General features: G+C 72.5%; 108 protein-coding genes, 3 tRNA genes and 1 pseudogene (2 of these 112 cut by a window edge). 39 read left to right on the forward strand and 73 right to left on the reverse strand.

What is annotated here, in order from left to right; all coding sequences use genetic code 11:
• The 3 genes in view from cydD to I8D64_RS02245 are tightly spaced (each overlapping or abutting the next) and all read left to right on the forward strand, a layout consistent with a single transcriptional unit that may run on beyond the window.
• Window positions 1–1,489, forward strand: partial view of a thiol reductant ABC exporter subunit CydD gene (gene cydD / locus I8D64_RS02235; RefSeq protein ID WP_200500863.1) — the 3' portion only. The gene continues 245 nt to the left of window position 1, outside the view; the window shows 1,489 of its 1,734 coding nt (coding positions 246–1,734); the start codon falls outside the window, past its left edge; it ends in the stop codon at window positions 1,487–1,489.
• Window positions 1,486–3,357, forward strand: a complete 1,872-nt coding sequence (cydC, locus tag I8D64_RS02240) for a thiol reductant ABC exporter subunit CydC (protein WP_246482635.1) — start codon at window positions 1,486–1,488, stop codon at window positions 3,355–3,357. The genes cydD and cydC overlap by 4 nt, the downstream gene beginning before the upstream one ends.
• Window positions 3,354–4,481 carry a sensor histidine kinase gene (locus I8D64_RS02245; protein ID WP_200500864.1) on the forward strand — a complete coding sequence of 376 codons (1,128 nt, stop codon included), beginning with the start codon at window positions 3,354–3,356 and terminating at the stop codon, window positions 4,479–4,481. The genes cydC and I8D64_RS02245 overlap by 4 nt, the downstream gene beginning before the upstream one ends.
• 46 nt (window positions 4,482–4,527) lie before the next feature.
• On the opposite strand, the gene I8D64_RS02250 is transcribed toward I8D64_RS02245, so the two are convergent.
• Window positions 4,528–5,142: a response regulator transcription factor gene (locus tag I8D64_RS02250; protein ID WP_228358316.1), complete on the reverse strand. Its 615-nt coding sequence runs from the start codon at window positions 5,140–5,142 to the stop codon at window positions 4,528–4,530.
• 235 nt (window positions 5,143–5,377) lie between these two features.
• Here I8D64_RS02250 and I8D64_RS02255 point away from each other — a divergent pair, with 235 nt between their 5' ends.
• The gene (locus tag I8D64_RS02255) at window positions 5,378–5,992 is read left to right on the forward strand and encodes a DUF4396 domain-containing protein (RefSeq protein WP_246482636.1); all 615 of its coding nucleotides are present in this window, start codon (window positions 5,378–5,380) and stop codon (window positions 5,990–5,992) included.
• Between the two features lie 64 nt (window positions 5,993–6,056).
• Here I8D64_RS02255 and mutM read toward each other — a convergent pair whose 3' ends face one another.
• From mutM to I8D64_RS02285, 6 genes are all read right to left on the reverse strand, one after another.
• Window positions 6,057–7,058, reverse strand: a complete 1,002-nt coding sequence (gene mutM, locus I8D64_RS02260) for a bifunctional DNA-formamidopyrimidine glycosylase/DNA-(apurinic or apyrimidinic site) lyase (protein ID WP_200500865.1) — start codon at window positions 7,056–7,058, stop codon at window positions 6,057–6,059.
• Window positions 7,059–7,072: 14 nt separating this feature from the next.
• Window positions 7,073–7,825 carry a ribonuclease III gene (rnc, locus tag I8D64_RS02265; protein WP_200500866.1) on the reverse strand — a complete coding sequence of 251 codons (753 nt, stop codon included), beginning with the start codon at window positions 7,823–7,825 and terminating at the stop codon, window positions 7,073–7,075.
• Window positions 7,825–8,463, reverse strand: a complete 639-nt coding sequence (locus I8D64_RS02270) for a YceD family protein (protein ID WP_343068394.1) — start codon at window positions 8,461–8,463, stop codon at window positions 7,825–7,827. The genes rnc and I8D64_RS02270 overlap by 1 nt, the downstream gene beginning before the upstream one ends.
• 74 nt (window positions 8,464–8,537) lie before the next feature.
• Window positions 8,538–9,056, reverse strand: coding sequence for a pantetheine-phosphate adenylyltransferase (coaD, locus tag I8D64_RS02275; protein WP_200500868.1), 519 nt, complete (start codon window positions 9,054–9,056; stop codon window positions 8,538–8,540).
• Window positions 9,057–9,065: 9 nt separating this feature from the next.
• Window positions 9,066–9,674, reverse strand: a complete 609-nt coding sequence (locus tag I8D64_RS02280) for a GNAT family N-acetyltransferase (RefSeq protein WP_200500869.1) — start codon at window positions 9,672–9,674, stop codon at window positions 9,066–9,068.
• A 75-nt stretch (window positions 9,675–9,749) separates the two neighbouring features.
• Window positions 9,750–10,523 (reverse strand): SDR family oxidoreductase, encoded by a 774-nt coding sequence (locus I8D64_RS02285; RefSeq protein ID WP_200500870.1) that lies wholly within the window; start codon window positions 10,521–10,523, stop codon window positions 9,750–9,752.
• A 221-nt stretch (window positions 10,524–10,744) separates the two neighbouring features.
• Here I8D64_RS02285 and I8D64_RS02290 point away from each other — a divergent pair, with 221 nt between their 5' ends.
• Complete coding sequence (locus tag I8D64_RS02290) at window positions 10,745–11,581, forward strand: helix-turn-helix transcriptional regulator (protein ID WP_200501249.1); 837 nt, start codon at window positions 10,745–10,747, stop codon at window positions 11,579–11,581.
• Between the two features lie 21 nt (window positions 11,582–11,602).
• Here the strand turns inward: I8D64_RS02290 and I8D64_RS02295 are convergent, their stop codons facing one another.
• From I8D64_RS02295 to I8D64_RS02305, 3 genes are read right to left on the reverse strand one after another with little or no spacing between them, the layout of a single operon-like run.
• On the reverse strand, window positions 11,603–12,103 hold the full coding sequence (locus I8D64_RS02295) for a hypothetical protein (RefSeq protein ID WP_200500871.1): 501 nt from the start codon (window positions 12,101–12,103) through the stop codon (window positions 11,603–11,605).
• Between the two features lie 7 nt (window positions 12,104–12,110).
• Window positions 12,111–12,812 carry a methyltransferase domain-containing protein gene (locus tag I8D64_RS02300; RefSeq protein ID WP_200501287.1) on the reverse strand — a complete coding sequence of 234 codons (702 nt, stop codon included), beginning with the start codon at window positions 12,810–12,812 and terminating at the stop codon, window positions 12,111–12,113.
• Window positions 12,809–13,477 carry a GNAT family N-acetyltransferase gene (locus I8D64_RS02305; RefSeq protein WP_200500872.1) on the reverse strand — a complete coding sequence of 223 codons (669 nt, stop codon included), beginning with the start codon at window positions 13,475–13,477 and terminating at the stop codon, window positions 12,809–12,811. Before I8D64_RS02305 ends, I8D64_RS02300 begins: the two co-directional genes overlap by 4 nt.
• A gap of 174 nt (window positions 13,478–13,651) precedes the next feature.
• Here I8D64_RS02305 and I8D64_RS02310 point away from each other — a divergent pair, with 174 nt between their 5' ends.
• Complete coding sequence (locus I8D64_RS02310; RefSeq protein ID WP_200500873.1) at window positions 13,652–14,077, forward strand: helix-turn-helix domain-containing protein; 426 nt, start codon at window positions 13,652–13,654, stop codon at window positions 14,075–14,077.
• Window positions 14,078–14,521: 444 nt separating this feature from the next.
• Here the strand turns inward: I8D64_RS02310 and I8D64_RS02315 are convergent, their stop codons facing one another.
• Both I8D64_RS02315 and I8D64_RS02320 read right to left on the reverse strand, forming a co-directional pair.
• Window positions 14,522–15,112, reverse strand: a complete 591-nt coding sequence (locus I8D64_RS02315) for a ClpP family protease (RefSeq protein WP_200500874.1) — start codon at window positions 15,110–15,112, stop codon at window positions 14,522–14,524.
• Window positions 15,109–15,852 (reverse strand): annotated as a pseudogene (locus I8D64_RS02320) (ClpP family protease). Before I8D64_RS02320 ends, I8D64_RS02315 begins: the two are co-directional and overlap by 4 nt.
• Between I8D64_RS02320 and I8D64_RS02325 the strand changes: the two are divergent.
• From I8D64_RS02325 to moaA, 3 genes are read left to right on the forward strand one after another with little or no spacing between them, the layout of a single operon-like run.
• Window positions 15,851–16,558 (forward strand): MogA/MoaB family molybdenum cofactor biosynthesis protein, encoded by a 708-nt coding sequence (locus tag I8D64_RS02325; RefSeq protein WP_343068397.1) that lies wholly within the window; start codon window positions 15,851–15,853, stop codon window positions 16,556–16,558. The pseudogene I8D64_RS02320 and the gene I8D64_RS02325 overlap by 2 nt on opposite strands.
• A 5-nt stretch (window positions 16,559–16,563) precedes the next feature.
• On the forward strand, window positions 16,564–16,998 hold the full coding sequence (locus tag I8D64_RS02330) for a molybdenum cofactor biosynthesis protein MoaE (RefSeq protein WP_343068398.1): 435 nt from the start codon (window positions 16,564–16,566) through the stop codon (window positions 16,996–16,998).
• A complete protein-coding gene (moaA, locus tag I8D64_RS02335; protein ID WP_200500876.1) occupies window positions 16,995–18,194 on the forward strand; it encodes a GTP 3',8-cyclase MoaA in 1,200 nt (399 codons plus the stop codon). The genes I8D64_RS02330 and moaA overlap by 4 nt, the downstream gene beginning before the upstream one ends.
• Window positions 18,195–18,243: 49 nt before the next feature.
• Here moaA and I8D64_RS02340 read toward each other — a convergent pair whose 3' ends face one another.
• The 3 genes from I8D64_RS02340 to I8D64_RS02350 are packed head-to-tail and all read right to left on the reverse strand — an operon-like array spanning window position 18,244 to window position 20,240.
• Window positions 18,244–18,513 (reverse strand): DUF6457 domain-containing protein, encoded by a 270-nt coding sequence (locus tag I8D64_RS02340; protein ID WP_200500877.1) that lies wholly within the window; start codon window positions 18,511–18,513, stop codon window positions 18,244–18,246.
• Between the two features lie 9 nt (window positions 18,514–18,522).
• Window positions 18,523–19,014, reverse strand: coding sequence for a cyclic pyranopterin monophosphate synthase MoaC (moaC, locus tag I8D64_RS02345; protein ID WP_200500878.1), 492 nt, complete (start codon window positions 19,012–19,014; stop codon window positions 18,523–18,525).
• On the reverse strand, window positions 19,011–20,240 hold the full coding sequence (locus tag I8D64_RS02350) for a molybdopterin molybdotransferase MoeA (RefSeq protein WP_200500879.1): 1,230 nt from the start codon (window positions 20,238–20,240) through the stop codon (window positions 19,011–19,013). Before I8D64_RS02350 ends, moaC begins: the two co-directional genes overlap by 4 nt.
• 227 nt (window positions 20,241–20,467) lie before the next feature.
• Here I8D64_RS02350 and I8D64_RS02355 point away from each other — a divergent pair, with 227 nt between their 5' ends.
• From I8D64_RS02355 to fdhD, 5 genes are all read left to right on the forward strand, one after another.
• Window positions 20,468–20,860, forward strand: coding sequence for a TOBE domain-containing protein (locus tag I8D64_RS02355; RefSeq protein ID WP_200500880.1), 393 nt, complete (start codon window positions 20,468–20,470; stop codon window positions 20,858–20,860).
• Between the two features lie 88 nt (window positions 20,861–20,948).
• Window positions 20,949–21,752: a molybdate ABC transporter substrate-binding protein gene (modA, locus tag I8D64_RS02360; protein WP_200500881.1), complete on the forward strand. Its 804-nt coding sequence runs from the start codon at window positions 20,949–20,951 to the stop codon at window positions 21,750–21,752.
• Window positions 21,749–22,537, forward strand: coding sequence for an ABC transporter permease (locus I8D64_RS02365; protein ID WP_343068399.1), 789 nt, complete (start codon window positions 21,749–21,751; stop codon window positions 22,535–22,537). The genes modA and I8D64_RS02365 overlap by 4 nt, the downstream gene beginning before the upstream one ends.
• Window positions 22,534–23,691 (forward strand): ATP-binding cassette domain-containing protein, encoded by a 1,158-nt coding sequence (locus I8D64_RS02370; protein ID WP_200500882.1) that lies wholly within the window; start codon window positions 22,534–22,536, stop codon window positions 23,689–23,691. Before I8D64_RS02365 ends, I8D64_RS02370 begins: the two co-directional genes overlap by 4 nt.
• Window positions 23,692–23,738: 47 nt before the next feature.
• On the forward strand, window positions 23,739–24,662 hold the full coding sequence (gene fdhD, locus I8D64_RS02375) for a formate dehydrogenase accessory sulfurtransferase FdhD (RefSeq protein ID WP_200500883.1): 924 nt from the start codon (window positions 23,739–23,741) through the stop codon (window positions 24,660–24,662).
• Window positions 24,663–24,722: 60 nt separating this feature from the next.
• Here fdhD and I8D64_RS02380 read toward each other — a convergent pair whose 3' ends face one another.
• A complete protein-coding gene (locus I8D64_RS02380; RefSeq protein WP_246482637.1) occupies window positions 24,723–25,616 on the reverse strand; it encodes a helix-turn-helix domain-containing protein in 894 nt (297 codons plus the stop codon).
• Window positions 25,617–25,634: 18 nt separating this feature from the next.
• Between I8D64_RS02380 and I8D64_RS02385 the strand changes: the two genes are divergently transcribed.
• Entirely contained in the window at window positions 25,635–26,009 is a 375-nt protein-coding gene (locus I8D64_RS02385) for a VOC family protein (protein WP_200500884.1), read from the forward strand.
• Between the two features lie 34 nt (window positions 26,010–26,043).
• Complete coding sequence (locus I8D64_RS02390; RefSeq protein ID WP_200500885.1) at window positions 26,044–26,589, forward strand: GNAT family N-acetyltransferase; 546 nt, start codon at window positions 26,044–26,046, stop codon at window positions 26,587–26,589.
• 14 nt (window positions 26,590–26,603) lie between these two features.
• Here I8D64_RS02390 and rsmD read toward each other — a convergent pair whose 3' ends face one another.
• Both rsmD and I8D64_RS02400 read right to left on the reverse strand, forming a co-directional pair.
• The gene (gene rsmD / locus I8D64_RS02395) at window positions 26,604–27,182 is read right to left on the reverse strand and encodes a 16S rRNA (guanine(966)-N(2))-methyltransferase RsmD (RefSeq protein ID WP_200500886.1); all 579 of its coding nucleotides are present in this window, start codon (window positions 27,180–27,182) and stop codon (window positions 26,604–26,606) included.
• Window position 27,183: 1 nt separating this feature from the next.
• On the reverse strand, window positions 27,184–29,439 hold the full coding sequence (locus tag I8D64_RS02400) for an ATP-dependent DNA helicase RecG (protein ID WP_200500887.1): 2,256 nt from the start codon (window positions 29,437–29,439) through the stop codon (window positions 27,184–27,186).
• A gap of 308 nt (window positions 29,440–29,747) precedes the next feature.
• Here I8D64_RS02400 and rpmB point away from each other — a divergent pair, with 308 nt between their 5' ends.
• A complete protein-coding gene (rpmB, locus tag I8D64_RS17100; RefSeq protein ID WP_152352778.1) occupies window positions 29,748–29,942 on the forward strand; it encodes a 50S ribosomal protein L28 in 195 nt (64 codons plus the stop codon).
• A gap of 129 nt (window positions 29,943–30,071) precedes the next feature.
• Complete coding sequence (locus I8D64_RS02410) at window positions 30,072–30,755, forward strand: HAD family hydrolase (protein WP_200500888.1); 684 nt, start codon at window positions 30,072–30,074, stop codon at window positions 30,753–30,755.
• Between the two features lie 40 nt (window positions 30,756–30,795).
• Here the strand turns inward: I8D64_RS02410 and I8D64_RS02415 are convergent, their stop codons facing one another.
• The 5 genes from I8D64_RS02415 to I8D64_RS02435 form a co-directional block, all read right to left on the reverse strand.
• Window positions 30,796–32,157: an LLM class flavin-dependent oxidoreductase gene (locus tag I8D64_RS02415; protein WP_200500889.1), complete on the reverse strand. Its 1,362-nt coding sequence runs from the start codon at window positions 32,155–32,157 to the stop codon at window positions 30,796–30,798.
• The gene (locus tag I8D64_RS02420) at window positions 32,154–33,212 is read right to left on the reverse strand and encodes an LLM class flavin-dependent oxidoreductase (RefSeq protein ID WP_200500890.1); all 1,059 of its coding nucleotides are present in this window, start codon (window positions 33,210–33,212) and stop codon (window positions 32,154–32,156) included. Before I8D64_RS02420 ends, I8D64_RS02415 begins: the two co-directional genes overlap by 4 nt.
• Window positions 33,212–34,234, reverse strand: a complete 1,023-nt coding sequence (locus I8D64_RS02425) for a transporter substrate-binding domain-containing protein (RefSeq protein WP_200500891.1) — start codon at window positions 34,232–34,234, stop codon at window positions 33,212–33,214. Before I8D64_RS02425 ends, I8D64_RS02420 begins: the two co-directional genes overlap by 1 nt.
• Before the next feature lie 62 nt (window positions 34,235–34,296).
• Window positions 34,297–35,112: an amino acid ABC transporter ATP-binding protein gene (locus I8D64_RS02430; RefSeq protein ID WP_200500892.1), complete on the reverse strand. Its 816-nt coding sequence runs from the start codon at window positions 35,110–35,112 to the stop codon at window positions 34,297–34,299.
• A complete protein-coding gene (locus tag I8D64_RS02435; RefSeq protein WP_343068400.1) occupies window positions 35,109–36,173 on the reverse strand; it encodes an amino acid ABC transporter permease in 1,065 nt (354 codons plus the stop codon). The genes I8D64_RS02430 and I8D64_RS02435 overlap by 4 nt, the downstream gene beginning before the upstream one ends.
• A 193-nt stretch (window positions 36,174–36,366) precedes the next feature.
• On the opposite strand from I8D64_RS02435, the gene I8D64_RS02440 reads away from it, so the two are divergent.
• Both I8D64_RS02440 and I8D64_RS02445 read left to right on the forward strand, forming a co-directional pair.
• Complete coding sequence (locus I8D64_RS02440; protein ID WP_200500893.1) at window positions 36,367–38,877, forward strand: FAD/NAD(P)-binding protein; 2,511 nt, start codon at window positions 36,367–36,369, stop codon at window positions 38,875–38,877.
• Between the two features lie 41 nt (window positions 38,878–38,918).
• Window positions 38,919–39,692 carry a Type 1 glutamine amidotransferase-like domain-containing protein gene (locus I8D64_RS02445; protein ID WP_200500894.1) on the forward strand — a complete coding sequence of 258 codons (774 nt, stop codon included), beginning with the start codon at window positions 38,919–38,921 and terminating at the stop codon, window positions 39,690–39,692.
• A 119-nt stretch (window positions 39,693–39,811) separates the two neighbouring features.
• Here I8D64_RS02445 and I8D64_RS02450 read toward each other — a convergent pair whose 3' ends face one another.
• The 4 genes from I8D64_RS02450 to I8D64_RS02465 all read right to left on the reverse strand — a co-directional run bounded on the left by I8D64_RS02450 (window position 39,812) and on the right by I8D64_RS02465 (window position 42,798).
• Window positions 39,812–40,876: an alcohol dehydrogenase catalytic domain-containing protein gene (locus I8D64_RS02450; protein WP_200500895.1), complete on the reverse strand. Its 1,065-nt coding sequence runs from the start codon at window positions 40,874–40,876 to the stop codon at window positions 39,812–39,814.
• Between the two features lie 262 nt (window positions 40,877–41,138).
• Window positions 41,139–41,816, reverse strand: a complete 678-nt coding sequence (locus tag I8D64_RS02455; RefSeq protein WP_200500896.1) for a M23 family metallopeptidase — start codon at window positions 41,814–41,816, stop codon at window positions 41,139–41,141.
• Window positions 41,817–41,824: 8 nt separating this feature from the next.
• Window positions 41,825–42,235, reverse strand: a complete 411-nt coding sequence (locus I8D64_RS02460) for a VOC family protein (protein ID WP_200500897.1) — start codon at window positions 42,233–42,235, stop codon at window positions 41,825–41,827.
• The gene (locus tag I8D64_RS02465; protein WP_200500898.1) at window positions 42,232–42,798 is read right to left on the reverse strand and encodes a helix-turn-helix domain-containing protein; all 567 of its coding nucleotides are present in this window, start codon (window positions 42,796–42,798) and stop codon (window positions 42,232–42,234) included. Before I8D64_RS02465 ends, I8D64_RS02460 begins: the two co-directional genes overlap by 4 nt.
• Window positions 42,799–43,138: 340 nt before the next feature.
• Here I8D64_RS02465 and I8D64_RS02470 point away from each other — a divergent pair, with 340 nt between their 5' ends.
• Window positions 43,139–45,046, forward strand: coding sequence for a potassium transporter Kup (locus tag I8D64_RS02470; RefSeq protein WP_343068401.1), 1,908 nt, complete (start codon window positions 43,139–43,141; stop codon window positions 45,044–45,046).
• 39 nt (window positions 45,047–45,085) lie between these two features.
• On the opposite strand, the gene I8D64_RS02475 is transcribed toward I8D64_RS02470, so the two are convergent.
• Together I8D64_RS02475 and thiL are read right to left on the reverse strand one after the other, a co-directional pair.
• Window positions 45,086–45,889, reverse strand: a complete 804-nt coding sequence (locus I8D64_RS02475) for a siderophore-interacting protein (protein WP_200500899.1) — start codon at window positions 45,887–45,889, stop codon at window positions 45,086–45,088.
• Between the two features lie 56 nt (window positions 45,890–45,945).
• Window positions 45,946–47,016, reverse strand: a complete 1,071-nt coding sequence (gene thiL / locus I8D64_RS02480) for a thiamine-phosphate kinase (RefSeq protein ID WP_200500900.1) — start codon at window positions 47,014–47,016, stop codon at window positions 45,946–45,948.
• Window positions 47,017–47,057: 41 nt separating this feature from the next.
• Between thiL and I8D64_RS02485 the strand changes: the two genes are divergently transcribed.
• The gene (locus tag I8D64_RS02485; RefSeq protein ID WP_200500901.1) at window positions 47,058–47,552 is read left to right on the forward strand and encodes a DUF3515 family protein; all 495 of its coding nucleotides are present in this window, start codon (window positions 47,058–47,060) and stop codon (window positions 47,550–47,552) included.
• 34 nt (window positions 47,553–47,586) lie between these two features.
• Here I8D64_RS02485 and I8D64_RS02490 read toward each other — a convergent pair whose 3' ends face one another.
• The 6 genes from I8D64_RS02490 to leuC all read right to left on the reverse strand — a co-directional run bounded on the left by I8D64_RS02490 (window position 47,587) and on the right by leuC (window position 53,918).
• A complete protein-coding gene (locus I8D64_RS02490; protein ID WP_200500902.1) occupies window positions 47,587–48,705 on the reverse strand; it encodes a D-alanine--D-alanine ligase family protein in 1,119 nt (372 codons plus the stop codon).
• A gap of 14 nt (window positions 48,706–48,719) precedes the next feature.
• Window positions 48,720–49,721 carry an NAD(P)H-dependent glycerol-3-phosphate dehydrogenase gene (locus I8D64_RS02495; RefSeq protein WP_200500903.1) on the reverse strand — a complete coding sequence of 334 codons (1,002 nt, stop codon included), beginning with the start codon at window positions 49,719–49,721 and terminating at the stop codon, window positions 48,720–48,722.
• Window positions 49,718–50,365, reverse strand: a complete 648-nt coding sequence (locus tag I8D64_RS02500) for a DUF2867 domain-containing protein (RefSeq protein ID WP_200500904.1) — start codon at window positions 50,363–50,365, stop codon at window positions 49,718–49,720. Before I8D64_RS02500 ends, I8D64_RS02495 begins: the two co-directional genes overlap by 4 nt.
• Window positions 50,366–50,373: 8 nt before the next feature.
• Window positions 50,374–51,690 (reverse strand): UDP-N-acetylglucosamine 1-carboxyvinyltransferase, encoded by a 1,317-nt coding sequence (murA, locus tag I8D64_RS02505; RefSeq protein ID WP_200500905.1) that lies wholly within the window; start codon window positions 51,688–51,690, stop codon window positions 50,374–50,376.
• 101 nt (window positions 51,691–51,791) lie between these two features.
• On the reverse strand, window positions 51,792–52,397 hold the full coding sequence (gene leuD / locus I8D64_RS02510; RefSeq protein ID WP_200500906.1) for a 3-isopropylmalate dehydratase small subunit: 606 nt from the start codon (window positions 52,395–52,397) through the stop codon (window positions 51,792–51,794).
• Between the two features lie 48 nt (window positions 52,398–52,445).
• Window positions 52,446–53,918 (reverse strand): 3-isopropylmalate dehydratase large subunit, encoded by a 1,473-nt coding sequence (gene leuC / locus I8D64_RS02515; protein WP_246482638.1) that lies wholly within the window; start codon window positions 53,916–53,918, stop codon window positions 52,446–52,448.
• A gap of 226 nt (window positions 53,919–54,144) precedes the next feature.
• On the opposite strand from leuC, the gene I8D64_RS02520 reads away from it, so the two are divergent.
• Window positions 54,145–54,879 carry an IclR family transcriptional regulator gene (locus I8D64_RS02520; protein WP_152352762.1) on the forward strand — a complete coding sequence of 245 codons (735 nt, stop codon included), beginning with the start codon at window positions 54,145–54,147 and terminating at the stop codon, window positions 54,877–54,879.
• 289 nt (window positions 54,880–55,168) lie between these two features.
• On the opposite strand, the gene I8D64_RS02525 is transcribed toward I8D64_RS02520, so the two are convergent.
• The 6 genes from I8D64_RS02525 to I8D64_RS02550 form a co-directional block, all read right to left on the reverse strand.
• A tRNA-Glu gene (locus I8D64_RS02525) sits at window positions 55,169–55,241 on the reverse strand.
• Window positions 55,242–55,381: 140 nt separating this feature from the next.
• Window positions 55,382–55,457, reverse strand: a tRNA-Glu gene (locus I8D64_RS02530).
• Window positions 55,458–55,495: 38 nt separating this feature from the next.
• Window positions 55,496–55,567 (reverse strand) — tRNA-Gln (locus I8D64_RS02535).
• Window positions 55,568–55,629: 62 nt separating this feature from the next.
• Window positions 55,630–56,589 carry an HAD family hydrolase gene (locus tag I8D64_RS02540; protein WP_200500907.1) on the reverse strand — a complete coding sequence of 320 codons (960 nt, stop codon included), beginning with the start codon at window positions 56,587–56,589 and terminating at the stop codon, window positions 55,630–55,632.
• Window positions 56,590–56,707: 118 nt separating this feature from the next.
• Complete coding sequence (gene gltX, locus I8D64_RS02545; RefSeq protein ID WP_200500908.1) at window positions 56,708–58,237, reverse strand: glutamate--tRNA ligase; 1,530 nt, start codon at window positions 58,235–58,237, stop codon at window positions 56,708–56,710.
• 72 nt (window positions 58,238–58,309) lie between these two features.
• Window positions 58,310–59,086, reverse strand: a complete 777-nt coding sequence (locus I8D64_RS02550; protein WP_200500909.1) for a fumarylacetoacetate hydrolase family protein — start codon at window positions 59,084–59,086, stop codon at window positions 58,310–58,312.
• Between the two features lie 95 nt (window positions 59,087–59,181).
• Between I8D64_RS02550 and I8D64_RS02555 the strand changes: the two genes are divergently transcribed.
• Window positions 59,182–60,246: a 3-methyladenine DNA glycosylase gene (locus tag I8D64_RS02555; RefSeq protein ID WP_343068402.1), complete on the forward strand. Its 1,065-nt coding sequence runs from the start codon at window positions 59,182–59,184 to the stop codon at window positions 60,244–60,246.
• Window positions 60,247–60,394: 148 nt separating this feature from the next.
• Here the strand turns inward: I8D64_RS02555 and I8D64_RS02560 are convergent, their stop codons facing one another.
• The gene (locus I8D64_RS02560) at window positions 60,395–61,321 is read right to left on the reverse strand and encodes a trypsin-like serine peptidase (RefSeq protein WP_246482639.1); all 927 of its coding nucleotides are present in this window, start codon (window positions 61,319–61,321) and stop codon (window positions 60,395–60,397) included.
• Window positions 61,322–61,575: 254 nt separating this feature from the next.
• Window positions 61,576–61,812 carry a hypothetical protein gene (locus I8D64_RS02565; RefSeq protein WP_200500910.1) on the reverse strand — a complete coding sequence of 79 codons (237 nt, stop codon included), beginning with the start codon at window positions 61,810–61,812 and terminating at the stop codon, window positions 61,576–61,578.
• 216 nt (window positions 61,813–62,028) lie between these two features.
• Here I8D64_RS02565 and I8D64_RS02570 point away from each other — a divergent pair, with 216 nt between their 5' ends.
• Complete coding sequence (locus I8D64_RS02570; protein ID WP_200500911.1) at window positions 62,029–64,584, forward strand: DEAD/DEAH box helicase; 2,556 nt, start codon at window positions 62,029–62,031, stop codon at window positions 64,582–64,584.
• A 22-nt stretch (window positions 64,585–64,606) separates the two neighbouring features.
• Here the strand turns inward: I8D64_RS02570 and mobA are convergent, their stop codons facing one another.
• Both mobA and I8D64_RS02580 read right to left on the reverse strand, forming a co-directional pair.
• Window positions 64,607–65,341 carry a molybdenum cofactor guanylyltransferase gene (gene mobA, locus I8D64_RS02575; RefSeq protein WP_200500912.1) on the reverse strand — a complete coding sequence of 245 codons (735 nt, stop codon included), beginning with the start codon at window positions 65,339–65,341 and terminating at the stop codon, window positions 64,607–64,609.
• The gene (locus tag I8D64_RS02580) at window positions 65,338–66,627 is read right to left on the reverse strand and encodes a ThiF family adenylyltransferase (RefSeq protein ID WP_200500913.1); all 1,290 of its coding nucleotides are present in this window, start codon (window positions 66,625–66,627) and stop codon (window positions 65,338–65,340) included. The genes mobA and I8D64_RS02580 overlap by 4 nt, the downstream gene beginning before the upstream one ends.
• A 130-nt stretch (window positions 66,628–66,757) precedes the next feature.
• Between I8D64_RS02580 and I8D64_RS02585 the strand changes: the two genes are divergently transcribed.
• Window positions 66,758–67,006, forward strand: a complete 249-nt coding sequence (locus I8D64_RS02585) for a MoaD/ThiS family protein (protein WP_200500914.1) — start codon at window positions 66,758–66,760, stop codon at window positions 67,004–67,006.
• A gap of 47 nt (window positions 67,007–67,053) precedes the next feature.
• Here I8D64_RS02585 and I8D64_RS02590 read toward each other — a convergent pair whose 3' ends face one another.
• Genes I8D64_RS02590 through I8D64_RS02605 form a run of 4 tightly spaced genes read right to left on the reverse strand, consistent with a single transcriptional unit; the run spans window position 67,054 to window position 70,179 of the window.
• Window positions 67,054–67,635: a glycine cleavage system transcriptional repressor gene (locus tag I8D64_RS02590; protein ID WP_200500915.1), complete on the reverse strand. Its 582-nt coding sequence runs from the start codon at window positions 67,633–67,635 to the stop codon at window positions 67,054–67,056.
• A 10-nt stretch (window positions 67,636–67,645) separates the two neighbouring features.
• Window positions 67,646–68,878 carry a sigma-70 family RNA polymerase sigma factor gene (locus I8D64_RS02595; protein WP_200501257.1) on the reverse strand — a complete coding sequence of 411 codons (1,233 nt, stop codon included), beginning with the start codon at window positions 68,876–68,878 and terminating at the stop codon, window positions 67,646–67,648.
• A 40-nt stretch (window positions 68,879–68,918) separates the two neighbouring features.
• Complete coding sequence (locus I8D64_RS02600; RefSeq protein ID WP_200500916.1) at window positions 68,919–69,326, reverse strand: YciI family protein; 408 nt, start codon at window positions 69,324–69,326, stop codon at window positions 68,919–68,921.
• Window positions 69,327–69,366: 40 nt separating this feature from the next.
• Window positions 69,367–70,179, reverse strand: a complete 813-nt coding sequence (locus I8D64_RS02605; protein ID WP_200500917.1) for a class I SAM-dependent methyltransferase — start codon at window positions 70,177–70,179, stop codon at window positions 69,367–69,369.
• Window positions 70,180–70,291: 112 nt separating this feature from the next.
• On the opposite strand from I8D64_RS02605, the gene I8D64_RS02610 reads away from it, so the two are divergent.
• From I8D64_RS02610 to I8D64_RS02630, 5 genes are all read left to right on the forward strand, one after another.
• Window positions 70,292–71,239 (forward strand): GNAT family N-acetyltransferase, encoded by a 948-nt coding sequence (locus I8D64_RS02610; protein WP_200500918.1) that lies wholly within the window; start codon window positions 70,292–70,294, stop codon window positions 71,237–71,239.
• A 93-nt stretch (window positions 71,240–71,332) separates the two neighbouring features.
• The gene (locus tag I8D64_RS02615; RefSeq protein ID WP_200500919.1) at window positions 71,333–72,433 is read left to right on the forward strand and encodes a type II CAAX endopeptidase family protein; all 1,101 of its coding nucleotides are present in this window, start codon (window positions 71,333–71,335) and stop codon (window positions 72,431–72,433) included.
• Window positions 72,430–73,077: a hypothetical protein gene (locus tag I8D64_RS02620; RefSeq protein WP_200500920.1), complete on the forward strand. Its 648-nt coding sequence runs from the start codon at window positions 72,430–72,432 to the stop codon at window positions 73,075–73,077. Before I8D64_RS02615 ends, I8D64_RS02620 begins: the two co-directional genes overlap by 4 nt.
• A 95-nt stretch (window positions 73,078–73,172) precedes the next feature.
• The gene (locus I8D64_RS02625; protein ID WP_200500921.1) at window positions 73,173–74,090 is read left to right on the forward strand and encodes a patatin-like phospholipase family protein; all 918 of its coding nucleotides are present in this window, start codon (window positions 73,173–73,175) and stop codon (window positions 74,088–74,090) included.
• Window positions 74,091–74,194: 104 nt separating this feature from the next.
• Window positions 74,195–75,808 carry a cation:proton antiporter family protein gene (locus I8D64_RS02630; RefSeq protein WP_200500922.1) on the forward strand — a complete coding sequence of 538 codons (1,614 nt, stop codon included), beginning with the start codon at window positions 74,195–74,197 and terminating at the stop codon, window positions 75,806–75,808.
• Between the two features lie 27 nt (window positions 75,809–75,835).
• On the opposite strand, the gene I8D64_RS02635 is transcribed toward I8D64_RS02630, so the two are convergent.
• From I8D64_RS02635 to I8D64_RS02675, 9 genes are all read right to left on the reverse strand, one after another.
• On the reverse strand, window positions 75,836–76,732 hold the full coding sequence (locus I8D64_RS02635; protein WP_200500923.1) for an NAD-dependent epimerase/dehydratase family protein: 897 nt from the start codon (window positions 76,730–76,732) through the stop codon (window positions 75,836–75,838).
• 40 nt (window positions 76,733–76,772) lie between these two features.
• Window positions 76,773–77,864 carry a branched-chain amino acid aminotransferase gene (locus I8D64_RS02640; RefSeq protein ID WP_200500924.1) on the reverse strand — a complete coding sequence of 364 codons (1,092 nt, stop codon included), beginning with the start codon at window positions 77,862–77,864 and terminating at the stop codon, window positions 76,773–76,775.
• A gap of 202 nt (window positions 77,865–78,066) precedes the next feature.
• Window positions 78,067–79,137: a 3-isopropylmalate dehydrogenase gene (locus tag I8D64_RS02645; RefSeq protein ID WP_200500925.1), complete on the reverse strand. Its 1,071-nt coding sequence runs from the start codon at window positions 79,135–79,137 to the stop codon at window positions 78,067–78,069.
• Window positions 79,138–79,213: 76 nt separating this feature from the next.
• Window positions 79,214–80,821, reverse strand: coding sequence for a phosphoglycerate dehydrogenase (serA, locus tag I8D64_RS02650; RefSeq protein WP_200500926.1), 1,608 nt, complete (start codon window positions 80,819–80,821; stop codon window positions 79,214–79,216).
• Window positions 80,822–81,011: 190 nt separating this feature from the next.
• On the reverse strand, window positions 81,012–82,043 hold the full coding sequence (ilvC, locus tag I8D64_RS02655; RefSeq protein ID WP_200500927.1) for a ketol-acid reductoisomerase: 1,032 nt from the start codon (window positions 82,041–82,043) through the stop codon (window positions 81,012–81,014).
• 120 nt (window positions 82,044–82,163) lie between these two features.
• A complete protein-coding gene (ilvN, locus tag I8D64_RS02660; RefSeq protein WP_200500928.1) occupies window positions 82,164–82,745 on the reverse strand; it encodes an acetolactate synthase small subunit in 582 nt (193 codons plus the stop codon).
• A gap of 3 nt (window positions 82,746–82,748) precedes the next feature.
• Window positions 82,749–84,506, reverse strand: a complete 1,758-nt coding sequence (locus I8D64_RS02665; protein ID WP_200500929.1) for an acetolactate synthase large subunit — start codon at window positions 84,504–84,506, stop codon at window positions 82,749–82,751.
• A gap of 261 nt (window positions 84,507–84,767) precedes the next feature.
• A complete protein-coding gene (locus tag I8D64_RS02670; protein WP_200500930.1) occupies window positions 84,768–85,538 on the reverse strand; it encodes a LuxR C-terminal-related transcriptional regulator in 771 nt (256 codons plus the stop codon).
• Window positions 85,535–86,863 carry an ATP-binding protein gene (locus I8D64_RS02675; protein WP_200500931.1) on the reverse strand — a complete coding sequence of 443 codons (1,329 nt, stop codon included), beginning with the start codon at window positions 86,861–86,863 and terminating at the stop codon, window positions 85,535–85,537. Before I8D64_RS02675 ends, I8D64_RS02670 begins: the two co-directional genes overlap by 4 nt.
• A 150-nt stretch (window positions 86,864–87,013) precedes the next feature.
• Between I8D64_RS02675 and I8D64_RS02680 the strand changes: the two genes are divergently transcribed.
• A complete protein-coding gene (locus I8D64_RS02680; RefSeq protein WP_200500932.1) occupies window positions 87,014–88,501 on the forward strand; it encodes a PspC domain-containing protein in 1,488 nt (495 codons plus the stop codon).
• Window positions 88,502–88,761: 260 nt separating this feature from the next.
• Entirely contained in the window at window positions 88,762–88,941 is a 180-nt protein-coding gene (locus I8D64_RS02685; RefSeq protein WP_200500933.1) for a hypothetical protein, read from the forward strand.
• Window positions 88,942–89,108: 167 nt separating this feature from the next.
• Here I8D64_RS02685 and ilvD read toward each other — a convergent pair whose 3' ends face one another.
• Entirely contained in the window at window positions 89,109–90,944 is a 1,836-nt protein-coding gene (ilvD, locus tag I8D64_RS02690; RefSeq protein WP_200500934.1) for a dihydroxy-acid dehydratase, read from the reverse strand.
• 78 nt (window positions 90,945–91,022) lie between these two features.
• On the opposite strand from ilvD, the gene I8D64_RS02695 reads away from it, so the two are divergent.
• The gene (locus I8D64_RS02695; protein WP_343068403.1) at window positions 91,023–91,856 is read left to right on the forward strand and encodes a helix-turn-helix transcriptional regulator; all 834 of its coding nucleotides are present in this window, start codon (window positions 91,023–91,025) and stop codon (window positions 91,854–91,856) included.
• Window positions 91,857–91,889: 33 nt separating this feature from the next.
• Here the strand turns inward: I8D64_RS02695 and I8D64_RS02700 are convergent, their stop codons facing one another.
• The 10 genes from I8D64_RS02700 to gatC all read right to left on the reverse strand — a co-directional run bounded on the left by I8D64_RS02700 (window position 91,890) and on the right by gatC (window position 103,012).
• Window positions 91,890–92,627: a hypothetical protein gene (locus I8D64_RS02700; protein ID WP_200500936.1), complete on the reverse strand. Its 738-nt coding sequence runs from the start codon at window positions 92,625–92,627 to the stop codon at window positions 91,890–91,892.
• Between the two features lie 70 nt (window positions 92,628–92,697).
• The gene (locus I8D64_RS02705) at window positions 92,698–95,187 is read right to left on the reverse strand and encodes a GNAT family N-acetyltransferase (RefSeq protein ID WP_200500937.1); all 2,490 of its coding nucleotides are present in this window, start codon (window positions 95,185–95,187) and stop codon (window positions 92,698–92,700) included.
• A gap of 17 nt (window positions 95,188–95,204) precedes the next feature.
• A complete protein-coding gene (locus I8D64_RS02710) occupies window positions 95,205–96,578 on the reverse strand; it encodes a lysine N(6)-hydroxylase/L-ornithine N(5)-oxygenase family protein (protein ID WP_200500938.1) in 1,374 nt (457 codons plus the stop codon).
• Window positions 96,575–98,176, reverse strand: coding sequence for a pyridoxal phosphate-dependent decarboxylase family protein (locus tag I8D64_RS02715; RefSeq protein WP_200500939.1), 1,602 nt, complete (start codon window positions 98,174–98,176; stop codon window positions 96,575–96,577). Before I8D64_RS02715 ends, I8D64_RS02710 begins: the two co-directional genes overlap by 4 nt.
• Window positions 98,177–98,366: 190 nt before the next feature.
• Window positions 98,367–98,900 carry a mycothiol transferase gene (locus I8D64_RS02720; protein WP_200500940.1) on the reverse strand — a complete coding sequence of 178 codons (534 nt, stop codon included), beginning with the start codon at window positions 98,898–98,900 and terminating at the stop codon, window positions 98,367–98,369.
• An 82-nt stretch (window positions 98,901–98,982) separates the two neighbouring features.
• Complete coding sequence (locus I8D64_RS02725) at window positions 98,983–99,273, reverse strand: type II toxin-antitoxin system RelE/ParE family toxin (RefSeq protein ID WP_200500941.1); 291 nt, start codon at window positions 99,271–99,273, stop codon at window positions 98,983–98,985.
• A complete protein-coding gene (locus I8D64_RS02730) occupies window positions 99,270–99,503 on the reverse strand; it encodes a type II toxin-antitoxin system ParD family antitoxin (protein ID WP_200500942.1) in 234 nt (77 codons plus the stop codon). The genes I8D64_RS02725 and I8D64_RS02730 overlap by 4 nt, the downstream gene beginning before the upstream one ends.
• Before the next feature lie 145 nt (window positions 99,504–99,648).
• A complete protein-coding gene (gatB, locus tag I8D64_RS02735) occupies window positions 99,649–101,160 on the reverse strand; it encodes an Asp-tRNA(Asn)/Glu-tRNA(Gln) amidotransferase subunit GatB (RefSeq protein WP_200500943.1) in 1,512 nt (503 codons plus the stop codon).
• Window positions 101,160–102,713, reverse strand: a complete 1,554-nt coding sequence (gene gatA / locus I8D64_RS02740; RefSeq protein ID WP_200500944.1) for an Asp-tRNA(Asn)/Glu-tRNA(Gln) amidotransferase subunit GatA — start codon at window positions 102,711–102,713, stop codon at window positions 101,160–101,162. The genes gatB and gatA overlap by 1 nt, the downstream gene beginning before the upstream one ends.
• Before the next feature lie 2 nt (window positions 102,714–102,715).
• Window positions 102,716–103,012 (reverse strand): Asp-tRNA(Asn)/Glu-tRNA(Gln) amidotransferase subunit GatC, encoded by a 297-nt coding sequence (gene gatC / locus I8D64_RS02745; RefSeq protein ID WP_152352722.1) that lies wholly within the window; start codon window positions 103,010–103,012, stop codon window positions 102,716–102,718.
• A 59-nt stretch (window positions 103,013–103,071) separates the two neighbouring features.
• Between gatC and I8D64_RS02750 the strand changes: the two genes are divergently transcribed.
• On the forward strand, window positions 103,072–103,932 hold the full coding sequence (locus tag I8D64_RS02750; protein ID WP_200500945.1) for a class I SAM-dependent methyltransferase: 861 nt from the start codon (window positions 103,072–103,074) through the stop codon (window positions 103,930–103,932).
• Window positions 103,933–103,979: 47 nt separating this feature from the next.
• Here the strand turns inward: I8D64_RS02750 and I8D64_RS17705 are convergent, their stop codons facing one another.
• Window positions 103,980–104,870: a GNAT family N-acetyltransferase gene (locus I8D64_RS17705; RefSeq protein WP_200500946.1), complete on the reverse strand. Its 891-nt coding sequence runs from the start codon at window positions 104,868–104,870 to the stop codon at window positions 103,980–103,982.
• Between the two features lie 111 nt (window positions 104,871–104,981).
• On the opposite strand from I8D64_RS17705, the gene I8D64_RS02760 reads away from it, so the two are divergent.
• Both I8D64_RS02760 and I8D64_RS02765 read left to right on the forward strand, forming a co-directional pair.
• Entirely contained in the window at window positions 104,982–105,167 is a 186-nt protein-coding gene (locus I8D64_RS02760; protein WP_200500947.1) for a hypothetical protein, read from the forward strand.
• Window positions 105,168–105,303: 136 nt separating this feature from the next.
• Entirely contained in the window at window positions 105,304–107,565 is a 2,262-nt protein-coding gene (locus tag I8D64_RS02765) for a RecQ family ATP-dependent DNA helicase (protein ID WP_200500948.1), read from the forward strand.
• A gap of 45 nt (window positions 107,566–107,610) precedes the next feature.
• Here I8D64_RS02765 and I8D64_RS02770 read toward each other — a convergent pair whose 3' ends face one another.
• Entirely contained in the window at window positions 107,611–107,919 is a 309-nt protein-coding gene (locus I8D64_RS02770; protein WP_200500949.1) for an AzlD domain-containing protein, read from the reverse strand.
• Window positions 107,916–108,620: an AzlC family ABC transporter permease gene (locus tag I8D64_RS02775; protein ID WP_214650977.1), complete on the reverse strand. Its 705-nt coding sequence runs from the start codon at window positions 108,618–108,620 to the stop codon at window positions 107,916–107,918. The genes I8D64_RS02770 and I8D64_RS02775 overlap by 4 nt, the downstream gene beginning before the upstream one ends.
• Window positions 108,621–108,706: 86 nt before the next feature.
• Here I8D64_RS02775 and I8D64_RS02780 point away from each other — a divergent pair, with 86 nt between their 5' ends.
• On the forward strand, window positions 108,707–109,261 hold the full coding sequence (locus I8D64_RS02780; RefSeq protein WP_200500951.1) for a helix-turn-helix domain-containing protein: 555 nt from the start codon (window positions 108,707–108,709) through the stop codon (window positions 109,259–109,261).
• Window positions 109,262–109,299: 38 nt separating this feature from the next.
• The gene (locus I8D64_RS02785; RefSeq protein WP_200500952.1) at window positions 109,300–109,623 is read left to right on the forward strand and encodes a hypothetical protein; all 324 of its coding nucleotides are present in this window, start codon (window positions 109,300–109,302) and stop codon (window positions 109,621–109,623) included.
• Between the two features lie 22 nt (window positions 109,624–109,645).
• On the opposite strand, the gene I8D64_RS02790 is transcribed toward I8D64_RS02785, so the two are convergent.
• Window positions 109,646–109,885 carry the end of a dihydrodipicolinate synthase family protein gene (locus I8D64_RS02790; RefSeq protein ID WP_200501288.1) on the reverse strand. The gene runs 591 nt beyond the window's last position, so the window shows 240 of its 831 coding nt (coding positions 592–831); the start codon falls outside the window, past its right edge; its stop codon occupies window positions 109,646–109,648.

Here is a 109,885-nt window from a genome sequence, read left to right on the forward strand (position 1 = left end):
GCTCGGCGTCCGCGCCCTCGCCGTCCTCGTCGAGCAGCGCACAGCGCACCAGGCGGCCACGGCGGCCATCGCGGACCTCCGCTCCCGTCTCATCGGCCACGCGGCCAGACTGGGCCCCCGAGCAGGCGCCGGACGCGGCGCGGACCTGACCACCCTGGCGACGACCGGTCTGGAGAAGCTGCGCCCCTACCTCGTCGGCTACGTTCCACAGCTCCTGCTCTCCGCCACCGTCACCCCGCTCACGCTGCTCACCATCCTGCTGCTGGACCCCACGAGCGCCGGCATCGCCGTCATCACGCTGCCGCTCGTCCCGCTCTTCATGATCCTCATCGGCAGGCTCACCGTGGGACGCTCCGAGGCCCTCCTCGCCGACACCCGCACGCTCTGGTCGCAGATGCTCGACCTCGTCGACGGGCTGCCCACGCTGCGCGCGCTCGGCCGCGAGCGCGGGCCCGAGAAGATGGTGCGCGCGCTGGGGGATCGCCACCGCCGCTCGACCATGGGCTCGCTGCGCTACGCCTTCCTCTCCTCGATGGTGCTCGAGCTGCTGGGCACGCTGTGCGTCGCGCTTGTCGCGGTCGCGATCGGCCTGCGCCTGGTCTACGGGGACATGGAGCTCGCCCCCGCGCTCGCGGTGCTCGTGCTGATCCCCGAGGTGTACCTGCCGCTGCGCCAGGTGGGAGCCCAGTTCCATGCCTCGACCGACGGCGTCGCCGCCGTCTCCGCCGCCTTCGACGTGCTCGGCGAGAGCGCGCCGGCCGACGGCACCGCCGCGTGCCCCGACCTGCGCACCGCGACGCTGCGCCTGGACGGCGTCGGCGTGCACTCCCGCGACGGCCTCGCCCCGCACGACGCGGACCTGGTCGTCCGGCCCGGCACGGTGCACGCGATCGCCGGCGCGAGCGGCAGCGGCAAGACCACCGCCGTGCAGGTCATGCTCGGCTTGCTCGTGCCCGACGAGGGCTCGGCCCGGGTGGTCGCCGCCGACGGCACCGCCACCGCGATCCAGGACCTGCGACGGGAATCCCTCTGGTCCCAGACGATGCTGCTCCCCCAGCGGCCCGTGCTCCCCACCGGCAGCCTGCGGGAGGTGCTCGCGGAGGCCGCGCCGCACGGGAGCGCCGACCAGAACCGGCTGGACCGCGCGGCGCGCGCCGCGGGTCTGGACCGCGTGATCGCCGCGCGCGGCTGGGACGCCCCCGTCGGGCGGGGCGGGAGCGGTCTCTCGCTGGGCGAGCGCCAGCGTCTCGCGCTCGCCCGCGCACTGCTCGCCCCGGCCCCGCTCGTGGTCCTCGACGAGCCGACAGCGCACCTGGACGGCGCCACCGAGGATCTCGTCCTCGACCTCGTGCGCACGCTGCGGGCCGAGGGCCGCACCGTCGTGCTCGTCGCGCACCGCTCGCGCCTTCTCGACGTGGCCGACGAGGTCACGCAGCTGAGCCCGATGCACGTCGGCCCGGACGAAGCCGCGGAAGGAGCAGTCCGATGAGCGCGGTCCTCAGCAGCAACGAGAACAACAGCAGCAGCGGAAGCGGCAGCAGCGGCAGCGGTTCGAACGCCGGCACCAGCAGCGACGCCGTCTCGGGGCGGTCCAGCCTGCGTCGGATGGTGGAGCTCCTGGAGATCCCGCGCTCCCGGCTGCTCGCCGCCGTCCTCGCGGCGATCGCGACCCTCGCATCCTCCTTCGCCCTCGCGGCGCTCGCCGCCTGGCTGGTGACGACCGCCTGGACGATGCCGAACGTCCTGGATCTCACGGTCGCCGTGGTCGGGGTGCGCGCGCTCGGGATCTCCCGCGGCGTCTTCCGCTGGCTGGACCGCATGCTCACGCATGACGTCGCCCTGCGGGGCGTGGTCTCCCTGCGCACCAACCTGTACTCGGCCCTCGCCCGCCGCCGCGGGGACACCCTCAGCCGGGTCCGCCGGGGCGACCTGCTCGCCCGACTGGGCGATGACGCGCAGGAGCTCGGGGACCTCGTGATCCGTGCGATCGTGCCGGGACTGGTGGCCGTCGTGATGACGGTGGTGGTCGTGCTGACGATCGCTCCGCTCAGCCTGCCGGCGGCCGCGTGCATGCTGCTCGCACTCGTGCTCGCCGGGGTCCTCGCGCCCCTCGCGGCCCATCGGGCGGCGCGGCTCACCGAGACGGCCGTCGTCGAGACCCGCTCCGAGCTCACGGCGAGCGGACTGGGGGTCCTGGACGATGCGACCGCCCTGCGGGTGCAGGGCCGACTGGACGAGCGCATGGAGGAGCTCGCGCGGGCGCAGAGCGACCACGACGCCGCGATCGACCGTGCGGCCCTGCCCTCGGCCCTGGCCGCGGCGTCGATCCCGGCGGTGATGATCCTCGCCGTGCTCGGCTCCGTGCTCGCCGCGGGCGGCGCCTGGCTGCACGGCGGCGCGGGGGCAGGGGCGATCGGCATGCTCGTCCTGCTCCCCCTCAGCAGCTTCGAGGCCGTCACCGCGCTGCCCGCGGCGGCCTCCCAGCTGGCCCGCACCCGCGCCGCCGCCGCCCGCCTCGAGGACGCCGTCGGCCCGGATTCGCCGACGCCCGGGCCCGACACGACCGGCGGGACCGAGGCGGCCGACGGGACCGCCGTCGCTGCGCCGGGCGGCGCCGGGAGCGCCGGCCGCCCCACGACACCGCGTCTGTCCGCGCACGGACTGTCCGCGGGATACGGGCGGGACGCGGTGCGTGTGCACGATCTCGATCTCGACCTCGCCCCTGGGGAGAGGATCGCCGTGACCGGCGGCTCCGGCACCGGCAAGACCACGCTCGTGCAGACCCTGGCGGGTCTCCTGGAGCCCGTCGCCGGCAGCGTGCGCCTGGGCGGCGACGACCTGCGCGACCTCCCCGAGGACGCGGTCCGCGCCCAGGCGATCGCACTGCTCGAGGACGCGCACGTCTTCGCCACCACGGTGCACGAGAACCTGCGAGTGGCCCGCGGCGACGTGAGCGCGACGCAGTGCGCCGACGCGCTGCGCGCCGTCGGCCTCGAGGACTGGGTGGACTCGCTGCCCCGCGGTCTGGACACGATGCTCGGGCCCGACGGGACCACGATCTCCGGAGGCGAGCGGAGACGGCTGCTGCTGGCCCGCGCCGTGGTGCGCGCCGCCCCGATCACGCTGCTCGACGAGCCCACGGAGCATCTCGATGCGGCGCGCGGCGACGACCTGCTGCGCCGGCTCCTGGATCCTGCCGACGGCTCCCTGCTTCCCGTCGGCGCGAGCGCCCTCGTCGTGACCCACAGAGTGGAGGCGATCCCCGAGGGCACCACTGTCCTGCATATCCTGCCCGGTGGCGGGCACGAGCTGCAGCGCGCCGAGCCCCGCACCGCCGAGCACGGGAGCACACCATGACCAGCCGGACCCCCACCTCTCCCCGACCGGCGGAGGCGAGCCTGCACGAGCTCGCGGCCGCCGTCGGCGCGGGCGGGGACGTCGAGGACCTCCTGGACCTCCTGGTCCGCGCGGTGCCTCCCCGCACCGGTGCCGCCGGTGCGGCGCTCGTGCTCCCGCAGCGCCGGGGCGAGTGGAGCGTCGAGGTCGCCGAGGGACGCGAGGCCCCGCTCCTCCTGGGGGCCGCGCCCACCGCGGGGTCCGCGCTGCACACCGCGCTGGTCAGCGGGGATCCGGAGGCCGTGGGCGCCGTCGCCGAGCTCGTCCTCGAGGGCAGGACGTGGAGCGCGAGCGCGGAGATCGTCGAGGCGGGCGATCAGGGCCCGGGCGCTCTGCTCGCCCTCGGCGGGGAGACCTCACGACAGGCCGCGCAGCGTGCCCTCGAACCCCTCGCGCTGCTGGTGTCCCTCGCGCTCGACGACCGCCGCGGCACCGCCGAGCAGGACCTGGACGATGAGCGCCGCCGCATCGCCCGGGACCTCCACGACCTCGCGATCCAGGAGCTGTTCGCCGTGGGCATGGAGCTCGAGGGACTGACCTCCGCGCTCGACGAGGCGGCGGGCGCCGTCTCCAACGCGACGATCCGCCGCAGCGTCGAGACCTCCCTGCTGGGCGTCGAGAACGCGGTCGCCCAGATCCGTCAGATCGTCCAGTCGCTGCGCCGCGAGCGCAGCGAGGCGACGCTCAGCGAGCGCCTGCGCCACGAGACGGGTCTCGCGACCGCCGGGCTCGGCTTCGCACCCGCGCTGCGCCTGCCGCGGAACGCCGCGGCGATGGACGCCGAGGTGCCCGAGGAGATCGCCGAGGACGTCGTCGCGGTGGTCCGCGAGGCACTCGCCAACGCCGCGCGGCACGCCCATGCGAGCGCCGTGGCCGTCTCCGTCACGCTGTTCAGCGAGGGCGTGGACCGCGTCGTGCAGGTGGCGGTCTCCGACAACGGCCGCGGCATCGACCCGACGGTGAGCCGACGCAGCGGCCTGGCGAACATGTCGAGCCGGGCGCGCCGTCATCAGGGCTGGGTCGATGCGATCTCGCTCGAGCCGGGCACGATGATCAACTGGCGCGTGACGCTCCCGCCCGCATGACGCGGGCCCCGGCCCGGCCGGAGTCCCCGAGTCGGGGACTCTCCGCTCAGGGCTTCCAGCCGGCCCTGCGACGCGCCGCCACCATCGCCGCGACCTGGGTGCGCCGCTGCAGACCCAGGGCCTGCAGGATCACGGTGACGCGGTTCTTCACCGTCTTCTCCGCGATCCCCACCTCCTCGGCGATCTCGCGGTTCGAGTGTCCGTCGCCGATGAGCTCGACGATGCGCTGATCGGAGGCGGAGAGCTCGGGTCCGTCCGCGACGCGGTCCTCGGGCCAGATCGACTCGCCGCGGTGCACCGCGAGGATCGCGCCGACGATGTCCGCGGCCCGCGCCGACTTCAGCACCAGCCCCGCGGCGCCCGCGGCCCGAGACTCGTGGACGGCCGGGTCGTCGTCGAAGCTCGTGAGCACCAGCATCCGCATGTCGGGGTCGACGGCCCGTGCCGCGCGCATGACGTCGATGCCGGTGCCGTCGGGCAGCTGGAGGTCCACCACGAGCACGTCCGGCCGGATCGCGGGCAGACGGCGCGCGGTCTCGGCGACGCTCGCGGACTCCCCCACGACCCGCAGACGTGCATCGGCGGCGACCACCGTCGCGATTCCTCGTCGAACCACCTCGAAGTCGTCGACGAGCATCACGCCGATCGGGGCGTCGTCCATGGCAGAGTCCTCCGCGAGTGGTCGGTGCTGGTGGTGGGATCCGACGCTCGCCACGCTACCCCAGCAGGTCATCGGCTTCCTGGGGGCGCGAGGAGAACAACGGGCCGATGCACCACGGTGCCCGCGCGCACCCGGGCTCCCGGAACGCGGGTCCTCCCAGGTCGTACGATCGTCGGGTTCCGCCGGCCCGGCCCCGAGCCCCGGCCGGCGCGGAGCGAGAACGAGGAGGACCGCGATGGACCACGTGCCCGATGAGCACGCGCACCATGAGCACGCCACGGGCGCGACGGACCCGCACGACGGAGCCCATGCTCATCCTCACGACATGTCCGGGATGGCCGTCGGCGCGACCCTGCACTGTCTCACGGGGTGCTCCATCGGCGAGATCATCGGGCTGCTGGTCGGCACCGCCGCGGGGTGGACGAACCTTCCCACCACCGTCCTCTCGATCCTCCTCGCCTTCGTCTTCGGGTACTCGCTCTCGGCGCTGCCGCTGGTCCGCGGGGGGATCGCCCTGGGCGACGCGCTGCGCCTGGTGCTCGTGGCGGACACCCTGTCGATCGCGACCATGGAGGTCGTGGACAACCTGGTCATGCTGGTGATCCCCGGTGCCATGGGGGCGACGCTGCTCGACCCGCTCTTCTGGGTCTCGATGGCGATCTCGCTGACGATCGCGTTCTTCGCCGCCTGGCCCGTCAACCGTGCGCTGCTGCGCCGGGGCAAGGGGCACGCCTTCACGCACCATGCGCTCGGCGAGGACGGCGCGATGGACAACCGGCCGCTGCTGATCGGCATCACCGCCTTCCTGCTCGGCGGCTTCATCGCCTCGATCGGATCGCTGCTGGGCTGACGGGGGTCGGGATCGCCGGCCGCGCCGTGGGCCTCGTCAGGCGTCAGAAATCAGACGTCAGACGTCAGGCCCTGCGCTGGCAGTTCGGGCAGAAGAAGCACGAGCGCTGCTGGAGCACCGAGCGGCGGATGATCGTGGCGCAGCGCGGGCACGGCTCCCCCGCCCTGCCGTAGGCGGCGAGGGAGCGCGCGAAGTACCCGGACCGGCCGTCGACGTTCACGTAGAGGTCGTCGAAGCTGGTCCCGCCCACGTCGAGCGCCCGGCGCATGACGGCCTCGGCGCCGTCCAGGACGCGCCTGGCACGGCCCCGGGTGAGCGTCTCCCCGGGGGCGTCGAAGCGAGTGCGGGCGGCCCACAGCCCCTCGTCGGCGTAGATGTTCCCGATCCCGCTGACCAGGGACTGGTCCAGCAGCAGCGCCTTGATGGGGGCGCGCCGCGCGCGCATCACCGCGATCACGGCCTCGCGGTCCTGGGCAGGGTCGAGCAGGTCGCGGCCGATGCCGACCACGTCGGCCGGGAGCAGGTCGTCGATCGAGTCCGGGGTCGCGGGGAGCCCGTCGGCGTCCTGCTCGAGCGCACTCGTCCACAGCCCGCCGAAGATGCGCTGGTCCACGAAGTCGACCTGTGCGCCGTCGTCCAGATGCAGGACGATGCGGCGATGCCTGTGCGGATCGCTGGCCGGGCCCTCTCCGCGCGGGGCGGGTTCCGACGGTGCGTCGACCCCCTTGGCCGTCTCCGCGCCCGCCGTCGCGCCCGCTGTCGCACCCGCCTCGACGTCTGCCGCTCCGCCGCGCACGCGCATCTGGCCGCTCATGCCCAGGTGCGTCATGAGCGCCTCGCCGAGCTCGTCGCCGCGCTCGTCCTGCAGGCGCCACCACAGGAACTTCCCGCGCCGCTCGAGCCGGGCGACGCGGGCACCGGTGACGGCGTGCACGAACGCGTCCGGCCCGCCGATCTGGCGGCGCAGGGATCGCGGCTCGTGGACGTCGACGCGGGTGATCACACGGCCGTCGACATGCGGGGCGAGGCCGCGGCGGACCACCTCGACCTCGGGCAGCTCCGGCATGGGCGGGCTCCGGGTCAGCCGCGCGGGAGCACGGACTCGCCGCGGGCCTCGAGGAGGCTGCGCACGGCGTGCTGGGCGGCGGCGAGCTCGGCGTCCTTCTTCGAGGCGCCCTCGCCGCTCGCGGTGACGATGCCGGCGATGGTCGCGGTCGCGGTATAGGTCTTCGCGTGCTCGGGGCCGGTGCCCGTGATCTCGTAGACGGGGACGGTGCCGGTCTCGGCGGCGATCTCCTGCAGGCGGGTCTTGAAGTCGTACCCGGCCTCGAGGATCTCGTCGCTCTCGAGCAGCGGTCGCAGCAGCTCGAGCACGTACCTGCGGGAGACGTCCTGTCCGCAGGAGAGGTGCACGGCGCCGATCAGCGCCTCCATGGTGTCGGCGAGGATCGAGGCCTTGTCGCGGCCGCCCGAGAGGTCCTCGCCGCGGCCGAGCTTGACGTACTGGCCCAGCTCGATGCGTCGGCCGATGAGCGCGAGGGCGCGCGTGTTGACCGTGGCCGCTCGGCGCTTGGCGAGGTCACCCTCGGGCAGCGTCGGATGCACGGTGTAGAGCTCCTCCGTGGTCGCGAGCTGCAGCACGGCGTCGCCCAGGAACTCGAGGCGCTCGTTGTGCGGGATCTGCTCGTGCTCGTAGGAGTACGAGCGGTGCGTGAGCGCGAGATCGAGCAGCCCGGACTCCGTGAGCTGACGCGCCTGGTCGGGGAACAGGGGCAGCGTCGCGAGAAGCTCCTGGGGATCCCTCGCCTCGGTGGACCGCCGTGAGCGGGCCATCAGCGCTCCTCGTCGACGGGCGCGCCGTCGTCAGGATCGTCGTCGGCCCCGGCGCGCTCGGAGTCGCCCGCGTCGGCCGACTGCCCCTCCCCGCCGAGCAGGCCGCTCAGGGCAGCCCAGCGCGGGTCGATCACGTCGTGGTGGTGCTCGGGATCGTCCTCGAGGCGCGCGCCGCACTGGGCGCACAGACCCATGCACGAGGGCTTGCACAGAGGGCGCTCCTCGGCCTCGAGCGCGATGACGTCGTGCACGAGGGGGCCGAGGTCCACGTCGTCGCCGCTGAGGGCGGGGACGTCGTCCTCCTCATCGGCCTTGATCTTCTCGGGGTAGCTGAAGAGCTCGTCGATGCGGGCGTCGACCTCGCGCTCGAGCGGGTCCAGGCAGCGGGAGCACTCGCCGGTGACGCGGGCCTCGACGGTGCCGCTGACGAAGATGCCCTCGACCACGGACTCGAGCTCGGCGTCGAGGCTGATCGACTCGCCCGCGGGGACGGTGAGGGCGAGGTTGCCGACCTTCTGGTCGGCCACCTGGACGGTGCGGTCCACGTGCCGGTGTGATCCCGGGCGGCCGATGAGGTCGACGACGTCGAAGCGGAGGTCGAGATCGTCGGGCGCGGGGATGCTGGCTCGAATGTTCACGGCCCCAGGATACGAGCGCGAGCGCCGACGCGGCTCGGGGCGCGCGGGTCGGGTGACGGGTCCGACCCGGGGCATCAGGCCTCGGACGATCCCGTGGGCTCCTCGCGCTCGGCGAGCGCGGCCTCGAGGGCGCGGCGGGAGGCCTCGGGGAGCATGTCGTCGATCGGGCCGCCCAGCTGGGAGACCTCGCGCACGAGACTCGAGGAGATGTGGGAGTACCGGGCGTCGGTGAGCAGGAAGACGGTGTCGACGTGCGCGAGATGCTGGTTCATGCGCGCCATCGGCTCCTCGTAGGCGAGGTCGATCTGGCCGCGCATGCCGCGCACCACGGCCCGTGCGCCGTGCTCGCGGCAGAAGTCGACCAGCAGTCCGCGCGGCAGCACGGCGCTCGTGACCTTGGGGTCGAGCCCCTCGGCGCGGATGGTCTCGTCGATCGCCTGCTGGCGCGCCTCGAGGCTCAGCATCCCCTTCTTGTTGGGGTTGTGGGAGATCGCGATGATCAGCCGGCTGCACAGCATCGCGGCCCGGCGGGCGAGGTCCAGATGGCCGAGGGTGAACGGGTCGAAGGAGCCCGGCAGGACGATGGTGCTCATGGAGGAAGCCTAATCGGCCGACGGCGCCTGCCCGGCGGGCGCCTCGCCGGGGTGCTGCGCGTGCCACTCCTCCTCGAGGATCGCCCAGGTCATGCCGTCCATCCACCCGCGGGTCGCGTGCAGCGACTCCCCGCGGAAGATGCCCTCGCAGCGCAGGCCGATCTTCTCCATGATCCGGGCCGAGGGCGCGTTCGCCGCGAAGCAGCTGGCCTCCACGCGGTGCAGTCCCAGCCCGGCGATGGCGATGCGCAGGAGCGCCGCCGCGTACTCGGTGCCGAGCCCCTGGCCGTGCACGCCCGGGTCGAGGACCCAGGACAGCTCGCCCTGGCTGCGGTGGGCGGCGGCGATCGCCTGACGCTGGGACCAGGCGTCCTGGACCATGACGCCGCCCACGGCGATGACCCGGCCGTCGAGCTCCCCGACGATCCGGGCCGCGAGCGACTGCTCCCAGGTCTCGATGTGCGCGGCGCGCGAGGCCGGCAGGCCGTAGGTCCATTCGTGGACCTCCGGCCTGCCGTACCAGGGCCAGATCGCCTCGGCGTCCTCGGCGCGGGCGCGGCGCAGCGTGAGGCGCTCCGTGCGGAGCGGCCAGTCGAGGTCTGCGAGCGTGGTGGTCACCGCGCCAGGGTACGCACGTGAGGGCGGGCCGACGGCCGGGTGGCCGGATGGCCGGAGGACCCGATGCTCGGGCGCTCAGGGCTTCCCGTGGGGGTCGCGGGCGTTGAGCATCTCGACCACCTGCGGATAGTCCCCGCGCACCTCGGCATAGCGCAGCACCTTCACGGCCTCCACCTGGATCTCGCGCAGGGAGGACGCATCCCCTGCCGCGAAAATCTCCATGACCTCGTCGGCGAAGGCGTCGAGCGGCATCGCCATCTCGTTCTCGGCGTGCCCGGGCATGAGGTCGGTGCGCACGGCCGGCGGCTCGAGCTCCAGCACGCGCACGCCGGTCCCCGCGAGCTGCAGGCGGATCGACTCGCTGAGCATGTGGATCGCGGCTTTGGTCGCGTTGTAGGTGGGGGTCGCGGCGAGCGGGGTGAAGGCGAGCCCGGAGGAGACCGTCATGATCGTCGCGTCCCCGCGGGAGACGAAGTGGTCCAGGAAGGCGGAGATGAGTCGGATTGGTCCCAGTACGTTGGTGGTGACGGTGGCCTCGGCGGTCTCGAGCAGACCCTCGGACGTCGTCCAGTCCTCCGCGCGCATGATCCCTGCCATCGCGATGAGGGTGTCGAGATCCGGGTGCTCGGCGCGCACGGTGCGGGCGGCCGACTCGATGCTCCGCGCGTCGGTCACGTCCAGGGCCACGGTGCCGAGACCGGGGTGCTGGGCGGCGAGCTCGGCGAGCCGCTCGGTGCGTCGGCCGCCGATGATGACGGTGCTGCCGCGCTCCTGGAGGCGCAGGGCGAGGGCGAGACCGATGCCGCTGGTCGCGCCGGGGATGAAGATCGTGTGTCCGGTGAGTTCCATGGCGGGCAGTCTTCGCCGCGTCCGGGCCGCGCACCAGGGCCGGTGCATCGGGGGATCCGCGATCCCTGGTTGCGCGAGCGCGCTGACGGGATACTCGGGGCATGGATCCAGCGAGCACAGGGGCCGACGAGGCACCCGTCGCAGACGAAGCGCGCACGCGCGTAAAGCGCACGGGCGAATCGCGCGCCGGCGAGGCGCGGACCGGCGAGGCGCGGACAGGGATGGACCGGGAAGCGCTCGCGGGCTTCCTCGTCGCCCGCCGTGAGGCCATCTCGCCGGCCGACGTGGGCCTGCCCGCCGGCACCCGCCGGCGCACACCGGGGCTCCGACGGGAGGAGGTGGCGCAGCTGGCGACGATGTCCGTCGACTACGTGACCCGGCTCGAACAGAGGCGCGGCCCCCAGCCGTCGACCGCGATGCTGGCCTCGCTCGCCCGCGCCCTGCGGCTCACGGCCGACGAGCGGGACTACCTGTTCCGCGTCGCCGGGCACAGCGCCCCGGACCGGTCGATCGCGCACTCCCATGTCGCGCCGGGGCTGCTGAGGGTGCTCGACCGGCTCCCCGACGTGCCGGCGATGATCATCTCGAACCTCGCCGAGCCGCTCGTCCAGAACGAGCCAGCGCGCGCACTCTTCGGCGACGCCTCCCTGCTGGAGGGATGGGAGCGCAGCGCGATCTTCCAGTGGTTCGCCCATCCCGAGACCTGCCGGGGCATGTACCCGCCGTCCGATCACGCCCGGCAGAGCCGCGCGCAGGTCGCGACCCTCCGCGCCGCCTACGGCGCGATGGGCCCGCGCTCGCGGGCGGGTGAGCTGGCGCGGCTCCTGCATGCCCGCAGCGAGGAGTTCGCCCAGCTCTGGGACGCCCAGATCGTGGCGCGGCGCTTCGAGGACCACAAGGTCGTGATCCACCCGGAGGTCGGCGAGATCGAGGTGGACTGCCAGGCGCTGTTCACGGAGGACGAGACCCAGGTCCTGCTGGTGCTCACCGCTCCCCCGCACACGGAGGACGCGAGCAAGCTCGAGCTGCTGGCGGTGCTGGGGACGCAACGCACTTGAGGCGCTGTGCTGGGGTGGTCGTCATACCGAGTGGCCGGAGCACCGACGAACGATGCGCACGGCGCCGAGGGCACTCGCCGCAGCCACGGAGGAGGCGATCGGGGCGAAGACCGCGACACCCACGAGGCCGCCGAACACCACGCCCCCAGAGATCGCGGCGAGGAGCGCAAGCACGGATGTGATCGCGCAGACGACCGAGGCCTTCTCATCCCCCGATGGTCCCTCCTGAGTCGACCTTTCGGACTCACTGCTGTCACTGCGTGCAAGAAGGTCCCACGCATCGCGGACCACGACGAACGATGCGGAGATGAGCGCGACGGCCGTCGCGAGGACGGCCAGCGGCGCCAGAACATTGCCGTAGCCGAACACGGAGGGGCTGACCCAGCGCTCCTGGGAGAAAGTGATCCTGGATGGATCCTCACTCACCCAAGAGATCCACCATGTCGGCAAGAGCATCACCAGCAGTGCACCGGCCGATGCAACGAGACCGAGGACGTGCAGGGCAGGGGCCAGTGTGCGCATCAGCCTCTCACCCCTCCGAGTCCTGAGTCTTGACCCGAGCGCGGTCACCCGAATCCGCCGTCGGCGTCCACCGCGCCTCGATCGACCCGTGCGGCCTCGCGCCGGGATCGGTGCGCTGCTCGACCGCGGACACCGCGAATCCGACGTCCTTCAGAAGCCTCTCGAGCTCGGCCACGGGCCAGAAGTGCGCGGTCGTGATCGCGTGGTCGAAAGGTTCGATCCGAGGCCCGTCGAAGAAGCCGAGCAGCAGGGCACCGCCGGGGCGCAGCACCCGCCCGATGGACGCAAGGGCCTCCTGCATCCGCTCGGGCGGGAGATGGATCAGGCAGTACCAGGCGAGAACTCCCGCGCACGAGTCGTCCTCGACACCCGGGGCGAGCACGTCACCCAGCCGGTACTCGACGCCGGGGTGCACAGTGCGCGCGTGATCGACGAACGCCGGCACCGGGTCGATGCCGAGCACGTGATGTCCCTGCGCGGCCAGGTGCGCGGTCCAGTGGCCGGGCCCGCAGCCCAGGTCGAGGACCAGTCCGCCCCCGCCGTCATCGACGATGCCCGCCTCGTCGGCCGTGCCAGCCGCGCCTGCCCGCTGTGCCCAGTCCTCGATGTGACGACGGTCCGTACCCGCCATCTGCTCGACCGACCCGAGCACCTGCGCGTACTCCTCGGCGCGCGCGGCATACGCCTCCCGTGTCCCCTGCTCGCTCACCCCTGCAGGGTAGGTGCGGCGGGCACGACGGGCCTGCTGAATCGCCGGCACACGTAGACGCGTGCGAAGCGGGCGCGAGCCTCCGCCTCGTCGGCCAGGTCCGCGTGGCAGAACGCCATCACCGGGCATCCCAGCGGAGGTGGGGCCGTCCACCCGTCGGCCGATTCGCGCCACCCCTTGTAGACATGCAGGTAATGATCCGATTCCGAGAAGCCGTTCGCCCGGTACCAGGCGTGTGCGGGCTCGTCCTCCCGGGTCCAGGCATCCAGCAGTGAGACGTTCGTGGGAAGTCGCCGGAGTCCCACTTCCAGCAGCGCGTCGGCGATGCCCTCCCGGCGGTGGTCGGGGTGCACGGCGATGGTGTCGATGGTGGCGAGTTCACCGTCGACCTCGACGTCGAGGATGCCGACGATCTCGTCTCCACCCTCCCCGTTGTTCGCGGGCACGGCGGCGACGAGCTGGATCGATGGATCCGCGGGGCGCTCCTGCCAGACGTCGTCGTAGTAGCAGGTGTCTAGGAAGGCGAGCACGCGGCAGCGCAGCCAGCTGGGCTCATCATGGAGTTCGTACGGCCGGACCGCGGACGCGGAGTGGGACACGGCCTGTGCGGATTTCGAGTGGATGTCCCGGTGTGAAGTACGTGCGGGGGTGTCGTTCTCGGACATGGTCCTCCCTGAGTCGAGGGGCAGTGACGTGCAGGCGCTCAGAGGGAGAACATGCGAGGGATGCTAGATCCCGCAGACCCGCAGCGGCGAGCGAATTCTCCGCCAGACCTCTCCCCTCTTCCGCTCACAGCAGAGGCATGCGCGCCCAGCCGCTCCGCGCCGTAGGCTCCGAGCATGGATGCCACCGAACCTCTGCTGCGTGAGCTCGTCGGTGCGGCGCTGCGCGAGGAGCGGCGCCAACAGGGACTGACCCTCGCGCGCCTCGCCGAGGCGAGCGGCGTGAGCATGCAGCACGTCTCGGACGTCGAACGCGGCCGCAAGGATCCGTCGAGCGAAGTGCTCGCGGCGATCACCGGCGCGCTCGGGATCAGCGTCTTCGACATCGGCCGACGGGTCCACCAGGCAGCCGTCCCGCGCAACGGTGAGGATCAGCGCGAGGCGCGTCAGACGGCCGCGCATCCGGGAGCCGCGCGCCAGGGAGTCGTTCTGGACCTCACTGCCCGCGGTCGCGATGAGGTTCTCCCGCAGACCCCTGGGCTCCCGGTCAGCCATGGTCTCTCGTCTTCCGCAGCACGCGAACCGATGCTCAGCGCCGCCTGACGAAGCTCGTCTGACCGCAGGCGCCTCCCGCTGCGCAGCGTCCGTGCTCAGTGCGCCATCCGTGCTCAGTGCGGGCCCCTGCCTTCTCCTGTCGCCGGGCACCGTGCAGCGTTCAACCCGGCCCGTGATCCCGTCCCCGTTCTGAGAACCCCATCTTTGTCCCACGGTCTGTCGCAGACGTTCCCGCGGGAACGTCACATCGGCCCCATGTGTCAGATCCCGGTGAGGTCTCCGGGTTCAGCAGCAGCGGCCTCAGAGGCCGCAGCGCGGGGCGGGCCTGCCCGGTGCACCCGCCGGTACGACGCCGACCGCACTGGGGAATCGTCGTCAGCGCGCCGACAGTGCTGCGCAACGGTCGCTATGGGGCCTCATAACGACCGTTGCGCAGCAGTCAAACTCCGACGACGGCCAGAAACGCACTGAAACGTCCGGAACGGCCCGGCCTCACCGCCTCCGCAGCACCCTGTCCGCGAGGCCGTAGTCCACGGCGGCCTGCGCATCGAGCACGCGCTCGCGCTCGAGGTCGGCGCGGACGGTGGCGAGGTCCTTCGCGCTGTGCTCGGCGATCACGGACTCGAGCTCCCGGCGCACGCGCTCGACCTCCTGCGTGGCGAGGATCAGATCGGGAACGGCTCCGCGGCCGCTCGCCTCGAGGGGGTGCAGCACCACGCGAGCGTGCGGGAGCACCGCGCGCATGCCGGGTGTTCCCGCGGCGAGCAGCACCACGGGCGCCGCGACGACCTGCCCCACGCAGGTCACGGCGACGTCGCTGCGCACGTACTCGAGCGCGTCGTGAATCGCGAGGACGGCCTGCGCGTCCCCGCCCTCGGAGTTCAGGTAGAGCTGGATCGGGCGGTCCGGGGCGTCGTTCTCCAGATGCAGGATCTGCGCGATCACGGTGTTGGCGACCCCGTCGTCCACGGGCGTGCCCAGGTAGACGATGCGATCGCTGAGCAGGCGCGAGAAGACGTCCGCGCTGCGCTCGGCGCCGTGGCTGGTGCGCTCGATGACGGACGGGATCGTATAACTGCTCACGACGCGCCTCCCGTCCGGATCCCTGCCCGGATCCCGGCGCGGGCGCCGGCCATGCGTCGCTCGCCGAACGGCAGGATCTGGTCGAGGGACTCCACCACGTGGTCGCAGAAGCCGTACTCGACGGCGTCGGGCGCCTCCCAGATGCGGTCGCGCTCGGAGTCCCGGGCGACCTGCTAGCGCGACTGCCCGGTGCGCTCTGCGGTGATGTCGATGAGCAGGTCGCGCCCCCTCCGCAGATCCTCGGCCTGGAGCTCGATGTCTGCCGCACTGCCGCCGAACCCGGCCGACCCCTGGTGCATGAGGACGCGGCCGTGAGTGAGGATGAACCGTTTGCCGGGCGCGCCGTGGGTGAGCAGGTACTGCCCCGCGCTGTAGGCCATGCCGAGGGCCACCGTGCGCACATCGCATGGGATCACGTCCATGAGGTCGCCGATCGCGAGCATCGCGGGCACCAGCCCGCCGGGCGAGTTGATGAGCAGGGTGATGTCGCGGCTCGGGTCCTCGGCGGCGAGCAGCACGAGCTGCGCGCACAGCTGGGCGCCGTTGTCCTGCTCGAGCTCCCGGTCCAGCAGCAGGATCCGCTGGTGCAGGAGCCCCGTCGCGGTGCGGTCCGCGAGTGCGGGCGGAGCGGTCGTCGTGTTCGGGTCAGGGTCGTCGGATCCGGCGCGCGGTCCGGACGACCGGTGGGCGTCGGCGCGGGGGCCGACGGGGACCGTGCTCGGGACTGTTCTCTGTGTCATGTCCTCGAGCCTCGCGGCTCGGCGGGGCCGATGGGCGCTCCTCCGTCGTCCGCTGATCCACCGTCGGCTGATCCGCTCGGTGCTTAACCCCCGCGAGCTGATCCGCTCGGGGCTGGCGGGCTCAGCGCTGACCAGCCCCGGCACCCCTCCCCTCGGTGCCGCGCCGCACCTCACCCGTCTCGTCCTGCCCCTGCGCACGGTGCGCGACTACAGTGGAGGCATGGAGAATCCGGACAGGTCAGCCACGATGATCACCGTGTCCGACCGCTCGGCGGAGGGCACCAGGGAGGACCTCTCGGGTCCCCTCGGCACCCGTCTGCTCGAGGAGGCCGGATGGGAGGTCGAGGGCGTCGTCGTCCCGGATGACAGGGACGCGATCGCCGGTGCGATCCTCGCCGCGGTCGACGCCGGCGTCGCGCTCGTGGTCACCACGGGCGGCACGGGCCTGGGTCCTCGCGATGTCACCCCGGAGGCGACCGGCCCGCTGCTGGATCGACCGATCCCCGGGATCGCCGAGCGCCTGCGCGCCGTCGTCGCCGACCGCCTCCCCGCCTCGACGCTCTCGCGCGGCGTTGCCGGTCTGCGCGGCCGCACGCTCGTGGTGAACCTCGCCGGCTCCCCCGGGGCCGTGCAGGACGGCATGCCCGTGATCCTCTCGGTCGCAGCCCATGTGGCCGACCAGGTCCGCGGAGGTGACCACACATGATCGTCATGACAGCAGTGACCGCCGCCCCTCTGGACGTCGCCGCGCACCTCGACGCCGTCTCCCACCCGGAGGTCGGCGCGACCGCCGCCTTCATCGGCACCGTCCGCGACAACGATCCCGAGGCCACCGGGACGGTGGTGCGCCTGGACTACTCCGCGCACCCCGAGGCCGAGCGGCTGCTCGGCGAGATCGCGGCGCGCTGCGACAGCGAGGACGTGCGCATCGCCGTGTCCCACCGGACGGGATCGCTCGAGGTGGGCGGTGTCGCGATCGTCGCCGCCGTCTCGAGCGTGCACCGCGCCGACGCGTTCGACGTGGCCCGCGAGGTCGTCGAGCGCGTGAAGGCCGAGCTGCCGGTGTGGAAGCGCCAGGTCGAGGCCGACGGGACCGCCGAGTGGGTAGGGCTGGGGAGCCTCGCCGAGACCGGGTTGAGCGCATGACCACCGCGTATCACCCCGGACGTCCGAGCGCTGACCCGCCCGCTCCCGCCGCTGCGCCGAGGCCCACCGCCGTCGCCCTCCCCACGCCGACGGTCCGGGTGCGCACGGCGCAGGCTCCGTCGTCGCCCGGTGCAGACCCCGACGACCCCACCCGCCCCGCCGACGCGTCGTCCGCCGCGAGGTCCTCCGAGGACGTCTGGGACGGCCCGCTCGTCGACAGCTTCGGACGCGTCCACCGCGACCTGCGCATCTCCCTCACGGACAAGTGCAACCTGCGCTGCACCTACTGCATGCCCGCCGAGGGCCTGCCGTGGCTCGCGAAGGAGAACGTGCTGACCACGGACGAGATCGAGCGCGTCGCGCGCGTCCTCGCCCGCGTCGGCATCGTCGAGGTGCGGCTGACCGGCGGAGAGCCGCTGCTGCGCCCCGACATCGTCGACGTGGTGCGGCGCCTGCACGCGATCGAGGGGCCCGAGGGGCCGCTCGACATCTCCATGACCACCAACGCGATCCGTCTGGACCGCGTCATGGAGGACCTCGAGGCCGCGGGCCTCTCGCGCCTGAACATCAGCCTGGACACCGTGGACCCCGAGCGCTTCACGAAGCTGACCCGTCGCGAGCGCTTCTCCGCCGTGCAGGCAGGGATCGCCGCCGCCCGCGCGTCCGGGCTGCGTCCGCTGAAGATCAACGCGGTCGCCATGCGCGGTGTGAACGACGATGAGTTCTGCGATCTGCTGCGCTTCGCGATCGATCACGAGGCCGAGCTGCGCTTCATCGAGCAGATGCCGCTGGACGCCGGCCACGTCTGGTCGCGGCACACGATGGTCGACGGCGCCGAGATCCTCGCGAAGCTCTCCGCCGAGTTCGACCTCGAGCCCGTCGGCGACCGGGGCTCGAGCCCCGCCGAGGTGTTCCGTGTGCGCGGCACCGATGCGACCGTGGGCGTGATCGCCTCGGTCACCGCGCCGTTCTGCGGGGCGTGCGACCGGGTCCGGCTGACGGCCGACGGTCAGCTGCGCAACTGCCTGTTCGCGCGCGAGGAGTCGGATCTTCTCTCCCTGCTGCGCTCGGGCGGCTCCGACGAGGACGTGGCCCGGATGATCCGCGCGAGCATCGGCGCCAAGCGTCCCGGTCACGGGATCGACGACCCCGGCTTCCTGCAGCCCGACCGCCCGATGTCCGCCATCGGCGGCTGACCGGGCGGGAGCACTGGAGCCGGACCGGAACGCACCCCGAGCGGATCGCTCAGGCGTCGTCCTCCTGCGGGTGCGCCTCCTCCCAGACGGCGAGTTCGTGCTTCACCACGCGCGTCGCCTCCCGCGGATCGATGCCCGCGGCGACCGCGAGCCCCATGAGGTACGTGGTCACGGGGGCCGCCGGACGGGTCACTCCATGGGCGACCTGACCGGTGAGACCCAGCAGCAGGTTCGTCGGAACCTCCTCGGCCGTGAGTCCGAGGGCGGGTGCGAGCTGCTCGATCCAGGGCTCGAGCTCGGGCGGGATGCTGCGGGGCATGGGTTCTCCTCAATCGTGTGCGGTGCGGCGCCAGGTGCCGCTCTTGCCGCCGGTCTTCTCGACCAGCTCGATGCGCTCGACCGCCACGGACTTGTCCAGGCCCTTGACCATGTCGACCACCGCGAGAGCGGCGATCGAGACGGCGGTCAGCGCCTCCATCTCCACGCCCGTGCGGTCGGCGGTGCGCACGGTGGCGCGCAGCTCGACGCCGTCGTCCTCGATCTCGGCATCGAGCACCGCCCCGTGCACGCCGATCACGTGCGCGAGGGGCAGCAGCTCCGGGGTGCGCTTGGCGCCCTGGATGCCGGCGATGCGGGCCACGGCGAGCACGTCCCCCTTGGGGACCGTCCGATCGCGCAGCGCGGCGACGATCTCCGGGGTGCACAGCACCTTGCCGCGTGCGGTCGCGCTGCGCACCGTCGGCGTCTTCTCGGTGACGTCGACCATGCGCGCCCGGCCATCGCCGTCGAGGTGGGTGAAGGGCTGGGGGTTCTCGCTCATGACAGCACCATCACCTCGATCTCGTCGCCCTCCTGGACCCTGTCGACGTCCGCGGGGACGATCGCGAGGTCGTGCGCCTGGGCAAGGGAGACCACCAGATGGGACCCGCTGCCGCCCGCGCTCGCGGGCGCGACGGTCCGCTCGTCCATGACCGCGGGCAACGCCTGGGCACGGCCCACGGGGCACTTCCATGCCGCGCGCGCCCGGCGCAGGACCGTGGGCCGGAAGAGGTCCCCGTGACCTGCCATCGTGCGCAGCGCGGGCCGGACGAACAGCTCGTAGCAGACGGCGACCGCGACCGGATTGCCGGGGAGGCAGAAGACGGGGAGCCGGTCGTCCACGACGCCGAACCCCTGCGGCTTGCCGGGCTGGATCGCGACCTTCTCGAAGTGCACGCCGAGCGGCGAGAGCGCGTGCTTGGCGACGTCGAAGGCGCCCACGCTCGCGCCGCCGCTGACCACGACGGCGTCGGCGAGGTCCTGCGCCGCGAGCTCGCGGACGTGCCGGGCGAGGTTCTCGCCGTCCTCGTCGCGGAACCAGGAGACGTCCGCGATCTCGAGCCCGTCGGCCGCGAGGCCCGCGGCGAGCAGCACCGCGTTCGACTCGGGGATCTGTCCGCGCCGCAGCTCCTGCCCGGCGGGCACCAGCTCGGACCCGGTCGAGACGACCGCGACGCGCGGCCGGCGGACCACGCTCACGCGGCCGTGGCCGGCCGACGCCGCCGCGGCCAGGCGCCAGGGCGTGAGCTCGACCCCGCCGGGCACGGCGACCTCGCCCTCGGGAGTGTCCTCGCCGCGTCGGCGGATGTGCGCGCCGGGCCTCGGCTCCTCGAGGATCTCGATCCAGGCGGGGAGCCCGTCGGCCTCCGTCGGCGCTCCGCCCGTCGGATCGATCCGGACCTTCTCGATCGGCACGACCGCATCGGCGCTCGTCGGGATCGGTGCGCCGGTCATGATCCGCACCGCCTCACCGGGGCCGAGAGGCGGGTCCTCCGCGGCACCGGCGGGCACGTCGCCCACCACACGCAGGCGCGCGTCGACGCGCGCCTCGGTGCCATGGACGGCGAATCCGTCCATGGCGGAGTTGTCGAACAGCGGCACCGGATGCGCGGTGCGGACGTCCTCGGTGAGCACGGCGCCGCGGGCCTCGGCGAGCGGCAGCTCCACCGGATCGAGCCTGCGCACCGCCGCAAGAAGGCGGGCACGATGGTCCTGCCAGGGGATCATGCCCTCGCCCCTGCGCGCTGGATCCGGCGGGTCGTGGTCGAGGTCAGCATGCTCTCCATGCTAGTCGCGGACCGGTCCCCGACGGCGGGGGCCGAGTCCGCGGGATCCGAGCCCGGCCGACTCGTGGGAGTCGTCGGCACCGGTCCCGCCCGCGCGGGAACACCCGCATCCGCGGCCCGCTTGCATGGATTCCGCCGCACCTGCGGGTCCGTGGTGTACTGGAGCGCATGACCACCTTCCGCGTGAGCGAGGCCGCCGCGCTTCTCGGCGTCAGCGATGACACCGTGCGGCGCTGGATCGACAACGGGGCGCTCACCGCCTCGGCCGACGCCTCGGGCCGGGCCGTGCTGGAGGGCAGCGAGCTCGCCGCGCACCTCGAGGCCTCCGCGGGCGGCCCCGGCGATCCCGTGCAGCGCGGATCGAGCGCCCGCAACCGCTTCGTGGGCCTCGTGACCGGCATCGTCAGCGACCGGGTGATGTCCCAGGTCCAGATGCAGTGCGGTCCGCACCGCGTGGTCTCGCTGATGTCCACCGAGGCCGTCCGCGAGCTCGAGCTCGAGGTCGGCTCCCTGGCCACGGCCGTCGTCAAGGCGACCACCGTCATCGTCGAGACGCCCTGACCCGGCTCCGCCCGCCGGCCTCTCGCGTCCGCCTCTCCCCCACTCTCCCGTCCCGCCATCCCCTCCCGTCGCATCGAAGGATCACCTGATGTCCCTGTCGACCACCGCCCGCCTGCGCAGCGCCGGTGCGCTGCTCGCCGTCTCCGCCTTCGCCCTCGCCGGGTGCTCGGGCTCGGGGTCCTCGGACTCCGCGGCCTCGGACTCCGGTGACGGCTCGACGAAGACCATCACGATCTTCGCGGCCGCCTCGCTGCAGGGGCCCTTGGACACCGTCGCCGAGGACTTCACGAAGGCGCACCCCGAGTACGAGGTGAAGCCGATCGTGTACGACGGCTCGCAGGCGCTCGCCACCCAGGCGATCGACGGTGCGGACGTCGACGTGCTCGCCTTCGCCTCTGAGAAGAGCCTCGAGCCCGTCACCGAGGCCGGCATCACCGACGACTCGAAGATCTTCGCGACCAACACGCTGGAGATCGCCGTGGCCCCCGGGAATCCCAAGGGCATCAAGACCTTCGAGGACCTCACGACGTCGGGCGTCTCCGTGGTCACCTGCGCCTCCGAGGTCCCCTGCGGCCAGGCCACCGACAAGATCGAGGACGCCACCGGCGTGACGCTGAAGCCGGTGAGCGAGGAGACCAACGTGACCAGCGTCGTCAACCGCGTCGCGGAGGGCGAGGCGGATGCGGGCCTGGTCTACACCACGGACGTCACCGCCGCCGGCGACAAGCTCGAGGGCGTCGACTTCCCCGAGTCCGACGAAGCCGTGAACAAGTACCCGGTGGCGGTCAGCACCACGTCCAAGGACCCCGAGGGCGCGCAGGCCTTCGAGGACTACCTGCTCTCCGACGACGGCCAGAAGGTGCTCGACGAGGCGGGCTTCGGCGCGCCGTGAGACCTCCCGCCTGGCTGCGGACCTTCGCCCTGGTGGGCCTCGCCGTGCTGGTGCTGCCGCTGGCCGGGATGCTCACCCGGGTGCACTGGTCCACCCTCGGCGAGGACCTGGTCGCCCCCTCGACGGTGACGGCGCTCTGGCTCTCGCTGCTCACCGCCTTCTGCTCGACGATCGCGTGCCTGGTCCTGGGCTTCCCCCTCGCGCTCCTCATCGCCCGCGCATCCTCCCGCACGGCCGCGGTGCTGCGGGCGGCCGTGATGGTGCCGCTCGTGCTGCCGCCGATGGTGGGAGGTCTCGCCCTGCTGTCCCTGCTGGGCCGCTCGGGCGTGATCGGCAAGCCCGTCTTCGAGGCCACCGGCTTCTCCCTGCCGTATACGACGGCGGGCGTGGTGGTCGCCCAGACCTTCGTGGCCATGCCGTTCCTCGTCATCACGCTCGAGGGGGTGCTCCGCACCTCCGGGCAGGGACATGAGCGGGTGGCCGCTTCCCTCGGCGCGAGCCGCTGGCGCGTGCTCACCCGCGTCACCCTTCCGCTGGTGACGCCGGGCCTCGTCGCGGGGACCGTGCTCGCCTTCGCGCGCGCCATGGGCGAGTTCGGCGCGACCGCCCTGTTCGCGGGCAACTCCGAGGGCGTCACCCGCACCATGCCCCTCGCGATCTACACGGCCTACAACGGGGTCGGCGTGAGCCAGGACTCCGCCCTCGCGCTGTCCCTGCTGCTGCTGGTGAGCGCCGTGGTGATCGTCGCCGGCCTGCGCTCCTGGCGCGAGGAGGCCGTGCGGTGAGCGCGGGATCGGAGCGGCCGACGGGCGCGGGCCTCGCCGCCGATCTCGTCGTCCGCCGCGAGAGCTTCGACGTGTGCGCCCGCCTCGAGGTGCCCCCGGGCGGCCGCCTGGCCCTTCTCGGTCCGAACGGGGCCGGGAAGTCCACGATCCTCGGCGCCCTCGCCGGCGCCGTCCCGCTCGCCGAGGGACGCATCGCCGTCACCGGGGGCGGCGAGCAGGCCCGGGAGCGCGTGCTCGATGCCCCCGGTCGCCGCAGCGTGCCCACGCATCGGCGCGGCATCACCCTGCTCGAGCAGCGTCCGCTGCTGTTCCCCCACCTGGATCTGGTCGCGAACGTCGCCTTCGGCCCGCGGGCGCGCGGCATGGGTCGGCGCCAAGCCCGCGCGCTCGCCCTGGACTGGCTCGAGCGGGTGGGTCTCGCCGACCGCGCGGCCCAGCGCCCTCACCGCCTCTCCGGCGGCCAGCAGCAGCGGGTGGCCCTCGCGCGGGCCTTCGCCGCCGGTCCCTCGGTGATCCTGCTCGACGAGCCGTTCGCGGCCCTCGATGCCGAGTCCACGCCGCGCGTGCGCGGGCTCCTCACGCGCGAGCTCGCCCGCACCGGCACCACCGCGCTGCTGGTCACCCACCAGCTCAGCGATGCCTGGGACCTGGCCGACCGCTGCGTGGTGCTCGAGTCGGGCACGATCCGCGAGCGCACCGCCCCCGAGCAGATCGCGACGACCCCGCGCAGCCGCTTCGGCGCGCGCCTCGCGGGCTTCGGCGTCATCGAGGGCATGTGCGCGCCCGGGGCCGACGGCGCGGCGCGCCCGGTCCTCCGCGTGGGCGACGCTCTGCTGCCCGGCGTGCCCGATCCCGACGCCCCGCCGCGACGGGGAGAGAGCGCTCTGGGCATCGCGGCGCCGGAGGACGTCGATCTGCTGCCGCTCGATGACCATCGAGGGCGAGCAGGCGTGGTCGGTCAGGTCATCGGGGTGCAGGCGAGCGCGGGACGCGTCCGCATCGAGGCCGAGAACGGCCTCATCGCCCAGGTCTCCCCGGAGGCCGCCGCTCGGGCCACCGGCGGCGGTCTGCCCGTCGTCGGCTCCCGGCTCCGCTTGGCCCCGAGCTCTCTGCGCCTCGTCCAGGACCGCCGTCAGGACGAGGCCGCCCGCTGACCTCGGCCGTCCCTGCCGCAGCAAGCCCCCGGCGTACCCTGAGCGGCATGGGTCGCATCACCTCCAGCCGTCCGATCACCCGCATCCGCCTCGGGTACGGCAGCACGCGCAGGCCCGACACGCTCGCGGTCGAGGAGCCGCTCGAGATCCGCGCGAACGGTCGCCCGGTCGCGGTCACGATGCGCACGCCCGGCCACGATGTCGAGCTCGCGACGGGCTTCTTCCTCTCGGAGGGGATCATCCAGGGCCCGCGGGACGTGGTGCAGGCGATCCACTGCGGCGGCCCCGGCACGGGCGGCGAGCTGAACACGTACAACGTGCTCGACGTGACGCTCGCCCCGCACGTGCCGCCGCCCTCCCGGTCGACCGAGCGGAACTTCTATACGACCAGCTCGTGCGGGGTGTGCGGGAAGGCGAGCATCGACGCCGTCCGCACGGTCTCCGCCTTCGGCGTGGCCGACGACGAGCTGCGCATCGCCCCCGAGCTCATCGCCTCCCTGCCCGACACGCTGCGCGAGCACCAGGACGTCTTCGACAAGACCGGCGGGCTGCACGCGGCGGGACTGTTCGACGCCGCGAGCGGCGAGCTGCTGGTGCTGCGCGAGGACGTCGGGCGGCACAACGCCGTCGACAAGGTCGTGGGCTGGGCGGCGCAGAACGACCGCCTGCCTGCGCGGGGCACGATCCTGCAGGTCTCGGGCCGCGCGAGCTTCGAACTGGTGCAGAAGGCGGTGATGGCCGGGATCCCCGTGCTCTCCGCGGTCTCCGCCCCCTCGTCCCTCGCGGTCGAGCTCGCCGTCGAGTCCGGCCTGACCCTCGCGGGATTCGTGCGCGGCCCGCGTCTGAACGTCTACTCGCGCCCGGACCGGGTCCTCGAGCCGGCCGCGGAGGAGCACAGCGCCGGCGCGGCCGAGGCCGAGACCGAGACCGAGCCCAGGGTCGAGGAGAGTCGGCCCGCCGCCGTCCGCTGACCGACCCTGGCCGCCGAATCGCCCCGCCCGGGCACTCCCTGGTCGGCGCGGAGCGTCTGATCAGCCAGAGGCCCGACGGGCGTAGCGGGCAGGGGTCTCGCCGGTGATGGCCCGGAAGTCGCGGATGAAGTGCGACTGGTCGAACCACCCCAGAGCGGAGGCGATGTCGCTCAACGAGCGCGGGTCGCCGCGATCGAGCGCGGCCGTCGCGTCGATCACCCGGGCCCTCACGAGCATCCGCTTCACGCCCACCCCGAGCCCTCGGTCGAAGAGCCGCTGGAGCGTGCGGGCCGGGACGCCGCTTCGACGCTCCAGGTCGGCGAGCGAGTGCGTCGGCGACTCGTCGATGATCTGCAGGAGGCGACGCAGCATCGGGGCGTCGGGCGGCTCCGTCGGCCCGCGCTCGAGGAGCCAGGCGTCCAGCCGCGGCGCCGCGGACACCGCGTCCTCGGGCAGCGCACCCGTCCGCTCCTCAGCCACCAGCTGCACGGCGGCCCCGCCGAACCACTGCCGGGCGGGGATGGTGCGATCGCGCAGTGCACGCAGGTCCTGCGTCGAGAACGCGCGCGTCCCGCCGAGCGCGAACTTCACGCCCACCACGCTGCCGCTGCCCGTCAGGCGCACGTCGAAGCGTCCCCGGGTCACCGGTCCGGTGATCCAGACGCCCGCTCCCTCCGTGGTGCCCGTGGTGCCCGTGGTGTCCGTGCCCTCCCGCTGCGCGCCGCCGCGTTCGACGGTGAGGTTGACCGACGGATCGTCGAGGGTCGCGACCGGGAAGGTCTTGCCGGCCGCGAGGTCCCAGCGGACCGACCAGTACCGCTCCACCCAGGGGCGCAGTGCGGCACAGGGCCGGGCGAAGTCGTAGCGCGCGCGGTCCAGGAGCTCCTCGGGGCGCAGCACATGGCCGTACATGTGCGGAGGTGTCGCCTTCGTCCTATCGGCGTCCGTGCCCATGGCGGCAGTCTTCCACCCATGGACGACACCGCTGTTGCACGCCTTGCCATGACGACTCTCGACGCCTCCGAGACCGAGCCGGAGGCCCGCTTCTGGTCCGAGGTGCTGGGGTGGCCGATCGCCGTGCTCACCGAGGACTACGCGATGCTGACCGGCCCCTCCGGAGCCCTCGGCATCGGCCGCATCCCCGACCACGTGCGCTCGACCTGGCCGGACGACGGCCACAAGCAGTTCCATCTCGACCTCGCCGCCTCCGACCCGCAGGCCGCGGCGGAGCGCTGCGTCGAGCTCGGCGCCACCCGCGTCGAGCCCCAGCCCGGGGACACCTGGATCGTGCTGCAGGACCCGGCCGGGCACTTCTTCTGCCTGACCGACGAGAAGAACTGGGGCTGACGGCGGGACAGGGGCGCGCGCCATACTGGCGCCCATGCGCGAATCCCCGAATCCGCCCGCACAGTCCGCACAGCCCGCACGGCCCGGGTTCACGATCGACGTGCCGGTGCTCGCCGATGCCGACGCGCTCGCGGCCCTGCACACGCGCGTGTGGCGCGAGGCGTACACGGGGATCGTGCCGTCCTTCGCCTACGACGACGCCTCCCTCGGCCGGCGCCGCACCATGTGGCGCCGGATGCTCGGTCCCGAGCGCGAGCGGACCGTGCACGAGCGACTGCGGATCGGCCGTGACGCCGACGGCGCCCCCGTCGGCTTCCTCATGCTCGGCGCCGGGCGGGACGAGGACGCCCCGCATCCGCTCGAGCTGCAGGCGCTCAACGTGGGCCGGGAGTTCCACGGCACCGGCCTGGCGCAGGCGCTGGTCACGGAGCTGCTGGGCGATCGGCGCGCCTACCTGTGGGTGGTGGAGGACAATCCGCGCGCCCGCCGCTTCTACGAGAAGGTCGGCTTCCGGGCCGACGGCGGCGCGAAGATCGATCCCTCCCTGGAGGACCTCCGGGAGATCTGCATGTCCCGCTGACCGCGTCCTCCCGGTCAGTCGGTCGCAGGGCCGCCGTACTGGAGCACGGTCTCGCCGTAGGTCTTGGTGCCGTCGTCCGCCCAGCCCTCGGGCCAGGAGAGCGGGCGGGAGCGGCCCGAGCGCTCGATCACCACGAGCGCGTCGTCCGCGAGCGCCGGGCGCAGCACGCGCAGCAGCTGCTCGAGCGCCTCGGTGGGCAGGTCGTAGGGCGGGTCGAGCATCACGAGCGAGAATCCCCCGTCGGCCGGCGCGGCGGCCTCCGCGAGCTGGGCCGCGACCTGTTCGGCCTTCCCGGTGCGCACCGTGCAGCGCGCTGAGAGGCCGAGTCGATCCGCGGTCGTGCCGAGCTGCCGCGCCGTGGGCCCGTGCATCTCCACCAGCAGCGCCGACTCCGCGCCGCGGGAGAGCGCCTCGAAGGCGAGTGCCCCGGTGCCGGCGAACAGGTCGAGCACGCGCGCACCGCGCAGGGCGTCCCAGCCCTCGAGGCGGGAGAAGAGCGCCTCGCGGACCCTGTCGGAGGTGGGACGCGTGCCCTTCCCCGGAGGGCCGGGGATGGTGCGCCCGCCCAGCTCGCCGGCGATGATGCGCGGCATCTCAGCTCCTCTCCACGTTCGGGTCCGCGTCGCGCAGGCGGCGCTCCACGGCCGCCGCGAGCTGCGGATGGTCCTCGAGGTCGACATCGCCCGCGACCAGGTCGAAGGCGATGCCCCGGGCTCGCGCGATGATCTTCTCGTCGCGCAGCACGTCCAGATGCTCCAGGGTGCGGTGCAGACCGGACTGCTCCTCCCCCACCAGATCGCCCGTCCCCCGACGGCGCATGTCGATCTCGGCGAGCTCGAACCCGTCGGTCGTCGCGGCGATCTTCGCGAGCAGCTCGGAGGTCTCCGAGCCGTGCGGCATGCGGGTGTCGAAGAAGGCGATGCCCGGGTGCTCTCCGCGTCCGATGCGCCCGCGCAGCTGATGCAGCTGGGAGATGCCGAAGCGCTCGGCGTCCATCACGACCATCACGGACGCATTGGGAAGGTCCACGCCCACCTCGATGACGGTCGTCGCGACCAGGAGATCGAGCTCGCCCGCGACCATGGCGTCCATGACCTCCTGCTTCTCCTGAGCGGAGAGCCGGCCGTGCATGACGCCGATGCGCGCGCCGTGCAGCTGGGGCCGACGGGCCAGGCGCTCGGCCGTCTGGGTGACGCCGCGCGGCTCGAGGCCCGGGTCGGTGCCGCTGGGGAGGTCCTCGAACACCTCGCCCATGATCTCGACGTCCGCCCTTTCCTCGCGCTCGTCGATCCGCGCGCAGACCACGAACGCCTGGCGGCCGGCGCCGATCTCCTCGGCCGTCCGCGCCCACATGCGGGACTCCCACGCCGGGTCCTCCTCGTGGACGACGTGCGTGGTGATGCCGGGGCGGCCGCCCGGGCTCTGCGTGAGGCTGAGGACGTCGAGGTCCCCGGCGGTCGCGAGCGCCGCGGTGCGCGGGATGGGCGTCGCGGTCATGACGATGACGTGGGGGTTCTTGCCGTCGGCCCCCTTGGTGCGCAGCCGCCTGCGGTGGTCCACGCCGAAGCGGTGCTGCTCGTCGATCACGACGAGGCCGAGCGCCGCGTACTCGACGGACTCCGTGAGCAGCGCGTGGGTGCCGACGATGATGCCGGCCTCGCCGCTGGTGACGTCGAGCAGGGTGCGCCGACGGTCGGCGACGGACTGCGAGCCGGTCAGCAGGCGCACGCGTGTGGCGTCGGGGTGGGCGTGCATGTGGTCCGCGCGCCCCAGGTCGCCGAGGAGGTTGAGGATGGTGCGGTGGTGCTGCTCGGCGAGGACCTCGGTGGGGGCGAGCAGGACCGCCTGGTGGCCGGAGTCCACGGCCTGGAGCATGGCCCGCAGCGCGACCACGGTCTTCCCGGAGCCGACGTCCCCCTGGAGCAGCACGTTCGTGGGCCGCGAGCGTGCGAGCTCGTGGCGGATCGCCTCGCCGACCTCGGCCTGGCTCTGGGTGAGTGTGAAGGGCAGGCGCTCATCGAGCAGGGGCTGCAGCGGACCGCTCGCGCGGAGGGCGGGCGCGGGCGTGCGCGCGTCGAAGGCACGGCGCTGCGCGAAGATCGTCTGCAGGATGAAGGCCTCCTCGAAGACGAGGTGCCTCGTGCCGCGCTCGGTCTCGGCCATGTCCTGCGGGGTGTGGATGAGACGCATGGCCTCGGGCAGCGAGGGCAGGTGCTCGGCCGCGCGCACGGTGGGCGGGAGGATCGTGGTGAGCTGGTCAGCGAACTCGACGGCCTTCTTGTAGGCCGAACGCAGCGTGGCCTGCTTGGCCCTCTTGCGCAGTCGGTAGACGGGGACCGGCCGCATCAGCCGCGCCCGCGCCTCCGCACTGCCGTCGTACGGCTCGTAGCGGGGATTCGTGATCTGCGGGGCGCCCTGGTGGAAGCGGGCGTCGAAGTGGACCGTGCCGAACACGGCGATGCGGGCGCCGGGCGCGAGGTGCTCCTGGTGCCAGCGCACGATGTGGTCCTTGGGCAGGAAGAACGTGAGGGTGAGCTGCGCGTTCTCGTCGGCGACGCGGACCTCGAGGACCGAGCCGGGCCTGCGCTTCATGCGGCGGGCCTGCGAGCCGACGACACGCACGATCACCGTGGCGTCGTCCCCCTCGCGCAGCGCGCCCAGATCGCGCAGCTCGCCGGGGACGATGTAGCGCAGCGGGGTCAGGCGCAGCATGTCGTCGAGGTCCTCCGCGCCCTGCGCGCGGACGGCCCGCAGCTCCGCGGACGTGAGGAGCTCGGAGAGCTCGGGCACGCCGGAGGAGCGGCGCGGCGCGCGCGCCGTGCGGCCCGTGCCGCTCGCGTCAGCGTTCATGGTGCGCTGTCCCTCTCCCCGTTCCCTGCCCTGCCCTGCCACTGGCTCCCGTTACCGGTCTTCGCCTGCACGGATGCGTGCGGGACAATGGTGCCACCTGCAGGGGGCGCTGTGTCTGAATCCACAGCGCGCGGCGCTCTCCGCGCTTCCGGCGCCCGGCAGCCGTGGGCTATGCTGTCGGGGTTGCCTTGCGCGACCGCTCTTCCTGTGGTCGACCACGGTATGCGAACCCTCCGACGATCGAGCGTCGGCCGGGGCGCGTCCGGCGGGCGAGGCACCCGCAACGATTCGATCTTCAGGAGACGACAGTGGCTTCCACGTGTGACATCTGCGCCAAGGGCCCGAGCTTCGGCAAGAGCGTGTCCCACTCGCACCGCCGCACCTCGCGCCGCTGGAACCCGAACATCCAGACCGTGCGCACCGTGATCAACGGCACCCCCACGCGCCTGAGCGTCTGCACCTCCTGCCTCAAGGCCGGCAAGGTGCAGAAGGTCGGCGCCTGAGCAGGACGCGCTCGGCCCTCGCGGCCAGGCCATCCCTCGGGATTCCCCGTCGGAGCCCCCATCGGAGACGGTGGGGGCTTCCGTGCGTCCGGGGCCGGTCCGATGCGTCGGGCACCGTACGCTGAGCCGATGCTCGACGCACTCGCTGACTATCGCGCGCTCCTCGCAGAGGACGACGTCCGGGTCGCCGTGAGCGACCTCGACGGGGTCCTGCGCGTCTTCGACACGACCCCCTGGGCGGCGCTCGACGAGCAGCTCGGGCTCCCCCGGGGCTCCGCCTTCCGCGCCGTGCTGCGCGACCCGCTGCTCGAGGATGTCACGCGCGGCCGCGCCACTCATGAGGCCTGGCGGGAGTCCATCCTCTCCACGCTCCGTGACCAGGGCGTCCCCGCCGCACGGGCCCGCCGTGCCATCGGCACCTGGGCGGACGACCGCGGCCGGCTCGACACGGATGTCCTCGACCTGCTGGGGAGCGCGCAGCGGGAGGGGATCGAGGTCTTCGTGCTCACCAACGGCACCGACCGGGTGCGCGAGGAGCTGGAGGAGCTGCTCGCGCACGAGGATCCCGCCGTTCCCACGCCGCGGCGTTTCGGGGATCTCCTCGATCCGCATGGGGAGCGGGTCCTGAACACGGCCGAGCTGGGCGAGGCGAAGCCCGATCCCGCCGCGTTCGCCCTCGCCCACGCGCGCATCGAACGGGTGCTCGGCCGCGCCGTCCCCCGCTGCTGCGTCGCCTTCCTCGACGACAGCGCCTCCCACACGGAGGGCGCGGAGGAGTTCGGCTGGCGGGCGGTCCGATTGCATCGGGCGTGAGCGCGCCGCCGAGCTCCTCCGCGAGGCGCCCCGTGTCGCCTCAGGCGAGCGCGGGCAGCCCCAGGTTCTCGCGCAGCGTCGTCCCCGAGTACTCGGTCGGGTAGACGCCGCGCTCCTGGAGGCGCGGCACGAGCTCGTCGACGATGTCGTCGAGGCCACCGGGGATCAGCCACGGGGTGATGTTCAGTCCGTCGATCGCTCCCCACCGGGCGTACTCGGCGAGCTGCTCGGCGACCGAGTCGTAGGAACCGGTGAAGCTGCTGCCGCGCGACCCCTGGCGCGAGCGCGCGAACTCGAGGATCGACAGCCCCTTCTGGGCGGCCTCCTCGCGCCAGGCGCGCGTCAGCTCCTGGGCCTTCTCGAACTGGAAGCCGGCACCGCGGGTGACACCGGACTCGGCGACGAGCGGATCCACGTCGGGCAGCGGCCCGTCGGGGTCATAGGCGGTGAGGTCGCGGCCCCAGTACTGCTCGAGCAGGGCGATCGCCTGCTGCGGGCCCACCTGCTGCTCGCGCACCCAGCGCAGCTTGTCCTCGGCCTCGGCGTCGGTCGCGGCCAGGATGAACTCGGCCCCCGGGAAGATCTGCACGGACTCGGCCGAGCGGCCCGCGGCGAGCGTGCGCTCGACGATGTCATGGCGGAAGTCGATCGCCCGCTCGAGGTCGCCGAAGGGCGAGAAGATGACGTCGGCCGTGCGGGCGGCGAAGTCGCGCCCCTGCGGGGAGACGCCGGCCTGGAAGAGCACGGGCTCGCCCTGGCGCGAGCGCGGCAGTCTCCCGCTCGCGCGCACGTGGTAATGGCGGCCCTGGTGGTCCACGTCCTCACCGCGCCAGATCCGTCGCGCGACGTCGACGAAGGCCTCGGCGTGCTCGTACCGCTCGGCGTGGTCGATGTAGCCGCCGCGGCGGAAGTTCTCGCCGGTCCAGGCGTTGTCGGTGGTGACGATGTTCCAGGCGGCGCGGCCGTCGCTGAGCAGGTCGAGGCTCTGCAGGCGACGGGCGAGGTCGACCGGGTCGTTGTACGTGGTGTTCTGGGTCGCGACGAGGCCGATCTGCCTCGTGATCGAGGCGAGCGCCGCGAGCAGGGTCTGCGCATCGGGGCGGCCGGCGACGTCGAACTCGAGCGGCACGCCCTGGTGCTCGCGCAGTCGCAGCCCCTCCCCCAGGAAGAAGGCGGAGAACACGCCGCGCTCGGCGGTCGTGATGAGGCGCTCGAAGGATTCCCAGGCGACCTGGTCGCCGGCGCCGGGCGCCCGCCAGGCGGTCGAGGAGTTCACGCCCTGGAAGAAGACCCCCAGGCGGATGGTGCCGCTCGGGGTGTGCGCGGCGTGGATGGGGTGGTCGGTGTCGGCGGGAGAGGCTGCGGCTCCGGCGGTGGTCTGCTCGGCGGTGGTGCTGCTCATCGAGCGGTCTCCTTCTGGGCGGTGCGGGCGCGGTCCGAGCGGCGCGCGGGGTCGATGGTGACGTCGGGGCGCGGGAGCCCGAACTGCTCGCGCAGGGTGTTGCCGGCGCTCGGGGCCGGGGCGACGAGCCCGTCGGCGCGCAGCTGGGCGGCGGCGTCGGCCACGCGCGAGGCGAGCTCGGCGGGTCGGAACGCATCCTCGCCCGCGTCTGCCCGCTGCGACTGCGCGACGTCGTCCGCGGGATCCTGCTGGCCCAGCAGACCGACGAGCCGCACGAGGCGCGGCGTGCTCGGGGCGGCACTCGCTGCGGCCGTGTCCGCGGCCTGCGGGTCGAGCTCGGCGCCGACGATCCCGGCCGCGCCGAGCGCCTCGCGGACCGCGCCCGCGATCTCCTGCGCGGTCGCGTCCGGGTCGAGCACGACGTCCACGGCGCGGCCGTCGGCCAGCTGCTCGGCGACTGTGTCGCCGACCGCGGCGCGGTCGGCGTCCGCCACGAGCACCGGCAGCAGGCCCTGCGGGGAGCGCGGGGTGATGGAGGGGCCGCGCACGGAGAACGTCTCCCCCTCGAAGTCGACGTACTGCAGCTTCGCGGCGTCGACGTAGACGCCGGTCTCGGCGTCGCGCACCACGGCGTCGTCGCTCCAGGAGTCCCAGACCAGGCGGGCCACGGTGACGACGTCCGAGGTCTCGCGGCGCGCCGCCTCGGGGTCCAGCGCCTCGCGTCCGACGACGTGGGCGGCCTCGTCGTCGGTGCGGGTCTCGACGAGCCAGCCGGCGCGGCCGCCGCTGATGTGGTCGAGGCTCATGAGCTGGGTGGCCAGGTGGAAGGGCTCGACGTCCACCGCGTCGGTGCGGACCACGAGCGACAGGGCGCGGGTGAGCGGAGCGAGGTGGGAGGCGACGTGGATCGGGTGGAGGTCACCGCGCTCGGCGTCGCCGCTGATGCTGAGGGCGCCGAGGCCGGCCGCGTCGAGCGCCCGCGCGAGGTCGCGCACGGCCCCCAGCCGAGCGGGCGTGCTCGGCAGGTCGACGGTCAGGACGGGCGGTGTGGTCATCACGGGTTCTCCTTGGTGTGTGCGCGGCTCTCGGTCACCGCTTCTTCGGACAGTCCCCAGCGGTCCAGGACCTTCGCGTAGGTGCCCTCGTCGATCGTGGCCTGGAGGGCCTTCGCGTAGACCTCGGCGATCCCGGTCCCGCGCGTGAACGTCGCGGCGACCAGGGTCTTGCCGGGCGAGAGCTCGTCGATCTTCCCCTGCGTCTCGACGTCGTCCCGGGTGGAGGCCACGTAGCTCATGGTCTCGTAGGGGGCGAAGTAGGCGTCGATGCGTCCGGCGCCGAGGGCGAGCAGCACGTCGGCATCGCTCGAGAAGTTCTTGAGCTCGGCCGGGTCCTTGCCGTCCTTCTGCAGGTCCTCGTTCCAGCGCATGAGCAGGGCTTCCTGATTGGTCCCGTTGCCCACGGCGATCACGCGCCCGCTCACGGAGTCGGGCTCGCCGAGCCCGAGGCCGGCCCCCTTCTTCACGAGGAACGTCATGAAGGCGCGCCGATAGGAGGCGAAGTCGAACGTCTCCAGGCGCTCGTCGTTGATGCCGACGTTGGAGTGGACGACCTCGAACTCGCCCGCCTTCAGCTTGAGCGGCCAGTTCTCCCAGCTGGTGATCCTCAGGTCCAGGTCGAGGCCCAGCTTGTCGGCGGCGAGCTGGGCGATGTCGGGCTCGGAGCCGATGGGGGTCTTGTTGTCGTCGGCCATGAAGCACAGCGGCGGCCCGCCCACCACGGTGGTCGCGACGGTGAGCCTGCCGTCCTTGCGGAAGGACTCGGGCACGGCCTTCGCGAGCTTCTCGTCGACGGAGGTGCGGATCCTCTTCTGCGTGCCCGAGGTGTCGATCGACGAGGAGCCGCCCGAGCCGCCGTCGGAGGATCCTCCGTCGGAGCCGCCCGAGCCCGCCGCGCTGCTCACCGTGGTCGGATCGGCGCAGGCCGCGACCGCGGCGAGGACGGGCAGGGAGGCGGCTCCGGTGAGGAGCCGTCGACGCGGGAGCCGGTGCCGACCGGGGTCGGCGGAATGCTGGGTCATGGGTTCTCCGGAGGGGGCGTGAGTGGGGTGCGGGCCGACGGGGCCCGGGTCGCGAAGGGTGCTCATGCGGCGTGGATGCGCTGCAGGAAGCCGCGGGTGCGCTCGTGGCGGGGAGCGCCGATGACCTGCTCTGGCGGCCCCTGCTCCACGATGCGCCCGCCGTCCATGAAGACGACGTGGTCGGCGACGTCACGTGCGAAGGCGATCTCGTGCGTGACGATCAGCAGGGTGGTGCCGGCGCTCGCGAGATCACGGATCACGGCGAGCACCTCCTCGACGAGCTCGGGGTCGAGCGCCGAGGTGGGCTCATCGAACAGCAGCACCTTGGGGCGCAGGGCGAGGGCGCGGGCAATCGCGACGCGCTGCTGCTGGCCGCCGGAGAGCTGGCGCGGGTAGACGTCGGCCTTCGCGGCCAGGCCCACGGTCTCCAGGAGCTCGCGGCCGCGTGCGAGCGCCTCGCGCTTGGGGACGCCGAGCGCGCGCCGGGGCGCCTCCGCGACGTTCTGGAGCGCGGTCATGTGCCCGAAGAGGTGGAACTGCTGGAACACCATGCCCACCTCGGTGCGCTGTCGCAGCACGTCCTTCTCGGAGAGCTCGAGCAGCAGGTCGTCCCGGCGGCGGTAGCCCATGATCTCGCCGTCGATCGCGACCACGCCGCGGTCCAGGGCCTCGAGGTGGTTGAGCGTGCGCAGCAGCGTCGACTTGCCCGAGCCGCTGGGGCCCAGGATCGCGGTGACCGTGCCGGGCTCGACGGTCAGGTCGACCCCGCGCAGCACCTCGAGGTCGCCGTAGGCCTTGTGGGCCGCGCGGACCTCGACGCGTCCCCCGCGGGGCGCCGTGACGGCGGCGGTGGACGTGGTGGTCTCGAGGGCGGTCATGCGCGCACCTCCGTGCTCTTCGAGCGCAGGCCCGTGAGGTTCGCGCGCAGGCGCTGCAGCGGGGTGGGCGGCAGCGTGCGCACGGCTCCCTTCGCGAAGTGGCGCTCGATGTAGTACTGGGCGATGGACAGCAGCGAGGTGATGACGATGTACCAGAGGGTCGCGACCATGAGCATCGGCAGCACCTGCTGGGTGCGGCCGTAGATCAGCTGCACGGTGAAGAACAGCTCGGCGTGGGCGATCACGTAGACGATCGCCGTGCCCTTGACCAGGCCGATCACCTCGTTGAACGCCGAGGGCAGGATGGCGCGCATGGCCTGCGGGAGCACGATCCGCAGGTTCCTGTCGCGCGCGGGGATGCCGAGCGCGCTCGCGGCCTCGACCTGTCCGGCGTCGACCGAGAGGATGCCGCCGCGGATCAGCTCGGAGGCGTAGGCCGCCTGGTGCAGGCCCAGGCCCAGCACGGCGGCGACCAGCGGGGTCATCAGGTCGCTCGTGCGGGCGTCGAGAATGCTGAGGTTCGTGAACGGGACGCCCACCACGATGCGGTCGTAGAGGTAGCCGAGGTTGAACCAGATGAGCATCTGCACCAGCAGCGGCGTGGAGCGGAAGATCCAGGAGAACGTCCAGGACAGCCCCGAGGCCAGCCGCGAGCGGGAGAGGCGCATGAGCGCGAGCACGAGGCCCAGGCCGAAACCGAGCACACCCGAGAGCACGGTGAGCTTCAGCGTCTCCCCGAGCCCGCGGATGATCGAGCGTGCGAGGAACCAGCTGCCCACCACGCCCCACTCCCACCGCGGGTTCAGGGCGATCGCGACGAGCGCGGCGAGCACGAGGACGCCGACGATGGTCACGACGGCGCGGCGCACCGGCCGACGGGCGGGGGCGACCCGCAGCCTCTCTATCCGGTCCTCTCCCAGGGCGTCGAGCGAGCGGTCCGCAGGAGCACCGCCGCCCTCGACCCCGTCGTCCTCCGGCCGGCCGGGCATGTCCGAGGCACAGGACTCCTCGCCGCTCGTGCGGAGCGTGCGGGATGCGGCGTCGCGTGCAGTGAGGGTCACGGCTGTGCCTTCCGGTCGTGGGTCTGGGGCGAGGGGGCCGACGGTCGTCGACTCCGGGGTGACGTGGACGCGGTGGATCTGTGTGAACGCACGTAACACCCCTGTTGCAGTTATGGACCGTATAAGCGAGTCTTTAGTTGTGGCAAGCGGAGACGTCTCGACCGGACACATCACGACACAGAAGGGAGCGCCGATGAGCACGAGAAGCGCGCGGATCATCGTCGTGGGTGCGGGTCCGCGGCCCTCTGGCCTGCTGGAACGTCTCGGCGCGAACGCCGCGGAGTTCGCCGGCGCGCACGTGCGGATCGACCTCGTCGACCCCAGCACGCCGGGTGCGGGACGCATCTGGGACGCGCACGAGAGCCCGCTCCTGCTCATGAACTCCCGCGCGATGGACGTGACGATGTTCACGGACGAGGCGTCCAGCATCGACGGGCCCGTCCGCCCCGGCCCCTCCCTCGCGCAGTGGGCCGAGGGCATCCGCGAGGGCGGCATCGCGGCCCCGACGGCGGGCACCGAGCGCCTCGCGGAGATCGAGGCGCTCACTCCCGAGTCCTTCCCGAGCCGCCGCGTGCAGGCGCTCTACCTCGAGTGGGTGTTCGGGCGCGTGCTCGCGGACCTGCCCGAGAGCATCGAGGTGCGCATCCACCGCCGCCTCGCGACCGGCATCGAGCAGCACGACGCGTCGACAGCGGGCGCCGCGGCACCCGGCTCGTCCTGGCGCGTCGCGCTCGATGACGGCACCTCCCTCTCGGCCGATCTCGTGCTCGTCACCGTCGGCCACACCGATGCCCACCCCACTCCTGCGCAGCGCGACCTCCTTGACTTCGCCGCCCGCCACGGCGGCGTCTACGCCTCGCCCTCGCACGCCGACGGCGTCGACCTGGCCTCGCTGGCCGCGGGCCAGGACGTGATCCTGCGAGGCATGGGCCTCGGCGCGGTGGACCTCATCGCCCTGCTCGCCGAGGGCCGCGGCGGCAGCTTCTCCCCCGCCCCGCTCGCGGGCGACCCGGACCGGCTGACGTACGAGCCCTCCGGCGAGGAGCCCGTGCTGTGGCTCGGCTCGCGCCGCGGCACGCCCTTCCACTCGAAGGTGCGCGGGGAGGACGTCCCCGCCGGACCCGCCGAGCTCGCGCACCTGACGCCGGAGGCGCTCGACGCCGCCGAGGACGCCGAGGGCCACGTCGACTTCGAGCGCTCCGTGCTGCCCCTGGTCGCCGCCGAGATCCGCCATGCGGTCCCGGGCATCGCCCTCGGCAGCACGGACAGCGAGGGCTGGGATCTGCTCACCGCGCTCGACGACCCGCTGGTCGGGCTCTTCGGGAGCGACGGCGCGGCCCCCGACGACGCCGCCGAGGCGCTGCGCCGCACGCGCGACGTGCTCGTCGGTCACATCGAGAGCGACCTGCGCGAGCGCACCGGGGAGGATCCGACGCAGGCGCGCGCGCTCTTCCAGGTGCTGCTGCGCATCACCGGGGCGCTCGCCCGGCTGCTGCCCGCCGAGCGCCTCTCCCCCGCCTCGCGCGGCAGCTATCCGGGGCTGTGGCACTCCCTGTTCAGCTTCGTCTGCTCGGGTCCGCCGCCGCGGCGGCTCCAGCAGATCCTCGCCCTCGAGCGCGCCGGCCTCGTCCACTTCCTCGGTCCCCGCCTGCAGGTCGCGGCCGACGAGGAGACCGGCGAGTTCGTCGCCGAGGGCGCAGGCGGCGCACGGGTGCGGACCCGAGCGCTCGTGGACGCGTACCTCCCCGCGCCCACGCTCGAGGGCTCCTCGAACTCCTTCCTGCGCCGCCTCGGCACGGACATCGGAGCGAGCGATCCCCATGCCCCGGGCCGTCTGCGCACCGACGGCGCGGGCCGGGTGCTCGACGCCGAGGGCGAGCCGGTCCCGGGGTTGTGGGCCGTCGGTCCCGCGACCTCCGAGTTCCCGCTCGGCGCCTTCGCCCGTCCCCGCACCGACGCCCCTGTCTTCCGGCGCAACGACGCCCTCGCCCGCACCCTGCTCGCCGAGGCGGAAGCCGTCGCCGCCGGCACTCCGAGCACCGATGCCGGCCATCCCGCGCACGACGTCGGCATCGTGGGCGCCGGCAAGATCGGCACCGCGATCGCGCGCCAGGCCGTGCGCAGCGGACTGCACGTGCACGTCGAGACCTCCCGCGATCCCCGCTCGCTGAGCGCGCGGATCCCGGGCGCCGTGGCCGGCCTGCGCACGCCCTCCGCCGGGGAGGTGGTGGTGCTGACCATGCCGTTCCACGCCGTCTTCGACCTCGATCCCGAACGCCTGCGCGGGGCGGTCGTCGTCGACGCGACGAACCCCTGGGGTCCCGAGGACCTCGCGGCGATCGAGGAGGCCCGCGCGCGCTTCGGCGCCGACCTCTCGAGCAGCGAGCTGGTCGCGGCGCACCTGTCCGCGAGCCGCGTCGCCAAGGCCCTGAACCACATCGGCTACCACGACGTCGAGGACCATCCGCGGCCGGCCGGGGCGAGCGATCGCCGTGCCCTCGCGATCGCCTCGGACGACGAGGTCGCGGCCACCCGCGTCGCGTCCCTCCTGGACCGGCTGGGATATGACGCGGTGCTCGTGGACGGGCTGGGCCAGGCCCGCCACCTCGAGCCCGACGGCGCCGTCTTCGGCTCCCACGCCTCGCGCGATGTGCTCACCGCGGCCCTCGAGGCGGCCGACGCCGCGGTGCTCACCGCGGCCTGAGCCCGGGCCCGCGCGGCGCAGGGTTCGGGCATGCTGTGCGCATGACCGCCTCCGCACCGACCATCCTCGCGACCAGCGCCGGCTACGTCCCCCACCCGCGCCTGCGTTTCGCCTTCGGGCCGATGATGCGCCTGGCGACCGAGCTCGCCGCCGAGGACGGATGGCACGACCCGTCCGGCCCGCCGCGCATCTGCAACGTCTCGACCGCCTCCGGCGATGACGCGCGCTTCCAGAGGGACATGGAGGAGGCCGCCCGCGAGGCGCGGTACGAGCTGCACCACCTCTCGCTGTTCTCCACGCCCAACGTCTCGGACGTCCCCGCCTACCTGCGCTCCTTCGACGTGATCTGGGTGAACGGCGGCTCTGTGGTCAACCTGCTCGCGGTGTGGCGGGCGCACGGCCTGGACCGCGTGATGCGGCAGCTGTGGGGGGAGGGCGTGGTGCTCGCGGGCGTCTCCGCGGGCTCGATCTGCTGGCACACGGGCGGGGTGACGGACTCCTTCGGTCCCGACCTCGCCCCGGTGACCGACGGCCTGGGTCTGCTCCCGTGGGCGAACGGCGTGCACTGCGACACGGAGGAGGCGCGGATGCCTCTGCTGCGGCGGCTGGTGGCCGAGGGGACGCTCCGCGAGACGCTCTGCACCGACGACAGCACGGGATTGCTGTATCGCTCGCAACAGCTTGCAGAGGCTGTCAGTGAGAAGGAGGGTGCGAGGGTCCGCAGACTCCACCGGGAGCCCTCGACGGGCGTTCTCATCGAGGAGGACCTGCCCGTGCGGCTGCTCGACGGAGCGCTCCCGGCCGGACCCTCCTGAGGCCTCAGCGCCGACGGGCCCGGCGACCTCCCCTGAAGGAGGCCGCCGGGCCCGTCGGACGACGACGCACCAGGCGCCGTGCGCGGCGGTCGATCACCGAGCACCGCGCGGGTCGGGGCTCAGACGCCGACCGGCGCGTCCTCGAAGGTCGCGGTGTCGATGACGGCGCGGAAGTAGACCTCGCCGTTGACCACGCGGTCGTAGGTCGTGTCGACCTCGTCGACCCCGATGACCTCGATCTGGGCGCCGATGCCGTGCTCGGCGCAGAAGTCGAGCATCTCCTGGGTCTCGGCGATGCCGCCGATGTTGGAGCCGGCGAGCACCTTGCCGCCGCCGATGAGCGCACCGAAGTGCAGCGGCTGAGCGGCCGGCGGGAGGCCGACGACGGCCATCACGCCGTGCGGCTTGAGCAGCCGCAGGTAGCTGTCGACGGGGATGTCGGCGCTGATCGTGTTGAGGATCAGGTCGAACTCGCCGCGGTGCTCCTCGTAGAAGCCGTCCTCAGTGGTCGGGAGCATGCGCGTCGCGCCCAGGTCGATCGCGAGCTGCTCCTTCTTGCGCGAGCGCGAGAGCACGGTGACCTCGGCGCCCATGGCCGCCGCGAGCTGGACGCCCATGTGGCCGAGGCCGCCGAGGCCCAGAACGGCGACCTTCTTGCCCTCGCCGGCGCCCCAACGGGCGAGCGGGGCGTAGGTCGTGATACCGGCGCACAGCAGCGGGGCGGCGACGTCGAAGTCGAGGCCGTCGGGGATGCGGCACACGAAGCGCTCGTCGACGACGACCTTCTGCGAGTAGCCGCCCTGGGTGATGGTGCCGTCGACGTCCTTGACGTTGTAGGTGCCGACGCTGCCGTTCAGGCAGTCCTGCTCCTGGCCGGCGAGGCACTGCTCGCACTCGCCGCACGAATCGACCATGCAGCCCACGCCGACGCGGTCGCCCACGGCGTACTTCGTGACCTGGTCGCCGACGGCCGAGACGACTCCCGCGATCTCGTGGCCGACGGTGAGCGGGAAGTGCGCCTCGCCCCACTCGTTGCGGATGGTGTGGATGTCGCTGTGGCAGATGCCGGCGGCCTTGATGTCGATGACGACATCGGTGGGCCGGGGGTCGCGACGCTGGATCTCGGCGACCTTGTAGGGCTGGTCGGGGCCGGTCTTCTGCAGGGCCTTGACGGTGAAGGGCACGGTCGTCTCCTCGGAGCTCGGGTGCGGATGGATGCCCGCCGGGTCGTCCGGAGCGATGCTCCGGCATGGGGTGCGATCTCGAGGACGCACCCCCGCGGCAGGCGACCCGACCAGCGTAATCCCGCAGGCCCCCGCTCCATCGGCCGACGAGATTCTCCAGACACTCCGGAATGGCGGCGACCATCGGGCGTCTGCCCCGGCGCGTCGCCCCGGTGCCGTCTCGCCCGCAGGGCGCGGTCCCCGGGCGCCGCGGAGAGGGTGCTCAGTCCGGCGCGCCCTCGAGGATCTCGCCGCGACCGGGCATCCCGCAGGGCAGCACGAAGGGCACAGGGGCGGTGCGGTCGATGTCGAGCCCCTCCATCGCCTGCAGGTGGAGATGGGGCTCCATGCTGTTGCCCGAGTTGCCGCACGCGGCGAGCACGTCGCCCGCGCGGACCGTGTCCCCGGTGCGGACCCGGATGCTGCCGCGCCGCAGGTGGCAGAGCGCGACGAACACCTGTCCGTGGTGCGGGTCCTCCGTCGCGATCACCACATGGTTGCCCGCCAGGCCGTTCCACCCCTCGGCGGCGCGACGGCCCTGCGTGAGCGCGTATCCGATCGAGGCGAGCCCGCGGTGCGCGGAATGATCGACCTCCCCGTCGTGGGCCTTCACCACGCGGCCCTCGCACGGAGCGAGCACGTCCCGGCCGAATCCGGGGAAGCGCTCGGGAGGCTCGGGACCGAGCAGGGCGCCGGCGTCGAAGGGGCCCGTGCGGGAGTCCGCCCCCACGGGCACCAGGTCCAGCGCGAGGGCGGTCGCGAAGCGCTCGGTGCCGTGGCTCGGGACGCGGTCGGCCGGGGAGTTCCGCGGGGTCCATCGGCCGCGCAGTGGATGGGCGAGACGCAGCGGAGGCACGGCCTCCGCGCGCTCCGCCCGCCCGTCGGCGCGGCGCTCCGGCATCGGGGCGCTCAGCCGACCTGCTGGAGGCGGACGATGTTGCCCGCCGGGTCGCGCAGCGCGCAGTCGCGCGGTCCCCAGTCCTGGTCGGTGGGCTCCTGGATGACGTCGGCGCCCGCGGCCTCGATGCGTGCGAACTCGGCGTCGACGTCGTCGGTGGACAGCAGGACCATGGCGAAGACGCCCTTGGCCATGAGGGAGGCGACGGCGGCGCGCTCCTCGTCGGTCGCGGCAGGGTCGACGACCGGCGGGGCGAGGACGATCGAGACGGACTCATCGTCCTTCGGGCCGACGGTGATCCAGCGCATGGTGCCCTGGCCGACGTCGAGCCGGACGTCGAAGCCGATCACGTCGCGCCAGAAGGCGAGGGACGCGTCGGGGTCGGTGTGCGGGAGGAAGGAGGTGCGGATGCCGATGCTCATGGCCCCATTGTGCGCGCGGGGGTTGCGGGGCCGCTTCTCGATTCCTGATCGGGTGCGTCCGTCTCGAGCGACCCGACCGGTTCTGCCGGCCCTGCCGTCCCTGCTGTTCCGGGCGTTCTTGCTGTTCCGAGCGTCCCTGCGGCCTCGGCCGAGGGGTTCCGACGGGGCCTGCGGATCGCCATCTGCACACAGGACGGGATGCCGGGCGTGCCCTGCACCTGCGCGCGGTACGCGCTGGGCGCGACGCCGACGAGCTCGCTGAAGCGCAGGCTGAAGGTGCCGAGGGACCCGAATCCCACGGCGAAGCACACGTCGGTCACGCTCATGTCGCCGCGCCGCAGCAGCATCATCGCCCGCTCGACGCGGCGTGTCATGAGATAGCGGTACGGCGGTTCCCCGAAGGCCTCGCGGAACCGGCGGGCGAGATGGCCCGCGGACATGTGGGCGCCGCGGGCGAGCTCCCCGACGTCCAGGGGCCGGTCGAACTCGCGATCGATGCGGTCGCGCACGGCGCGCAGGCGCGCGATCTCCGCGAGGCGGTCCTCCTGCGCGCGGTGGGTCATGCGCGGAACAGTAGTCGCCCGATGATCCGAACCCTATGTGACGCACGGATCGCGCGCGCCGCGGGCGGGCTCTGTGCATCGGCCCCCGGCAGTGGCAGGATGTCCGCTCGTGGTCACTGAACCAGGCCGTGCCCCGCATTCTCACGGGAGCATCACCCCCGCAGCCGCCCCGTCGGCCGAGTCCCCTTCCACGGCAGATGCCCCGAGCACCGGGGCGCCCGGCGCGGGTGCCCCGAGCGCGACCCCATCGGACGCCGATTCCTCGGACCCCGCCCCGCGCATGTCCCCCGGCACCGCCTCGACTCCCCCGCCGGATCGCCCTCGACGCTCGCGTCGGGCCGTGCTCGATCCCGACGGCCGACCCCGCCGCCGCCAGCCCGTCGCAGCCCTCATGCTCGGCGCCGCGGGCGTCGTGTTCGGGGACATCGGCACGAGCCCCCTGTACTCCCTCCAGACCGTCTTCAGCACCCACCACAACTCCGTCGCCCCCACCGAGCAGGACGTGCTCGGCGTGATCTCGATGATCGTGTGGTGCCTGATCCTCATCGTCACGGTCACCTACGTGGGCGTGATCCTGCGCGCCGACAACCAGGGCGAGGGCGGCATCCTCTCCCTCGCGAACCTCATCCAGCGCAAGCTCGGCAGGCGCTCCACGCAGGCGTCGATCGCCCTGATCCTCGCGATCATCGGCGCGACCCTCTTCTACGGCGACTCCGTGATCACCCCCGCGATCTCCGTGCTCAGCGCCTTCGAGGGCCTGCAGGTCGCGAACCCGGCGCTGGGCGCCTGGGTGGTGCCCGCGGCGGTCGTAGTCCTCACCGGGCTCTTCCTCGTGCAGCGGTGGGGAACGGGCGCGATCGGGAAGGCGTTCGGGCCGATCATGGTGTGCTGGTTCCTCGCGATCGCCGCGCTGGGCCTGCCGCACCTGCTCTCGGACCTCTCGATCCTCCGCGCCATCTCCCCCAGCTATGCGATCGTCTTCGCCCTGGACCGGCCCGTGGTCGCGTTCATCGCGATGGGTGCCGTGGTCCTCGCGATCACGGGCGCGGAGGCCCTCTACGCCGACATGGGCCACTTCGGCCGGCGTCCGATCGCCCTGGCGTGGCTGTGCCTGATCCTGCCCTCCCTGCTCATCTGCTACTTCGGGCAGGGCGCGTTGATCCTCTCGGACCCCTCGGCGATCGCCAGCCCGTTCTTCCGCCTCGCCCCGTCGTGGGCGCGGATCCCGCTCGTGGTGCTCGCGGCCATGGCCACGGTCATCGCCTCCCAGGCGGTCATCTCCGGTGCCTTCTCGGTCTCCCGGCAGGCGACCCGGCTGGGCCTGCTGCCGCGGCTGAAGGTCCTGCAGACCTCGAAGGTCCACGGCGGACAGATCTACCTGCCGGTGGTGAACCTCTTCCTGTTCCTGGGCGTGCTCGCCCTGGTGCTCGCCTTCCGCTCCTCGGAATCGCTGGCCTCGGCCTACGGGCTCTCGGTGACGGGCACGCTGATGCTCGAGCTGTCCCTGTTCCTCCTGCTCGCGCTGCGCGTGTGGAACTGGCCGCTGTGGCGCGTGGTCCTCATGGCCGTGATCGTGGGCGGCCTGGAGCTCGCCCTGTTCGCGGGCAACGTCATCAAGGTGGCCTCGGGCGGCTGGCTTCCCCTGGTCATCGCGGCCGCGCTGCTCATGGTCATGCTGACGTGGCGGCGCGGGGCGCGCGAGTACTTCGGCAGGCGCCACGCCCTCGAGGGGCCGATCGACGAGTTCGTGCGGGAGATCCGCGAGAAGCACGTCCGACGGGTGCCGGGCCTCGCCGTCTACCCGCACGGAGATCCGTCGACGGTCCCGCTCGCGCTGCGCTCGAACCTCCGGTTCAACCGGATGGTGCATCGCAACGTCGTCATCATCACGATCCGCAACGTGGGGGTCCCGCACGTGCTGCACGATGCCCGCGTGCAGGTCAGCGACCTCGGCGATCCGCACGACGGCATCGTCCACGTCACCTACAAGGTGGGCTTCAACGATTCGCAGGACCTTCCCGCGGCGCTGACGGAGGCCGTGGGACTCTCCCCCGAGCTGCGCGTGGACCCGAGGAAGGCGATCTACTTCCTGTCCGTGTTCCGCATCGAGCCCGGCGAGGACCGCTGCATGCCGCGCTGGCAGAAGGGCCTGTTCCGCCTCCTCGAGAAGTTCTCCGCGAACAAGACCCATGCCCTGCACCTGCCGCCCGAGCGCACCGTCGTGATGGGCGCCGAAGCGCAGGTCTGAGAGGCCGGACCGCCGACGGTTCACCCGGCCGCCGAGGGTTCAGAGGGCGGCCTTGCCGAACCTCCAGTAGCCCGTGAACTCGATGCGCTTCTTGGGCACGTCGTGCGCGACCAGGTGGCGGCGCCCCTCGGCCACGAGCGCCTGTTCGCCCGCGAGGTACGCCTGCAGCTCGGCCCCGCGTGCCGGTCGCAGCTCGCGCAGCGCCTCGAGGGCGAGCACACCGGGGCGGTCGTGCGGGTCGGCGCGAGGGATCCAGCGCACCTCCATGTTCGCCGGGGCCTCGTGGGGCTGCTCGTCGGCCACCTCGGGGATCTCGAGGATCGCGGTGCCGCTCGTGCTGCGCGGCAGGTCGCGCAGGATGCCGAGGATCGCGGGCAGCGCGGACTCCTCGCCGACGAGCAGCACGGAGGCCGCGTCCGCCAGGTGGTCGAATCCCCGGCCCTGATCGATCATCATCACCTGCTCGCCCTCGCGCGCCCGTCGCGCCCAGGGGCCGGCGATCCCTTCGTCGCCGTGGGAGACGAAGTCGATGTCGAGCTCTCCGTCCTCGGCGCGCAGCTCGCGGATCGTGTAGCTGCGCACGGGCGGGCGCTTCCCCGAGCTCGTGGAGAGGTACTTCAGCGCCCCGGCGAGGCCGAAGCCCTCGGGCACGCGCGAATAGTCGGTCCCGCCCTCGGGATGCGGCAGGAAGAGCCGCACCCACTGGTCGTAGCCGTGGGCGGGGATCGTGGACACGTCCTCACCCTGGAGGGTCACGCGGATCATGTGCGGGCTGACCTGTGCGGTGCGGGCCACCCGCGCGAGATGGTGCCCGCGGAAGCGGCGGGCGTCGGTGAACGCCATGGGCAGTGGCCCTCCTCGGTGCGTCGGGCCGACGATCGACCCGTGGTGAGGTGAGCCTATCCGAAGTGATCGAAACCGAGATCGGAGAGCACTGTGCCGTCGAGCACCACTCCGCTCTCCTCCCCCGGTGCAGGGACGCGCACGCGGCCGATCCGTCGGAACCCCGGGGGGACCTCGCCCTCCTCGAAGGCCGCCAGGAGGGCATGCTCCTCCCCGCCGCCCAGCACCCAGTGCCAGGGGTCGGTGCGCTCCGCGAGGAGATCTGCGGCCGGTGCGAGGGCGGCGGCGTCGGCCGCGAGCACGGCCCGGTCCAGGTCGAGGACGACGCCGCTCGCCCGTGCGATGCGGCCGCCGTCGCGCGCGAGTCCGTCGGACACGTCGAGCATGGCCCGGGCGCGCCCGGGGCAGACCGTCCAGCCCGGGGCGATCTCGGGATCGGGCGCGTCGTGCCAGGCCACGAGGCCTTCAGGTGTCATGTCGGGACCGGTGGCGCGGGAGGTCCCGTCGGCAGAGTCCTCGTCAGCAGAGTCCCCGTCGGCCGGGCTCCCGTCGGCCGAGATCCTCCCGACGAGCTCCTCGCCCCGGCCCGCGAGCACGAGCGCGAGGCCGGCGGCGGAGCGGCCGATCAGCGGGCTGCCGAGGGCGAGCACCTGGCCCGGGCGCGCTCCGTCCCGTCGGATGGGCGCCTGTCCCTCCGGGAGGGCACCGACCGCGGTGACGGTGATGGAGAGGGCGTCCGCCGCGCCGAGGTCACCGCCCACGACGCTCGCCCCCTCGCGTGCGCATCGGTCGTCGAGCCCGCGGCTGATGCCCTCGAGCAGCTCCGAGGAGGTCTCCCGCGGGGCGGAGACGGAGACGACGACGGCCTGCGGGCGCGCGCCCATGGCGGCGACGTCGGCGAGGTTCTGCACCGCGGCCTTGCGGCCGATCCACTCCGGACGGGTCGCTCGCAGCAGGAAGTCGTGCCCCTCGGTGAGGGTGTCGGTCGTGATGACCAGACGCGGGGAGGCCATGCGCACCACGGCCGCGTCGTCCCCGGGTCCCAGCTCGACGTCGGAGCCCTGGGCGAGCCCGGGGGTGATCCGGGCCAGGAGGCCGGACTCGGTCAGGTGCTCGATGCGCGTCATGCCCCCAGTGTGCCCGAGGTCAGGCCCGATATCCTCGGGGGATGCGCCGCGCTCTGCCCCGTCCCGTGCTCCTCGCCGGCGCCCTGCTGCTCGGCTGCACGGCGTGCGCCACGGTGCGCGTCCCCGCGGGCGAGGACGCCGCGGACCCGGCGTGCGCGCAGGTCGTGCAGGACGCGCCGGGGCAGCTCGAGGGGCAGTCGCGGCACGCGACGAGCAGCCAGGGCACTCTCGCGTGGGGCAGCGGCGACGAGGCGATCGTGCTGCGTTGCGGCGTCACTCCCCCGGGCCCGACCACGCAGATGTGCACGACCCTCACCGACGCCGACGGGACCGATGTGGACTGGATCATCGACGAGGACGGCTCGTCGGACGGGATCGTGCGCTTCACGACCTACGGGCGCACCCCGGCGATCGACCTCACGGTGCCGCGCGAGGTCGTCGGCGATCAGGCCTCTGCCGCGGCGCTGGATCTCACCGACCTGGTGACGTCGATCCCCGCCGAGCGCCACTGCCTCGACGTCGACGACGTGCAGTGAAGCAGGCGCCTCGGCCCGTCGGCGCCCGCGACCCTCAGCGCAGGCCGATGCGGCGGGTGCGCGCCTGCTCGAGCAGGTCGGTGATCAGGCTCGTGTAGTCAATGCCCATGTTCTCCCAGAGCACGGGGAACATCGATGACGGCGTGAAGCCGGGCATCGTGTTGACTTCATTGACGACGACCTCTCCGGTCTCGGTCACGAAGACGTCCACCCGGCCCAGGCCCTCGAGGCGCAGCGCGATGAAGGCACGCGCGGCGACCTCGCGCACGCGCTCGGCTGCGCCGTCCGGCAGGGCCGCGGGCACCTGGATGCTCACGGTCCCCTTGCCGAAGTACTTCGACTCGTAGTCGTAGAAGTCCAGGTCGTCGCCCACGATGACCTCGCCCGGTTCTGTCGTGCGCGGGGCTTCACCGCCGGCTCGGCCCTGGAGCACCCCGCACTCGACCTCGCGGCCCACGACGCCCTGCTCGATGAGGATCAGCGGATCCTCGGCGAAGGCGGTCTTCACCGCGTGCTCGAGCTCCGCGGGATCGGTCACCTTGGAGACGCCCAGGCTCGAGCCGGCGCGGGCGGGCTTGACGAACCACGGGGCGGCGAGGCGCTCGCGCACGCTCGCGCCGACCTCCTCGGCGCGCTGGGCCCACTCGTCCTCGTGGACGCTGATCGACGGGGCCGACGCGATCCCGGCGGCGGCGAGGGCGGCCTTCGTGGACGTCTTGTCCATGCACGTGGCGGAGGCGAGGACCCCGCTGCCCACGTAGGGGATGTCGAGCAGGTCGAGGGCTCCCTGCACCGTGCCGTCCTCCCCGTAGGGGCCGTGCAGCAGGGGGAGCACCGCGTCGACCTCCGCGAGCGGCTCGACGCGGCCGTCCCGGACCACGCGCAGCGGCACCGGTGCGCCGGGGGTCTTCGTGCCCGTGGGCAGGAGCACCTCGTCCCCGTCGGACGGGACCTCGGGAGGGGTCGCCCCCTGCAGCTGCCAGTCGGCGGGGTCGTCGCTCACGTGCAGCCAGCGGCCCTGGCGGGTGATGCCGATCGCGACGACGTCGTACCGCTCGCGGTCGATCGCGCCGAGGATCCCGCCCGCTGTCACGCAGGAGATGCCGTGCTCGCCGGAGCGGCCGCCGAAGAGGAGCGCGATGGTGGAGGTCATGGGGTCGAGAGTAGTCACTCGGGTCGCACGGAGCGTGCGAGCAACGCCGTGGTGACCTGCTCGATCGGCACGCCGTGATCGACGACGTCGACGACCCCGCGGGTGATCGGCATGTCGATCCCGAGCCTCTGCGCGGTCTCGTCCACGGCACGGGCGGTGGCGACGCCCTCGGCGGTCTGGCCCACCTCGGCGACGGCCGCCCCGACGTCGAGCCCCCGTCCCAGCGCGTGGCCCAGGCGGTGGTTGCGCGAGAGCGGGGACGCGCAGGTGGCGACAAGATCGCCCATCCCCGCGAGCCCGGCGAAGGTCCCCGCCTGACCGCCCACGGCGACGCCCAGGCGGGTGATCTCGGCGAGCCCGCGGGTGATGAGGCTCGCGCGGGCGTTGTCGCCGTAGCCGAGTCCCGCGGCGGCGCCGACGGCGATCGCGATGACGTTCTTGACCGCTCCGGCGACCTCGACGCCGATGACGTCCTGCGAGGTGTACGGGCGGAAGGAGGGGGCGGCGCACCAGGCGGCGACGGTGCGCGCCAGCTGTTCGTCGTGCGCGGCGATGACGCTCGCGCAGGGCTGGCGCCGGGCGATCTCGACGGCGAGGTTCGGGCCGGAGAGCACGGCGACGCGCTGCGGGTCGACCTCTGCGGCCTCGACGATCACCTGGCTAATGCGCAGGTCGGTAGCCCGCTCGATGCCCTTGGTGAGCGAGAGCACGGGGACCTCGGGCAGCGTGAGGCCCGCCGCGCGCCAGGCGGAGAGGTTCTCGCGGAGGCTCTGGGCCGGCAGGGCGAGGACCACCCCGTCGGCCCCGTCGAGCGCCTCCCCGACCTCCGAGCTCGCGGTGACCTGATCTGGCAGGCGGACGTCGCCGAGATACGCGGGGTTGGCGCCGTGCTCGCGGATCTCGCGGGCGGTCTCCTCGCGCCGTGCCCAGAGGACCACCTCGCAGCCGGCGTCGGCGAGCACGAGCGAGAAGGTGCTGCCCCAGCTGCCGGCGCCGAGCACGGCGATGCGGGTCATCGCCCGAGGAACCTGCCGCGGCCGAGGGCCCGACGGGGCGCGCGGTCGGTGACGGTGCGCGGACCGGTGGTGCGCGGGCCGAGCGCACGGCGGCGCACGGTCGCGGGCGCGCGCCGGGCGAGCGCGTTCACGGCCGCCGCGTGCATCATCCGCCGCGGTGCGAAGGCGATGCGGCCGCGCACCGAGCGGTACTTCACGGCCGTGGTGACCTGCAGCAGCTCGCCGCCGGGCAGGATCGCCACGCCGATGCGCACCGAGAGGTTCTGGTCGTCGTCCTTGATGAGCGCCTCGCTGCCGCGGACCTCGTCGGTCACGTACTGCTTCTCGGGCGGCGGGACCATGTCGAACAGGCGCACCGCCTCGTCGCGCAGCGCGCGCAGACCACGCGTGCCCAGCGGTGTGTTCTCGTGGGAGAAGATCGCCTCCGCCCACACGCGCGGGTCCTCGACGTCGACCCCGCGGGTGGGGACGATCACCACGTCGCAGTAGTCGGGCACGGGGATGTCACGCAGCGCGAGCGAGCTCGCGGCCGCGCTCGTCACCCCGTCGCCGCGGTCATCGGACCCGCGGTCGACGGTCGAGCGATCCGCGGACCCGCGGTCGACGGTCGTGCCCTCGAGGATGTCGTCGTGCTGATCGCTCATGCGTCTTCTCAGTCCTCCCAGTACTCGGCGCCGAGCGCCGTGAGCTTCTCGCGGAAGGCCTCGTAGCCGCGGTCGATGAGGTCGATGCCGTGGATCGAGCTGACGCCCTCGGCGCCGAGCGCGGCGATCAGGTAGGAGAAGCCGCCGCGCAGGTCGGGCACGGTGATGTCGGCCCCGTGCAGCTCCTTCGGCCCGGAGATCACGGCCGAGTGGTTGAAGTTGCGCCAGCCGAAGCGGCAGCTCGAGCCGCCCAGGCATTCGCGGTAGACCTGGATGCGCGCGCCCATGTCGTTGAGGGCCCGGGTGAACCCGAGGCGGTTCTCGTAGACGGTCTCGTGGACGATGGAGATGCCCTCGGCCTGCGTGAGCGCGACGACGAGAGGCTGCTGCCAGTCGGTCATGAAGCCGGGGTGGACGTCGGTCTCCATGGCGATCGAGCGCAGCGGCTCGTCGGGCCGGAAGAAGCGGATGCCCTCCTCGGTGATGTCGAGACCGCCGCCGATCCGGCGGAACACGTTGAGGAACGTGGACATGGGCTTCTGCTGGGCACCCCGCACGAAGACGTCGCCCTTGGTCACGAGCGCCGCGCAGGCCCAGCTCGCGGCCTCGATGCGGTCCGGGATCGCCACGTGCTCGTAGCCGCCGAGGCGCTCGACGCCCTCGATCGTGATGGTGCGGTCCGTCTGCAGGGTGATCAGCGCGCCCATCTTCTGCAGCACGGCGATGAGATCCTCGATCTCCGGCTCGACGGCGGCGTTGGTGAGCTCGGTGAGGCCCTCGGCGCGCACGGCGGTGAGCAGCACCTGCTCGGTCGCGCCGACGCTCGGGTACTCGAGATGGATCTTCGTGCCCTTGAGGCCGTTCGGCGCGGTGATGTGGATGCCCAGCTCGCGCTTGTCCACGTGGGCGCCGAACTCGCGCAGCACGTCGAGGTGGTAGTTGATGGGCCGGTCGCCGATGCGGCAGCCGCCCAGGTCCGGGATGATCGCCTCGCCCAGGCGGTGCAGCAGCGGACCGCAGAACAGGATCGGGATCCGCGAGCTGCCCGCGTGCGCGTCGATCTCGGTGGCGTGCGCGCGCTCGACGTTCGAGGGGTCCATGCGGATCAGGCCCGCCTGGACATCCCGCTCGATCTTCACGCCGTGGACCCTGAGCAGATCCGCGACGATCTGCACGTCGCGGATGTCGGGCACGGAGCGCAGCAGGCTGGGCTCCTCGCCCAGCAGCGCCGCCACCATCGCCTTGGAGACGAGGTTCTTGGCGCCGCGCACGGTGATGTCACCGTTCAGCGGGCGCCCTCCGCGCACGTGGAATGTCGAGGTCATATCGTCCTTGAAGCGTTCCGGGGACCCCCGGGCGGGGTCCGTCCTCCGATCTTGACAGAGTACCGGAGGGCAATGTGGCGGGGCTGGACGTCGGCCGCCGCTCAGTCCGCGGCGCGCGCGGGAAGCGTCTTGGGCATCCAGCGCGGGCGCTTCGCCTCGAACGCGGAGATGTCGGCCTCGTGACGCAGGGTCAGGCCCACGTCGTCCAGGCCCTCCATGAGGCGCCAGCGGGTGTACTGGTCGATGTCGAAGCGGAATGTCGCGTCGGCCGCAAGGACCTGCTGGTTCTCGAGGTCGACGGTGATCTCTGTGCCCGGCGCCTCCTCGAGGATCTTCCACAGCTGCTCGATGTCGTCCTGGGAGAGCTTCGCGGCGACCAGGCCCTGCTTGCCGGCGTTGCCGCGGAAGATCTCGGCGAAGCGGCTCGAGAGCACGGCCTTGAAGCCGTAGTCGCGCAGCGCCCAGACGGCGTGCTCGCGGGAGGACCCGGTGCCGAAGTCGGAGCCGGCCACGAGCACCGAGCCGTGGGAGTAGGGCTGCTGGTTCAGGATGAAGTCGGGGTCCTTGCGCCAGTTGACGAAGAGGCCGTCGTCGAAGCCGGTCTTGGTGACCCGCTTGAGGTAGACGGCGGGGATGATCTGGTCAGTGTCGACGTTGCTGCGGCGCAGGGGGACGCCGACGCCGCTGTGGGTGGTGAACTTCTCCATGGTCTGTGCTTCCTCGCTCGTGGGTCGTCGGCCGGTGCGTGCTCGCGCTCAGGCGATGCGCAGTCCGCCCGGGAGCGGCACGCGCTCGGCGCGGGGCGGCTCGGCCGCGGGGTCGACGGGCTCGAGGTCCGACGGGGAGCTCAGGGTGCCGCGCACCGCGGTCGCCGCGGCGACCACCGGGGAGACCAGGTGGGTGCGCCCTCCCTTGCCCTGCCGGCCCTCGAAGTTGCGGTTCGAGGTCGACGCGCAGCGCTCCCCCGGCGCGAGCTGGTCGGGGTTCATGCCCAGGCACATGGAGCAGCCGGCCTGGCGCCATTCGGCACCGAAGGCGAGAATCTCGCGGTCCAGGCCCTCCTGCTCGGCCTGCAGCTTCACGCGCGCCGAGCCGGGCACCACCATCACCCGCACGTCCGGGTCCTTGCTGCGCCCGCGGATCACGTCCACGAAGGCTCGCAGGTCCTCGATGCGCGAGTTCGTGCACGAGCCCATGAACACGGTGTCCACGCGGATGTCCTTGAGCGGGGTGCCGGGCACCAGGTCCATGTACTTCAGGGCGCTCTCGGTGCTCGCGCGCGAGGTGTCGTCCGTGAAGTCCTCCGGTGCGGGGACCGCGGCCGACAGCGGCAGGCCCTGCCCGGGGTTCGTGCCCCAGGTGACGAACGGCTCGAGCTCGTCGGCGTCGATGACGACCTCCGCGTCGAAGGTCGCGCCCTCGTCGGTGCGCAGCGACCTCCAGTACTCGACGGCCTCGTCCCACAGCTCGCCCTCCGGAGCATGGGGGCGGCCCTTGACGTACTCGAAGGTGGTCTCGTCGGGGGCGACCATGCCCGCGCGGGCGCCGGCCTCGATCGACATGTTGCAGATCGTCATCCGGCCCTCCATGGAGAGGCTGCGGATGGCCTCGCCGCGGTACTCGAGCACGTAGCCCGCGCCGCCGCCGGTGCCGATCTTGGCGATCACCGCGAGGATGATGTCCTTCGCGCTCACGCCCGGCTTGAGCGTGCCGTCCACGGTGATCGCCATGGTCTTGAAGGGGGCGAGCGGCAACGTCTGGGTCGCCATCACGTGCTCGACCTCGCTGGTGCCGATGCCGAAGGCGAGCGCCCCGAAGGCGCCGTGGGTGGAGGTGTGCGAGTCACCGCAGACCACGGTGATGCCCGGCATGGTGAGCCCCAGCTGCGGGCCGACGACGTGCACGATGCCCTGCTCCTTGTCGCCCAGGGAGTGGATGCGCACGCCGAACTCCTCGGCGTTGCGGCGCAGGGTGTCGATCTGGGTGCGGGAGGTGATGTCCGCGATCGGCTTGTCGATGTCGACCGTGGGGGTGTTGTGGTCCTCGGTCGCGATCGTCTGGTCCACGCGGCGCAGGTCGCGGCCCTCCTGGCGCAGCCCGTCGAAGGCCTGGGGACTGGTCACCTCGTGGAGGAGCTGGAGGTCGATGTAGAGCAGGTCGGGCTCGCCGTTCTCTCCCCGGCGCACCACATGGTCCTTCCACACCTTCTCCGCGAGCGTGCTCGCCATGGCTCCTCTTCCTTCCCTCGTGATCACCCGGCGTCCGCGCCGGATGAGGTCCGGCACGATGCCGGGTCGGCCTCCGGCACGGGCTCGGTGCGGGGCCGACGGGCCCGCCGGCCGGGGCCGACGAGGACGTCACGCGCACCGGCGCTCGGCCGGAACACTGCAATCGTCGCGAGGGAAAACGCGCTGCGCACTTGCGTCTCAACAAATAAGACGGCAATATCGGAGCATGGACACCACCACGGAGGAGGGCGGGAGCGGCGTCGGCGTGCTCGACAAGGCCGCAACCGTCCTCGGAGCCCTCGAAGCAGGCCCTGCGACCCTCGCCCAACTCGTCCAGTCCACGGGACTGGCCCGGCCCACGGCACATCGCCTCGCGGTGGCCCTGGAGCATCATCGCCTGGTGGCGCGCGACATGCAGGGTCGTTTCATCCTGGGCCCCCGTCTCGGAGAGCTCTCCGCCGCCGCCGGCGAGGACCGCCTGCTCGCCGCCGCGGGTCCCGTCCTCACCGCGCTGCGAGATCACACGGGCGAGTCCGCCCAGCTCTACCGCCGTCAGGGCGACCACCGCATCTGCGTGGCGAGCGCCGAGCCGCCCATCGGCCTGCGCGACTCCGTGCCGCTGGGATCCACGCTGACGATGAAGGCCGGCTCCGCCGCCCAGATCCTGCTGGCCTGGGAGGAGCCGGACCGCCTGCACCGCGGCCTCCACGGCGCCCGCTTCACCGCGACCATGCTCTCCGCGGTCAGGCGCCGCGGCTGGGCGCAGTCCATCGGTGAGCGCGAGGCGGGCGTCGGCTCCGTCTCGGCCCCGGTGCGCGGCCCGGGCGGGCGCGTGATCGCGGCCCTGAGCGTCTCGGGCCCCCTCGAGCGCATCACCCGACAGCCCGGGCGCCTCCACGCCGCCGCGGTGATCAGCTCCGCCAACCACCTCAGCGAGGTCCTGCGCCGCGCGGGCGGCTGAGCTGGGGCGGGGTCGCCGCGGGGCTGGAGCGGAGGTGAGGCCGCCGCAGAGCTGGAGCGGAGGTGAGGCCGTCACGGGGCAGGGTGCCGTGGGGCGGGCCGACCTCGGGCGATACCGTCACGCAGCGGCAAATACGGGACGTCTCTGCCATATATGGCAGAGACGTCCCGTATACGCCGCTCCAGAACACGAGCGCCTGCCCCGCACGCAGAAGGAGCCGGCAAGCAACTGCCCCGCACACAGAAGGAGCCGACATCCGCGGGGATGCCGACTCCTTCTCTGCTGCTCGTACCCCGTACCGGATTTGAACCGGTGTTACCGCCGTGAGAGGGCGACGTCCTAGGCCGCTAGACGAACGGGGCCTGTGCCGATCAGGAGATCAGCTGCCGATCCGAGGACCGACGATCCGGAGCGATGACCTGCCATGCAGGCCATGTTTCCGAGGTGCGGTCCCGTGGACCGCGATGCAGGTCCGGGACCTGCCGCAGATCGAAGGATCTGCTGGTACCCCGTACCGGATTTGAACCGGTGTTACCGCCGTGAGAGGGCGACGTCCTAGGCCGCTAGACGAACGGGGCGCGGACTTCGAACTCCCCGCCTGAGCGAGGGTGAAGCGCTGGGGTACCAGGACTCGAACCTAGAATAACGGTACCAGAAACCGTCGTGTTGCCGATTACACCATACCCCAAGGTCAGAGCACCTTTCCGAGGACCTGGGTCCGCGGTGCGGGTGCCGCAACGAGATAGAACATTACCCGGTCCCCGTGCCCGTCGGCAAAGCGATCGCGGCCGCGACCCCTGTGAGGTCTCCCACCTCGCAGTATCTGCACTGGTCAGACGCCGGTTCTCGGCGCTCGAGGGACCGTTCGTCGCCGGGGCGCCTGAGAAGCACGCCACGAAGCCCTGCGAGCGCCGCGGCCTGCGCGTCCACATCGGGCTCGTCGCCCACGTACGCGGTGGCCGCGGGGTCGGCGCCGAGCAGGCGGGCGCCCTCGCGGAACACACGCGGATCGGGCTTGCCCACGCCGAAGGTCTCGACGGTCACGAGCAGCGGGACGACGTCCGCGAGTCCCGCGCACTCGAGCTTGCGCTCCTGCAGGGAGCGGGACGCGTTCGACACCGCCCCCACCGCCACCCCGGCCTCGCGCAGGGCCAGCACGGCTGGTCTGGCGTCCTCGAAGGCCGCGCACGCGGGCGCGAACTCCGCATCGAAGGCGCGGGCGAACACCTCGTACTCGGCGTCCGTGAAGGCGGCGAGACCCAGCCACTGCGCGATCTCGTCGATGCGGGCGTGGCGCTGGACGGCGTAGGGGACCTCACCGCGCGTGTACGAGCGGTAGTGATCCCCCGGATCGGCCGACCAGCGCGCGATGATCTCCCGGTCGTCGACGCCCGCAGCCCTCTCGTCGGCGCCCGTCGCCTGGCCGTCGGCGCTCCTGACCCGGTCGTCGGGGCTCGAGGCGAGCTCCTCGCTCCCGGCCTGCGTGGACCCGCCGCGCCGCTCCCTCAGCATCGGGATCAGAGAACGGCCGAGGGCGCGGGCGAAGGCGGACGCCGTGTCGACGAGCGTGTGGTCGATGTCCAGGAGCACGGCCTCCACCCCTGCCAGGTGCTCGGCGAGCTCGGCCGGGCGGCACGCCGGCCCGTCGGACGACGAACTCCGCCCCGCCTCGCTCACCGAACCCTCGCCGTCATCGACCACGACGCACATGCCGCATCAGCTGTCATCGTCTCTCCCGAATCCTGGCACTCCCGATCCCGGCGCCGCCGGGTCCCGGCGCTGCCGGATCCTGACACTCCCGGATCCCGGCGCTCCCGGATCCTGACGCTCAGGCGAGCCCCGCGAAGACCTCACGACCCGCACGGAGACGCGCGAGGGAGGAGTCGCGGCCGAGCAGCTCCATGGACTCGAACAGCGGCGGCGAGATGCGGCGGCCGGAGATCGCCGAGCGCAGGGGGCCGAAGGCGAGGCGCGGCTTGATGCCCATGTCCTCGACGATCGCGGCGCGCAGCGCCTCCTCGAGGCGGGCGGCGGCGAAGTCGTCCTCGGAGATCGCCTCGACCTCCGTGATCGCACGGTCCACGACCGCCGCCGGGTCCTCCCCCATCTTCTTCAGGGCGTCCTCGGCGATAGTCAGGTCCGCGTCGTCGATGAAGAGGAAGCGGAGCATGTCCGGGGCCTCGCCCAGCAGGTTCATGCGCGGCTGGACGAGCGGGGTCGCCGCGGCGAGCAGGGCGTGCTCGTGCTCGGTGATCGGGTCGGAGACGACACCGGCCTTCTGCAGGTACGGGACCATGCGCTCGGTGAACTCGACCGGATCCAGCAGGCGCATGTGGTCGGCGTTGATGGCGGTGGCCTTCTTGAAGTCCACGTGCGCGGGGTTCGGGTTCACGTCGCTCGCGTCGAAGCGCTCGACCATCTGCTCGCGCGTGAAGACGTCCTGATCGGCGCTGTAGCCCCAGCCCAGGAGCGCCAGGTAGTTGACCATGCCCTCGGGCAGGAAGCCCTGGTCGCGGTAGTTGAAGAGGTTGGACTCCGGGTCGCGCTTGGAGAGCTTCTTGTTGCCCTCGCCGAGCACGTACGGGAGGTGCCCGAAACGCGGGATCGCGGTCGCGACGCCTACCTCGATGAGCGCGCGGTACAGGGCGATCTGGCGGGGCGTGGAGGAGAGCAGGTCCTCGCCGCGCAGCACGTGGGTGACGCCCATGAGCGCGTCGTCCACGGGGTTGACCAGCGTGTACAGCGGCTGGCCGTTGCCGCGGACCACCACGAAGTCCGGGGTCGAGCCCGCCTTGAAGGTGATCTCGCCGCGCACCATGTCCTCGAAGGTGATGTCGTCGTCGGGCATGCGCAGGCGCCACACCGGCAGGCGCCCCTCGGCGCGGAAAGCGGCCTTCTGCTCCTCGGTGAGGTCGCGGTCGAAGCCGTCGTAGCCGAGCTGCGGGTCGCGACCGGCGGCGCGATGGCGCTCGGTGATCTCCTCGGGCGTGGAGAAGGACTCGTAGATGACGCCGGCGTCCTTGAGCTTCGCGATCACGTCGGCGTAGATCTCGCGGCGCTGGGACTGGCGGTAGGGACCGTCGGGCCCGCCCACCTCGACGCCCTCGTCCCAGTCGATGCCGAGCCAGCGCATGGCGTCGAGCAGCTGGTGGTAGGACTCCTCGCTGTCGCGCGCGGCGTCGGTGTCCTCGATGCGGAAGATGAGCGTGCCGCCGTGGCGCCGCGCGTGCGCCCAGTTGTACAGGGCGGTGCGGACCATGCCCACGTGCGGGGTGCCGGTGGGGCTCGGGCAGAAGCGCACGCGGATGTCGGCGCCGGTGGCCTCGGTGGTCGGTGCGGTGGCGGGGGCGTGGGTCACGCGGGAGTACTCCTTCGGGATGCCGCGGAGCGGCGGGCTGGTGATGAGAGCTGCGGGCGGCGGCCCGTGACCTCAGCGGCGGACGACGGGGTTCGTGAGCGTGCCGACGCCCTCGATGGTCACGTCGATGACGCTGCCGGCGCCGACCGAGCGCACGCCGGCGGGCGTGCCGGTGAGGATGACGTCGCCGGGGAGCAGGGTGGTCACGCGGGAGATCTCGGCGACGAGCTCCGGGACGCCGCGGAGCATGTCGGCGGTGGTGCCGTCCTGCGCGAGGTCCCCGTCGACCGTCGAGCCGATCGCGAGGGCCGACGGGTCGACGTCGGTCTCGATCCAGGGTCCGAGCGGGCAGGAGGTGTCGAAGGCCTTCGCGCGGAACCACTGGTTCTCGGCGCGCTGGGCGTCGCGGGCGGTGAGGTCGTTCGCGCAGGTGTATCCCAGGATCGCGTCGGACGCCTGCTCGGCGTCGATGTCCTTGGCCATGCGCTGGATGACGACGGCGAGCTCCGCCTCGAGGCTGACCTCGGTGCTGTAGGCGGGCAGGACGATGGGCTCGTCGGGACCGATGACGGCGGTGTTGGGCTTGAGGAAGTAGAGCGCCTGCTCCGGGACCTCGGTGCCCATCTCCGCGGCGTGCGCGGCGTAGTTCTTGCCGACGCACACCACCTTCGAGCGCGGGATCACCGGGGCCAGCAGGCGCACGTCCGCGAGCGGGTGCCGCTTCCCGCTGGGGCGGATCTCGGTGTACAGGGGGTCTCCGGTGATGCCGTAGACGTACTCCGTGCCGTCCTTCTCCTGGACGATGCCGAAGCTGGGGTCGTCACCGGTGGTGTATCGGGCGATGCGCATGGCTCCCAGTCTAGGGCCGACGGGGCGGGCGGGTCCGCCGCGATCCCGGGCACATGAGGCGGGGCGGCGCGAACGGCGGATGCCAGACTGGCCGGGTGCCTCTTCCGCCCTCCGACTCCCCCGCCGCACCCGGCGACGTCCCCGCCGCGAGCGCCGATGTCCCGGCCCCCGTTCCCGCCCCGCGCGCCGTCCTCTCGGCCGACGAGGCGAGGAGGCTGCGCCGCGCGCACGAGGAGCGGGCGGACGCCCTGACCGCGGAGCACCGGGAGCGTCGCCGACGTGGCGAGAAGCACCCCGTCGAGGACTTCCTGTTCACCTACTACCCGTTCTCCCCCGCACGCCTGCGGCGCTGGCATCCCGGCTGGGAGGTCGCCTACGACGCGGCGGCGGACCCGGGGCCGGGCGACGGGACGGTGGGCGACGTCCATGACGGGGTGCGCTCGTGGTATCTCGACCGGTCCGGCGACACGGCACCCACGGACTCGGCGTCGCGCACCGGGGCCCCGCACCGCGGCACGTCGATGCTGCGCCGAGCCGACGTCGACCGCTATCTCGCCGAGAGGGCCGGCGCGCTGGGATTCATGGCCCGTCTGCTCCGCTCGTCCTCGCTGCGCGAGCGCCGGCCGAACCTCGCGTGCTTCGGGCTGCACGAGTGGGCGATGGTCTACCGCCTGCCCGAGGGGGCGCAGCGCCACGAGGACCTGCCGCTGCGACTGGGGCGGGAGCAGACCGATGCGGTCGTCGAGCGCGAGCGCCTCGTGTGCTCCCACGTGGACGCGTTCCGCTTCTTCACGCCCGAGGCCGTGCCGCGCAACGCGATGGCGCCCACGCGCGAGACGCAGGTGCGCCGCGACAACCCCGCCTGCCTGCACGTGGGCATGGACCTGTACAAGTGGGCGATGAAACTCGTGCCCCTGGTCCCTTCCGACCTGGTCCTCGACTGCTTCGAGCACGCCCGCGCGACCCGCGTGCTGGACATGGAGGCGAGCCCGTACGACGTGCGCCCGCTCGGCTACGGGACCGTCCCGATCGAGACAGCCGACGGCAAAGCCGAGTACCAGCGGCGCCAGCGGGAGCTCGCCGCGGGCGCCGACGAGCTGCGCGAGCGGATCCTCGCGCACGTCGAGCCGCTCGCCGCGCTGCTGCCCGCGGCCCGCTGACGGCGCACGCGAGGACGAGACCCGCCGGGTCGATGAGCGCGACGCGGACGCCGCACACCCGATCGCCGCGCTCCCGGCCGCTGCACGCAGAACGGGCCGGCACCCGCAGGTGCCGACCCGTCCGTGGGGAACTGCGCGAAGGCCTGGATCAGGAGTTCGCGGCCTGCTCGTAGGTGGACTGGATGACGTCGCCGAAGTACGGCCCGTACATCACGTTCGCCTGGCTGGTGTAGCCGAAGCTGTTCACCGAGTTCTGCGCGCCCGAGGCATCGCCGCCCAGGAACCAGGGACCGCCGGACGACCCGCCGGTCATGTCGCAGTCGATGCCCTGGTCGTCGGTGTCGCCGAGGGTGTCGTCGAACGCGGTGCCCTGGCAGTTCTCGAGGCTCTCGCCGTCGAACGGCGCGGCGGCCGGGTAGCCGTACGAGGTGTACTGCTGGCCGCGCTCCGCGTTGAAGGCCACGGCCGAGCCGCCCACGGTGTCGGTGAGGCTCGCCGATCCGCTCTCGGGCGAGACGACCGCGAAGGCCGCGTCGTAGTTCATGTCCTCGCTGCTGATCCACTGCTGCGTGGAGTAGAGGTCGGAGGCCGTCCACTTGCCGTAGGGGGCGTCACCGTGGTCGTAGCCGGGCACAAAGGTCCAGTTCGTGGCCCAGGCGCCGTCCTCGTTGGTGCAGTGGCCGGCGGTCGCGACGGTGGACTTGTTGCCCGAGGAGACGGCATTGCCGGAGCACACGTAGTCCGTGCCGCCCTGCGTGAAGAACACCTTGCCGATGTGGTCGGTGCCGCCTGCGGCGGCGGTCTCGGCCCCGTCCGTCGCAGCCTGCTTCTGCACGGACTTCTGGACGGCCGGGTCGGCCTTCTGGGAGGGCACGGTGCTGGGGTCCGAGGAGTCGACGTCCCCGCTCGGGACGTCCTTGTCGGCGACGAGCGAGTCGGCCGACTTCGCGTTCTCCATGCGCTCGGGGGTCCAGTAGTCCGCGGCCGCCTTCTGCTCGGTGACCGACGGGGCGTGGCTCTCGCCGCCCCAGTCGTTGTCGCCCGGGTCGGCGCCGGCGAACGATGCACTGCCCATGACGAGCCCTGCAGCGAAAAGACCGCCGCCGGCGAGGTGAAGGCAACGGCGCAGACGCGAGGAGCCGGGCCGCGAGGAGGATTCGGAAACGGTGCGAGGAGTGATCACCGGAGGTCCTTTCGGGTGGGATCGGGATGGGCCCGGAAGGGCCGCGGGCGCCACCGTAGACCATGTGATGCGTCACACAAAAGTCACGCCAACCGGTCCGATCCGGACAAGGCGGGACGCATCGCCGGGAACCGAAACCCGTTTCCTCAAAGCGATTCTCCGCGACCGGTATCAGCATTTCCCCTGGACGACTCGGGCGATTCCTCGGAGGCGTCGCAGTCGCTCTCGGATTCCTCGGAATCCGTTCTCCGAGAGCCCGGATCGATGCGGATCTCGGCGGGGATCGCGGCGTGTCGTCGCGCCTCGTCCCAGTAGTCGGAGGGGGCGGGCGCGTGCTCCTCGCGCTCGCGGGCGGCGGGGTCGTCGGATCGCTTGGGGGTCATGGTGTGAGTCCTTCCGTGGGGACGGAACGCGGGGTACGGGCGTCGACCCCGAGTCGAGGTCGGGCACCTGTCTCGAACGTACTCGGTCGCTGTGCCCACGGCTGACGGCGGGACATCGGAGGACGCCGCACGGCTCCTCACCGGTAGGGCTGCCGGGGGCACCCGGCGTGATGCCGCGTGCGCCGGGCCCCACTCCTCCCCTGGCAGACTGTCCCCATGCCCTCGCTGACCCCCTTCCTCCCGCCTGCGCCCGCCGATCAGGAGCAGGTCGTCGACGGCTTCATCGCCTCCCAGGAGGCCTCGGGCCGCTCTCTGTACCCGCACCAGGAGGAGGCGCTGCTGGCGATTGCCGCCGGCGACCACGTGATCGCAGCGACGCCCACGGGATCGGGGAAGACGACGATCGCCTACGCGGCGGTCTTCGCCGCGATGGCCCGCGGCGAGAAGGCGTACTACACGGCGCCGATCAAGGCGCTCGTCTCGGAGAAGTTCTTCGATCTCGTCGCGATGTTCGGGGCCGAGAACGTGGGCATGATGACCGGCGATTCCTCGGTGAACCATGACGCCCCGATCATCGTGTGCACCGCGGAGATCCTCGCGAACCATGCGCTGCGCGACGGGCCGACGTCCGACGTGCGCGTGGCCGTCATGGACGAGTTCCACTACTACGGGGACTCCCAGCGCGGCTGGGCCTGGCAGGTGCCGCTCATCGAGCTGCCCGCGTGCCAGTTCGTGCTCATGAGCGCGACCCTGGGCGACGTCTCCTTCTTCGTCGAGGACCTCGAGGCGCGCACGGCCCGGGAGGTCACCGTCGTCGACGACGCCCCCAGGCCCGTGCCGCTGGATTTCCGCTGGTCGCTCGATGCGCTGCCGGACACGATCCAGACCGTCCTCGAGGACCGCGACGCCCCGGTGTACATCGTGAACTTCACGCAGAAGGACGCCCTGGACCAGGCGACCGCGCTGATGGGCACGAAGATCCTGACCACCGAGGAGAAGGAGCGGATCCGCGACCTCATCGGCGACTTCCGCTTCTCCAAGGGCTTCGGGCAGACCCTCTCGAAGCTCGTGCGCCAGGGCATCGGCGTCCACCACGCCGGCATGCTCCCGAAGTACCGGCGCCTCGTGGAGCGGCTCGCCCAGTCGGGCCTGCTGAAGATCATCTGCGGCACCGACACCCTGGGGGTCGGCATCAACGTGCCGATCCGCACCGTGCTGCTCACGGGCCTCGCGAAGTTCGACGGCAAGCGCATGCGACTGCTCAATGCGCGCGAGTTCCACCAGATCGCCGGGCGCGCGGGCCGCGCGGGCTACGACACCGTCGGCCATGTCGTGGTGCAGGCGCCCGAGTGGGCCGTGGAGTTCGCGAAGGAGCAGGCGCGCGTGAAGGCGCGGGAGGAGGCCGGCAAGGCGCCCAACAGCGCGAAGAAGCGCAAGAAGGAGCCCAAGCCGCGCATCCCCGACGGCGCGATCAACTGGACCGAGCAGAACATGACCAAGCTGATCGAGTCCCCGCCCGAGACGCTGCGCCCGCACCTGCAGATCACCCCGTCGATGGAGCTCGCGCTCATCGCCCGTCCCGGCAGCGCGGTCGCCTCGGCCCGGCACCTGATCATGGAGTCCCATCAGACGAGCAACCAGAAGCTGCGACTGGTCAAGCAGGCGGCCGACATCTTCCGCGGCCTGCGGGAGGCGGAGATCATCGAGACCCTCGAGAAGGACGACCACCTGGGCCGGCGCATCGCGCTCGTCGAGGACCTGCAGCTGGACTTCACGATGACCCAGCCGCTCGCGCCCTTCGCGATCGCCGTCATCGACTCGCTCGACGAGGACTCCGAGTCCCTCACGATGGACACCGTGTCGATCATCGAGGCGATCCTGGAGGACCCGATGCAGATCCTGCTGGCCCAGCAGAACGCGGCCCGGGGGGAGCTGCTCGCCGAGCTCAAGGCCGACGGCGTCGAGTACACCGAGCGCATGGCCCTGCTGGACGAGGTCGCCTGGCCCAAGCCGCTCGAGGAGGACCTCGAGGCCGCGCTCGAGATCTACCGGAAGAACCGGCCGTGGGTGCGCGAGGGAGACCTCTCGCCGAAGTCGATCGTGCGCGAGATGTACGAGACGGGCCAGACCTTCAGCGAGTTCGTGCAGCGCTACGGCCTGCAGCGCTCCGAGGGCATCGTGCTGCGCTACCTCTCCGACGCCTTCCGGGCCCTCAGCCGCACGATCCCCCAGGACCTCCGCACCGACGAGCTCGAGGACGTCATCGAGTGGCTGGGCGTGCTCGTGCGCGGCATCGACTCCTCCCTGCTCGACGAGTGGGAGGCGCTCACCCATCCCGAGGACGAGGCCGATGCCGCGAGCGAGGTGCGGCCGACGTCCCCGCGGGGGCTCTCCGCCCAGACCAAGGTGCTGCGCCAGATGGTCCGCGCCGCCCTCTGGCAGCGCGTGGAGCACTTCGCCTTCGAGCGCGAGGAGCGCCTGGGCGAGCTCGACGGCGCCTCCGGCTGGGATCGCAAGGCATGGGCGAACGCCCTGGACGAGTACTACGACACCTACGACCACGTGGGCATCGACGCTCCCGCCCGCTCCCCGCAGCTCCTGCAGATCCGCGAGGAGTCCAAGCGCTGGACCATCCGTCAGGTGATCGACGACCCCGACGGCAACCACGACTGGGGCATCGAGGCCGAGCTCGATCTCGAGGCGACCGACGAGGCCGGCGAGCCCGTCCTCGCGATCACCCACGTCGGCGAGTTCGGGGCCGAGCCGGTCTGAGGGCGCCCCGCTCCCCTGCGTCCTAGAGCGCCCGGCGCTCCCACGCGGCGTGCTGCTCCCAGGTGTCCACGTCCTCCATCGCGACCTCCGGGACCACGACGGGCTCGAGCGCGAGCGGGGCGAGCAGCGAGCGCACCGAGCGGTCGCGGGCGCCTCCCTCGCGGATCGACGCCTCGAGCGCGGCGCGATCGGCGAGGACCGCGAGCAGCTCGCGGCGGCCGTCGGCGTGCGCGGCGATCACCCCGTCGCAGGCGGAGTGCGCGTCAGTCCGCACGTCCGCCCCGGCCTCACCAGCCGCTTCTTCCGATCCGGTCGGCCCGTCCGGTCCGCCGTGGTTCCGATGCCCGACCTGCTCGGCCCGCGCAGCCCGCAGCGGGCCGATGAAGCCCGCGGCACCGGGCAGATCGCACGCGACGACGAGCACGTCGTTCGGTCCGTCGGCGGCGCCGTCCTCGGGCTCGCCAGCCTCGGGATCGCGACCGGACTGCTCCTCCTCGTGGGCACGCAGCAGCGCAAGACCCGCGGCGATGCCTGCGACGGGGCCTCCGGCGGGCGGGGCCTCCAGGGTGCGCAGCACGCCGCTCGGCACCTCCACGCTGTCCGGGGCGACGACCACCCGTGGCGCGCAGCCGGAGCCCGCGTCGAGCACCAGGTCCAGGAGCCGTCGGCCGCCGAGCACGAGATCGGGCTTGGAGACGCCGCCCAGACGCCGGCCCTCGCCGCCGCCGAGCACGATCATCGCCGCCGCAGTGCTCATGTCCTGTCGCCTTCGAGGACCGAGGAGGTGCTCGTGACCGAGGAGGTGCCTTCGAGCACCTCGGGGGCGAGGCGCGCGAGCTCCTGGATGCCGCCGCGCAGGTAACGGACGTCGTCGGCCCCGTGCGCGGAGAGCAGGCGCGCCGCGCGCACCGAGCGCGGGTCGCGCTCGCAGTGCACGATGAGCGACCGCGGCGCGCCCGGGGACCGGGCGAGTCCCGCCAGGAGGTCGCCCCCGGCCCCGTCCTCGGCGCGCGCCTCGAGCTCGACGAGCGGCAGCAGTCGGGCGCCGGGGATCCTCAGGCGCGCCGCCTCCTCGGGATCGCGCACGTCGAGGATCAGCGGCGCCGCGGCGGCACGGTCGCCGTCCTCGGACGCGTCGCCTTCCGCGCCCTGGGCATCCCGCATATCGCGCAGCAGCGCGGCGAGCTCGTCGGCCCCGATCGAGGGCGGCGCGTCGGGGCCGGCGCAGAACAGCTCGTAGTCGACGAGTCCAGTCACCGGCTCGGCCTGCGGATCACGGGCGAAGGGGATCTCGCGGGTGCGGGCGCTGAGCGCGTCGTAGACGAGCACGCGGCCGATCAGGGGCCGGCCCACCCCGCAGATCAGCTTGAGCGCCTCGGTCGCCATCAGCGTCCCGATGGTGCCGCACAGACCGGGCAGCACGCCGCCCGTGCTGCAGCTGACCACGTCCTCAGGAGCAGGGGGCGCGGGGAACAGGTCGCGGTATCCGGGGCCCTGCGCGTGCCAGGCGACGGAGACCTGCCCGTGGTGCTGGAGGATCGCTCCCCACACGAGCGGGATGCCGCTCAGCCGCGCGGCATCATCGACGAGATAGCGCGTGGGATAGTTGTCGCTCCCGTCGAGCACGAGGTCGTAGCCGGAGAGCACTTCGAGCGCGTTCCGGGCGGTGAGGCGCACACGATGCTCGTTGACTCTCACCGCCGGATCCAGGGCGTGCGCGGCGTCGGCGAGCGACGCGGTCTTGGGTCGGCCGACGTCCGCCGTGCGATGGGCGACCTGCCGATGCAGGTTCACGAGGTCCACGACGTCGTCGTCGACGATGCCGATCGTGCCGACGCCTGCGCCCACGAGGTAGGGGACGCTCGCGCTGCCGAGCCCTCCCGCGCCGATCACGAGCACGCGGGCCGCGGCGAGGCGACGCTGCGCGGTCTCGTCGAACCCGGGCAGGGAGAGCTGGCGTCGGGCGCGCTCGGCCTGCTCGGGGGTGAGCGGTGGCCCCGGCGCGACCAGCGGCTCCACAGCAGGATGAGCGAGTGGGTCCATAGCTGCCCATCGTAGGCGCGAGGGGCAAGAGGAGGTCGGGCGGCTGCGGGCGGTGCGTCCGGTCGGGCCCGCTGTCGAGGGCCGCCGTCTGCTCTCCCTCGGGTCTCCCTCGGGCTCCTAGACTGGGCGCATGTCCACGCTCACCGTTCGCTTCTTCGCCGCGGCGGCCGATGCCGCCGGCACCGAGCAGGAGACCTGGGATCCGGGCGATGCCCCCACGCTGGGTGCTCTGCGCACCCGGCTGGTCGAGCGCTTCGGAGAGCCCATGCGGCGCGTGCTCGCCAACGGGTCGTTCCTCGTGGACGGCGTGGTGCGACGGGACGACGGCCCCGTGGACGGCGATCGCGTGGACGTGCTGCCGCCCTTCGCGGGCGGCTGACGCGACCGGGCGTCTGACGCGAGTGGGCGGCTGGCGCGACGCCGAGGTCAGGCGCCCGTCGGCGCGGCGGCGTCCTCGAGATCCAGGTCGACCATGAGGTCGTTCGCGATCGGCTCGAGCACGCGGCGCACCATCTCGATGTCGCCCGCCTCCCCGTCGGCGCCGGGCAGGCGCACGAGCGCCTCGGCCTCGAACAGCACCCCGCCACCCTCCGGGGCGTCCAGCGTCCAGGAGCGGAACGATTCGATGCTCACGCCCTGCTCGGCCAGCGCGCGGCTGACCTGATGGACCATCCCGGGTCGGTCCTGGCCGAGGAGGTGGACGCGCAGCGGCTGCTCGTGCGGCATGGCGGAACCGGGCGCACGATCACGTGCACCGACCGCGCCCTCCGGCGCGCGGGTCACCTCGATGCTCCAACCGACCTCGGAGAGCAGGTCCGCCACGGCGGCCTCGAGCGCCGTGGCGCGCTCCTCCTGGATCTCCACGAGGACGATGCCCGCGAAGGTTCCGGCGAGACGGGCGAACTGGCTGTCGAGCCAGTTCCCTCCCTGTGTCTCGACCACGCGGGCCAGGGCGGAGACGAGTCCTTCGCGATCCTCACCGATCGCGGTCAGCACGAGTTGCGTCATGCGGCCGAGCCTAGACGACGCCGTCAGGGCGCGTCGCGGTGCATCGGTCGGACGTCGCCCGAGCATCACCGCCGCCGAGGCGGGCGGCCTGGCGCAGCAGGTGCTCGCGCTCAGGCAGGCTGCCTGCAATCCCCGCGGCACGAGCGTAGAGCTCTGCGGCGAGCTCGCGCCGCCCCGCCTTCTCGTGCATGTATGCGTCGGCGGCCGTGCGGCGGGGCACGTCCTCGGCGACCTCGGCGAGTGCGGCCAGGCCGGCGAGCGCGCCATCGGCCTCCCCCACGGCGATCGCGCGGTTCAGCGCCACCACGGGGCTCTCGGTGAGTGCCAGCAGGTCGTCGTACCAGCCGGCGATCTGCACCCAGTCGGTCTCCTCGACGGTGCGGGCGTCCGCATGCAGCGCGGCGATGGCCGCCTGGGCCTGGAACGGCCCCAGCGAGCCGAGCGAGAGGGCGCACTGGAGGATTTCCACGCCCTCGGCGATGCCGTGGGCGTCCCACAGCGAGCGGTCCTGGTCCGCGAGCGGGACGAGGGCCCCGTCCGCGGCGAACCGGGCGGGACGCCGCGCATGGTGCAGGAGCATGAGCGCAGGCAGTCCGGCCGCCTCGGGATGGTCCACGGCGCGGTGCAGCTGGCGGGCCAGACGGATCGCCTCCGACGCGAGGTCGACCTCGCCCCGGTATCCCTCGTTGAAGATCAGGTACAGCACCTGCGCCACGGTGGCGACGTCGCCGGGCTCATCGAGGCGACGTCCGGCGATCGTGCGCTTGGCGCGGCTGATGCGCTGGGCCATCGTGGCTTCGGGAACCATGTGGGCGGCAGCGATCTGTCTCGTGGTCAGTCCGGCGACCGCGCGGAGGGTGAGTGCGGCGGCGGCGGACGGACTGAGCGCTCGGTGGGCGCACAGGAAGAAGAGCTCGAGGGTGTCGTCGAGGCCCTGGGCACCGGGCGTCGTCACGCCGGGATACGTGTGCGCTCGGTCCTCCGCCTGCCTCGTGCTGAGCGCGTGGTCCGCCTCCTCCCTCCTGCGGCGGGAGGAGGCGGAGCGCACGGCGTCCACATGGCGTCGCCACGCGACGGTGACGAGCCATGCGGCAGGGTCGCGCGGCGGTTCCCGTGGCCAGCGCTCGAGCGCCTGGACGAGTGCCTCCTGGACGGCGTCCTCGGCGTCGGCGAAGTCGGCCCCGCGACGACGCATCGCTGCGATCGTCGCGGGGACCAGCTCTCGGACTCGCCGGTCGTCGATCGGCGGGCGCGTCCCTCCCTCGGGACCCACGGCGGATGCTTCAGTCCTCGCCGGGCGAGTCCTCGCCGAGGAAGGGACGCACCTCGAGCCATTCGTGGATCGGCAGCCCGTCCTTGCCGGGCTCGGCCGAGAGCTCGGCCGCGAGCTCGATGGCGCGCTCGCGGCTCTCGACGTCGATGACCATGCCCCCGGCGATGAGGTCCTTGGACTCGGGGAAGGGGCCGTCGGTGACGGGCGGCTTCCCCTCGCCGCCGTAGCGGACCCACAGTCCCTCCTCGGCGAGCGCCCCGGTGGCGACGAACTCGCCGCTCTCGCGCAGCCGGTCCATGAAGTCCTCCATGTAGCGCACGTGCGCCGTGACCTCGTCGGGCGTCCACGTGTCCATCGGATGGTCGTTCACGCCCTTGGGGGCGCCGCGGTAGTGCTTGAGGAGCAGGTATCGGGCCATGAGGTTCCTCCTTGTGCGGGGCGGCGGGCTGCCGCCGTCGTCATGCGGGGGTCGGAGCCGCCGAGCGGTTCTCGACATCATCCTCCGAGGAGGATCGCGGGGGCTTCCGGGCCTCGATGAGGTGACGACTCGAGTGGGCGATGAAGGGGCCGTCGGACCGGATCTGCTCGTGCAGATCGCTCAGGCGGTCGCGGTGGGCGTCGACGGTGAAGCCCGGGACCCACCAGATCACCTTGCGCAGAAGATAGACGACGGCGGCGACGTCGAAGATCTCGATGCGCAGCCGCGCGGTGCGCAGGTCGACGACCTCGAGACCGGCGGCTCGGGCCTGCTCGGCCTCGACCTGGGGATCGCGCCCGCGGCGCTGCTCCGGCAGGGGGCCGAGGAAGAACTCGATGAGCTCGAAGGCGCTCGCGGGGCCGACGTGCTGGGCGAAGTAGCTCCCTCCGGGTCGCAGCACGCGGGCGATCTCGTCCCAGTGGATCGAGGCCGGGTGGCGGCTGGTGACCAGGTCGAAGGCTCCGTCGGCGAAGGGCAGCGGCGGTTCATCGGGGTCGGCGACCACGGCGACCCCGCGGGGATGCAGCAGCGCGGTGGCCCGCGCGATGTTGGGCGGCCAGGACTCCGTGGCGACCGCGAGCGGGGGAAACCTCGATGCGCCGGCGAGCACCTCTCCCCCGCCGGTCTGGATGTCGAGCGAGGCCGTCGCCCTCTCGAGGCGCTCCCCGAGCCGTCGCGCGTAACCCCATGGAGGGCGCTCCTCGGTCGCGCGGCCGTCGAGCCAGGAGAAGTCCCAGCCGGAGACGTCGGCCTCCGCGCCGATCCGCAGCAGCTCGTCGAACGAAGTGGTCATGGCGCAACGCTAGGGCCGACGGGGCGGCGGCGCCATGGGTTTCCTTCCGGTCGGTATTATAGATTGCTAGCATCCGATCAGAGACCCCGCAGACGAGACAGAGAGCGAGCCCATGACCGATGACATCCGCGCCCTGACCCTGATCGTCACCGACCCCTCGGCCGCAGCCGCCGCACTGCACTCGATTCTCGACTGGGAGATCGAGGCCGACTTCGGCACGTTCGCGTCCCTCACGCCCGCCACGGGGATACCGCTGTGGCTCAACGCTCCCGCGGACGGCGAAGCGACATCCTCGGGCATCGTCCTGCACCTCACGGCCGACGACGTCGACCGGGCCTTCACCGCCGCCGTCGACCGCGGGGCGCGAGCGGTGCGAGCCCCACAGGACATGGACTTCGGCGAGCGCTCCGCCTCGGTCGCCCTCACGGCGCTCCCCGGAGTCACCCTCGACTTCTCGCACCCGATCACCCCGTCGCCCGGTTCCCTCGACGCGACCCCTCCCCAGAGGGAGGCCGGACACGATGCAGGGTCCGCGCGCGTCCACGACGGAGTCGCCACCGATCGGATCGAGATCCGCCCCGCGTCTCCAGGCGATGTCGAGGCGATCCGCGATTTCGGGGCCGACGTGATCCCCGCCCATTACGGACCGATCATCGGCGAGGACGCCGCGCAGGGCCAGGTCGACCGCTGGTGGACGCGCGATGCCATCGAGCGATCGGTCTTCCAGGGGCATCACGTGGTCGCGATCGCCGCCGGCCGGATCGTGGGCGTCGCCGAGCGCGGCCGTCACGGCAGGGACCATGTGCTCTACAAGCTCTATCTCGCACCCGAGGCCCGCGGCCATGGGCTCGGACCCCGCCTCGTCGACAGCATCATCGAGCAACTGCCGGTGGGCACCGAGCGCCTCCTCACGGAGCACTTCGCCGGCAACACCCGCGCCGCCGCCTTCTATGCGCGAGAGGGATTCGTCGAAGACCACATCGAGCCGCACCCGTCGGGCGACGTTGCGCAGGACACCGTGTGGCGGGTGCGGGATCTGGGGCAGGCCGGCGAGAGCTGACCCTCCGTCTTTGGTCTCGACCCGCGCCGACCATCGGCCAGAGGTGTCCACCAAACGTTGACACCCCGTCGAAGGCGGCGGAGCCTCGAGGACATGAGCACCGCAGCCCAGAACCCCGCACCCGAGCATCCCGTCCCTCCGAGCTCCGCAGCGCCGCAGCGTCCGGCGCCGCGGATCGTCCCGCCGGTCGTCCTCGACCGCGTGCCGTGGAAGCGCGTGGGCCTGTTCGTCCTGCTCACCTATGTCATCTTCGCCCTGTTCGCCGCGCCCTTCTGGTTCCTGCCCGGCGGCATCGCGAACCCGTTCTTCACCCTGGTGATCGCGGTGGGCATGTGGGCGCCCGCGCTCGCCTCGATCATCATGGCGAAAGGCGTGGAGAGGACGAACTGGCGCACCCGAGTGGGTCTGCGCTTCCGCGGACGCTGGCGCGGGATCCTCGCGTGGTCGGTGATCGGCGTCGTCGCCATCGCGGCCGTGATCCTGCTGTCCTCGGTGGTCATGGTGCTGCGGGGAGTGCCGGGCGATCTCACCGGCGGCACCTGGCTGACCGTCGGCACCCAGCAGATCTCCGACCTCACGGGCACCGACATCCCTCCCATCGCCTTCGTCCTGATCATGGCGATCAACCTGGTCTTCGGCCTGGTCGTCACGGCCGTCGCCGCGCTCGGCGAGGAGATCGGCTGGAGGGGCTGGCTGTGGCCGGCCCTGCGCCCGCTGGGCCGGGTGCGCGGTGCGCTCGTGATGGGTGTGATCTGGGCGCTCTGGCACACGCCGGTGATGGCGATCGGGTACAACTACCCAGGCGTCGCCCGCTTCATCGCGATCCCGTTCTTCATCCTCCCGTGCATCGCGATGTCGCTGCTGTTCTGCGGCCTGGCCGACCGCGCGGGCGGCAGCCCCATCCCCTCGGCCTGGGCGCACTCGGCGGTGAACTCGCTCGGCTCCACGCTCATCGGCATCGTCAGCACGACGGCGACCGGCGCCGCCCTGAATCCGCTGATCGACACGCAGGCCGGAGTCGTCGGGGTCGTGCTGCTGCTGATCGCCGCCGCAGTCCTGGTCCCGTGGAGGGCACGGCGACCGATCGTGCACGGGCTGCCGTCCGCGCCCGTCCCGTCGGGCGCCTCCGATTCCGCACCCCTCGCATCGGAGCCCGCACCGTCGGCGCCAGGATCCGGCAGGATCGAGGGGTGAGCACCGAGACACCGGCCCGACGGGCCGATGCGGAGGCGCAGCTCTTCGAGGAGCTGCGCTTCTCCGCGTCGCTGTGCACGAGCGCCCTGGGGAGCGGGGAGATGGGCGGGGAGGAGTCCCTCGCAGCCGCGGCGCAGCTGGTCTCCTCCGCCGACCGCACCCTGCACCGGTTCGTCGCCGCCGCGCGCGCCGAGGGGACCTCGTGGGCGCACATCGGCAGCGTCCTGGGCATCTCCCGACAGGCCGCGCAGAAGCGCTTCTCCTCCCCGCCCCAGCGGGTGCTCGCCGAGGCGGAGAGCCCCGACCCAGAGCTTGTCGCGCGCGCCGTCGAGGTGATGGAGCACGCGGCGGCGGGCGAGGCCGACCTCCTCGATGCGATCGCGAGTCCTCGCATGCGTCGCGCGCTGGGCGAGGCCGGTGCCGCTCCGGTGCTGGCGGGCGTCGAGCCGGTCTTCGGCGCCTGCCTCGGCCGTGGGAGGCCGGAGGCACGCGTGATCGCACAGGTCACGCTGGTCAGCGCGCGGGAGCATCGGGAGCGCGCCGACGCCATGGTCCGTGTCAGCCTCACCGCCGAGGGCCGACTGCTCGGCCTGTACTACGACGTCGCCGAGCCGGATACCCTCGACGTCGTCCCTGAGCCCTGAGCCGGGGCGCTCGGAGCGCAGGCACGGGACGACGCACGTGCCGTCGGACCGGCCCCGGCCCCGGCAGGGACGGCGACGATCCGAAGGAGCATCAGATGGCACCCGAGTCCTCCCTCCCCCATCACTCGGCGGCGAGCGGCTGGGCCATCGTGCTCGGCGGCGGAGGCGCCACGGGCAACGCCTGGCTGATCGGCGTCCTCGCGGGCCTGCGCGACGGCGGCCTCGACGCGGCCGACGCCAACCTCCTCGTCGGCACCTCCGCAGGAGCGACGGCCGCGGCTCAAGCAGCGTCCGGAGACCTCGCCACGCTCTATGCGGCCGTGCTCGAGGCGCCGCCCGCTGCACCTGCCGACGGCCCGCGCGCCGCGTCCCCGCGCGGGGACGGCGCGCCGGATGCGCCACGGGCTGCTCCGCCCGTGGACCACCTGACCCGCACGCAGCGGATCATCGATGCCGCCGAGGACGCCCCGCACATGCGGCGACTCCTGGGCGCCGCGGCGCTGGACCTCCCGGACGCTCGCTCGAACGCCTGGACCGAGCGCTGGCGGAGCATCGTCGGCGGGCGGCTGCCCACGTCCCGATGGCCGGAGATCCTACTGCGGATCACGGCGCTCGACGCCGAGACCGGCGAGGGCGCCGTCTTCGATCGCGACGCGGGCGTCCCGCTCGTGGATGCGGTCGCGGCGAGCTGCTCGAGCGGACTCCCCTACCGGATCGGGGACCGCTGGTTCCTGGACGGCGGCTACCGGCGCAACGAGAACGCCGACCTCGCCCGCGGCATGGAGCGCGTGCTGGTGCTCTCCCCCTTCGGCGGGCGCACCTGCCATCCCCTCGCCTCGAACATGCAGCTCTCGGCACAGGTCGAGGAGCTGCGCGCGGTCGGAGCCCAGGTCCAGGTGATCGTGCCTGATCCCCGGACGCAGCCCCTCATCGGGGCGGGCGCCATGGATCTCTCCAAGCGTTCGGAGACGGCGCGCGCCGGTCATCGCACGGGGCTGCAGCACGCCGGATGACGGGGATCCGCCGCCGTCCCCACCTCGTCGCGGACGTGCCTGCGCCCTGATATCGGTGTGCGGTTCGTCTCCTGCGGAGCGCTCGCGTAAGGAAAGATGGAGGCATGGGTGAGCTGCTGGTGACCTACCTGGTCGTGGTCTTCGGACTCGGCCTGCTGGCGCGCCTGCTGCGGCTGCCGCCCCTCATCGGATACCTCGGCGCGGGCTTCCTGCTGCATGCGATCGGCGTCGCGGAGCTCTCCGCCCTGCCGATGCTCGCGGACCTGGGCGTCGCCCTCATGCTGTTCGCGATCGGGCTCCACCTGGACCTGCGCGTGCTGCTGCGCATCGAGGTGTGGCTGACGGCGGGCGCGCACATGCTCGCCATGACCGTGATCGGCGCCGTGTTCCTCGCCGTCCTGGGCCTCGTCGGCCTCGCCGGTCCGGAGCCCCTGCACAAGCTGCTCGAGCTCGCGCTGGTGCTCTCCTTCTCCTCCACGATCATGGTGCTGAAGGTCCTCGCCGACCGCGACGACGAGCAGTCCCTGTACGGGCGCATCTGCATCGGCGTGCTGATCATGCAGGACGTGATCGCCGTGGTGCTGATCGCCGTGTCCACCGGCAGCGCGCCGAGCCCGTGGTCGCTGGGTCTGCTGGTGGTCGTGCCGGCGCTGGTGGTCGTCACCAGACGCTGGCACCGCCTGGGCGACGGCGATCTGGGGGCGCTGTTCGGACTCGCCATGGCGCTCGTGCCCGGGTACGCCCTCTTCGAGTACCTGGGGCTCTCCGGTGGGCTGGGATCGCTGCTGATGGGCGTGATCCTCTCCAAGCACACGGGCGCCGACAAGCTCGCCCGCACCATGTTCACCCTCAAGGAGCTGCTGCTGGTCTGCTTCTTCGTGGAGATCGGCTTCGAGGGCGTGCCGACGCTGCGGGACGTGATCGACGGGCTCTCCCTGCTTCTCCTGCTGCCCGTGCAGGCGGCCATGTCCTGGCTGCTGCTGTGGCTGCTGGGGCTGCGCAATCGCACGAGCGTGCTCGCGTCGCTGCTGCTGGCGAACTACTCGGAGTTCGCGCTGATCCTCGCCGCGGTCGGCGTGCAGGCCGGGTGGCTGTCCACGCAGTGGCTCAATGCCCTGGTGGTCGCGGTGACCGGTGGATTCATCCTGTCCTCGCTGAGCAACCCGCTGGCCACCACGTTGGGCACGCGCCTGGCGATGCGCCTGCCCAAGCACGCCCCCGAGCGTCTCCACCGGGACGACCGGCCGATCGATCTGGCCAACGCGGAGGCCGTGGTGCTCGGCATGGGGCGGGTGGGCCGTATGGCCTACCTCCAGCTGCGTGACGTGCACGGCTACCGGGTGCTCGGCGTCGAGCACGACGCGGCGCTCGTGACCACGCTGCGCTCCCACGGCTTCCGTGTGGTCGAGGGAGATGCGACGGACCGCGACTTCTGGCTGCGGGTGCGGGAGGACGCCGGCGTGGTCGTGGTGGTCCTCGCGATGCCCACGCAGACCGCGAATCTCGGGGCGCTCGGCGAACTGCGCCTGGTGGGCGGCGAACGACCGGGTCGCGTGATCGCGGCCATCGCGAAGTACACGGAGGACGTCGACGAGTTCGAGCGCGCAGGCCTCTCGACCGTCGTCCACCTCTACGCGGGCGCCGGGGAGACCCTCGCCGACCGCGCCGCCGAGGCGCGGGCGGAATGGTCCGACGGCATGCCGAGGTCCGACGGGTGAGCGCGGGCCTCTGTCCCCAGCGGCTCGTCAGCCTTCGAAATACTCCGGCCGCCCCAGGTCCTCGAGCACCCCGGGCCCCGTCGGCTCCCAGCCCAGCCGCTCCCGGGTGATCGCGCTGGAGGCCGGCCGGTCCGCGGTCGCATAGGGCGCGTACGCACCGAACGCCCGCAGCGTCGCCACGCCCCGCGTGCTCACGGTCGGGACGTCCAGCCCGGCGCCAATGGCCTCCGCGATGTCGCGGAAGGGCACGCCCTCCTCGGCGACGGCGTCGTAGCGCGAGCCGGGGACGCCGCGCTCGACGGCGCCGACGAAGACCCGCGCGGCATCGACATGGTGCACGGCGGGGACCCGGTTCGCTCCGTCGCCCGCGAAGGACGAGCGCCCGTGCCGGCGGGCGAGCGCGATGAGATGCGGCAGCGTGAAGCGGTCCCCCTCGCCGTGCACGCACGGCAGCCGCACCACGGAGGCGTTCGTCCCGGCCGCGGCGAGGCGCATGAGCGTGCGCTCGACGTTCCTGCCCAGCAGGCCCGCTCGGTCGGATGCGCGGTCGTCCTCGGTGATCGCGGGGCCGACGGGCCGCACGGGTGCGAAGCCGCCCGCCGCGACCAGGGGGCGCCGGCTCCCGGAGAACGCGGCGGCGATCGCCTCGAGCGCCGCGCGCTCGGTGCGTGCGGCGCGGCGCATGCGCAGCGGGCTCGCGTTGTCGAAGGCCGTATGGATGGCGGCGTCGGCCCGCCCCGCGGCCGCGTGCAGGGCGGCCGGGTCCTCGAGGCTCCCCCGCACGGGCTCGGCGCCGGCGGCCGCGAGGGCGTCGGCCGAGCGCTGCGAGCGCGCGAGGCCGAGCACCTGATGCCCGACCTCGCGCAGTTCGTGCACCACGGCGGCGCCGATGAACCCGGTGCCACCGGTGACCAGGACCTTCATGCCGACTGCTTCTGAGTTCCGCACGCTCGGCGCGTCGTCGTCACGCCAGGCGGTGCAGCCACCCGTGGCGGTCCTCGACCGTGCCCGTCTGGATGCCGGTGAGCTCCTCGCGCAGGGACAGGGTGATCTCACCGGAGCCGCCGTCGCCGACGGTCCACGACCCCTTCGGGGAGCGGAACTCGCCGATCGGGTTGATCACCGCCGCGGTGCCGCAGGCGAACATCTCGACGATCTCGCCGCCGGCGATCCTGTCCGTCACCCAGTCCATGCTCATCTTCTGCTCGCCGGGCTCGAGGCCGCGGTCACGAGCGAGCTGCAGGATCGAGTCACGGGTGACGCCCTCGAGGATCGAGCCGGTGAGCTCGGGGGTGAGGATGCGCCCGTCGTTCGTGATCGCCATGACGTTCATGCCGGAGAGCTCGTCGATGGTCGTGTGGGTCTCGGAGTCCAGGAACAGGACCTCGTCGGCCCCGTGCTCGGCGGCCTCCTTCTTGCCCAGCAGCGAGGAGGCGTAGTTGCCGCCGCACTTGGCGTCGCCGGTGCCGCCGGCGCCGGCGCGGGCGTAGGTGTCGGAGACCCAGACCACGAGGGGCTGCACGCCGCGCGGGAAGTAGGCGCCGGCGGGAGAGGTGATCACGTAGTAGTCGACCTGCTGTGCGGCGCGCACGCCCAGGAACGACTCTGAGGCGAACATGAACGGCCGGATGTACAGCGAGTCCTCGCCGCCGGCGGCGGGCACCCACGGCTCGTCGGCCGCGACCTGGGCCGTGAGCGACGCGAGGAAGTCCTCGGTGGGCAGCTCGGGCAGGGCGAGGCGGCGGGCCGAGCGCTGCATGCGCTCGGCGTTCTTCTCGGGACGGAAGGTCCACACGGAGCCGTCGGCGTGACGGAACGCCTTGAGGCCCTCGAAGATCTCCTGGGCGTAGTGGAAGACGGCCGCGGCCGGGCTCAGCGTGAGCGGGCCGAAGGGCACGACCTCGCCGCCGGTCCAGCCGTCCTCGGCCGTCCAGCGCGCGTGGGTCATGAAGTCGGTGAAGTGCTCGCCGAAGCCGGGCTTGGCGAGGACCGTCGCGCGGTCCTCGGCGGACTGGCTGCGGGTGGTCTCGGTGAGCGGGAACTCGAGATGGGACATGGAAGGACTCCTTCGGGGCGACGTGTGCAGGATACGGCGGGGCGGGGGCGATGCGGCGCGGGTGCGGCCGATGCGCCGGCGACAGGGATGCGGCCGGCGGGCGACGGGTCGACGGCCGGCTGGCCGACGACACCGATGCGGCCGACGGGCCCGTGGTGCCGATGCGACCGGCGGGGCGGGCCGACGGGGGCGGGTGCCCTCGTCAGCCCTCGCGTACGGCCGCGTCGCCGGATACGCCTGCGACCAGGGCGTCGCCGATCTGCGTGGTCGTGCGCGCGCCGAGCTCGGCGCGGCGGGAGAGGTCCTCGTCGACGGCTGCGCGCACGCGGGCGGCGGCGTCGGCGAATCCCTGCTGCTCGAGCAGGAGGGCGACGGAGAGCACCGTCGCCGTGGGGTCGGCCTTCTGCTCGCCGGCGATGTCCGGCGCGGAGCCGTGCACGGGCTCGAACATCGAGGGGAAGGCGCCCGTGGGGTTGATGTTGCCGCTCGCGGCGAGCCCGATGCCGCCGCTGATCGCGCCGGCGAGGTCGGTGAGGATGTCGCCGAAGAGGTTGTCGGTGACGATCACGTCGAAGCGCGCGGGGTCGGTGACCAGGAAGATGGTCGCGGCGTCCACGTGCAGGTAGTCGACGGCGACATCGGGGTGCTCGGCGCCGACCTTCTCGACGATCCGGCGCCACAGGTGCCCGGCGTTCACGAGCACGTTGTGCTTGTGGACGAGGGTGAGCTTCTGGCGGCGCGCCTCGGCCTGGTCGAAGGCGAAGCGGACCACGCGCTCGACGCCCACGGCGGTGTTCAGCGAGACCTCGGTGGCGACCTCGAGGTCCGTGCCCTCGCGCATGGTGCCGCCGTTGCCCACGTAGGGGCCCTCGGTGCCCTCGCGCACCACGACGAAGTCGACGTCGCCGGGGTCGGCGAGCGGCGAGGTGACGCCGGGGGCGAGGCGCGTGGGACGCAGGTTCACGAAGTGGTCGAAGCCGAAGCGGAGCTTCAGCAGCATCCCGCGCTCGAGGATCCCGGAGGGGATGTCGGGATCGCCGACGGCTCCCAGCAGGATCGCGTCGTGCTGGGCGAGCTGCTCCATGTCCTCGTCGGTGAGAGTCTCACCGGTGCGGTGCCAGCGGCCCGCGCCGAGGTCGAAGTCGGTGGTCTCGACCTCGACGCCCTCGGGCGTGAGGGCGGCGCGCAGCACCTTGAGCCCCTCGGGGACGACCTCGTGGCCGATCCCGTCGCCCTCGATGACGGCGAGTCGGATGCTCTTCGTGCTGCTCATGGCTCCTGCGTTCTCCTTCGTCGGATCTGCGGTGGTGCCGGCGGGGCGTCGGCGCTCGACGCCCCGCCGGGCGGGTTCAGTAGGTGATGTCGACCGCGAGCGAGGCGCTCGCGCCGACGGCCTCGCCGATGCGGTCGGCGAGGTCCTGGTCGACGCTCTGGTCGAGGTTGAGTACCACGAGGACCTCTCCCCCGCGCTCCTCGCCGCGGCGGGAGACCTGCATGCCGGCGATGTTCACGTCGGCGTCGCCCAGGAGCGCGCCGTAGGCGCCCACGAGCCCCGGGCGGTCCTGATAGGTGATGAGCAGGAGGTGGTCGCTGAGCTGGACGTCGAGGTCGAGGCCGTCGACCTCGGTGAGCTTCTGCGACTGCTCGGTGCCCGAGAGGGTGCCGGAGACCGAGACCACGCGGCCGTCGCGCAGGGTGCCGCGGATCTGCACCACGTTGCGGAAGCGCTCGGAGTCCTCGCTGGTCACGAGGTCCACGCGGATGCCGCGCTCCTCGGCCAGCACCGGCGCGTTGACGTAGCTGACCTGCTCGGTGACGACCTGGCGGAACACGCCGCGCAGGGCGGAGAGCTTGAGGGCGGTGACGTCGCGGGTGGCGATCTCCCCGCGCACCACGACCTCGAGCAGCTCGGGCCCCTCGGCGGCGATCGCGGTGAACAGCTGGCCCAGGCGGTCGGCCAGGGCGATGCCGGGCCGGACGAGGTCGTCGATCGCGCCGCCGGCGACGTTCACGGCGTCCGGCACGAGCTCGCCCGCCAGCGCCAGGCGCACGGAGCGGGCGACGGCGACGCCGGCCTTCTCCTGGGCCTCGGCGGTCGAGGCCCCCAGGTGCGGGGTGAGCGTGATGTTCGGGAGGTCGAGCAGCTTCGCGGCGGTCTCGGACGTCGCCGGGGGCTCGCTCGAGTAGACGTCGAGGCCGGCGCCGGCGATCCTGCCGGTGCTGAGGGCGTCGAAGAGGGCCTCCTCGTCGATGAGGCCGCCGCGGGCGGCGTTGACGACGTGGAGGTTCGGCTTGGCGATCGCGAACTGCTCGGCGCCGATGAGGCCGACGGTCTCCGGGGTGCGCGGCATGTGCACGGTGACGACGTCCGCCGTGCGCATGAGCTCGTCGAGCTCGACGACGCGGGCGCCGAGGTCGGCCGCGCGCGCGTGGTTGATGTACGGGTCGTAGGCGAGCAGGTTCACGCCGAAGGGGCGCAGGCGCTCGGCGACGAGCTGGCCGATGCGCCCGAAGCCGACGATGCCGACGGTCTTCTCGAGGAGCTCGACGCCGGTGAGCTGCTTGCGCTCCCACTTGCCGGCCTTCACGGAGGCGTCGGCACGGCCGAGGTTGCGCAGCGAGGCGAGGATCAGGGTGATCGCGAGCTCGGCGGCGGAGACGATGTTCGAGGTGGGGGCGTTGATCACCATGACGCCGGCGGCGGTCGCGGCGGGCACGTCCACGTTGTCCAGCCCCACGCCCGCACGGGCGACGACCTTGAGATGGTCGGCGGCGGCGAACACCTCGGCGTCGACCTGGGTGGCCGAGCGCACCAGGATCGCGTCGGCGTTCTTGACGGCCGACAGCAGCGAGGGACGGTCGGTGCCGTCCACGGTCTGGATCTCGACGTCGGACCCCAGGACCTCGAGGGTCGCGGGCGACAGCTCCTCTGCGATGAGCACGACGGGACGCGTCACGGAATCTCCTCCGGTGCGGATGGCGGTCGTCGCACGCATCCTCGAGAGCGACAGGTACAGGGACAGCCTAGACCGCTGTCCGCCATGCGGGCGGGAGGTTCATCGGGTGAGACGGGGCCGGCGGGCACGCGAACGGCGGGCCCTCCCCTCAGGGAGAGCCCGCCGTCGTGGATCAGCCGATCAGCGGGGATCAGCGCGCCGCGCTGCCCTCGACGTAGTCGGAGTCCAGCTGGTCGTTGTTCCAGGAGAACATGCCGCGCAGCTCCTTGCCGACCTTCTCGATCGGGTGGGCGGCCTCCTTCTCGCGCAGCTGCTTGAACTCGGGCGCGCCCTTGTCCTGGTCGTCGATGAAGCGCTTGGCGAAGGCGCCGTCCTGGATGTCGGAGAGGACGTCCTTCATGGCCTGCTTGGTCTCGGAGGTGACCACGCGGGGGCCGGAGACGTAGTCGCCGTACTCGGCGGTGTCCGAGCAGGACCAGCGCTGCTTGGTGATGCCGCCCTCGTTCATGAGGTCGACAATCAGCTTGAGCTCGTGGAGCACCTCGAAGTAGGCGATCTCCGGCTGGTAGCCGGCCTCGGTGAGCGTCTCGAAGCCCGCCTGGACCAGGTGGCTCACGCCGCCGCAGAGGACGGACTGCTCGCCGAACAGGTCGGTCTCGGTCTCCTCGGTGAAGGAGGTCTTGATGACGCCCGCGCGGGTGCCGCCGATGCCCTTGGCGTAGCTGAGCGCGAGGTCCCAGGCCTGGCCGGTCGCATCCTGCTCGACGCCGACGATGTCCGGGATGCCGCGGCCGCCCTCGAACTCGCGGCGCACGGTGTGGCCGGGAGCCTTGGGGGCGATGAGGATGACGTCCACATCGGCCGGGGGCTTGATGAGGTCGTAGCGGATGTTGAAGCCGTGCGCGAAGGCGAGCGCCTTGCCCGCCGACAGGTTCGGCTCGATCGACTCGGCGTAGATGGAGCGCTGGGTCTGGTCGGGCGCGAGGACCATGATGACGTCGGCCCACGCGGTCGCGTCGGCCACGTTCTTGACCTCGAAGCCGAGCTCCTGGGCCTTCTGGGTCGAGCTCGAGCCGTCACGCAGGGCGATGACGACCTCGACGCCGCTGTCGCGGAGGTTCAGGGCGTGCGCGTGCCCCTGGGAGCCGAAGCCGACGATCGCGACCTTCTTGCCCTGGATGATGGACAGGTCGGCGTCGTCGTCGTAGAAGATCTCGGCCACAATGTGCTCCTTCGTTGGTGTGTCGGCTGTTCGGGCGACGCTCTCATCGTAGTCCGGGGACAGCCTGGCGTGTCTTACGTGTTGAGAAGTGGACTTCGGATTCTGAGACCGGCCGGACGATCAGTCGGGCAGGAACTCCTCGACGAGCGACTCGGGCCCGCGGCTGATCGCGACGGCGCCGGACTTCACGATCTCGCGGATCCCGAAGGGCTCGAGCATGTCCAGCAGCGCGACGAGCTTGTCCTCGGTGCCGGTGGCCTCGATGGTCACGGCCTCCGCGCCGGCGTTGACGACCTTCGCGCGGAACATCTGCACGATCTCGAGGACCGAGGTGCGGGTCGCGTTGTCGGCCCCGACCTTCACGAGCACCAGCTCGCGCTGCACGGTGCGGCGCGGCTCGAGGTGCACGATGCGCAGCACGTTCACGAGCTTGTCGAGCTGGCGCACGATCTGCTCGAGCGGCTGCTCGGCGACGTCGACGACCACGGTGATCCGGGAGATCTCCGGGTGCTCCGTCGGGCCGACGGCGAGGGAGGAGATGTTGAACCCGCGGCGCGCGAACAGCGCCGAGACGCGGGTGAGCACGCCCGGCTTGTTCTCGACCAGCACCGAGAGGGTCTGGGTGTCGTGCAGCGCCGCGGCGTCCGCGCGGGAGCTGCCCTGCGTGCTGTCGGGACGGGTGTCGTTCGTGGTGGTGTCCATGGCTCAGATGTCCCTCTCCCACTCGGGGCTCATGCCCTGGGCGATCTGGATCTCGTCGTTGGAGACGCCGGAGGGCACCATCGGCCACACCATGGCGTCCGCGCTGACCGTGAAGTCGATGACGACGGGCCGGTCGTTGATCTCCATGGCCTGCTGGATGGTCGCGTCGATGTCCTCGTCCCGCTCGCAGCGCAGGCCCGCGGCCCCGTACGCCTCTGCGAGCTTCACGAAGTCCGGGACGCGGCGCGTGCCGTGCCCCGTGTTCAGGTCCGTGTGGGAGTAGCGGCGGTCGTAGAACAGGTTCTGCCACTGGCGCACCATGCCCAGCGAGCTGTTGTTGATGATCGCGACCTTGATCGGGATGTCGTTGATGACGCAGGTCGCGAGCTCCTGGTTGGTCATCTGGAAGCAGCCGTCACCGTCGATCGCCCACACGACGCGATCTGGCGCGCCGACCTTCGCGCCCATCGCCGCGGGCACCGAGTAGCCCATGGTGCCCAGGCCGCCGGAGTTGATCCAGGAGTTCGGGCGCTCGTAGTGGATGAACTGGCTGGACCACATCTGGTGCTGCCCCACACCGGAGACGAAGATCGACTCCGGCCCGGAGATCTCCCCGATCCGGGAGATCACCTTCTGCGGCGCGGTGTAGCCGTCGTCGGTCGTGGTCCAGCCCAGCGGGTAGGTCTCGCGCAGGTTGTCGAGCACGCGCCACCAGGCGTCCAGGTCCGGGTGGCCCTCGCGCTCGATGCGCTCGCGCAGCTCTCCCGTCAGCGCGGTGGCCGCGGCGCCCGCGTCCGCGATGATCGAGACGTCGGCGTGGCGGTTCTTGTCGATCTCCGCGGGGTCGATGTCGATGTGCACGACCTTGGCGCGCGGGGCGAAGGAGTCCAGCCGCCCGGTGACGCGATCGTCGAAGCGGGCGCCGATGGCGATGATGAGATCGGCGCGCTGCAGGGCGGAGACCGCCGCGACGCTGCCGTGCATGCCGGGCATCCCCAGGTGATGGGGATGGGAGTCCGGCAGCGCGCCGCGACCCATGAGGGTGGTGGTGATCGGGCCGTCGGTGACGTCCACGAGCTCGCGCACGGCATCGCTCGCGCCGGCGCGGATCACGCCGCCGCCCACGAGGAACGCGGGGCGCTCGCTGGCCATGATGAGCTCGGCCGCCTCGCGCACCGAGCGCGTGGAGGGCTCGGTGTGGGGGCGGTACCCGGGCAGCTCCTCGTCCTCGGGCCACACGAAGTCGGTGATGCCCTGCTGGGCGTCCTTGGTGACGTCCACGAGCACGACTCCGGGCCGGCCCGTCGAGGCGATGTGGAAGGCCTGCTTGATGACGCGGGGGATCTCCGCGGGGTCCTTGACCAGGAAGTTGTGCTTGGTGACGGGCATCGTCATGCCGACGATGTCCGCCTCCTGGAAGGCGTCGGTGCCGATGAACATCGAGCCGACCTGACCGGTGATCGCGACCATCGGGATCGAGTCCATCTGGGCGTCGGCGATCGCCGTGATGAGGTTCGTTGCGCCGGGACCGGAGGTCGCCATGCACACGCCGACCTTCCCGGTCGCGTGCGCGTAGCCGCTGGCCGCGTGCCCCGCGCCCTGCTCGTGGCGCACCAGGATGTGCTGCAGGGTCTCCGCATCCATGAGCGGGTCGTAGGTGGGCAGGATGGCCCCGCCGGGAAGGCCGAAGACGACGTCGGCCCCCGCGTGCTCGAGCGACATGATCAGTGATGCGGCGCCGGTGACTCTCGTGCCTGTCATCGGAACTCCTTCGGTCTTCGCGGATGGGGCTGTGCAGATCCTCGGCCGATGTCCCCCGCTCCACCCATGGCGGGGACTGGGCCCCGCGTGGGCATCAAAAAGCCCCTCGGCCTGGGGCTCTCGAGGGGCGCGCGGGACGTCTCGTCGTCGAACGGTGGCGTCAGCCGCGCTCTGGAAGTACGAGAATGATCGTCTGCATGCTGGCGACTGTAGTGCGCCCCACACCCGCGCGGCAAACCGTCCACCCTGTGGGACGGGCGCTCAGAGCAGTCGCCGCGAGAGCGCCCACGCCGTGAGCTCGTGCCGCGAGGACAGCTGCAGCTTGCGCAGCACGCTCGACACGTGCGTCTCCACGGTCTTGATGGAGATGAACAGCTCGGAGGCGACCTCCTTGTAGGCGTACCCCTGAGCGATCAGGCGCATCACCTCCAGCTCTCGACGGGTGAGACGGTCCAGCTCCTCGTCGCTCGCGGCCTCCTCTCCCCCGGCGGCCCCGAAGGCGTCGAGGACGAAGCCCGCGAGCAGCGGTGAGAACACCGCGTCTCCGGCCACCACCCGGTGCAGGGCCGCGGAGACCTCGGCGCCCGAGGTGCTCTTGGTGAGGTACCCGCGCGCCCCGGCTCGGATCACGCGCACCACGTCGTCGGCCGCGTCGGAGACGCTGAGGGCGAGGAACACCGGCGGGCGTCCCGCCGTCGTCGGGTCCGCCCCGGGCGCCACAGTCACCCCGGGCGCGACGGACGCACCGGGAGCGGGGGGCGCACCGGGCGCCGACCGCTCGACGCCCGTGGTGCGGGCGATCACCTCCGCGCCGCCGCCTCCGCGCCCACCGGGGAGATGGACGTCCAGCAGCACGGTCACCGGACGGAGCTCCCGGATCGCCTCGACCGCCTCCTCGACCGTTCCGGCCTCGCCCAGCACGTCGATGTCCGCGGACAGCTCCGCCCGCAGCCCGGAGCGGAAGATCGAATGGTCGTCGACGATGAGAGTGGTCAGGCGCTCGGCCGCGGGGGTGCTGGACGTGGTGCTCATCGGTGCTCCTGGTGCGGCGGGGCGGGGGTCGTCTCTGCGGAGGGGGCGGGTGCTCGCTCGTTCTCGCCCGCGTCCCGGGCCCGTGGGAGGCGCAGCACGACGCGCGTCCCGGTGCCGCCGGGTCCGGGCTGGATCCGGGCGCTGCCTCCCAGGCGCCGCATGCGGCCGATGATCGATTCCCGCACGCCCAGCCGCTCCGGGCCGATGGATGCGAGATCGAAGCCGGGGCCGCGATCGGAGACGGTCACCTCGAGCATCCCGTCCGACGCCTCGGAGAACACGCTGATCGTGCCCCCGGCGTGCCGGGCGGCGTTCAGCATCGCCTCCCGGGTCGCGGCGAGCAGTCCTTCCGGCGCCTCCGGCACGGCGCGGCCGGTGGTGACCACGTCGATCCTCACCGCGTGCTCCTGCTCGCACTGCATGGCCGCGCGCCGGAGCTCGGAGGCGAGGTCGAGCGGTCCGTCGGCCCCGTTGCCGGTGGTCTCGGCGAACAGCCAGCTGCGCAGTTCGCGCTCCTGTCCGCGCGCCAGCCGCGAGGCCTCGGATCCGGGCTCCGCCTTCTGCTGGATCAGAGCCAGCGTCTGCAGCACCGAGTCATGGAGATGGGCGGCGAACTCCGCCCGCTCCACCTCGCGGGCGCGCGCGGCGCGCTCCTCGGCGAGGTCGCGCACCAGGCGCACGGCCCAGGGCGCGAGGACCACGCCGACGCCCAGCAGCACGGAGGCCGCCGCCACGAACACGGTCCACACGTTCGGCTCGGCGTCGGAGACGAAGAACAGCAGGATCCCGAGCACCACGAGGGCGAGCGCCCCGGCGACCCGAGCGATCTGCGCCGACGGGCCGCTCGCGCGTCCGATGCGGAGCTCGTGGAGCTGCCGCCAGGCGAGTCCGGCGCCGATGAGCACGAACACGGCGGGCACGAAGAACGCCAGTGGGATCTGCGCTCCCATGCGCGATGCGACCATGGCGCCGCCCGCGAGCAGCAGGGCGAGTCCGAGGAGGATCTCGGTGACGGGTGCCCGCCCCAGCGCGGACCGGCTCGACGAGCCGTCCCGGGCCTGATCGCGCGCCTGTTCGTCCTCGGCGCCCGCCGCGTTCGCATCCGTCGCGGGTGACGCCGCCCGGGTGAGAGGAGCGCGCAGCGCCGGGGCGTCCGTCCCGGCGAGGGGCGTCGTCGCCCACAGCCACACGTACAGCAGGGCCCCGGCGCCGCCCGTCGCGGTGAGCACGCAGGCTCCGGCGCGGACAGCGGCCAGGGGCAGGCCCGTGTGCTCGGCGAGACCCGCGCACACTCCTGCCACGGCATGCTGCCGGGGCCGGATCATCCTGGTCGTCCTCACGCCCTCATCCAAGCAGGCGCGGGTCCCTCCCGGCACCGCCCCGGGGCCGATCCCAGGGTTCTGCCCCGACATCCCAGGGGGTTCTCGGGGTGCTCCCCGATGGTGCGGCGCCCTCCGCCCGGGAATGCTGGAGCCATGACGAACCCTCCCCACGGCCCCGACTCCCCCGGCCCCTCCCCGGACGCACCGCACGGAGAGAGCGCGCCCCAGCCAGACGGCGCGGCACCCACCGACGGCGCGGCACCCACCGAGGGCGAGGCGCCGGGTCCACGCTTCGGCTTCTTCGCCTGGATGCGCGGCATCGGACTGGTGCGCAGCGACGAGCGCTGGATCGCCGGCGTGTGCGGCGCCGTCTCCGAGCGCACGGGCCTGGACCCCCTGCTGGTGCGCGGGATCGCGATCGTCGTCGCGCTCCTCGGCGGACCTGTGCTCATCGCCTACGCGATCGGCTGGGCGCTGCTCCCCGACAGCCGGGACGAGATCGTGCTCGAGGATCTCTTCGCCGGGATCTTCGCCCCCGCGCAGATCGCGATCGGGGTGCTGTTCGTCCTGGGCCTCACCCCCTACGGTCAGGGGCTGTGGTGGCGGGGCGCGCCGGACTGGTGGAGCATGCCGGGCTGGCTCGAGACAACCGTGCGCACCGCCTGGGCCCTCGTGCTCGTCGGCATCCTGTTCTGGCTCGTCGTGCTCATCGCACGCCGCACTGGCGACCACGCCGGCCAGGGCCCCGACCGTCCGCACGGGACACGCGGGACGCGCGGCGAGTCCGCCGGCACCGCGAGGACTGAAGGACCCTCGCAGGGTCGGCACTGGTCGTCCATCGGCTCATCCCTCGGCGGCGCGCCGCGCGCCGCGAGGGGCGCCGGGCACCACGGCTCCTCCTTCCAGGAGAGGACGGCCGATCGGCGCGCCCACGAGGAGGATCTGCGACACCGTCGTGAGGAGAGGCTCGCCGAGCGCGCGGCGAGGTGGCGCAGACGCCAGCCCTCCGCCGGGTTCGTCGCGATCGGACTCGGCGCGGCCCTGGTGATCGGTGCGCTCGTCGCCCTCTCCGCCCAGGTTCTGGGGTGGTCCGACGCTCCGCTCATCGTGGGTCTCGCAGGTGCCCTCGCGATCCTCGCCATCGCCACCGTGGTGGCGGGAATCCGCGGACGGGAGAGCGGCGGCCTGGGACTGTTCTCCTTCCTCGCCGTGATCGCCCTGGTCGTCTTCGGGGTCGTCCCCGCCGGCACGCAGATCAGCCCCTTCGGCGACACCCAGTGGAGGGTGGACGGGCAGAGCACCGGCACGACCGAGCGCTTCGCGATGATCGCCGGGAGCCCCGGCCTGGACCTGCGCGACCTGTCGCCCGCTGATCGCGGAGGCGACGTGGAGATGTGGCTGGGAGCGGGGACCACCCAGGTGCTCCTGCCCGAGGACGCCCCCGTGCGCGTGGAGGTCGACGGCCTGGTCGCGGGGGTCCGCACCCCCGACGCTCGCGACTCACAACCCGACGGGACCTTGCTCGCCTCGACCGAGCTCGAGAACCCGGCGGCGCGCACCGCCGACGAGCAGGACATCACGACCGTGCACGTGCGCGTGCTGTTCGGCACCGCCGACATCGACATCCAGGAGACCCCGTGACCGAGCACCAGCCTTTCGACCCCGCACGAGCGCCCGACGCGAGCACCGAATCCGTCCAAGCTGCGCATCCCGAACCGGCTCCCGACGCGTCGGCCGAGACAGACCACTCGCCGTCGAGCGACGTCCCGCAGGATGCCGATCACGGGACCTCCAGCGCCGAGGACGTCGCATCACTCCCCCTTCACGCCGGCCATGACCCGGAGGAGACGAGGGATGGTCGCGACGCCGAAGGGACGGACGTTCGGGAACGGCGTGGACCCGTGTTCGGCACGATCTTCTGGGGAGCGCTGCTGCTGGTCATCGCGTTCATCGTCGGCATCCGAGCCGTCCCGGCCGTCTCCATAGATCCGACGGTGCTGCTGATCGGGGCGGTGGTGGCGCTGGGATGCCTGCTGGTGGTCGCCGGCGTCGCGGCTGCTCTGCGCCGGCCCCGCCGCTGACCGAAGTCACCTGTGGTGCCCGGCTCGCGCACCCGAGCGCGCAGAGGTGACGGCCGGCCCCCCGCACTCATGCCACCGGGCCGATCTCATGGTCGCGGCGGAGTCGGGGCTGCCGGGCGGGCCGCGCGCAGCGGCCGTTCACCGGCACCTGCGCAGTGGCCGCACGCTCAGTCCAACGGCTTCCGGGTCGCGCCGTAGGTCGCCGAGCGCACCAGGTGCGCGTAGACCTTGAGCGCCTGGGTGACCTGGCGCTCGCGGCTCTCGGGGCGCCAGGGCAGATTGCCCTTGGCCGCACGGCGGCGGGTGAGCTCGTCCTCCGGCACGTCGAGCTGGAGCAGGCGCTTGTCGACGTCGATGATGACCTTGTCGCCGTCCTCGACCAGGCCGATGAGTCCGCCCTCGGCCGCCTCCGGGGAAATGTGGCCGATGGAGACGCCGCTGGTGCCGCCGGAGAAGCGCCCGTCGGTGACCAGGGCGCAGGCCTTGCCGAGCCCACGTCCCTTGAGGAATGAGGTCGGGTAGAGCATCTCCTGCATGCCCGGTCCGCCCTGCGGGCCCTCGTAGCGGATGACGACGATGTCGCCCTCCTTGACCGTCTTGTCGAGGATCTTCTGAACTGCCTCCTCCTGCGAGTCGCACACCACGGCGCTGCCCTCGAAGTGGAAGAGGTCCTCGGTGATGCCGGCCGTCTTGATGACGGCGCCCTCGGTGGCGAGGTTGCCCTTGAGCACGCAGAGCCCGCCGTCCTTGGTGTAGGCGTGCGGGACCGCGCGGATGGCGCCGCCCTCGGCGTCGAGATCGAGGTCGTCCCAGAGGTTCGCCTGGGAGAACGCCTGCGTGGTCCGCACCCCGCCGGGAGCCGCGCGGAAGAAGGTCTTGGCCTCCTCGCTGGTCTCCCCGCTGCGCACGTCCCACTCGGCGAGCCAGGACTGCAGGTCCGGCGAGTGCACGGAGTGGACCGAGTGGTCGAGCAGGCCGGCGCGGCCGAGCTCGCCCAGGATCGCGGGGATGCCGCCAGCCCGGTGGACGTCCTCGATGTGGTACTTCTGGCTGTTCGGGGCGACCTTGGAGACGCACGGCACGGACCGCGAGAGGCGGTCGATGTCCTCGAGGCCGAAGTCGATCCCGCCCTCGATCGCGGCGGCCAGGATGTGCAGCACGGTGTTCGTCGACCCGCCCATCGCGACGTCCAGGCTCATCGCGTTCGTGAACGCGGCCTTGGTGGCGATGTTGCGCGGGAGCACCGACTCGTCGTCGTCCCCGTAGTAGCGGCGGCACAGGTCCACGACGGTGCGGCCGGCGCGCAGGAACAGCTCCTTGCGCAGCGCATGGGTGGCGAGCGTGGTGCCGTTGCCCGGCAGCGAGAGGCCGAGCGCCTCGGTGAGGCAGTTCATCGAGTTCGCGGTGAACATTCCCGAGCACGACCCGCACGTGGGGCAGGCGTTCTCCTCGATCTCGGCGAGCTGGACGTCGGTGACGCTCTCGTCGGCCGAGATCGAGATCGCGTCCACGAGGTCCAGGCGGTGGTCGACGACGCCCTCGACGGGCTTGCCGGACTCCATCGGCCCGCCGGAGACGAACACGACCGGGATGTTCAGGCGCATGGCGGCCATGAGCATGCCGGGAGTGATCTTGTCGCAGTTCGAGATGCACACGATCGCGTCCGCGCAGTGGGCGTTGACCATGTACTCGACGCTGTCGGCGATCACGTCGCGGCTGGGCAGCGAGTAGAGCATGCCGCCGTGACCCATGGCGATGCCGTCGTCCACGGCGATCGTGTTGAACTCCTTGGCGACGCCGCCGGCCTCCTTGATGGCGCCGGCGACGAGGTCGCCCATGTTCTTCAGGTGCACGTGGCCGGGCACGAACTGGGTGTACGAGTTCGCGATCGCGATGATCGGTTTGCCGAAGTCGGACTTCTCCATGCCGGTCGCGCGCCACAGGGCGCGGGCACCGGCCATGTTGCGGCCGTGGGTCGAGGTTCGAGAGCGCAGTTGGGGCATATGACCATTAGGCCACGGTGGTGCGGAACCCACCAAGACGCCAGCACTACTAGTGGTGGAACTGATAGTTTTCGGCGCGTGGACGAACCAGCACGCAAGGAGCTCGGCGCCCTCCTGCGCCGACGGCGCAACGAGGTCGAGCGCTCGGACTACGACCTGGGCCCGGTGGGCCGCGGGCGCACCACGGGTCTGCGGCGCGAGGAGATCGCCTTCCTCTCGGGCGTCTCCGTCACCTGGTACACGTGGCTCGAGCAGGGGCGCGACATCAACCCCTCCCGCCAGGTGATCGACGCGGTCGCGGTGAACCTGCACCTCAGCGAGGTCGAGCACGACTACGTGCTGGGCCTCGCGGGCTTCACCCCGCGTCCCCGCCCCGAGCTCGCCGAGCCCGAGCCGGTCCCCGCGCACGTCCAGCACCTGCTGGACGCCCTGGACCCGGCACCTTCTTTCGCGCTCACCGCGCACTGGGACGTGGCCGCCTGGAACCGCAGTTACGAGGGACTGTTCCCGGGCGTGCTCGATGCCGATCCCGCCCAGCGGAACCTCCTGCAGTTCATCTTCACCGACGAGCGCGTGCGGGCGATGCTGCCCGAATGGGAGCTCACCAGCCGGCAGTTCCTCGCCGAGTACCGCGCCGAGGCGGGAGGACGCGCCGGTGGTCCGCAGCACGTGCGACTGGTCAAGCACCTGCGCTCGCTCTCCCCCGACTTCTCCCGCGCGTGGGACGCCCACGAGGTCGAGCGCTTCAGCTCGCGCGTGCGCATCTTCGAGCACCCGGTCGGCGGACGCCTGGTGTTCGAGCAGGTCAACATCGTCCCGCAGGACGCGCCCGACCTGCACATCGTCTCCTACCTGCCGCTGCCGGAGGGAGACACCCCCGCGGGCGTGCGCCGCCTCGCCGGCGAGGAGTAAGGGGCCGACGAGGCCCGCAGGCGGATCCGCTGCTCAGCGCCCGCCCGCGCGGAGGTCCTCCGCGCGGGGGTTCTCCGCGCGATGGTCCTCCGCGCGGGGGTCCTCGAGGGTGATCGCGACGACGAAGGGGTCGCCGGGCAGGTAGCGCACGGCGATCCGGCGGCCGGGCACCAGGTGGCGCAGGCTGCCGGGATGCAGGAACGCACGGGTGTCCGCGTCCCACGGGGTGCGGACGCCGCTGGGCTGCACGCGCACGCTCACGGCGACCTCGACCTGGTCGTCCAGGCTCGTGCCCGTCGGCTGCGAGCGGATCACGCGGGCGGGGGCGAGCACGCCGTGCAGTCGCGCCGCCGCGACCTCCGGCGGGATCAGGCCCAGGGCGATCCGTCGGCGCAGCAGCAGCTCGCGCACCAGCGGGTCCGCCGCGTCCACGAGCTCCGGGAAGCCCCCGCCGCCGGGGCCGAAGCGCACCGGGAACGGGACGCCGGGCACGAGCGCGGAGAGCTCCGCCGGGGTCAGGCGCACGCGCAGCGCGAGCAGCGAGGGCTCGCGGCCGTCGCGCTCGATGCGCAGGCGCACCAGGTGCTCACGGGAGGGATCAGCACCGGAGGCATCTGCCGATGCGGTGCCGCCGACGCCCCCTTCGGTGCACCACAGGTCGAGCACGCTCGCGACGCCGATGGTGGACGACCGGGACGCGGACGGCCCGGACGGCGCAGTTCTCGCGCGCCTCGCCCCGAGCAGTGCAGCACCGAGGCTGAACCGTCCCATGCCCGTCCGTCCTTCCCGTCGATCACGCGCCGCACCGTGATGCGGCGCGTGATCGCATGCTAGCGGCGGATCAGGCGACGGGCAGAGCCGGCTCGGCCTCCGGGACGTCGGCGGTGCGCGCCACGGGATTGGGCATCGTCCCGGCGTAGAGCAGGGATTCGGCCTGGTTGCCGATGTCGACCATCTGCAGCGTGTTGCGCAGCTGCAGCCGGTTCAGGCACGAGTGCGCGAACTCCGCTGTGCGCAGATCCACGTCGCCCGCGAGCCCGCGCGCGAGCTCGGGGTGGCGCGCCTCATAGGCGTCCAGGGCCCCGGCGACCCGCTGCCAGAACACCTCGGCCGGCAGGACCCCGTCGGCCTCGAGGATCCCGGAGAGGTGGCGCAGCACGCCGTCGAAGATGTCCGTGAAGACGGACAGCGCCTTCTCATCGCCCGGGACCACCGCGCGGATCCGCGCGATCCGCTCGGGCAGCTCGCGGTGGCCCAGCACAGCCGTCTCCTCGCCGATGTCCTTCATGAACGCGCCCACCACGCGTTGCTCGCGCACGCGCAGGATGAGGTTCTCGCCGTGCGGCATGAACACGAGGTCGTGGCCGAGCAGGGCGTGGACCAGCGGCTGCAGGTAGGCGGAGAGGTAGTCGTCGAGCCATTCCTCGGGACTGAGGCCGGAAGCGCGGATCATCTGCGTCGCCAGGGCCGTGCCCTCGTGGTCGCGGTGCAGCAGCGCCGCCATGGTCATAGCCCGCTCGCCCTCGCCGAGCAGCGGCAGGGGGTTCTCGCGCCACAGGGCCGCGAGCATCTTGCGGTGCGGGTTGGTCGCGGGCGTGCGGTGGTAGACGTCGCCCGTGTACCCGAGCGCCGCGCGCTCGCGCAGCACGGAGAAGCCCTGCGCCGCGAACTCGGGGTCGCCCGTGACGACGCCGTGCACCCAGTCGTTGATGGCGGGCGTGTCGCGCATGTAGTGCGGGGAGAGCCCGCGCAGGAATCCCATGTTCTGGATCGCGAGCGCCGTCTTCACGTACGGGGCGCCGGACCGGCTGAGGTCGAAGAAGGTGCGCAGGGACTGCTGCGCCTGGAACTCGTCGCCGCCCGCGCCGAGGGGCACGAGGTCCTGGCGGGCCACGTCCGCGGCGAAGGTGAGCGGCAGGCGGTGGTCGGCCTGCCAGGGATGCAGCGGCATGAGGTGGTAGTCCGACGGGTCGAGCCCGCGCTCCCGGAGCCGGTCGGCGAAGGCGGCGCGCTCCTCGGCGCTGAGCGCCCCGGCCAGGTGCTCCTCGAGGTCGCAGCCCTCGCCGAGGCTCAGATGGCTGAGCTCCCGGCGCACCGCGATCCACTGCAGGCGCGTGCGCCGGCCCTGCTCGGGCGCATAGGCCCGGTAGTCGCTGAGCGCGTAGCCGATGCGGCCGTTGCCCGCGAGGAAGCCCGGGTGCCCCTCGGTCATGGCGGACTCGATCTGCTGCAGATCGGCGTCGAGCAGCTGCCGGGCGGTGGGCCGACGGCCCTCGCGGGCGTCCTGCAGCTTCGCGCACGCCGCCGCGAAGGTCGAGGCGAGCTCCTCGAGGTAGGTCGAGAGCAGGTCGTCGGGGATGCCGAGCACGCTCTGGAAGGCGGCGACGAACTCGAGCACGTCGAGGCGGCCGTGGGCCGGGCGAGCGCCGCCGCCAGCCGACGTGCCGTCGGCCGGCGTGCCGTCCGTCGACGTGCCGCCCGTCGACGTGCCGTTGGACGCGACCGGGTCCTGCGGCGTCTCGATCCGCACGATCGAGTCCTCGTCGACCAGCCAGTGCTCGAGCGGCAGCACGCGGGCGCGGAAGCGGTAGCTCGCCCCCGCCTCCGTGGGCTCGGCCAGCTCCCACCAGCCGTCCTCGAGATCGACGGGCGCCAGGATGCGCTCGTGCGAGAACTCGGAGATCGCCTTGGCGAGCAGGTGCCGGTGCACGGCGTCGGCGACGTCGGGCCGCAGGTGGGCGTGGGGATCCTCGGCATGCTCGCCGGAGCCGCCGCCGAGCGGGGAGGCCGCGAAATCCTCCCGGGTGCAGACGCTGAGGGCGGCGCGCTTGCTGTGGCCGTCGACCGTGAGGTCGAGCTCGCGCAGCACGCGGAATCCCACGGCGGCGTTCTTGGCGAGGATGCGGTCGTTGCGCACGTCGGGCTCGACGACGACGCGCTCGGCGCGGCGCTCCGTGAAGCAGAAGCGCATGACGGCGGCCATGATCTCCGCCGTGAAGCCGTGGCGCCGCTCCCCCGCCGGCGGGCCGACGAGCACGTGCATGCCCAGGTCGCCCGCGCGGGTGCGCAGCACGTGCGACGGGATGAGGATCGCGGGGTCGTAGGTCTCGAGGTAGACGACGTCGGCGCCGGTCCCGGGCTGGTCCGCGCTCTCGAGGGAGCCGATCCAGCCGTCCTGGCGGGGATCGTCGGCGATCGCTCGGAGGTAGTCGAGGGTCTGCTCGGGGCTGTGGTCCGTCATCTCCCAGTAGCGGGCGCGGGGATCGGTGAGCCAGGTGTGGACGAGGGGCGCGTCGCGCGCGGGGTCGACGGGTCGGAAGGTGATCTGCACGGTGGTCTCCTGGTGGGTCAGGCGTCGTCGGCGGGGAGGCCGAAGGTCTGGAAGGCGATGCGGCGCTCGATCGGGTAGGGCTCGCGGCCGGTGATCGCGTCGAGCACCACGGAGGCGCGCCAGGCGCCGAAGCCGAGGTCGGGGGCGGTGACGCCGTGCGTGTGCTCCTCGGCGTTCAGCACGTGGATCCGCTGCTGGTCGTCGATCGTGTAGTCGCGGGAGACATCGAGCCGGCCGCGGGAGTCGCGGCGGATCCGCCCGCCCAGGGGCGCGAGGAGCGCAGGCGCGCTCGAGCGGTACCCGGTGGCGCCGACCACGGCACGGGTGCGGTGCTCGCGCCGGGTGCCCAGCTCGCCGTGCTCGAGGGTGAGCACGTGCTCGCCGGCCTCCGCGTCGTGGCGCGCGGCGGTCACGGCGGTGTCGGTGAGCAGCGTGGTGGGGACCTCGGCGCCGCCCTGGCTGAGCCGGTAGAGCAGCTCGTGGATGTCGTCGATCAGGTCGCCGCTGATGCCCTTGTACAGGGTCCTCTGCTCGCGGCCCAGGCTCTCGCGCCGCTCCTCGGACAGGGAGCGGAACAGGTCCGTGTACTCCGGGGACGTCATCTCGAGGGTGAGCTTCGTGTACTCCATCGGGAAGAACCGCGGCGAGCGGGTCACCCAGTCCACGCGGGTGCCGCGGGCGGCCGCGTCCTCGAGCAGATCGCGGTAGATCTCCGCGGCGCTCTGGCCGCTGCCCACGATCGTCACGGAGCCCGCGTCCAGCAGCTGCTCGCGCGCGGGCAGGTACTGCGAGCTGTGGATCACGGGCGGGGCCGACTGGTCCGCCGCCTCGGCGAGCTCGGCGAGGGCGGGAGGGAGCGCGGGTCGGGTGCCGACGCCGAGCACCACGTGCCGGCCGCGATGCTCCTCGGTGCCGACGATCTCTCCCTCCGCGTCGAGCACGTCGGCCACCACGAGGAGGTGCTCGCCCTCCTCCTGGACCGAGCGGACGCGGCGCCGCCAGCGCAGCGTGTCCAGCTGCTCGGCGACCCAGCGGCAGTAGCGGTCGTACTCCGAGCGCAGCGGGTAGAAGGACTCGCGGATGTAGAAGGGGTAGAGCCTGCCGGTCTCCTTGAGGAACTGCAGGAAGGAGAAGCGCGAGGTGGGGTCGGCCATCGTCACCAGGTCAGCGAGGAACGGCACCTGGATGGTGGCGCCGTCGAGCATCATCCCGGGGTGCCAGGAGAAGCCGGGAGCCTGGTCGAGGAAGATCGCGTCGACGTCCTCGAGCGGCTCGCTGAGCGCGGCCATGCCGAGCCCGAAGGGGCCGATGCCGATGCCCACGAGGTCGTGGATGCGGGCGTCGTCCGCGTGGCTGGTCGCGGGGACGGTCGAGGGCGCGGCCGTGCTCATCGCTCGCTCCCCTCGGCGGCGAGGCGGCTGCCGGCGAGCAGGCCCCGGCCCGTCGCCCGCACGAGGTCGAGCACGGCGGCGACGTCCGTGACGGTCGCCTCGGGGTTCAGCAGGGTGAGCTTGAGCCACGGGGTGCCGTCGATCGTGGTGCGGGCGACCATCGCGCGGCCGGACTGGAAGAGGATCCGGCGGATGAGGGCGACGTGCCCGTCGGCCGTCCGGTCGTCCACGCCCTCGGGCTGGAACCGGAACAGCACGGTGCTGAGGTCGCTCGTGCCCAGCACGGTGAAGTCGCGGTCGGCGAGCAGCAGCGCGCGCACCTCGAGGGCGAGGTCGCAGACGGCGTCGACCATCTCGCCGAGCCGCGCGGGTCCGAGCGAGCGCAGGGTGGTCCAGAGCTTGAGGGCGTCGAAGCGGCGCGTGGTCTGCAGCGACTTGTCGACCTGGTTGGGCTCCGCCTCGGCCGACGCCGCCTCCGCCGCGGGGTTGAGGTAGTCCGCGTGCCAGGCCGCGGTGCGCAGGTCCGCAGGGTCGCGCACGAGGAGCGCGCTCGACGAGACGGGCTGGAAGAAGGTCTTGTGGAAGTCGATCGTCACGGAGTCCGCGCGCTCGATGCCCGTGAGCAGGTGGCGGCGGCGCTCGGAGACGAGCAGGCCTCCCCCGTAGGCGGCGTCCACGTGCAGCCAGATGCCGGCCTCCTCGCACGCCTCGGCGATGGCCGGCAGCGGATCGATGATCCCGCGGTCGGTGGTGCCGGCGGTGACGGCGACGGCCATCGGGAGCTCCCCCGCCGCCTCGAGCGCGGCGAGTCGCTCGCGCAGGTCAGCGGGGTCCATGCGCCCGTCGGCGTCGGAGTCGACGGCGATGACGGCGTCGGCCGCGAGCCCCAGCAGGTGCGCGGAGCGGGCGACCGAGAAGTGGCTCGCGGCCGTGGTGAGCACGCGCAGGCGCGGCAGCGCGTCGGTCCGCTCGCGCAGGTCCGCACGCAGGGCCCGCTCCCGGGCCAGGAACAGCGCCTGCAGGTTGGACTGCGTCCCGCCCGAGGTGAAGACGCCGTCGCCGCTCTCGAATCCGACGAGGCCCGCGGCCCACCGCACGAGGCGCTGCTCCATGTGGGTCGCGACGAGCGACTGGTCGAAGGTGTCCACGGACGTGTTCACCGCGGCGAGCATCGCCTCGGCCGCGACCGCGGGGAGGACCACGGGGCAGTTCAGGTGCGCGAGGTACGAGGGGTGGTGGAACCATACGGCGTTCCTCGCATAGAGCGCGTCGGCCTCGGCGAGGGCCGCTCGGTCGCCGATGCCCGAGCCGTCGAGGTCCACGTCCGCGACGAGACGCTCGAGGGCGTGCCGGTCGGGGCCGACGGAGGGGGCGTCGACGCTGCGGAAGCGCTCCGCGAGGGTATCGACGACCTCGTGGAGGAGCTCGGCGTAGGCGTCGGCAGAGGAGCCGTTCAGCAGCGCGGTCGTCGTAGTGGTGGTCGCGGTCGCGGTCGACGCCGTGGAGGCCGTCGCCGCGGAGGGCTCGGCGGCGGGCGCGCCGGTGCCGGCAGATGCCGGGAGCTCGTGCGCAGAGGTCTGCGGGAGCAGCTGGGACATGGTGGTCGGAACCTTCCTGCCGGTGGGGCGGAAGGTCGCCCCACGGTCGTTGAGGGTTGCCTACCCTAAGCGTGCTCGAGCGACTCTGCGCAAGCAGGCTCCCGGCCCGGATGAGATAGCCGACAGTTCCCGCGCATCGCTCGCCTGGCGAGGCGAACGCGCAGGCAGAGCGGATATTCGCGGTGCCCAATCACGGCGGGTCGTTGCCGACCAGCCCGTCGATCGCTTCGCGGACGATGGACGTCTGCCCAGTGTGCAGGAGGTTCTCCTCGAGGATGTCCACGAGCCGTCGCCGACGACTGACCTGGTACTCCGGGTCGTCCTGGACGAGCTCGTCGAGGCCGCCGTCCCGGACCAGGTCGCTCCACTCCCGGCGGCAGCGTCCGATCGTCTCGTACCAGAGGGCGTAGAGCTCCTCGGGCGGACTCTCGGCGGCCGTGGTCCATTCCGCGTCGTAGGCCGTCCACGGCTCGGGGCCGGTGGTGGGCGGGCCGGGGGCGCGTCCGGCGGCCGAGGCGGTCCACATCTCCTCGACCTTCGCGAGATGGACGATCGTGCCGGCGATCGTCACCCCCGAGGGCGGGTGCCGCGTGCCCAGCTGCTCCTGCGTGAGACCGCCGGACTTCCAGGCGAACTGGCGGTGCACGCGATCCAGGGCGAAGAGGAGCATCTCCCCCTCGCCGCCGCGCAGACAGTCCTCGATGGGTACGTCGTTGTAGTCCATGCCGCGAGAGTAGACCTCACGAGAATGGCGATCTGGTCGACACCGGATCCGTGCGCGTTCTCCGAGTGCCACAGGCCCGCGCTCACAGATGCCGCCCCGGATCCATCCGCTGGTGGAGGATACGGATCACGTCGATGCGATCTCCGCGCTGGACGTAGAAGACGAGGTGGCTGCCGATCCCGTATCGACGGTAGCCCTGGCGGATGTCGTCGACGGGGCGACCCCGATCCGGGTCTGCGGCGAGGCGCTCGATGGCGTTCTGGATGTCGCGCAGGTAGGACTCCGCCTGCGAGGCGCTCCAGCGGTCTTCCGTGAAGTCCCAGATCTCGGAGAGATCCCTCTGCGCTGCCGGAGTGAGGCGGAAGCGTTTCATGCCTGCTTCGACGCGATGAAGGCGTCGAAGTCGAACGGCTGGGCCTCACCGCTCTCCTCGCCGACGACGAGGGCCTCGCGCAGTGCTGCCAGTTGCGTCTCCCGATCCTCGAGGAGGCGCAGCCCGGCACGGATCACCTCGCTGGACGATCGATAGCGACCCGAGGCGACCTGCTCTGCAAGGAAGCCGGAGTAGTGGTCATCAAGGCTGATCGACGTGTTCTGAGCCATGGCGTCACGATACCAAGAATGGGTAATTCTACGCCTCGACCTTGACATCGACCGTCCCGTGGTGCGCTCCAAGGGGCCCGTGAGAACAGGAGCGCCGCACCTCACGTGGGGTGCGGCGCTCCGGCACAGAGCTGCGTTCGGGGCGTCAGCCCTGGACGCCCAGCTTCTCCATGATGATCTCGCGCACGCGGCCGGCATCGGCCTGACCGCGCGTGGCCTTCATGATGGGGCCGATCAGCGCGCCGATCGCCTGGACCTTGCCGCCCTGGATCTTGGCGACCACGTCGGGGTTGTCGGCGATCGCCTGGTCCACGGCACCGGTGAGCACCGAGTCGTCGGAGACGACCGCGAGGCCCTCCTTCTCGACGATCGCACCGGGATCGCCCTCGCCCGCGAGCACCTTGCCGAGCACCTGACGGGCGATCTTGTCGTTGATCTTCTTGTCGTCGATGAGCTTCTGGAGCTCGGCGACCTGCGCCGGGGTGGCTGCCAGGTCCTCGAGCTCCACACCCTGCTCGCCGGCGGTGCGGGCCAGTTCGCCCATCCACCACTTGCGGGCGGACTGCGCGCTCGCGCCCGCGACCACGGTCGCCTCGATGGCCTCGAGAGCACCGGCGTTGATGACGTCGCGCATCTCGAGATCGCTGAAGCCCCACTCCTCGCGCAGGCGGCGTCGGCGCGCCGCCGGCAGCTCGGGGAGGTTCGACCGCAGCTCCTCGACCCACTCGCGGCTCGGCGCGACGGGCACCAGGTCTGGCTCGGGGAAGTAGCGGTAGTCCTCGGCGTCGGACTTCACGCGCCCGGCGCTCGTGTGGCCGTCCTCCTCGTGGAAGTGACGGGTCTCCTGGACCACCGACTCGCCGGCGTCGAGGATCCCCGCCTGGCGGGAGATCTCGTAGCGCACCGTGCGGTCGATCGAGCGGAACGAGTTCACGTTCTTCGTCTCGGTCCGGGTGCCCAGCGGCGCATCGGCCGACGGGCGCAGGGAGACGTTCACGTCGGCCCGGACGTTGCCGCGCTCCATGCGCGCCTCGGACACGTCGAGGGCGCGGAAGATGTCCCGCAGGGTCCGCACGTAGGCGGCGGCGACCTCGGGGGCCCGCTTGCCCACGTTCGGGATCGGACGGGTCACGATCTCCACGAGCGGCACGCCCGCGCGGTTGTAGTCCACGAGGGAATGCGTCGCGCCCTGGATGCGGCCGCTGCCGCCCACGTGCGTGGACTTGCCGGCGTCCTCCTCCATGTGGGCGCGCTCGATCTCCACGCGCACGATCTCGCCGTCCTCGAGCTCCACGTCCACCCAGCCGTCGTGCGCGATCGGCTCGTCGTACTGGGAGGTCTGGAAGTTCTTCGTGAGGTCGGGATAGAAGTACTGCTTGCGCGCGAAGCGGCAGGACTCGGCGATCTCGCAGTTCAGCGCGAGGCCGATGGTGATCGCGTACTCGACGGCCTTCTCATTGACCACGGGCAGCGTGCCGGGCAGGCCCAGGCTCACCGGGGTGATCGCCGTGTTCGGGTCGGCGGCGAAGATGTTCGGCGCACCGTCGAACATCTTGGTCGCCGTACCCAGCTCCACGTGCACCTCGATGCCCAGCACCGGGTCGTAGCGGTCGGTCGCGTCCTCGAAGTCGACGAGATCGGTATCGATGGTCGTCATCACTTCACCTCTCCGGTCCGAGCGCCGGTCGGCGCACCGGTCAGCGCGGGGGCGCGGTCCAGGAGCGGGCCGCCCCAGGAGTCCTCGAGCAGCGCCTCGAGCGCACCGCCCACGCGGTACAGCCGCTCGTCGGCCCGCGCGGGGGCGAGGAACTGGATGCCCGCGGGCAGTCCGTCCTCCGCGAGCCCGCTGGGCAGGGACAGCCCGGGCACGCCCGCGAGGTTCGCGGGGATCGTGGCGATGTCGTTCATGTACATCGCCAGCGGGTCGTCGGTCTTCTCGCCGAGGCGGAAGGCAACGGTGGGCGACGTCGGCGAGGCCAGCACGTCGACCTGCTCGAAGGCGCCTGCGAAGTCGTTCTGCACGAGCGTGCGGACCTTCTGGGCGCTCCCGTAGTAGGCGTCGTAGTAGCCCGCGGAGAGCGCGTAGGTGCCCAGCAGGATGCGGCGCTTGACCTCGTCGCCGAAGCCGGCGCCGCGGCTGGCCTTCATGACCGACTCTGCCGTCGGATGATCCTCGGGCACTACGCGCAGCCCGTAGCGCATGCCGTCGAACTTCGCGAGGTTCGAGGACGCCTCCGAGGGCATGATCAGGTAGTACGCGCCGAGCGCGTACTCGAAGTTCAGGCAGGAGACGCGGACGATCTCCGCGCCGGCCCGTTCGAGGGCCGCGAGGGACTCCTCGAAGCGGGCGCGCACCTCGGGGGCGAAGCCGTCGCCCTCGAGCTCCTCGACGACGCCCACGCGCAGACCCTTGACGTCCTTGCGGCGGGCGGCCTCGCCGAAGGCCGGGACGGCCTCCGGCAGCGAGGTCGAGTCGCGCGCGTCGTGCCCCGCGATCAGCTCGTGCAGCAGCGCGGCGTCCTCGACGGTGCGGGTCACGGGACCCGCCTGGTCGAGCGAGCTCGCCATCGCGATGAGCCCGTAGCGGGAGACGGAGCCGTAGGTCGGCTTCACGCCGACGGTCCCGGTGACCGAGGCCGGCTGGCGGATCGAGCCGCCGGTGTCGGTGCCGATCGCGAGCGGCGCCTCGTAGGCGCCGACGGCCGCGGCGCTGCCGCCGCCCGAGCCGCCCGGGATGCGCTCGCGGTCCCAGGGGTTGCGCGTCGGCCCGAAGGCGCTGTTCTCGGTCGAGGACCCCATGGCGAACTCGTCCATGTTGGTCTTGCCCAGGATCGGCAGTCGCGCCGCGCGAAGCTTCTCCACGAGCGTCGCATCGTACGGGGGCACCCAGCCCTCGAGGATCTTCGAGGCGGCCGTGGTGGGCGTGCCCTTGGTGACCACGACGTCCTTGACGGCGATCGGCACGCCGGCGAGCGCGTGCAGCTGCTCGCCCGCCGCGCGACGCTCATCCACGTCGCGCGCGACCTCGAGGGCCGCGTCCTCGCTCACGTGCAGGAAGGCGTTGAGGTCGCCGTCCACGGCCGCGATGCGGTCGAGGTGGGCGCGGGTGAGCTCCTCGGAGGAGAAGTCGCCGGCGGCGAGGCCCTGGGCCTGCGCCGCGGCGGAGAGGCGCGTGGGATCCGCGCTCGGGTGGTTCTCGGTGCTGCTCATGCTCACTCCTCCCCCAGGATCTGCGGGACCTCGAAACGACCGTCCTCCGCCTCGGGGGCGCCGGAGAGCGCCTCCTCCTGGGTGAGGGTCGCGGTGACGACGTCCTCGCGGAACACGTTCGTCATGGGGATGGGGTGGCTGGTCGCGGGCACGTCCTCCGTGGCGACCTCGGAGACGGATGCGACAGCGTCCATGATGGCGTCGAACTCACCCGCATAGCGGGTGATCTCGTCATCAGTGAGCTGGATCCGTGCGAGGTCGGCGAGGCGTGCGACGTCTTCTCGTCCGATCGCTGGCATGCCATCCATCCTAGAGGCGATCGCGGGATGGGTGGACCGGCTCCATCTACGATGCGCTGATGACACATGGACCCGATCAGCGACGGATCGACGCACGGCTCCACGAGTACTACGGGAGCGGGCACAAGGGGCAGAGGCTGCGCTCCTCGGCCGGAGGCGTGCTCGAGTTCCGGCGCACGCAGGAGATCGTCGCGGCGCAGATCGATCGCATCGCGAGCGAGACCGGACGCTCGACCCTTCGCATCGCCGACGTGGGCGGCGCGACCGGTGCCCATGCGGCGCCCCTGGCGGCACTCGGCCACGTCGTCACTCTCGTGGATCCGGTGCCGGCCCAGGTCCGCGAGGCGGAGAGCATCAGCGCAGTGACGGCTCTCGTCGGGGATGCGCGCGACCTCCGCCTCGACGACTCCGCGCACGATGTGGTGCTGCTCCTCGGCCCGCTCTACCACCTGGCGGAGGCGGTCGACCGGGCTCGGGTCCTCACCGAGGCACGGCGCACGCTCCGCCCGGGAGGAATCCTCATCGCCGCGGGGATCTCGCGGCTCTCCTCGTTCACGGACACCTATCTGAGCGCCGCGGCCGACGGGGCCGACGCGGGCGGGGATGTCTCCGTCTGGGACGACGCGTGGCAGGGAATCCTGGCCGGCGGCTGGGCCGACATCCCCGAGGTCCCGTTCCCCTTCGGCCACTTCCACACCTCCGCCGAGCTCGCCGCTGAACTGCGCGATGCCGGATTCGCGGACGCCACGGTGCACGGCGTCGAGGGGCCGATCGGCGTGGCGGCGGAGCTTCTCGGCACCGAGGACCGGGCGCTCGAGGTGCTCATGGACCTCGCGCGCCGCAGCAGCGAGCACCCCTTGCTGCGGGACATCTCGCCGCACCTTCTCGCCGTCGGACGGGCACCCCTCCCCTCTGCCTGAGTGCCGTTGCCAGGGGCATCGCCCGGACTATCCGGAGGGGACGCCGCTCAGCCCCCGACGCGGTAGTGGTAGGCGCCGATCCGCCGGAAGCCGCGCTTCCGGTACAGGGCGAGGGCCGCGGGATTGTCCGTCTCGACCTCGAGCAGGGCGCGCTCGGCACCCTGCACCCGGGCGGCGGCGAGCAGGGTGCGCACGACCGCGGTGCCCAGCCCCTCGCGTCGGCGGGCGGGATCGGTGGCGATCTGGTTGAGCACCGCGGAACAGGTGCGCCCGTGGTCGACGAGGGCCGCTCGGCCGACGGCCACGGCGTCCGCAGGGACCCCGTCGGGCCCGTCCCGCCCGGTCGCCGGAATCGTCCCGTCGGCCGACGTGCGCGTCCCCTCGCCCGCGATGGCGACGTGCACGGCGGGGGTCCCGGCGAGGATGTCGTGCATGGTCTCTCGGGCGCCCTCGCCCTCGCGCGGCGACAGGCGCCAGGACGCGGCGAACCAGTCCTCGGGCAGCGGGCCGCTGCTGATCATCGCCCGGGCATCGGGCGCAGGAGTCCTCGGACCGAGCGGCAGTTCGAGGATCTCGCAGGGCGCCTCGACCGTGAGACCGCGCCGGTCGAGGGCCTCGTCGACCGCTGCGTGCCCGTGCTCCGGATACATGCGGAACAGGACGGACTCCCCGGACGCTCGGACCAGGCCGCTGACGCGGTCCAGTGCCGGGTCGAGCGCCTGCGGGTCCGACGGCGGATCGATGGGGACGATGCTGTTCGCACGCCGGGTGACGCCGCGCGAGCGCAGGATCGCGAAGCCGTCGACCTGCATCCGCGAGAGCGGGCGCCATCCGCCCATCAGGGTCTCGACGAGGGCCGTCGGCCCCAGGGGGTTCGGCCCCTTGCCCGCCGTCGCGGAGCTCTTCGAGGATCGGTTCTTCGCACTCTTCCTGGCCACCGCTCGATCGTAGTGGGGCCGCGTCCTCCGGTGCTGCTGCGGGCGTGTGCGTAGGATCGTGGATCTCGCCCCCGAGAACCCCGATACCTCTTCAGCGCCGAAGGTGATCGCATGTCCGTGGACCCCCATATCGACTACCACTCCCATGATCCGGAGGACGGCGAGGAGCTGTCCGACAACCCCGCGATCCGGGAGGCCCAGATCCTCGAGGCGCGCATGCGCAAGGCCCTCGCCACCAAGGAGGACCCGCTGCGCGAGGGCGAGAGCACGTCGGACCGCATGCACCGGCGCGAGTGATCCGAAGGGCCGCCCCGCCGAGCGCGAGACGCGGGGCGGGCGCCGCATCGGCCACCGATCCTCCCCAACGCCCTCTCGTGCACATCGCCGCTGATCTCCCACCGGGATGTCATGGCCCGATGACACACTGACGCCCATGACCGCGAGCGCCGCCGAGACCCATCCGCAGTTGCACGCCGAGGCCCTCGAGGCCCTGCGCGACCTCACCGGCAGGGCCGACGCCGCCTTCCATCCCGGCCAGTTCGACGCGATCGCCGCGCTCGTGGACGAGCATCGCCGAGCGCTCGTAGTCCAGCGCACCGGCTGGGGCAAGTCCGCCGTCTACTTCCTGGCCGCCCTGCTGCAGCGCCGGCGCGGTGCGGGCCCCGCGCTCATCGTCTCCCCGCTCATCGCTCTCATGCGCGACCAGGTCGCGGCCGCCGCCCGAGCCGGAGTGCGCGCCGAGGCGATCAGCTCGGCGAACCCGACGGCCTGGACCCAGATCGAGCAGTCCCTCGCGGCCGACGAGATCGACGTGCTCCTGGTCTCCCCCGAGCGTCTGGTCAACCCCCGCTTCCGCGACGAGCAGCTCCCCCGCCTGATCGAGCGCTGCGGCCTGCTGGTGATCGACGAGGCGCACTGCATCTCCGACTGGGGACACGACTTCCGTCCCGACTACCGGCGCCTGCGCGACCTCGTCGGCCAGCTCGGCCCGCAGGTGCCCGTGCTCGCCACGACCGCGACGGCGAACTCCCGCGTGGTCGCCGATGTCGAGGAGCAGCTGGGGGTCGTGGCGCAGGGCACTTCGGGAGAGCCGGGGACTCCGGGGCCGACGGATGGGACGACGGGCGTGCTCACTCTTCGCGGCCCCCTCACCCGCGACTCACTGCGCCTGGGCTGCCTCTCCCTGCCCGACGACCGCGCCCGCCTGGACTACCTGGTGCGTCACCTCGACGCCTTCGAGGGCTCCGGCATCATCTACACGCTCACGGTCTCCGCGGCCGAGGACCTCGCCGCCCTGCTGAACACCCCCGAGAGGCCCGTGCGCGCCTACACGGGGCGCACGGACGCCGAGGACCGGGCGCAGCTCGAGGCGGACCTCAAGGACAACCGGATCAAGGCGCTCGCCGCGACGAGCGCCCTGGGCATGGGCTTCGACAAGCCGGACCTCGGCTTCGTCATCCACCTGGGCGCCCCGAGTTCCCCCGTCGCCTACTACCAGCAGGTGGGACGCGCGGGCCGCGCCACGGACAGCGCGGACGTCCTGCTGCTCCCCGGCCGTGAGGACCGCGCGATCTGGGAGTACTTCGCGACCGCCTCCATGCCCTCGCAGGACTCCGCCTCCCAGGTTCTCACCGCTCTCGCTGAGGCCGGCTCCCCGCTCAGCACCGCGGCGATCGAGGCGCGCGTCGACGTGCGCCGCGCCGCCCTCGAACTGCTCCTGAAGGTGCTCGCGGTCGACGGCGCCGTCGAGGCGGTCAAGGGGGGTTGGATCGCGACGGGTCGCCCCTGGGAGTACGACGCCGAGCGCTACGAGAACGTGGCCCGCACCCGCCGCGAGGAGCAGCAGGCGATGCTCGCCTACGAGCGGCTGGGCTCCGAGGGGACGGGCCCCGACGTCGTCGCCTCGGATCCCGCGCAGTGCCGCATGGTGTTCCTCGCCCGCCAGCTCGACGACACCACGGCGGTCCCCTGCGGCCGCTGTGACGTGTGCGCGGGGTCCTGGTACCCGTCGGCCGACGCCCCGCCGGGAGCGGCCGACGCCCAGGTCTCCGCCCTCCTGGACCGCGTCGGCGTGCCCGTCGAGCCGCGCAAGCAGTGGCCCCAGGGCCTCGACCAGCTGCGCATGCAGGGGCTGCAGGGCGCCGCCCCCAAGGGAAAGATCGCGGAGGACGAGCGCTGCGAGGAGGGCCGCGTGATCGCCCGCATGTCCGACCTGGGCTGGGCGGTTCCCCTGCGCAGCCTGCTGCGCACCGACGAGGACGGCCGGCGCATCGACTCCCCCGTCCCCCGGAACATCGGCTCGCGGATCATCGAGGTGCTCAAGGAGTGGGACTGGCAGCAGCGCCCCGTGGGTGTCGTGGCCATCCCCTCCACGACTCGGCCGGAGCTCGTGAGCTCGCTGGCCTCGGGCATCGCCTCCATCGGCAGACTGCAGGACCTCGGCCCCCTCGGTCTCGCCGCCGACGCCGTGCCCCTCAGCGGTGCCCGCAACAGCGCCTTCCGCGTCGCCGCCCTCTGGGACCGCTTCGTGATCACCCCCGAGCTGCAGCAGCAGATCGACGCACTGGCCGGCGCCCCGATCCTGCTCGTGGACGACGTGATCGACACGCGCTGGACGATGACGATCGCCGCTCGACTGCTGCGCCGTGCGGGCTCCGGGCCGGTGCTGCCGCTCGCGCTCGCACAGGAGGCATGACGCCCGCCCCGCGTACGGCGAGTCCGGACCGCGCGTGACGCTCGCTCAGATCAGCCTGAGAAGGGCGGCGCTGACGCCGGCGACCAGAACGACCACCACGAGGGGCAGGCGCAGGAGAGCGGCCGTCCCGCCCAGCACGACACCCGCCACCCGCGCGGGGTCCGCGAGATCGTGCCCGTCGAACAGGGCCGACGTCGCGGAGATGGCCGCGAGCAGGATGATCACGCCGAGATCCATCTGACGCGCGAGTCCCTCCGTACCCTGCAGCACCTCGGAAGCGCGCAGGCCGGCGTAGCGGATGGCGTAGGTCGCGATCGCGAGCACCGCGGCCGCAGCGAGGATCGGAGTGCTCATCGCCGCCGCCTCCTCCACGCTCCGCGGAGCATCCCGGGCACGAGCACGGACAGCGCCACGAGCGGCGCGATGCCCGTCGCGACCACGGGCGTCACCGCCACGGCGGCCGCTGCGCCGCCCAATGCGAGACCGCCCGTCCGCAGGTCCCGGACCACCCCGATCAGCATCGCCAGCAGGATGGCGGGGAACACCGCATCCAGACCGAGCGACGAGGGGTCGGGGACGCTGCGGCCCAGCAGCACCCCGAGCGCCGCGCCGGCGGGCCACGCGACAGCGATCGCTACGCCCAGCACACGGAAGGCACGTCGACCCGTCCCCGCATCCGGTTGCGCGAGCCCGTACGCCGCCGTCTCGTCGTTGACGAGGTGGGCGTCCAGCAGCCGCGTCGCCCCGCGCGGCAGGAACCGCGCGACCGAGACCCCGTAGAGACCGTTGCGAAGATTCAGCAGCAGCGCCCCGACCACGGCGAGCACGGGCGACGCACCGCCCGCGATCGCCCCCACGAAGACCAGCTCGCTCGAGGCACCCAGCACCGTGCACGCGAGCAGGAGCACGAACCACAGCGGCAGGTGCGCACCGTCCGCCAGAGCGCCGTACGAGACCCCGACGAGCAGCACCGAGCCGGCGATCGATGCGATCTCCCCGGCACGACGGGAGCGCGCAGCATGCGCAATCATCTCGGGGGCTGCTGCGCCCGCCACCGTTCGATTCTTCGGACTCATGTTCATCACAATGAACGCCCGTGTCGAGTTCGTCAAGATGGACGACGGGTCAGTATGGTGAACGCATGGTCGAGTCTCAGCTGCGGAACCGCATCGGTGCATCCGTGCGCCGCGAACGCACCCGGAGAACATGGAGCGCCGCCGAGCTGGCCCGCCGGGCCGGCATCTCGAAGGCAGGACTCTCGCAGCTCGAGAGCGGCAGCGGGAACCCGAGCGTGGAGACCCTGTGGGCCATCGCCACGGCCCTCGACGTCCCCTTCGCCGCACTCGTGGATCAGGGGGACGAGGGACCGACGGTGATCCGCGCCGGTGACGCACCGGAGGTCGTCGCCGGCTCCGCCCGCTACAGCGCCGCCCTGATCTCGGCGTGCCCGCCCGGCGCCCGGCGCGACCTGTACGTGGTGCGCGCGGAGCCCGGGCAGCCGCGCCTGTCCGATCCGCACCAGGCGGGGACCATCGAGCACGTGGTGCTCATGTCCGGCAGCGCGCTGGCGGGTCCGGTCGACGACGCCCAGGAGCTCGGCCCGGGCGACTACGTCGTCTACCGGGGCGACCTCCCGCACACCTTCGAGGCCCGGTCCGCGGGCACCAGTGCCCTTCTGATCTCCGAGCTGTCCTGACGCCGAAAGGGAACCCGGACATGAACGATCATCAGCCCATGGACGACCACCGATCCGGCAGCGGCGAGGAGATCGACGACGGCTCCATCGAGGTCAGTGCGCTCGCGATCAACGTGGCGGTCCCCGAAGCGCTGCAGTGGACGGACACCCTTCGCGGCCAGGAGTTCCGGCTCACGAGCATCACCGTGCGCCTGCTCCCCGACTCGTCCCTCGCCGCCAAGGCCTACGGACGCCCCGTCGAGGGAGGCCGCGGGGGCTACGTGTCCTTCCCCGTGCCCGAGACCCCGGAGATCCGCGCGCTGATCGAGGCCGGCGCTAGAGAAGCGGCGGTGCGATGGTCGGGTCAGAGTGGCCTGGGCTGACGCTGCGGCCTGATCTCCCCGTTCAGTCCGCGCTCTCGATCACGGCGAGCGCTTCGGCCACCTCGCTCCGCAGCGCGGGATCGAGGGGAAGCAGAGGACGCGGGAGCACCGGACGCTGCACCAGCCCGAGCTGAGCGGCGATCTCCGCGACCACGCGAATGCTTCCGCCGCAGCGGGCGAAGAGATCCCAGAGTCCCTGCAGACGGTCCGAGAGGGCGGTCGCCAACGCGGCGTCGCCGGACTGAGCCGCCCGACCGATCGC

The sequence above is a fragment of the Brachybacterium halotolerans genome, assembly GCF_016623465.1.
Lineage (GTDB): Bacteria > Actinomycetota > Actinomycetes > Actinomycetales > Dermabacteraceae > Brachybacterium > Brachybacterium halotolerans.

Excerpts from the sequence above, each read along its gene's own strand:
- cydC (WP_246482635.1), top strand. The coding sequence starts at position 1,486 with ATGAGCGCGGTCCTCAGCAGCAACGAGAACAACAGCAGCAGCGGAAGC.
- I8D64_RS02245 (WP_200500864.1), top strand. The coding sequence starts at position 3,354 with ATGACCAGCCGGACCCCCACCTCTCCCCGACCGGCGGAGGCGAGCCTG.
- I8D64_RS02250 (WP_228358316.1), bottom strand. The coding sequence starts at position 5,142 with ATGGACGACGCCCCGATCGGCGTGATGCTCGTCGACGACTTCGAGGTG.
- I8D64_RS02255 (WP_246482636.1), top strand. The coding sequence starts at position 5,378 with ATGGACCACGTGCCCGATGAGCACGCGCACCATGAGCACGCCACGGGC.
- mutM (WP_200500865.1), bottom strand. The coding sequence starts at position 7,058 with ATGCCGGAGCTGCCCGAGGTCGAGGTGGTCCGCCGCGGCCTCGCCCCG.
- rnc (WP_200500866.1), bottom strand. The coding sequence starts at position 7,825 with ATGGCCCGCTCACGGCGGTCCACCGAGGCGAGGGATCCCCAGGAGCTT.
- coaD (WP_200500868.1), bottom strand. The coding sequence starts at position 9,056 with ATGAGCACCATCGTCCTGCCGGGCTCCTTCGACCCGTTCACCCTCGGC.
- I8D64_RS02285 (WP_200500870.1), bottom strand. The coding sequence starts at position 10,523 with ATGGAACTCACCGGACACACGATCTTCATCCCCGGCGCGACCAGCGGC.
- I8D64_RS02290 (WP_200501249.1), top strand. The coding sequence starts at position 10,745 with ATGGACCGGGAAGCGCTCGCGGGCTTCCTCGTCGCCCGCCGTGAGGCC.
- I8D64_RS02295 (WP_200500871.1), bottom strand. The coding sequence starts at position 12,103 with ATGCGCACACTGGCCCCTGCCCTGCACGTCCTCGGTCTCGTTGCATCG.
- I8D64_RS02305 (WP_200500872.1), bottom strand. The coding sequence starts at position 13,477 with ATGTCCGAGAACGACACCCCCGCACGTACTTCACACCGGGACATCCAC.
- I8D64_RS02310 (WP_200500873.1), top strand. The coding sequence starts at position 13,652 with ATGGATGCCACCGAACCTCTGCTGCGTGAGCTCGTCGGTGCGGCGCTG.
- I8D64_RS02325 (WP_343068397.1), top strand. The coding sequence starts at position 15,851 with ATGTCCTCGAGCCTCGCGGCTCGGCGGGGCCGATGGGCGCTCCTCCGT.
- I8D64_RS02330 (WP_343068398.1), top strand. The coding sequence starts at position 16,564 with ATGACAGCAGTGACCGCCGCCCCTCTGGACGTCGCCGCGCACCTCGAC.
- moaA (WP_200500876.1), top strand. The coding sequence starts at position 16,995 with ATGACCACCGCGTATCACCCCGGACGTCCGAGCGCTGACCCGCCCGCT.
- I8D64_RS02340 (WP_200500877.1), bottom strand. The coding sequence starts at position 18,513 with ATGCCCCGCAGCATCCCGCCCGAGCTCGAGCCCTGGATCGAGCAGCTC.
- moaC (WP_200500878.1), bottom strand. The coding sequence starts at position 19,014 with ATGAGCGAGAACCCCCAGCCCTTCACCCACCTCGACGGCGATGGCCGG.
- I8D64_RS02350 (WP_200500879.1), bottom strand. The coding sequence starts at position 20,240 with ATGATCCCCTGGCAGGACCATCGTGCCCGCCTTCTTGCGGCGGTGCGC.
- I8D64_RS02355 (WP_200500880.1), top strand. The coding sequence starts at position 20,468 with ATGACCACCTTCCGCGTGAGCGAGGCCGCCGCGCTTCTCGGCGTCAGC.
- modA (WP_200500881.1), top strand. The coding sequence starts at position 20,949 with ATGTCCCTGTCGACCACCGCCCGCCTGCGCAGCGCCGGTGCGCTGCTC.
- fdhD (WP_200500883.1), top strand. The coding sequence starts at position 23,739 with ATGGGTCGCATCACCTCCAGCCGTCCGATCACCCGCATCCGCCTCGGG.
- I8D64_RS02380 (WP_246482637.1), bottom strand. The coding sequence starts at position 25,616 with ATGGGCACGGACGCCGATAGGACGAAGGCGACACCTCCGCACATGTAC.
- I8D64_RS02385 (WP_200500884.1), top strand. The coding sequence starts at position 25,635 with ATGGACGACACCGCTGTTGCACGCCTTGCCATGACGACTCTCGACGCC.
- I8D64_RS02390 (WP_200500885.1), top strand. The coding sequence starts at position 26,044 with ATGCGCGAATCCCCGAATCCGCCCGCACAGTCCGCACAGCCCGCACGG.
- rsmD (WP_200500886.1), bottom strand. The coding sequence starts at position 27,182 with ATGCCGCGCATCATCGCCGGCGAGCTGGGCGGGCGCACCATCCCCGGC.
- I8D64_RS02400 (WP_200500887.1), bottom strand. The coding sequence starts at position 29,439 with ATGAACGCTGACGCGAGCGGCACGGGCCGCACGGCGCGCGCGCCGCGC.
- I8D64_RS02410 (WP_200500888.1), top strand. The coding sequence starts at position 30,072 with ATGCTCGACGCACTCGCTGACTATCGCGCGCTCCTCGCAGAGGACGAC.
- I8D64_RS02415 (WP_200500889.1), bottom strand. The coding sequence starts at position 32,157 with ATGAGCAGCACCACCGCCGAGCAGACCACCGCCGGAGCCGCAGCCTCT.
- I8D64_RS02420 (WP_200500890.1), bottom strand. The coding sequence starts at position 33,212 with ATGACCACACCGCCCGTCCTGACCGTCGACCTGCCGAGCACGCCCGCT.
- I8D64_RS02425 (WP_200500891.1), bottom strand. The coding sequence starts at position 34,234 with ATGACCCAGCATTCCGCCGACCCCGGTCGGCACCGGCTCCCGCGTCGA.
- I8D64_RS02430 (WP_200500892.1), bottom strand. The coding sequence starts at position 35,112 with ATGACCGCCCTCGAGACCACCACGTCCACCGCCGCCGTCACGGCGCCC.
- I8D64_RS02440 (WP_200500893.1), top strand. The coding sequence starts at position 36,367 with ATGAGCACGAGAAGCGCGCGGATCATCGTCGTGGGTGCGGGTCCGCGG.
- I8D64_RS02445 (WP_200500894.1), top strand. The coding sequence starts at position 38,919 with ATGACCGCCTCCGCACCGACCATCCTCGCGACCAGCGCCGGCTACGTC.
- I8D64_RS02455 (WP_200500896.1), bottom strand. The coding sequence starts at position 41,816 with ATGCCGGAGCGCCGCGCCGACGGGCGGGCGGAGCGCGCGGAGGCCGTG.
- I8D64_RS02460 (WP_200500897.1), bottom strand. The coding sequence starts at position 42,235 with ATGAGCATCGGCATCCGCACCTCCTTCCTCCCGCACACCGACCCCGAC.
- I8D64_RS02465 (WP_200500898.1), bottom strand. The coding sequence starts at position 42,798 with ATGACCCACCGCGCGCAGGAGGACCGCCTCGCGGAGATCGCGCGCCTG.
- I8D64_RS02475 (WP_200500899.1), bottom strand. The coding sequence starts at position 45,889 with ATGGCGTTCACCGACGCCCGCCGCTTCCGCGGGCACCATCTCGCGCGG.
- thiL (WP_200500900.1), bottom strand. The coding sequence starts at position 47,016 with ATGACGCGCATCGAGCACCTGACCGAGTCCGGCCTCCTGGCCCGGATC.
- I8D64_RS02485 (WP_200500901.1), top strand. The coding sequence starts at position 47,058 with ATGCGCCGCGCTCTGCCCCGTCCCGTGCTCCTCGCCGGCGCCCTGCTG.
- I8D64_RS02490 (WP_200500902.1), bottom strand. The coding sequence starts at position 48,705 with ATGACCTCCACCATCGCGCTCCTCTTCGGCGGCCGCTCCGGCGAGCAC.
- I8D64_RS02495 (WP_200500903.1), bottom strand. The coding sequence starts at position 49,721 with ATGACCCGCATCGCCGTGCTCGGCGCCGGCAGCTGGGGCAGCACCTTC.
- I8D64_RS02500 (WP_200500904.1), bottom strand. The coding sequence starts at position 50,365 with ATGAGCGATCAGCACGACGACATCCTCGAGGGCACGACCGTCGACCGC.
- murA (WP_200500905.1), bottom strand. The coding sequence starts at position 51,690 with ATGACCTCGACATTCCACGTGCGCGGAGGGCGCCCGCTGAACGGTGAC.
- leuD (WP_200500906.1), bottom strand. The coding sequence starts at position 52,397 with ATGGAGAAGTTCACCACCCACAGCGGCGTCGGCGTCCCCCTGCGCCGC.
- leuC (WP_246482638.1), bottom strand. The coding sequence starts at position 53,918 with ATGGCGAGCACGCTCGCGGAGAAGGTGTGGAAGGACCATGTGGTGCGC.
- I8D64_RS02520 (WP_152352762.1), top strand. The coding sequence starts at position 54,145 with ATGGACACCACCACGGAGGAGGGCGGGAGCGGCGTCGGCGTGCTCGAC.
- I8D64_RS02540 (WP_200500907.1), bottom strand. The coding sequence starts at position 56,589 with ATGTGCGTCGTGGTCGATGACGGCGAGGGTTCGGTGAGCGAGGCGGGG.
- I8D64_RS02550 (WP_200500909.1), bottom strand. The coding sequence starts at position 59,086 with ATGCGCATCGCCCGATACACCACCGGTGACGACCCCAGCTTCGGCATC.
- I8D64_RS02560 (WP_246482639.1), bottom strand. The coding sequence starts at position 61,321 with ATGGGCAGTGCATCGTTCGCCGGCGCCGACCCGGGCGACAACGACTGG.
- I8D64_RS02565 (WP_200500910.1), bottom strand. The coding sequence starts at position 61,812 with ATGACCCCCAAGCGATCCGACGACCCCGCCGCCCGCGAGCGCGAGGAG.
- I8D64_RS02570 (WP_200500911.1), top strand. The coding sequence starts at position 62,029 with ATGCCCTCGCTGACCCCCTTCCTCCCGCCTGCGCCCGCCGATCAGGAG.
- mobA (WP_200500912.1), bottom strand. The coding sequence starts at position 65,341 with ATGAGCACTGCGGCGGCGATGATCGTGCTCGGCGGCGGCGAGGGCCGG.
- I8D64_RS02580 (WP_200500913.1), bottom strand. The coding sequence starts at position 66,627 with ATGGACCCACTCGCTCATCCTGCTGTGGAGCCGCTGGTCGCGCCGGGG.
- I8D64_RS02585 (WP_200500914.1), top strand. The coding sequence starts at position 66,758 with ATGTCCACGCTCACCGTTCGCTTCTTCGCCGCGGCGGCCGATGCCGCC.
- I8D64_RS02590 (WP_200500915.1), bottom strand. The coding sequence starts at position 67,635 with ATGACGCAACTCGTGCTGACCGCGATCGGTGAGGATCGCGAAGGACTC.
- I8D64_RS02600 (WP_200500916.1), bottom strand. The coding sequence starts at position 69,326 with ATGGCCCGATACCTGCTCCTCAAGCACTACCGCGGCGCCCCCAAGGGC.
- I8D64_RS02605 (WP_200500917.1), bottom strand. The coding sequence starts at position 70,179 with ATGACCACTTCGTTCGACGAGCTGCTGCGGATCGGCGCGGAGGCCGAC.
- I8D64_RS02610 (WP_200500918.1), top strand. The coding sequence starts at position 70,292 with ATGACCGATGACATCCGCGCCCTGACCCTGATCGTCACCGACCCCTCG.
- I8D64_RS02615 (WP_200500919.1), top strand. The coding sequence starts at position 71,333 with ATGAGCACCGCAGCCCAGAACCCCGCACCCGAGCATCCCGTCCCTCCG.
- I8D64_RS02625 (WP_200500921.1), top strand. The coding sequence starts at position 73,173 with ATGGCACCCGAGTCCTCCCTCCCCCATCACTCGGCGGCGAGCGGCTGG.
- I8D64_RS02630 (WP_200500922.1), top strand. The coding sequence starts at position 74,195 with ATGGGTGAGCTGCTGGTGACCTACCTGGTCGTGGTCTTCGGACTCGGC.
- I8D64_RS02635 (WP_200500923.1), bottom strand. The coding sequence starts at position 76,732 with ATGAAGGTCCTGGTCACCGGTGGCACCGGGTTCATCGGCGCCGCCGTG.
- I8D64_RS02640 (WP_200500924.1), bottom strand. The coding sequence starts at position 77,864 with ATGTCCCATCTCGAGTTCCCGCTCACCGAGACCACCCGCAGCCAGTCC.
- I8D64_RS02645 (WP_200500925.1), bottom strand. The coding sequence starts at position 79,137 with ATGAGCAGCACGAAGAGCATCCGACTCGCCGTCATCGAGGGCGACGGG.
- ilvN (WP_200500928.1), bottom strand. The coding sequence starts at position 82,745 with ATGGACACCACCACGAACGACACCCGTCCCGACAGCACGCAGGGCAGC.
- I8D64_RS02665 (WP_200500929.1), bottom strand. The coding sequence starts at position 84,506 with ATGACAGGCACGAGAGTCACCGGCGCCGCATCACTGATCATGTCGCTC.
- I8D64_RS02670 (WP_200500930.1), bottom strand. The coding sequence starts at position 85,538 with ATGAGCACCACGTCCAGCACCCCCGCGGCCGAGCGCCTGACCACTCTC.
- I8D64_RS02675 (WP_200500931.1), bottom strand. The coding sequence starts at position 86,863 with ATGATCCGGCCCCGGCAGCATGCCGTGGCAGGAGTGTGCGCGGGTCTC.
- I8D64_RS02680 (WP_200500932.1), top strand. The coding sequence starts at position 87,014 with ATGACGAACCCTCCCCACGGCCCCGACTCCCCCGGCCCCTCCCCGGAC.
- ilvD (WP_200500934.1), bottom strand. The coding sequence starts at position 90,944 with ATGCCCCAACTGCGCTCTCGAACCTCGACCCACGGCCGCAACATGGCC.
- I8D64_RS02700 (WP_200500936.1), bottom strand. The coding sequence starts at position 92,627 with ATGGGACGGTTCAGCCTCGGTGCTGCACTGCTCGGGGCGAGGCGCGCG.
- I8D64_RS02710 (WP_200500938.1), bottom strand. The coding sequence starts at position 96,578 with ATGAGCACGGCCGCGCCCTCGACCGTCCCCGCGACCAGCCACGCGGAC.
- I8D64_RS02715 (WP_200500939.1), bottom strand. The coding sequence starts at position 98,176 with ATGTCCCAGCTGCTCCCGCAGACCTCTGCGCACGAGCTCCCGGCATCT.
- I8D64_RS02720 (WP_200500940.1), bottom strand. The coding sequence starts at position 98,900 with ATGGACTACAACGACGTACCCATCGAGGACTGTCTGCGCGGCGGCGAG.
- I8D64_RS02725 (WP_200500941.1), bottom strand. The coding sequence starts at position 99,273 with ATGAAACGCTTCCGCCTCACTCCGGCAGCGCAGAGGGATCTCTCCGAG.
- I8D64_RS02730 (WP_200500942.1), bottom strand. The coding sequence starts at position 99,503 with ATGGCTCAGAACACGTCGATCAGCCTTGATGACCACTACTCCGGCTTC.
- gatB (WP_200500943.1), bottom strand. The coding sequence starts at position 101,160 with ATGACGACCATCGATACCGATCTCGTCGACTTCGAGGACGCGACCGAC.
- gatA (WP_200500944.1), bottom strand. The coding sequence starts at position 102,713 with ATGAGCAGCACCGAGAACCACCCGAGCGCGGATCCCACGCGCCTCTCC.
- gatC (WP_152352722.1), bottom strand. The coding sequence starts at position 103,012 with ATGCCAGCGATCGGACGAGAAGACGTCGCACGCCTCGCCGACCTCGCA.
- I8D64_RS02750 (WP_200500945.1), top strand. The coding sequence starts at position 103,072 with ATGACACATGGACCCGATCAGCGACGGATCGACGCACGGCTCCACGAG.
- I8D64_RS02760 (WP_200500947.1), top strand. The coding sequence starts at position 104,982 with ATGTCCGTGGACCCCCATATCGACTACCACTCCCATGATCCGGAGGAC.
- I8D64_RS02765 (WP_200500948.1), top strand. The coding sequence starts at position 105,304 with ATGACCGCGAGCGCCGCCGAGACCCATCCGCAGTTGCACGCCGAGGCC.
- I8D64_RS02770 (WP_200500949.1), bottom strand. The coding sequence starts at position 107,919 with ATGAGCACTCCGATCCTCGCTGCGGCCGCGGTGCTCGCGATCGCGACC.
- I8D64_RS02780 (WP_200500951.1), top strand. The coding sequence starts at position 108,707 with ATGGTCGAGTCTCAGCTGCGGAACCGCATCGGTGCATCCGTGCGCCGC.
- I8D64_RS02785 (WP_200500952.1), top strand. The coding sequence starts at position 109,300 with ATGGACGACCACCGATCCGGCAGCGGCGAGGAGATCGACGACGGCTCC.